At 69.4% G+C, this 112,985-nt stretch carries 101 protein-coding genes and 4 pseudogenes (1 of these 105 running past the window's edge); 64 read left to right on the top strand and 41 right to left on the bottom strand.

The window, feature by feature from the left end; genetic code table 11:
• The 5 genes from IEZ21_RS00825 to holA form a co-directional block, all read left to right on the top strand.
• On the top strand, positions 1–40 hold the end of the coding sequence (locus IEZ21_RS00825) for a ComEC/Rec2 family competence protein (protein ID WP_189319967.1). It extends 2,606 nt beyond the left edge of the window; the window shows 40 of its 2,646 coding nt (coding positions 2,607–2,646); its start codon lies off the left edge, out of view; the stop codon is at positions 38–40.
• Positions 41–179: 139 nt separating this feature from the next.
• Positions 180–1,007 (top strand): arylamine N-acetyltransferase family protein, encoded by an 828-nt coding sequence (locus IEZ21_RS00820; protein WP_189319966.1) that lies wholly within the window; start codon positions 180–182, stop codon positions 1,005–1,007.
• A 169-nt stretch (positions 1,008–1,176) separates the two neighbouring features.
• Positions 1,177–2,058, top strand: coding sequence for a YceI family protein (locus IEZ21_RS00815; RefSeq protein ID WP_189319965.1), 882 nt, complete (start codon positions 1,177–1,179; stop codon positions 2,056–2,058).
• Between the two features lie 101 nt (positions 2,059–2,159).
• Positions 2,160–2,405, top strand: a complete 246-nt coding sequence (locus IEZ21_RS00810) for a hypothetical protein (protein WP_189319964.1) — start codon at positions 2,160–2,162, stop codon at positions 2,403–2,405.
• 72 nt (positions 2,406–2,477) lie between these two features.
• Positions 2,478–3,473, top strand: a complete 996-nt coding sequence (gene holA, locus IEZ21_RS00805) for a DNA polymerase III subunit delta (RefSeq protein WP_189319963.1) — start codon at positions 2,478–2,480, stop codon at positions 3,471–3,473.
• Positions 3,474–3,836: 363 nt separating this feature from the next.
• On the opposite strand, the gene rpsT is transcribed toward holA, so the two are convergent.
• Positions 3,837–4,103 carry a 30S ribosomal protein S20 gene (gene rpsT, locus IEZ21_RS00800; RefSeq protein WP_189319962.1) on the bottom strand — a complete coding sequence of 89 codons (267 nt, stop codon included), beginning with the start codon at positions 4,101–4,103 and terminating at the stop codon, positions 3,837–3,839.
• 284 nt (positions 4,104–4,387) lie between these two features.
• Here rpsT and lepA point away from each other — a divergent pair, with 284 nt between their 5' ends.
• Positions 4,388–6,256 carry a translation elongation factor 4 gene (gene lepA, locus IEZ21_RS00795; RefSeq protein ID WP_033320822.1) on the top strand — a complete coding sequence of 623 codons (1,869 nt, stop codon included), beginning with the start codon at positions 4,388–4,390 and terminating at the stop codon, positions 6,254–6,256.
• Between the two features lie 467 nt (positions 6,257–6,723).
• Entirely contained in the window at positions 6,724–8,610 is a 1,887-nt protein-coding gene (locus tag IEZ21_RS00790) for an AMP-dependent synthetase/ligase (protein WP_189319961.1), read from the top strand.
• Between the two features lie 284 nt (positions 8,611–8,894).
• On the opposite strand, the gene IEZ21_RS00785 is transcribed toward IEZ21_RS00790, so the two are convergent.
• Together IEZ21_RS00785 and IEZ21_RS00780 are read right to left on the bottom strand one after the other, a co-directional pair.
• Positions 8,895–9,467, bottom strand: a complete 573-nt coding sequence (locus IEZ21_RS00785; protein WP_189319960.1) for a response regulator — start codon at positions 9,465–9,467, stop codon at positions 8,895–8,897.
• 18 nt (positions 9,468–9,485) lie between these two features.
• Complete coding sequence (locus IEZ21_RS00780; RefSeq protein ID WP_246567180.1) at positions 9,486–13,580, bottom strand: HAMP domain-containing protein; 4,095 nt, start codon at positions 13,578–13,580, stop codon at positions 9,486–9,488.
• 210 nt (positions 13,581–13,790) lie between these two features.
• Here IEZ21_RS00780 and IEZ21_RS00775 point away from each other — a divergent pair, with 210 nt between their 5' ends.
• Together IEZ21_RS00775 and hemW are read left to right on the top strand one after the other, a co-directional pair.
• The gene (locus tag IEZ21_RS00775; protein ID WP_246567179.1) at positions 13,791–15,701 is read left to right on the top strand and encodes a SpoIIE family protein phosphatase; all 1,911 of its coding nucleotides are present in this window, start codon (positions 13,791–13,793) and stop codon (positions 15,699–15,701) included.
• Positions 15,702–15,737: 36 nt separating this feature from the next.
• Positions 15,738–16,970, top strand: coding sequence for a radical SAM family heme chaperone HemW (hemW, locus tag IEZ21_RS00770; RefSeq protein ID WP_189319958.1), 1,233 nt, complete (start codon positions 15,738–15,740; stop codon positions 16,968–16,970).
• A 321-nt stretch (positions 16,971–17,291) separates the two neighbouring features.
• Here the strand turns inward: hemW and IEZ21_RS00765 are convergent, their stop codons facing one another.
• The gene (locus IEZ21_RS00765) at positions 17,292–18,095 is read right to left on the bottom strand and encodes a DUF3097 domain-containing protein (protein WP_189319957.1); all 804 of its coding nucleotides are present in this window, start codon (positions 18,093–18,095) and stop codon (positions 17,292–17,294) included.
• 40 nt (positions 18,096–18,135) lie between these two features.
• Positions 18,136–18,873, bottom strand: coding sequence for an MBL fold metallo-hydrolase (locus tag IEZ21_RS00760; RefSeq protein WP_189320347.1), 738 nt, complete (start codon positions 18,871–18,873; stop codon positions 18,136–18,138).
• A gap of 345 nt (positions 18,874–19,218) precedes the next feature.
• Between IEZ21_RS00760 and hrcA the strand changes: the two genes are divergently transcribed.
• The 4 genes from hrcA to IEZ21_RS00740 all read left to right on the top strand — a co-directional run bounded on the left by hrcA (position 19,219) and on the right by IEZ21_RS00740 (position 23,346).
• A complete protein-coding gene (gene hrcA, locus IEZ21_RS00755; RefSeq protein ID WP_165341899.1) occupies positions 19,219–20,235 on the top strand; it encodes a heat-inducible transcriptional repressor HrcA in 1,017 nt (338 codons plus the stop codon).
• Positions 20,236–21,372 carry a molecular chaperone DnaJ gene (gene dnaJ, locus IEZ21_RS00750; protein WP_189319956.1) on the top strand — a complete coding sequence of 379 codons (1,137 nt, stop codon included), beginning with the start codon at positions 20,236–20,238 and terminating at the stop codon, positions 21,370–21,372. It begins immediately after the preceding gene.
• 145 nt (positions 21,373–21,517) lie between these two features.
• Complete coding sequence (locus tag IEZ21_RS00745; RefSeq protein WP_189319955.1) at positions 21,518–22,600, top strand: nitronate monooxygenase; 1,083 nt, start codon at positions 21,518–21,520, stop codon at positions 22,598–22,600.
• Positions 22,600–23,346 carry a 16S rRNA (uracil(1498)-N(3))-methyltransferase gene (locus IEZ21_RS00740; RefSeq protein ID WP_189319954.1) on the top strand — a complete coding sequence of 249 codons (747 nt, stop codon included), beginning with the start codon at positions 22,600–22,602 and terminating at the stop codon, positions 23,344–23,346. Before IEZ21_RS00745 ends, IEZ21_RS00740 begins: the two co-directional genes overlap by 1 nt.
• Positions 23,347–23,401: 55 nt before the next feature.
• On the opposite strand, the gene IEZ21_RS00735 is transcribed toward IEZ21_RS00740, so the two are convergent.
• The gene (locus IEZ21_RS00735; RefSeq protein WP_189319953.1) at positions 23,402–26,641 is read right to left on the bottom strand and encodes a S41 family peptidase; all 3,240 of its coding nucleotides are present in this window, start codon (positions 26,639–26,641) and stop codon (positions 23,402–23,404) included.
• 45 nt (positions 26,642–26,686) lie between these two features.
• On the bottom strand, positions 26,687–27,322 hold the full coding sequence (locus IEZ21_RS00730; RefSeq protein ID WP_189319952.1) for a hypothetical protein: 636 nt from the start codon (positions 27,320–27,322) through the stop codon (positions 26,687–26,689).
• Between the two features lie 90 nt (positions 27,323–27,412).
• On the opposite strand from IEZ21_RS00730, the gene IEZ21_RS00725 reads away from it, so the two are divergent.
• Complete coding sequence (locus IEZ21_RS00725; protein ID WP_189319951.1) at positions 27,413–27,919, top strand: hypothetical protein; 507 nt, start codon at positions 27,413–27,415, stop codon at positions 27,917–27,919.
• A gap of 254 nt (positions 27,920–28,173) precedes the next feature.
• On the opposite strand, the gene IEZ21_RS00720 is transcribed toward IEZ21_RS00725, so the two are convergent.
• Both IEZ21_RS00720 and IEZ21_RS00715 read right to left on the bottom strand, forming a co-directional pair.
• Entirely contained in the window at positions 28,174–28,569 is a 396-nt protein-coding gene (locus IEZ21_RS00720; RefSeq protein ID WP_189319950.1) for a nuclear transport factor 2 family protein, read from the bottom strand.
• A 120-nt stretch (positions 28,570–28,689) separates the two neighbouring features.
• Positions 28,690–29,532, bottom strand: coding sequence for a helix-turn-helix domain-containing protein (locus tag IEZ21_RS00715; RefSeq protein ID WP_189319949.1), 843 nt, complete (start codon positions 29,530–29,532; stop codon positions 28,690–28,692).
• A 132-nt stretch (positions 29,533–29,664) separates the two neighbouring features.
• Between IEZ21_RS00715 and IEZ21_RS00710 the strand changes: the two genes are divergently transcribed.
• Positions 29,665–29,802 (top strand): hypothetical protein, encoded by a 138-nt coding sequence (locus tag IEZ21_RS00710; RefSeq protein ID WP_189319948.1) that lies wholly within the window; start codon positions 29,665–29,667, stop codon positions 29,800–29,802.
• 58 nt (positions 29,803–29,860) lie between these two features.
• Here IEZ21_RS00710 and IEZ21_RS00705 read toward each other — a convergent pair whose 3' ends face one another.
• Complete coding sequence (locus tag IEZ21_RS00705) at positions 29,861–30,460, bottom strand: P-loop NTPase family protein (RefSeq protein WP_189319947.1); 600 nt, start codon at positions 30,458–30,460, stop codon at positions 29,861–29,863.
• A 237-nt stretch (positions 30,461–30,697) separates the two neighbouring features.
• On the opposite strand from IEZ21_RS00705, the gene IEZ21_RS00700 reads away from it, so the two are divergent.
• From IEZ21_RS00700 to IEZ21_RS00655, 10 genes are all read left to right on the top strand, one after another.
• Positions 30,698–31,051 (top strand): histidine triad nucleotide-binding protein, encoded by a 354-nt coding sequence (locus IEZ21_RS00700; protein ID WP_189319946.1) that lies wholly within the window; start codon positions 30,698–30,700, stop codon positions 31,049–31,051.
• 16 nt (positions 31,052–31,067) lie between these two features.
• Positions 31,068–31,973, top strand: a complete 906-nt coding sequence (locus tag IEZ21_RS00695; protein ID WP_189319945.1) for a ribonuclease Z — start codon at positions 31,068–31,070, stop codon at positions 31,971–31,973.
• A gap of 20 nt (positions 31,974–31,993) precedes the next feature.
• Complete coding sequence (locus IEZ21_RS00690; protein WP_189319944.1) at positions 31,994–32,986, top strand: adenosine deaminase; 993 nt, start codon at positions 31,994–31,996, stop codon at positions 32,984–32,986.
• A gap of 104 nt (positions 32,987–33,090) precedes the next feature.
• On the top strand, positions 33,091–34,203 hold the full coding sequence (locus IEZ21_RS00685) for a carbohydrate kinase family protein (protein WP_189319943.1): 1,113 nt from the start codon (positions 33,091–33,093) through the stop codon (positions 34,201–34,203).
• A gap of 152 nt (positions 34,204–34,355) precedes the next feature.
• On the top strand, positions 34,356–35,408 hold the full coding sequence (locus IEZ21_RS00680) for a PhoH family protein (RefSeq protein WP_033320837.1): 1,053 nt from the start codon (positions 34,356–34,358) through the stop codon (positions 35,406–35,408).
• Positions 35,409–35,421: 13 nt separating this feature from the next.
• Positions 35,422–35,919 carry an rRNA maturation RNase YbeY gene (gene ybeY / locus IEZ21_RS00675; RefSeq protein ID WP_189319942.1) on the top strand — a complete coding sequence of 166 codons (498 nt, stop codon included), beginning with the start codon at positions 35,422–35,424 and terminating at the stop codon, positions 35,917–35,919.
• Entirely contained in the window at positions 35,916–37,223 is a 1,308-nt protein-coding gene (locus IEZ21_RS00670; RefSeq protein WP_189319941.1) for a hemolysin family protein, read from the top strand. The genes ybeY and IEZ21_RS00670 overlap by 4 nt, the downstream gene beginning before the upstream one ends.
• The gene (locus IEZ21_RS00665; RefSeq protein ID WP_189319940.1) at positions 37,220–37,579 is read left to right on the top strand and encodes an MmcQ/YjbR family DNA-binding protein; all 360 of its coding nucleotides are present in this window, start codon (positions 37,220–37,222) and stop codon (positions 37,577–37,579) included. Before IEZ21_RS00670 ends, IEZ21_RS00665 begins: the two co-directional genes overlap by 4 nt.
• A 96-nt stretch (positions 37,580–37,675) precedes the next feature.
• Entirely contained in the window at positions 37,676–42,118 is a 4,443-nt protein-coding gene (locus IEZ21_RS00660; RefSeq protein ID WP_189319939.1) for a cation-translocating P-type ATPase, read from the top strand.
• A 41-nt stretch (positions 42,119–42,159) separates the two neighbouring features.
• Positions 42,160–42,507 carry a cytidine deaminase-like protein gene (locus IEZ21_RS00655; protein WP_033320842.1) on the top strand — a complete coding sequence of 116 codons (348 nt, stop codon included), beginning with the start codon at positions 42,160–42,162 and terminating at the stop codon, positions 42,505–42,507.
• 51 nt (positions 42,508–42,558) lie between these two features.
• On the opposite strand, the gene era is transcribed toward IEZ21_RS00655, so the two are convergent.
• Positions 42,559–43,527 (bottom strand): GTPase Era, encoded by a 969-nt coding sequence (era, locus tag IEZ21_RS00650; protein WP_189319938.1) that lies wholly within the window; start codon positions 43,525–43,527, stop codon positions 42,559–42,561.
• A 116-nt stretch (positions 43,528–43,643) separates the two neighbouring features.
• Here era and IEZ21_RS00645 point away from each other — a divergent pair, with 116 nt between their 5' ends.
• Entirely contained in the window at positions 43,644–43,982 is a 339-nt protein-coding gene (locus IEZ21_RS00645; protein WP_033320931.1) for a P-II family nitrogen regulator, read from the top strand.
• A 114-nt stretch (positions 43,983–44,096) separates the two neighbouring features.
• Here IEZ21_RS00645 and IEZ21_RS00640 read toward each other — a convergent pair whose 3' ends face one another.
• The 4 genes from IEZ21_RS00640 to IEZ21_RS00625 form a co-directional block, all read right to left on the bottom strand.
• The gene (locus IEZ21_RS00640; protein ID WP_033320843.1) at positions 44,097–44,573 is read right to left on the bottom strand and encodes a hypothetical protein; all 477 of its coding nucleotides are present in this window, start codon (positions 44,571–44,573) and stop codon (positions 44,097–44,099) included.
• A 229-nt stretch (positions 44,574–44,802) separates the two neighbouring features.
• Complete coding sequence (locus IEZ21_RS00635) at positions 44,803–46,149, bottom strand: GH1 family beta-glucosidase (protein WP_189319937.1); 1,347 nt, start codon at positions 46,147–46,149, stop codon at positions 44,803–44,805.
• Between the two features lie 46 nt (positions 46,150–46,195).
• The gene (locus IEZ21_RS00630; protein ID WP_189319936.1) at positions 46,196–46,462 is read right to left on the bottom strand and encodes a protealysin inhibitor emfourin; all 267 of its coding nucleotides are present in this window, start codon (positions 46,460–46,462) and stop codon (positions 46,196–46,198) included.
• Positions 46,463–46,525: 63 nt separating this feature from the next.
• The gene (locus tag IEZ21_RS00625; protein ID WP_189319935.1) at positions 46,526–47,593 is read right to left on the bottom strand and encodes a M4 family metallopeptidase; all 1,068 of its coding nucleotides are present in this window, start codon (positions 47,591–47,593) and stop codon (positions 46,526–46,528) included.
• A 395-nt stretch (positions 47,594–47,988) separates the two neighbouring features.
• Here IEZ21_RS00625 and leuA point away from each other — a divergent pair, with 395 nt between their 5' ends.
• The 5 genes from leuA (at position 47,989) to IEZ21_RS00600 (ending at position 54,865) form a co-directional block, all read left to right on the top strand.
• Entirely contained in the window at positions 47,989–49,710 is a 1,722-nt protein-coding gene (gene leuA / locus IEZ21_RS00620) for a 2-isopropylmalate synthase (RefSeq protein WP_189319934.1), read from the top strand.
• Between the two features lie 173 nt (positions 49,711–49,883).
• Positions 49,884–50,594, top strand: a complete 711-nt coding sequence (locus IEZ21_RS00615; protein ID WP_189319933.1) for a TerB family tellurite resistance protein — start codon at positions 49,884–49,886, stop codon at positions 50,592–50,594.
• 184 nt (positions 50,595–50,778) lie between these two features.
• Entirely contained in the window at positions 50,779–52,866 is a 2,088-nt protein-coding gene (locus tag IEZ21_RS00610; RefSeq protein ID WP_189319932.1) for an MMPL family transporter, read from the top strand.
• A gap of 104 nt (positions 52,867–52,970) precedes the next feature.
• Positions 52,971–54,194: a sensor histidine kinase gene (locus IEZ21_RS00605; protein WP_189320346.1), complete on the top strand. Its 1,224-nt coding sequence runs from the start codon at positions 52,971–52,973 to the stop codon at positions 54,192–54,194.
• Positions 54,194–54,865 (top strand): response regulator, encoded by a 672-nt coding sequence (locus IEZ21_RS00600; RefSeq protein ID WP_189319931.1) that lies wholly within the window; start codon positions 54,194–54,196, stop codon positions 54,863–54,865. The genes IEZ21_RS00605 and IEZ21_RS00600 overlap by 1 nt, the downstream gene beginning before the upstream one ends.
• Positions 54,866–55,157: 292 nt before the next feature.
• Here IEZ21_RS00600 and IEZ21_RS00595 read toward each other — a convergent pair whose 3' ends face one another.
• The 5 genes from IEZ21_RS00595 to IEZ21_RS00575 are packed head-to-tail and all read right to left on the bottom strand — an operon-like array spanning position 55,158 to position 61,864.
• Positions 55,158–56,093 (bottom strand): dihydrodipicolinate synthase family protein, encoded by a 936-nt coding sequence (locus IEZ21_RS00595; protein ID WP_189319930.1) that lies wholly within the window; start codon positions 56,091–56,093, stop codon positions 55,158–55,160.
• 16 nt (positions 56,094–56,109) lie between these two features.
• Complete coding sequence (locus IEZ21_RS00590; protein ID WP_189319929.1) at positions 56,110–57,207, bottom strand: oligopeptide/dipeptide ABC transporter ATP-binding protein; 1,098 nt, start codon at positions 57,205–57,207, stop codon at positions 56,110–56,112.
• An 8-nt stretch (positions 57,208–57,215) separates the two neighbouring features.
• Positions 57,216–59,249 (bottom strand): dipeptide/oligopeptide/nickel ABC transporter permease/ATP-binding protein, encoded by a 2,034-nt coding sequence (locus IEZ21_RS00585; protein WP_189320345.1) that lies wholly within the window; start codon positions 59,247–59,249, stop codon positions 57,216–57,218.
• The gene (locus IEZ21_RS00580; protein ID WP_189319928.1) at positions 59,249–60,211 is read right to left on the bottom strand and encodes an ABC transporter permease; all 963 of its coding nucleotides are present in this window, start codon (positions 60,209–60,211) and stop codon (positions 59,249–59,251) included. The genes IEZ21_RS00585 and IEZ21_RS00580 overlap by 1 nt, the downstream gene beginning before the upstream one ends.
• 24 nt (positions 60,212–60,235) lie before the next feature.
• Positions 60,236–61,864 carry an ABC transporter substrate-binding protein gene (locus IEZ21_RS00575; protein ID WP_189319927.1) on the bottom strand — a complete coding sequence of 543 codons (1,629 nt, stop codon included), beginning with the start codon at positions 61,862–61,864 and terminating at the stop codon, positions 60,236–60,238.
• 240 nt (positions 61,865–62,104) lie between these two features.
• Between IEZ21_RS00575 and IEZ21_RS47270 the strand changes: the two are divergent.
• Together IEZ21_RS47270 and IEZ21_RS00570 are read left to right on the top strand one after the other, a co-directional pair.
• Positions 62,105–62,336: pseudogene (locus IEZ21_RS47270) on the top strand (FCD domain-containing protein); the annotation flags it as partial.
• On the top strand, positions 62,333–62,812 hold the full coding sequence (locus tag IEZ21_RS00570) for a protein-tyrosine phosphatase family protein (protein WP_189319926.1): 480 nt from the start codon (positions 62,333–62,335) through the stop codon (positions 62,810–62,812). The pseudogene IEZ21_RS47270 and the gene IEZ21_RS00570, both read left to right, overlap by 4 nt.
• A gap of 86 nt (positions 62,813–62,898) precedes the next feature.
• On the opposite strand, the gene IEZ21_RS00565 is transcribed toward IEZ21_RS00570, so the two are convergent.
• The gene (locus IEZ21_RS00565) at positions 62,899–63,351 is read right to left on the bottom strand and encodes an NUDIX hydrolase (RefSeq protein ID WP_189319925.1); all 453 of its coding nucleotides are present in this window, start codon (positions 63,349–63,351) and stop codon (positions 62,899–62,901) included.
• A 211-nt stretch (positions 63,352–63,562) separates the two neighbouring features.
• A complete protein-coding gene (locus IEZ21_RS00560) occupies positions 63,563–64,015 on the bottom strand; it encodes an SRPBCC family protein (protein ID WP_189319924.1) in 453 nt (150 codons plus the stop codon).
• A 268-nt stretch (positions 64,016–64,283) separates the two neighbouring features.
• Here IEZ21_RS00560 and IEZ21_RS00555 point away from each other — a divergent pair, with 268 nt between their 5' ends.
• Positions 64,284–65,432, top strand: coding sequence for a glycoside hydrolase family 113 protein (locus tag IEZ21_RS00555; RefSeq protein ID WP_373302162.1), 1,149 nt, complete (start codon positions 64,284–64,286; stop codon positions 65,430–65,432).
• A gap of 15 nt (positions 65,433–65,447) precedes the next feature.
• Here IEZ21_RS00555 and IEZ21_RS00550 read toward each other — a convergent pair whose 3' ends face one another.
• The gene (locus IEZ21_RS00550; RefSeq protein ID WP_189319922.1) at positions 65,448–66,020 is read right to left on the bottom strand and encodes a class I SAM-dependent methyltransferase; all 573 of its coding nucleotides are present in this window, start codon (positions 66,018–66,020) and stop codon (positions 65,448–65,450) included.
• Positions 66,021–66,075: 55 nt separating this feature from the next.
• Between IEZ21_RS00550 and IEZ21_RS00545 the strand changes: the two genes are divergently transcribed.
• From IEZ21_RS00545 to IEZ21_RS00535, 3 genes are all read left to right on the top strand, one after another.
• Positions 66,076–66,831, top strand: a complete 756-nt coding sequence (locus IEZ21_RS00545; RefSeq protein ID WP_189319921.1) for an AraC family transcriptional regulator — start codon at positions 66,076–66,078, stop codon at positions 66,829–66,831.
• A 157-nt stretch (positions 66,832–66,988) separates the two neighbouring features.
• Positions 66,989–67,369, top strand: a complete 381-nt coding sequence (locus tag IEZ21_RS00540; protein WP_189319920.1) for a type II toxin-antitoxin system RelE/ParE family toxin — start codon at positions 66,989–66,991, stop codon at positions 67,367–67,369.
• A complete protein-coding gene (locus IEZ21_RS00535) occupies positions 67,366–67,689 on the top strand; it encodes a helix-turn-helix domain-containing protein (protein ID WP_189319919.1) in 324 nt (107 codons plus the stop codon). Before IEZ21_RS00540 ends, IEZ21_RS00535 begins: the two co-directional genes overlap by 4 nt.
• Before the next feature lie 910 nt (positions 67,690–68,599).
• On the opposite strand, the gene IEZ21_RS00530 is transcribed toward IEZ21_RS00535, so the two are convergent.
• From IEZ21_RS00530 to IEZ21_RS00520, 3 genes are all read right to left on the bottom strand, one after another.
• Positions 68,600–69,178 (bottom strand): GNAT family N-acetyltransferase, encoded by a 579-nt coding sequence (locus tag IEZ21_RS00530; protein WP_189319918.1) that lies wholly within the window; start codon positions 69,176–69,178, stop codon positions 68,600–68,602.
• A gap of 400 nt (positions 69,179–69,578) precedes the next feature.
• Positions 69,579–69,776 (bottom strand): DUF397 domain-containing protein, encoded by a 198-nt coding sequence (locus tag IEZ21_RS00525; RefSeq protein ID WP_189319917.1) that lies wholly within the window; start codon positions 69,774–69,776, stop codon positions 69,579–69,581.
• The gene (locus IEZ21_RS00520) at positions 69,758–70,591 is read right to left on the bottom strand and encodes a helix-turn-helix domain-containing protein (protein ID WP_189319916.1); all 834 of its coding nucleotides are present in this window, start codon (positions 70,589–70,591) and stop codon (positions 69,758–69,760) included. The genes IEZ21_RS00525 and IEZ21_RS00520 overlap by 19 nt, the downstream gene beginning before the upstream one ends.
• Before the next feature lie 88 nt (positions 70,592–70,679).
• Between IEZ21_RS00520 and IEZ21_RS00515 the strand changes: the two genes are divergently transcribed.
• From IEZ21_RS00515 to IEZ21_RS00495, 5 genes are all read left to right on the top strand, one after another.
• Positions 70,680–70,934 (top strand): hypothetical protein, encoded by a 255-nt coding sequence (locus IEZ21_RS00515; RefSeq protein WP_373302139.1) that lies wholly within the window; start codon positions 70,680–70,682, stop codon positions 70,932–70,934.
• Positions 70,931–71,146, top strand: a complete 216-nt coding sequence (locus tag IEZ21_RS00510; protein ID WP_033320935.1) for a hypothetical protein — start codon at positions 70,931–70,933, stop codon at positions 71,144–71,146. Before IEZ21_RS00515 ends, IEZ21_RS00510 begins: the two co-directional genes overlap by 4 nt.
• Before the next feature lie 63 nt (positions 71,147–71,209).
• Complete coding sequence (locus tag IEZ21_RS00505; RefSeq protein WP_246567177.1) at positions 71,210–71,836, top strand: DUF1266 domain-containing protein; 627 nt, start codon at positions 71,210–71,212, stop codon at positions 71,834–71,836.
• Between the two features lie 49 nt (positions 71,837–71,885).
• A complete protein-coding gene (gene recO, locus IEZ21_RS00500; protein WP_189319915.1) occupies positions 71,886–72,662 on the top strand; it encodes a DNA repair protein RecO in 777 nt (258 codons plus the stop codon).
• Between the two features lie 15 nt (positions 72,663–72,677).
• Positions 72,678–73,529 (top strand): isoprenyl transferase, encoded by an 852-nt coding sequence (locus IEZ21_RS00495; RefSeq protein ID WP_189319914.1) that lies wholly within the window; start codon positions 72,678–72,680, stop codon positions 73,527–73,529.
• A gap of 201 nt (positions 73,530–73,730) precedes the next feature.
• On the opposite strand, the gene IEZ21_RS00490 is transcribed toward IEZ21_RS00495, so the two are convergent.
• The 4 genes from IEZ21_RS00490 to IEZ21_RS00475 are packed head-to-tail and all read right to left on the bottom strand — an operon-like array spanning position 73,731 to position 76,940.
• Positions 73,731–74,147, bottom strand: coding sequence for a Fur family transcriptional regulator (locus IEZ21_RS00490; protein ID WP_189319913.1), 417 nt, complete (start codon positions 74,145–74,147; stop codon positions 73,731–73,733).
• 59 nt (positions 74,148–74,206) lie between these two features.
• Positions 74,207–75,103, bottom strand: a complete 897-nt coding sequence (locus IEZ21_RS00485) for a metal ABC transporter permease (protein WP_189319912.1) — start codon at positions 75,101–75,103, stop codon at positions 74,207–74,209.
• A 19-nt stretch (positions 75,104–75,122) separates the two neighbouring features.
• Positions 75,123–75,905: a metal ABC transporter ATP-binding protein gene (locus IEZ21_RS00480; RefSeq protein ID WP_189319911.1), complete on the bottom strand. Its 783-nt coding sequence runs from the start codon at positions 75,903–75,905 to the stop codon at positions 75,123–75,125.
• Between the two features lie 60 nt (positions 75,906–75,965).
• Entirely contained in the window at positions 75,966–76,940 is a 975-nt protein-coding gene (locus tag IEZ21_RS00475; protein WP_189319910.1) for a metal ABC transporter solute-binding protein, Zn/Mn family, read from the bottom strand.
• Positions 76,941–77,148: 208 nt separating this feature from the next.
• Here IEZ21_RS00475 and IEZ21_RS00470 point away from each other — a divergent pair, with 208 nt between their 5' ends.
• The 4 genes from IEZ21_RS00470 to IEZ21_RS00455 all read left to right on the top strand — a co-directional run bounded on the left by IEZ21_RS00470 (position 77,149) and on the right by IEZ21_RS00455 (position 81,619).
• Entirely contained in the window at positions 77,149–78,531 is a 1,383-nt protein-coding gene (locus IEZ21_RS00470) for a glycine--tRNA ligase (protein WP_189319909.1), read from the top strand.
• A 363-nt stretch (positions 78,532–78,894) separates the two neighbouring features.
• On the top strand, positions 78,895–79,836 hold the full coding sequence (locus tag IEZ21_RS00465) for a DUF4394 domain-containing protein (RefSeq protein WP_189319908.1): 942 nt from the start codon (positions 78,895–78,897) through the stop codon (positions 79,834–79,836).
• A gap of 167 nt (positions 79,837–80,003) precedes the next feature.
• Positions 80,004–81,008, top strand: a complete 1,005-nt coding sequence (locus IEZ21_RS00460; RefSeq protein WP_189319907.1) for an aldo/keto reductase — start codon at positions 80,004–80,006, stop codon at positions 81,006–81,008.
• A 26-nt stretch (positions 81,009–81,034) separates the two neighbouring features.
• Positions 81,035–81,619 carry a TetR/AcrR family transcriptional regulator gene (locus IEZ21_RS00455; RefSeq protein ID WP_033320869.1) on the top strand — a complete coding sequence of 195 codons (585 nt, stop codon included), beginning with the start codon at positions 81,035–81,037 and terminating at the stop codon, positions 81,617–81,619.
• A gap of 34 nt (positions 81,620–81,653) precedes the next feature.
• Here IEZ21_RS00455 and IEZ21_RS00450 read toward each other — a convergent pair whose 3' ends face one another.
• The gene (locus IEZ21_RS00450) at positions 81,654–82,691 is read right to left on the bottom strand and encodes an aldo/keto reductase (protein ID WP_189319906.1); all 1,038 of its coding nucleotides are present in this window, start codon (positions 82,689–82,691) and stop codon (positions 81,654–81,656) included.
• Positions 82,692–82,803: 112 nt separating this feature from the next.
• Between IEZ21_RS00450 and IEZ21_RS00445 the strand changes: the two genes are divergently transcribed.
• Positions 82,804–83,700 carry an AraC family transcriptional regulator gene (locus tag IEZ21_RS00445; protein WP_189319905.1) on the top strand — a complete coding sequence of 299 codons (897 nt, stop codon included), beginning with the start codon at positions 82,804–82,806 and terminating at the stop codon, positions 83,698–83,700.
• Between the two features lie 11 nt (positions 83,701–83,711).
• On the opposite strand, the gene IEZ21_RS00440 is transcribed toward IEZ21_RS00445, so the two are convergent.
• Positions 83,712–83,918: a hypothetical protein gene (locus IEZ21_RS00440; protein ID WP_033320872.1), complete on the bottom strand. Its 207-nt coding sequence runs from the start codon at positions 83,916–83,918 to the stop codon at positions 83,712–83,714.
• A gap of 105 nt (positions 83,919–84,023) precedes the next feature.
• Positions 84,024–85,505: an MFS transporter gene (locus tag IEZ21_RS00435; RefSeq protein ID WP_189319904.1), complete on the bottom strand. Its 1,482-nt coding sequence runs from the start codon at positions 85,503–85,505 to the stop codon at positions 84,024–84,026.
• Between the two features lie 62 nt (positions 85,506–85,567).
• Between IEZ21_RS00435 and IEZ21_RS00430 the strand changes: the two genes are divergently transcribed.
• On the top strand, positions 85,568–86,461 hold the full coding sequence (locus IEZ21_RS00430; RefSeq protein ID WP_373302161.1) for a helix-turn-helix transcriptional regulator: 894 nt from the start codon (positions 85,568–85,570) through the stop codon (positions 86,459–86,461).
• A gap of 9 nt (positions 86,462–86,470) precedes the next feature.
• On the opposite strand, the gene IEZ21_RS00425 is transcribed toward IEZ21_RS00430, so the two are convergent.
• Positions 86,471–87,916: an MFS transporter gene (locus IEZ21_RS00425; RefSeq protein WP_189319902.1), complete on the bottom strand. Its 1,446-nt coding sequence runs from the start codon at positions 87,914–87,916 to the stop codon at positions 86,471–86,473.
• A gap of 104 nt (positions 87,917–88,020) precedes the next feature.
• Between IEZ21_RS00425 and dusB the strand changes: the two genes are divergently transcribed.
• The 5 genes from dusB (at position 88,021) to IEZ21_RS00400 (ending at position 95,990) form a co-directional block, all read left to right on the top strand.
• Entirely contained in the window at positions 88,021–89,199 is a 1,179-nt protein-coding gene (gene dusB, locus IEZ21_RS00420; protein WP_189319901.1) for a tRNA dihydrouridine synthase DusB, read from the top strand.
• A 630-nt stretch (positions 89,200–89,829) separates the two neighbouring features.
• Positions 89,830–91,062, top strand: coding sequence for a glycosyltransferase family 2 protein (locus tag IEZ21_RS00415; protein WP_246567174.1), 1,233 nt, complete (start codon positions 89,830–89,832; stop codon positions 91,060–91,062).
• Positions 91,059–93,185, top strand: coding sequence for a right-handed parallel beta-helix repeat-containing protein (locus IEZ21_RS00410; RefSeq protein ID WP_246567172.1), 2,127 nt, complete (start codon positions 91,059–91,061; stop codon positions 93,183–93,185). Before IEZ21_RS00415 ends, IEZ21_RS00410 begins: the two co-directional genes overlap by 4 nt.
• The gene (locus tag IEZ21_RS00405) at positions 93,172–94,347 is read left to right on the top strand and encodes a right-handed parallel beta-helix repeat-containing protein (protein WP_189319900.1); all 1,176 of its coding nucleotides are present in this window, start codon (positions 93,172–93,174) and stop codon (positions 94,345–94,347) included. The genes IEZ21_RS00410 and IEZ21_RS00405 overlap by 14 nt, the downstream gene beginning before the upstream one ends.
• A 293-nt stretch (positions 94,348–94,640) precedes the next feature.
• Complete coding sequence (locus IEZ21_RS00400; protein WP_189320340.1) at positions 94,641–95,990, top strand: UDP-glucose dehydrogenase family protein; 1,350 nt, start codon at positions 94,641–94,643, stop codon at positions 95,988–95,990.
• Between the two features lie 90 nt (positions 95,991–96,080).
• Here IEZ21_RS00400 and IEZ21_RS00395 read toward each other — a convergent pair whose 3' ends face one another.
• Positions 96,081–98,015: an amylo-alpha-1,6-glucosidase gene (locus IEZ21_RS00395; protein WP_189319899.1), complete on the bottom strand. Its 1,935-nt coding sequence runs from the start codon at positions 98,013–98,015 to the stop codon at positions 96,081–96,083.
• Positions 98,012–99,553, bottom strand: coding sequence for an MGH1-like glycoside hydrolase domain-containing protein (locus IEZ21_RS00390; protein WP_189319898.1), 1,542 nt, complete (start codon positions 99,551–99,553; stop codon positions 98,012–98,014). The genes IEZ21_RS00395 and IEZ21_RS00390 overlap by 4 nt, the downstream gene beginning before the upstream one ends.
• Before the next feature lie 119 nt (positions 99,554–99,672).
• Between IEZ21_RS00390 and IEZ21_RS00385 the strand changes: the two genes are divergently transcribed.
• Positions 99,673–100,917, top strand: coding sequence for an ROK family protein (locus IEZ21_RS00385; protein ID WP_373302138.1), 1,245 nt, complete (start codon positions 99,673–99,675; stop codon positions 100,915–100,917).
• Positions 100,918–101,346: 429 nt separating this feature from the next.
• Positions 101,347–104,097, top strand: a complete 2,751-nt coding sequence (ppdK, locus tag IEZ21_RS00380; protein WP_189319896.1) for a pyruvate, phosphate dikinase — start codon at positions 101,347–101,349, stop codon at positions 104,095–104,097.
• Positions 104,098–104,323: 226 nt separating this feature from the next.
• Here the strand turns inward: ppdK and IEZ21_RS00375 are convergent, their stop codons facing one another.
• From IEZ21_RS00375 to IEZ21_RS00360, 4 genes are all read right to left on the bottom strand, one after another.
• Positions 104,324–104,929 carry a GOLPH3/VPS74 family protein gene (locus IEZ21_RS00375; RefSeq protein ID WP_189319895.1) on the bottom strand — a complete coding sequence of 202 codons (606 nt, stop codon included), beginning with the start codon at positions 104,927–104,929 and terminating at the stop codon, positions 104,324–104,326.
• A gap of 65 nt (positions 104,930–104,994) precedes the next feature.
• Positions 104,995–105,276 (bottom strand): DUF6510 family protein, encoded by a 282-nt coding sequence (locus IEZ21_RS00370; RefSeq protein ID WP_189319894.1) that lies wholly within the window; start codon positions 105,274–105,276, stop codon positions 104,995–104,997.
• 1 nt (position 105,277) lies between these two features.
• Positions 105,278–106,042: a ferredoxin reductase gene (locus tag IEZ21_RS00365; protein WP_189319893.1), complete on the bottom strand. Its 765-nt coding sequence runs from the start codon at positions 106,040–106,042 to the stop codon at positions 105,278–105,280.
• Positions 106,012–106,611 carry a sulfite oxidase-like oxidoreductase gene (locus IEZ21_RS00360; RefSeq protein WP_189319892.1) on the bottom strand — a complete coding sequence of 200 codons (600 nt, stop codon included), beginning with the start codon at positions 106,609–106,611 and terminating at the stop codon, positions 106,012–106,014. The genes IEZ21_RS00365 and IEZ21_RS00360 overlap by 31 nt, the downstream gene beginning before the upstream one ends.
• A 271-nt stretch (positions 106,612–106,882) precedes the next feature.
• On the opposite strand from IEZ21_RS00360, the pseudogene IEZ21_RS00355 reads away from it, so the two are divergent.
• From IEZ21_RS00355 to IEZ21_RS00345, 3 genes and pseudogenes are all read left to right on the top strand, one after another.
• A pseudogene (locus tag IEZ21_RS00355) lies at positions 106,883–107,020 on the top strand (alpha/beta hydrolase fold domain-containing protein); the annotation flags it as partial.
• Between the two features lie 44 nt (positions 107,021–107,064).
• Positions 107,065–108,264: an epoxide hydrolase family protein gene (locus IEZ21_RS00350; protein WP_189319891.1), complete on the top strand. Its 1,200-nt coding sequence runs from the start codon at positions 107,065–107,067 to the stop codon at positions 108,262–108,264.
• A gap of 32 nt (positions 108,265–108,296) precedes the next feature.
• Positions 108,297–108,461, top strand: a pseudogene (locus IEZ21_RS00345) (DUF6879 family protein); the annotation flags it as partial.
• A 381-nt stretch (positions 108,462–108,842) separates the two neighbouring features.
• Here the strand turns inward: IEZ21_RS00345 and IEZ21_RS00340 are convergent.
• Entirely contained in the window at positions 108,843–109,772 is a 930-nt protein-coding gene (locus IEZ21_RS00340) for a LysR substrate-binding domain-containing protein (protein ID WP_189319890.1), read from the bottom strand.
• Between the two features lie 185 nt (positions 109,773–109,957).
• Between IEZ21_RS00340 and IEZ21_RS00335 the strand changes: the two genes are divergently transcribed.
• The 6 genes and pseudogenes from IEZ21_RS00335 (at position 109,958) to IEZ21_RS00310 (ending at position 112,933) form a co-directional block, all read left to right on the top strand.
• On the top strand, positions 109,958–110,104 hold the full coding sequence (locus tag IEZ21_RS00335) for a hypothetical protein (protein WP_189319889.1): 147 nt from the start codon (positions 109,958–109,960) through the stop codon (positions 110,102–110,104).
• Entirely contained in the window at positions 110,067–110,282 is a 216-nt protein-coding gene (locus IEZ21_RS00330) for a hypothetical protein (protein ID WP_189319888.1), read from the top strand. The genes IEZ21_RS00335 and IEZ21_RS00330 overlap by 38 nt, the downstream gene beginning before the upstream one ends.
• Positions 110,283–110,325: 43 nt before the next feature.
• The gene (locus IEZ21_RS00325; protein ID WP_189319887.1) at positions 110,326–110,988 is read left to right on the top strand and encodes a hydrolase; all 663 of its coding nucleotides are present in this window, start codon (positions 110,326–110,328) and stop codon (positions 110,986–110,988) included.
• Between the two features lie 307 nt (positions 110,989–111,295).
• Entirely contained in the window at positions 111,296–111,604 is a 309-nt protein-coding gene (locus tag IEZ21_RS00320; protein WP_189319886.1) for a GNAT family N-acetyltransferase, read from the top strand.
• A gap of 29 nt (positions 111,605–111,633) precedes the next feature.
• Positions 111,634–112,109, top strand: a pseudogene (locus IEZ21_RS47265) ((4Fe-4S)-binding protein).
• The gene (locus IEZ21_RS00310) at positions 112,091–112,933 is read left to right on the top strand and encodes an alpha/beta fold hydrolase (protein WP_189319884.1); all 843 of its coding nucleotides are present in this window, start codon (positions 112,091–112,093) and stop codon (positions 112,931–112,933) included. Before IEZ21_RS47265 ends, IEZ21_RS00310 begins: the two are co-directional and overlap by 19 nt.
• The last annotated feature ends 52 nt before the right edge of the window (positions 112,934–112,985 follow it).

Genomic DNA, 112,985 nt, shown 5'->3' with positions numbered 1-112,985 from the left:
TGCCGGAGAGGGGGACCGCCTGTGGGTGGCGGGCGTCTGAGGCCCCGACGGTCTCAGGCCCCGGGAGTCTCCGGCCTGGAGGGCTCAGGCTTCTGGAGCCTGAGACACCAGGAACCAGGAACCAGGAGCCGAAGGCCGAGACCGCGCCCCGGAGCCCCGTGTCCAGGAGACTGGCAGGCATGGAATCCGTACAGGCAGACGCCTATCTCCGTCGGATCGGGGCCGAGCGCCCCGCGCTGCCCACGGTCGAGGCGCTTCGAGAACTGCAACTGCGACATCTGCTGACCGTGCCGTTCGAGAATCTGTCGATCCACTTGGGAGAGGAGATCGTGCTGGAGGAGAAACAGCTCCTGGACAAGGTGGTGGGCGCCCGACGGGGCGGCTTCTGTTACGAGCTGAACGGGGCGTTCGGGGCGCTGCTCGCGGAGTTGGGCTTCGAGGTGGAGCTGCTCGCGGCGCGGGTGTACGGGGAGGGGGAGCGGCTGGGTATCCCGTTCGATCACCTCGCGCTGCGGGTGGGGACGGTGGACGGGGGTGACTGGCTGGTTGACGTAGGGTTCGGGGCGAACAGCCACTATCCGCTGGCCTTCGGGGAGCGGGGCGAGCAGATGGATCCGGCCGGCACGTTCCGGCTGGTCGAGGCCGGGGCGGATCCGGCTGGGGTGCGAGGGGGAGCCGCGGGCTCCGGTGACCTGGACGTCCTGCGGGACGGCACACCTCAGTACCGGCTGGAGCTGCGGCCGAGGGTGCTCGGGGACTGCGTGAGCGGTGCTTGGTGGCACAGCACCTCGCCGGTGTCGCATTTCACACGGTCGCTCGTCTGCTCGCGAGTCACCGACGACGGCGGGCGGATCACGCTCAGCGGGCGAAAGTTCACCGTTACGGCGCCCGAGGGGACGAAAGAGGGATCGGATCTGGCCACGGACGAGGAGGTTCTGGAGGTGTACCGGGAGCGATTCGGGATCTTGCTGGAGCGCGTTCCGGTCGTCGGGGGAGCGGGTTCCTGAGGTAGGAAAACACAAGCGGAACGGCCAACTCGGACTCATCATACTTATACCCAGCGCAACTGCTTGATTCCCGTGATGTGGTCGAGTCTTGCCTCGAAAGCCGCATCGGTGGTCGAATGCATCGCCACTAGATTTTGTCTTGTTTCATATTGCGCGAGGTGTGTCGTAGATGGTCGGCCGTTGGCTGGGAATCGGTAAGAACCGAGTGCAAGGGACGAATCTCCTCACTGCCATGTCGGTGCCGACCGGTGCCGGGTTGCTCAGCTGCCGGGTGATGGATCCGGTCAATCAGCCGGTGTCGCATGCGGAGTTCACGGTCAGTGACGTCATGGGACGCAAAGTGGTCGGTGGCGGCGCGGATCCGTTCGGGTCGTTCGTGGCGACGGTTCCCGCGGGTGAGTACCGGCTCGGGGTGACGGCGGAGGGGTACACGCCGCTCCGTGAGAGCGCCACGGTGCGGGAGAACGCGGTGACCTCGCTCGGCGATGTGGCGCTTCGGGTCGCCCAGCCTCCCGCGCTGCCCGAGCCGGGGGACTGGGAGATCGAGCCGGCGCATTCCTCGATCGGATTCACCGCGCGGCACATCGGACTGGCACGGGTTCATGGCCGGTTCAACACCTTCGCCGGGGTGATACGGATCGCCCAGCAGGTGGAGCAGACGGCGATGCACGTGGTGATCGACGCCTCGTCCATCGACACCAACGTCAAGATGCGGGACGACCATCTGCGGTCGGCGGACTTCCTCGACGTGGACCGTTTCCCCACGCTGGAGTTCTACAGCGACCGCTTTGTGCACAAGGGTGGCAACCGGTGGGCGGTCACCGGGGCGCTGTCGCTGCACGGCGTGACGCGTACGGTCACGCTCGACACCGAGTACCTCGGGATCGGCAACGGCATGGAGGGCGAGGTGCGGGGGGCGTGCCGGGCCACCACCGAGTTGCGGCGCGACGACTTCACGGTGAGCTGGCAGACGATGCTCGCTCGGGGCATCGCCGTGGTCGGGCCCAGCATCCGGGTCGCCTTGGACATACAGATCGTCCCCAAGAGCTGAACAGCGAGAGCTGACAGAGCAGCGAGGGCTGAGCACGAGGGACTGTGCACGAGGGCTGAGCCGCGGCGCGGGCTGCTCGGCGCGTACCGGAAAATGTCCGTGTGAGCGATGTGAGACATGTGCTGGTGCTGCCCGATCGCGATGCCGCGCAGGAGGCGTCGGAGGCGCTCGGGGAGCGGTTCGGGATCGACGAGGAGCCGCAGCTCGTACGGGATGCCCTGGCCGGTGAGGACGATGCCGAGGACGCGCAGTGGCTGCTGGTCCTGCGGGATGCCGAGGAACGGCTGGACGCCGGGGAGCTGGACGAGTTCGCGGGCGAGTGGGACGGCTGGCGGGAGGAGCCGTAGCCGCGGGGTCGGGGTGCCTGAGCGGTCTCGGTCGAGGGTCGTTGTCAGTGGTGCGTGGGATGCTTGAGCGCGATGGCCAGGAAGACTGAATCCGCAGACGCAGCAGACGTACTCGTCCCCGTCACGATCGCCGTGGGGCAGGAGGATCTGCTGCTCGACCGTGCCGTGCGGGAGGTGGTGACCGCCGCGCGGGCCGCCGATCCGGACACGGATGTACGGGACCTCACGTCGGACCAGTTGCAGCCGGGGACGCTCGCCGAGCTGACGAGTCCCTCGCTGTTCGCCGAGCGGAAGGTCGTGGTCGTGCGCGGTGCGCAGGATCTGTCGGCGGACACGATCAAGGACGTGAAGGCGTATTTCGGGGCGCCCGCCGAAGAGATCACGCTGGTGCTGCTGCATGCCGGCGGGGCCAAGGGCAAGGGGCTGCTCGACGCCGCGCGGAAGGCGGGGGCGCGGGAGGTCGCCTGTCCCAAGATGACCAAGCCGGCGGACCGGCTGGCCTTCGTGCGCGGTGAGTTCCGTACGCTCGGGCGGTCGGCCACGCCCGAGGCGTGTCAGGCCCTTGTCGATGCGATCGGGAGTGATCTGCGGGAGCTGGCGTCCGCGGTGGCGCAGCTGGTCGCGGATGTCGAGGGGACGATCGACGACGCAGTCGTCGGGCGGTACTACACGGGGCGGGCCGAGGCCTCCAGCTTCACCGTTGCCGATCGGGCCGTCGAGGGGCGGGCGGCGGAGGCGCTCGAGGCGCTGCGGTGGTCCTTGTCGACGGGGGTTGCGCCGGTGCTGATCACCAGCGCGCTGGCGCAGGGGGTGCGGGCCATCGGCAAGCTTTCCTCCGCGCGTGGGGGGCGTCCGGCCGATCTGGCTCGTGAGCTCGGGATGCCGCCGTGGAAGATCGACCGGGTGCGGCAGCAGATGAAGGGCTGGACTCCGGACGGCGTCGCGGTCGCCCTCCGGGCGGTGGCCGAAGCGGATGCGGGGGTCAAGGGCGGGGGGGACGATCCTGAGTACGCCCTTGAAAAGGCGGTCGTTGCGATTGCCCGGGCGGCACGGTCCCGACGGGGTTAGGGGCAGGGCCCTACGCGGGTGGCGGCTTGAGATTCGTGGGCGGCTGCGGGTCGTCTGTGGCTGGTCGCGCCCACGCGGCGGAGCCGCACACTGTCACAGCCCCACGCCCCTATCGGGGCGCACCCCCAGGTTCCGAAGAAAGGGAGCCCATCGCTCCCAAAGCCGAAAGCCCCGCTCCCACCCTGGGGAAGGGCAGGAAGCGGGGCCTTCGGTGTAAGCCGGTGGGTCCATGCCCGCGTGGCGAACGCAGGCCGCGCATGAACCCGGAGTGCCGGTCGGGAGCGGAAGAGAGAGGGCCCGCTCAGAGTCCTTCCGGCGTTCGAATCAAGTGGGCGCTCGGCGCAGCCGAGTCACCCGGCAGGTTCAGCCCTTGAGGGAAGCGACCTGGGAAGCAAGCGCCGACTTCTTGTTGGCGGCCTGGTTCTTGTGGATGACGCCCTTCGAGGCGGCCTTGTCGAGCTTGCGCGCGGCAACGCGCTGCAGCTCGGTGGCCTTCTCGACGTCACCCGCGGCAGCGGCCTCACGGGCCTTGCGGATCGCGGTCTTCAGCGAGGACTTCACGGACTTGTTGCGCAGCCGTGCCTTCTCGTTGGTCTTGATCCGCTTCATCTGGGACTTGATGTTCGCCACGAATGAGCCTTTTCAGGTTCAGGCACACGAGGGCCAGCCTCATATGCCGGTGATTGATCTTCGAGTGGCCCACCGGTGACCCGGTGGAGCCGTCTGTGCCTCCCGCAGAGAGCTGCCCGCTGAGGGCACCCCAGACGGCATGAGACACAGCTGCTCAGACTAGCAGCCGCAGTCCTACCGGCCCAAACCCGTCGCCGGTCCCCGCCCGTGGGACCATGGAAGCTACGTATCGATCCGACCCGAGCCGCTGCCCCCTGCGGATATCTCAAGAATCAGGACCCTGCGTGCCCGCGACCCCTAACAATGTGCCCGAGCCGAGCCGTACCGACCCGGCTCTGATCCGCAATTTCTGCATCATCGCGCACATCGACCACGGCAAGTCCACGCTCGCCGACCGGATGCTCCAGCTGACCGGGGTGGTCGAGCAGCGGCAGATGCGTGCTCAGTACCTCGACCGTATGGACATCGAGCGCGAGCGCGGCATCACGATCAAGTCCCAGGCGGTCCGCCTGCCCTGGGCCCCGACCGAGGACAAGGGCAACACCCACATCCTCAACATGATCGACACTCCGGGGCACGTGGACTTCACGTACGAGGTGTCCCGGTCGCTCGCCGCGTGCGAGGGGACGATCCTGCTCGTCGACGCCGCTCAGGGCATCGAGGCTCAGACGCTCGCCAATCTCTATCTGGCGATGGAGAACGAGCTCACGATCATCCCCGTGCTCAACAAGATCGATCTGCCCGCCGCGCAGCCCGAGAAGTTCGCCGAGGAGCTCGCGCACCTCATCGGATGCGACCCCGGCGATGTCCTGAAGGTCTCCGCCAAGACCGGACTCGGCGTCGAGGCGCTGCTCGACAAGGTCGTCGCCGAGGTCCCCGCACCCGTGGGCGTCGAGGACGCCCCGGCGCGCGCCATGATCTTCGACTCGGTGTACGACTCCTACCGCGGCGTCGTGACGTACGTACGAGTCATCGACGGGCAGCTCAACAAGCGTGAGCGGATCCGGATGATGTCCACCAACGCCACCCACGAGCTGCTGGAGATCGGGACGAACTCGCCCGAGATGCTCTCCGCCGACGGGCTCGGCGTCGGCGAGGTCGGCTACATCATCACCGGTGTGAAGGACGTCCGGCAGTCCAAGGTCGGTGACACGATCACCAGCCTGCACAAGGGCGCCGTCGAAGCCCTCGGCGGGTACAAGGAACCCAAGCCGATGGTGTTCTCCGGTCTCTATCCTCTCGACGGCTCCGACTACCCCGAGCTGCGCGACGCCCTCGACAAGCTTCAGCTCAACGATGCCGCGCTGGTCTACGAGCCGGAGACCTCCGCCGCCCTCGGCTTCGGTTTCCGCGTCGGCTTCCTCGGACTGCTGCACCTGGACGTGATCCGGGAGCGGCTCGAGCGCGAGTTCGGACTCGACCTGATCGCCACCGCGCCGAACGTGGTCTACCGCGTACTCATGGAGGACGGCACCGAGCACACGGTGACGAACCCGAGCGAGTTCCCCGAGGGGAAGATCAGCGAGGTGTACGAGCCGGTCGTACGCGCCACGATCCTCGCCCCGAGCGAGTTCATCGGCTCGATCATGGAGCTGTGCCAGACCCGCCGCGGCACCATGCTCGGCATGGACTACCTCTCCGAGGACCGCGTCGAGATCCGCTACACGCTCCCGCTCGCGGAGATCGTCTTCGACTTCTTCGACCAGCTGAAGTCCAAGACCCGCGGCTACGCCTCCCTCGACTACGAGCCCACCGGCGAGCAGACCTCCAGCCTCGTCAAGGTCGACATCCTGCTGCACGGCGACAAGGTGGACGCCTTCTCCGCGATCACCCACAAGGACCAGGCGTACGCATACGGCGTGCGACTTGTCGCCAAGCTGCGCGAGCTCATCCCGCGGCAGGCCTTCGAGGTGCCCATCCAGGCGGCCATCGGCTCCCGGGTCATCGCCCGCGAGACCATCCGCGCCATCCGCAAGGATGTCCTCGCCAAGTGCTACGGCGGTGACATCTCCCGTAAGCGGAAGCTGCTGGAGAAGCAGAAGGAAGGCAAGAAGCGGATGAAGATGGTGGGCTCTGTGGAGGTTCCGCAGGAGGCCTTCATCGCGGTGCTGTCCAGCGAGGAGAACGCGGGCTCCGGCAAGGGCAAGAAGTAGCAGGCGTCCTTCCATTTTGCTGCGCCTCCGGGGCGCCTCAGCCGGTGTCGAGGGGGCGACCGTGCTCACCCCTTCGGGCCTCCGCGCTCCCCCACGCTCGGCTTCGCTCGCGCGGGGGGACCCCCATGCCCCCTCGACACCGTCGCGCCCCTGCGTCTCCGCATTCCGGGGCAGCCGGCCACCGTCACCCCTGGAACTCGGGCACAATGCGGGCTCGTCGCGTTTCGGCGCGACGAGCCCTCCCCCACTCTCGGCTTCGCTCGAGCGGGGGGACCCCCATGCTGCGCGTAGGGTCGCTCTGCGTAGGAGTCTTGTAGGAAGTGACAGCCCGCCACCCCTTACACACCGGCCAGCCGCGCTCTACTCTGATCACCACTCGATGGTTACTCGCGAGTTAAACAGCGGCCGCGAGTGACACAACAGCCGCAAAGAGCCAGCCGCACACTGTCGCGGGCCCGGAGGATGTCGTGAGCGACACACAAACCCTGATCGAGAACCGTCCGCCGTCCGTGGCGGCCCTCTTCTTGGAGCGCGTGGCGGCCACACCGGACGCCGAGGCCTACCGCTACCCCGTACCCCCCGCATCCGGCGAAGGCCCGGACGACTGGAAGTCGCTGAGCTGGGCGCAGGCGGCCGAGCGGGTCTTCGCCATCGCCGCGGGCCTGATCGAACTGGGCGTTCAGCCCGAGCAGCGCGTCGCGCTGTCCTCCGCCACCCGGGTCGAGTGGATCCTCGCCGACCTCGGCATCCTGTGCGCGGGCGCGGCGACGACGACCGTCTACCCGCAGACGAACGCCGAGGAGTCGGCCTTCATCCTCTCCGACTCCGAGAGCAAGGTCCTGATCGCGGAGGACGCCGCACAGCTCGCCAAGGCGCGCGAGAAGCGGGCCGAACTCCCCGAACTCACCCATGTCGTCGTCATCGACGGCACCGGCGTGGACTCCTCCCAGGACGAGGGCGACTGGGTGCTCACCCTCGCTGAGCTGGAGAAGCGCGGTGCCGCCGTCCTGGAGAAGAACCCCGACCTGATCAAGGAGAAGGTCGCCGCGATCACCTCCGACCAGCTCGCCACGCTGATCTACACCTCCGGCACCACCGGCCGCCCCAAGGGTGTACGGCTGCCGCACGACAACTGGTCGTACATGGCGAAGGCGACCTCCGCGACCGGCCTGATCAGTGCCGAGGACGTGCAGTATCTGTGGCTGCCGCTCGCCCACGTCTTCGGCAAGGTGCTCACGTCCGGGCAGATCGACGTCGGGCACGTCACCGCCGTCGACGGCCGGGTGGACAAGATCATCGAGAATCTGCCGGTGGTGCAGCCGACGTACATGGCGGCCGTGCCCCGCATCTTCGAGAAGGTCTACAACGGCGTCGCGGCCAAGGCCCGTGCCGGTGGTCCAGCCAAGTACAAGATCTTCCAGTGGGCGGCGGGGGTCGCGCGCGAGTACGCGAAGGTCAGCCAGGACAACTTCCGCAGGACCGGTACGGCCTCCGTGCCCTTCGGCCTCGGCGCCAAGCACAAGATCGCGGACGCGCTCGTGTACTCCAAGCTACGCGAGGCCTTCGGTGGCAACATGCGCGCCTGTGTCTCCGGATCGGCCGCGCTCGCGCCCGACATCGGCTACTTCTTCGCCGGCGCCGGTGTGCACATCCTGGAGGGGTACGGGCTGACGGAGTCGTCCGCCGCGTCCTTCGTGAACCCCGGCGAGGCCTACCGCACCGGCACGGTCGGCAAGCCGCTCCCCGGCACGGAGGTGCGCATCGCGGACGACGGCGAGATCCTGCTGCGCGGGCCCGGGATCATGGAGGGCTACCACAAGCTGCCCGACAAGACCGCCGAAGTCCTGGAGCAGGACGGCTGGTTCCACACCGGTGACATCGGCGAGCTGTCTCCCGACGGCTATCTGAAGATCACCGACCGCAAGAAGGACCTCATCAAGACGTCCGGCGGCAAGTACATCGCGCCCGCCGAGGTCGAGGGCCGGTTCAAGGCGGTGTGCCCGTACGTCTCCAACATCCTCGTGCACGGCGCCGACCGGAACTTCTGCACCGCGCTCATCGCGCTCGACGAGCCGTCCATCCTCGGCTGGGCCAAGGAGAACGGCATGGAGGGCAAGTCGTACGCCGAGGTCGTCGCCGCCCCCGCGACGGTCGAGCTCATCGACGGGTACGTCAAGCAGCTCAACGAAGGGCTTCAGCGGTGGCAGACCATCAAGAAGTTCAAGATCCTGCCGCGGGACCTCGACATCGAGCATGGTGAGCTGACGCCGAGTCTGAAGTTGAAGCGGCCGGTTGTCGAGCGGGAGTACAAGCACCTGATCGATGACATGTACGCCGGCTCTCGCGAGGCGTGAGCGTTTCCAGCGGGCGTTTCCTCCAGGAGGCGCGGGGAACTGCGGTTCGGCTGTTGGCTGCGGGCCGTACGTGGCTGGTCGCGCCCACGCGGCGGAGCCGCAAAATGGCACAGCCCCGCGCCCCTGACGGGGCGCACCCTGCGGGCCGTACGTGGCTGGTCGCTCCCCCACTCTCGAATTCTCCCCCAGTGCCTTAAGGGCCTGGGGGGACCCCCAGAGCGGGGGGACCCCCATCGCGGCGGAGCCGCAAAATGGCACAGCCCCGCGCCCCTTGCACCCCGACGTCACACGGCGCCGTTTCCCGTCACCAAGACCCGTAGGTCTCTGACCTGCGTGCGCAACTCCGCCAAGTCCGGGGAGCCCTCCGCCAGTTGTTTCTCCAGGGCGTCCAGGCGGGCGTTCACTTGCGCGCCGTGTGCCCGCTGCCGCGCAAGCATCCGTTCCAGCTGCCGGTTCTTGCGGTGGAGGTCCAGGAAGACCGTGACCTTGGCGCGTAGGACCCAGGGGTCGAAGGGCTTGGTGAGGTAGTCGGCGGCGCCGGTGGCGTAGCCGCGGAAGGCGTAGCCCGCGTCGGCGTCCGTGCCCGTCAGGAAGATGATCGGGACGTCCTTGGTCTGGTCGAGTCGCTTGATGTTCGCGGCGGTCTCGAAGCCGTCCATGCCCGGCATACGGATGTCGAGCAGCACGACGGCGAACCGCTGCCGCAGCAGCGCCTTCATCGCCTCCTCGCCCGAACGGGCCCGTACCAGCGGCTCGTTGAGGGACCCCAGGACGGCCTCCAGCGCGATCAGGTTGTCCTCCATGTCGTCCACGAGGAGTATGTTGGCGCGCTGGTCGGTCGATGCCTCAGTACTCATGGTGTTGGTCTGCCTGCCTCAGTCGTTCGGCGACGGGACGGGGGCGGGGCCGACGGTTTCTGTCTCCTCGCCGGGTCCCTCCGCCTTCGCGTCGTCGTCTTGTTCGTCTTGTTCGTCGTCTTGTCCGGCCGGGTCCAGGAGGGCGCAGACGACGGTCAGCAGTTGATCGACGTCCACCGGCTTGGGTACGTAGTCGTTGGCGCCGCGGGCGATGGACTTCTCGCGGTCGCCCGGCATCGCCTTGGCGGTGAGGGCGACGATGGGAAGGCCGGCCCAGCGCGGGGTGCGGCGGATGGCGGCGATGGTCTCGTAACCGTCCATCTCCGGCATCATGATGTCCATCAGGACGAGTTCGACATCGGGATTGCGCTCCAGGGTCTCGATGCCCTCGCGCCCGTTCTCCGCGTACAGGACGGGCATACCGACCCGCCCCAGTACATGGGTGAGCGCGAAGACGTTGCGGATGTCGTCGTCCACGATCAACACCCGGCGTCCCGGCAGGAGTTGACCCGCCCGGCCCGACTTCCACGCCTCCAGCTTGGTGGGCGTGGGCCAGGTGTCGTCCGTGTCCTGGGCTGTGTGCGGCTCGGTGGACTCGATGGGCAACTGCTCGGGCGCGGGAGTCTGGCGCTCCTCGGGTACGGGCCCGGTCGCCGAGTGACCGGGGCTGGCGACAGGGACGTACAGCGTGAAGGTGGAGCCCTTGCCCGGCTCGCTCTCGGCGATGATGCGGCCGCCGAGCAGCCTGGCGATCTCGCGGCTGATGGACAGGCCGAGGCCCGTGCCGCCGTACTTGCGGTTGGTGGTTCCGTCCGCCTGCTGGAACGCCTCGAAGATCACCGGGAGTTTCTCCGGTGCGATACCGATACCGGTGTCGGTGACCGTGAAGGCGACCACATCGTCGTGGTCGCCGCGCGTGTAGCGGTGGTCGGGGTCCTTGACGCGGTTGACGCGCAGCTCGACCCGGCCGTTCGCGGTGAACTTGATCGCGTTGGACAGCAGATTGCGCAGGATCTGCTGGAGGCGCTGCTCGTCCGAGTACATCTCGCGCGGTACGTCCTCGCCGACCGCCACCTCGAAGGCGAGCCCCCGGTCCAGCGTGAGCGGCCGGAACGTGGCGTGGACGTAGTCGAGCAGTTTGATCAGCGGCAGCTTCTTCGGGCGTACGTCCATCCGGCCGGCCTCGATCTTCGACAGATCGAGGATGTCGTTGATCAGCTGGAGCAGGTCCGAGCCCGAACGGTGGATCGTGGACGCGAACTGCACCTCCTGGTCGGAGAGATGACCGTCCGGGTTGTCGGAGAGCAGGCGGGCCAGGATGAGGAGGGAGTTCAGCGGGGTGCGCAGCTCGTGCGACATGTTCGCCAGGAACTCCGACTTGTACTGCGACGAGGTCGCCAGAAGCGCGGCCTTCTCCTCCAGTTCGGCGTTCGAGCGCTGCAACTCGGCCTGCTGGCGCTGGAGTTCGTCGGAGCGTTCCTGGAGCTGGGTGGCCAGCTGCTGGGACTGGCCGAGCAGGGACTCCGTACGGGAGTTGGCGATGATGGTGTTGATCGCGACGGCGATGGTGTTCACGAACTGGTCGAAGAACGCGAGGTGGACGTCGGAGAAGCGGGAGAAGGACGCCAGTTCGATCACGCCGAGGAGCATGTCCTCGAAGAGGATCGGGATGATGACGACGCTGGACGGGGACGCCTCACCAAGACCGCTGTTGATCTTGATGTAGTCCGGCGGGGCCTCCTCGACGAGGATCCGCTTCTTCTCCCGGGCCGCCTGCGCCACAAGCCCGTGCACCGGGAGCCCACCGGTCTCCACGGTCGCGCCCTGTGCCGCCCCGTACCCGGCGATGAAGGCAAGCCCCTTGCCGGGGACGGCCGTTCGCCCCGCCGGGCTGTCCTCGTCGGGGTCGGCCAGATAGAACGCGCCGTACTGGGCGTTGACCAGCGGCGTCAGCTCGCGCAGGAGCAGGTCGGCGACCTCCATCAGGTCGCGGTGGCCCTGCATCAGGGCGGCGAGGCGGGCGAGGTTCGACTCCAGCCAGTCCTTCGCGCGGGTCGTCTCGCGGAGGTTGGCCACCATCAGGTTGATGTTGTCCTTCAGTTCGGTGACCTCGCCGCGGGTCTCCACCGAGATGGAGCGGGACATGTCGCCCTGGGCCACCGCGGACGCCACCTCGGCGATGGCGCGTACCTGGGTGGTGAGGTTGGAGGCCAGCTCGTTCACGTTCGTCGTCAGGCGCTTCCAGGTGCCGTACACGCCCTCGACCCGTGCCTGACCGCCGAGTTGGCCCTCAGAACCCACCTCGCGGGCCACCCTCGTCACCTCGGACGAGAACGATGACAGGGTGTCCACCATCGTGTTGATCGTGGTCTTCAGCTCCAGGATCTCGCCGCGCGCGTCCACGTCGATCTTCTTGGAGAGGTCGCCCTGGGCGACGGCGGTGGCGACCTGCGCGATGTTCCGTACCTGCGAAGTGAGGTTGTCCGCCATGTAGTTGACGTTGTCGGTCAGGTCCCGCCACACGCCGGAGACGCCGAGGACCTGTGCGCGCCCGCCGAGCCGTCCGTCCGTGCCGACCTCGCGGGCCACCCGGGTCACCTCGTCGGCGAAGGCGCGCAGCTGCTCCACCATCGTGTTGACGGTGTCCTTGAGTTCGAGGATCTCGCCGCGGGCGTCGACGGTGATCTTCTTGGACAGGTTGCCGTTCGCGACGGCTGTCGTCACCTGGGCGATGTTGCGGACCTGCGAAGTCAGGTTCAGGGCCATGAAGTTGACGTTGTCGGTGAGGTCTTTCCAGACCCCGGATACGCCACGGACCTGGGCCTGACCTCCCAGGTTTCCTTCGGTGCCGACCTCGCGGGCCACGCGGGTCACTTCGTCGGCGAAGGCGGAGAGCTGGTCGACCATCGTGTTGATCGTCGACTTCAGCTCCAGGATCTCGCCCTTCGCCTCCACCGTGATCTTCTTGCCGAGGTCGCCCTGGGCGACGGCGGTCGAGACGAGGGCGATGTTCCGCACCTGTGAAGTCAGGTTGTCGGCCATGAAGTTGACGTTGTCGGTGAGGTCCTTCCAGACTCCCGATACGCCACGGACCTGAGCGCGACCTCCCAGGTTTCCTTCGGTGCCGACCTCGCGGGCCACGCGGGTCACTTCGTCGGCGAAGGCGGAGAGCTGGTCCACCATCGTGTTGATCGTCGACTTGAGTTCGAGGATCTCGCCCTGTGCGTCGACCGTGATCTTCTGGCTGAGGTCGCCGTTGGCCACGGCCGTCGTCACCTGGGCGATATTGCGGACCTGACTGGTCAGGTTGGACGCCATGAAGTTCACGTTGTCGGTGAGGTCCTTCCAGACCCCGGAGACACCGCGCACCTGCGCCCGGCCGCCCAACTGGCCCTCCGTGCCGACCTCGCGGGCCACCCGCGTGACCTCGTCGGCGAAGGCGGAGAGCTGGTCGACCATCGTGTTCACGGTCAGCTTCAGTTCGAGCAGCTCGCCCGTCGCCTCCACCGTCACCGTGCGGGTCAGGTCGCCCTGGGCCACCGCCGTCGTCACCAGGGCGATGTCCCGCACCTGGGCCGTCAGCCGGGACGCCATCGTGTTGACGGCCTCGGTGACGTCCCGCCAACTCCCGGACAGACCCGTCACCTTGGCGCGACCGCCAAGCCGCCCCTCCGTGCCGACCTCGCGCGCGACCCGGGTCACCTCTCCGGTGAAGAGAGACAACTGATCGACCATCTTGTTGACCGCTCGCCCCAACCGGCGTAGATCGCCCCGGAGCTGACGGTTCCCGTCATGCAGGTCGACCCGCTGGGTCAGATCGCCTCCCGCCACCGCGTCCAGCACGCGCGTCGCGTTCGCGGCGGGCGCCACCAGCGCGTCGAGCAGCTGGTTCACCTCGTCGACCCTGGTCGTCCACTGGCCCTGACCGGGGCTCGCGGAGAGCCGCTCGTCCAGGCGGCCGTGGCGCACCAGCTCCCGGCGGACGCGCTGCACCTCGGAGTTGAAGTGCGCGTCACGGCCCATGATCTGGTTGAACACCGTGTTGAGCTCGGCCACCAGGCCCTGCCCCGACTCCGGCACCTTCGTGAAGTCGCCGTCCCGGGTGGCGGTCATGGCGGCGAGCAGAGGACGTAGATCTGATGCCCGAATCTGTCCGTCTTCGAGCACATGCGTAGCACTGTTCTCACTCATGCGAGCCCACTTCGGTAACTCGGCGCTTATGGGCCGGGCCAGTCTGTCACTCTGTCGATGCCGCCTGAGGCCTATTCGTCCAACTGCTCAGGGAGCCACACAGTGGGGGCCACACCAACGCGACGGGATGCCATGTCTCGTGCTCCTGTTACGCCTGAGCGCCCGCGCCCGACCGCGCGTACGTCGCTGCCGGGCAACCCTCTCGCGCCGGGAGCCGCCCGCCGCTTCGTCCGCACCGCCCTCGCGGAGTGGACCGAACTCGCCCTTCCCGGTGTCGAGTTCATCACCGACCGGCTGGTCAACGACGCCGTGGTGGTGGTCAGCGAACTCGTCACCAACGCGGTCGTGCACGCCGGCACGGACGTGGACCTTCAGACGCGCATCGAGGCCGCCGAGATCACTGAGGACGCCGGCGGGGGACCGGCCGGTGTGCTCGTCATCGAAGTCGCCGACCACCACCCCGCGCGCGTGGTGCGCGACGACGGCGTAGAGCGGTCGTCCGACACCCTCGAGTACGGGCGCGGTCTGCGGCTCGTCTCCGCGCTCGCCGAGTCCTGGGGCATCACCTACCGCACCGGCACCAAGATGGTGTGGGCGCGGCTACCCGTCGACGAGGTGGCGCCCGTCGAGGAGACGGCCGAGCCAGAGGCGTACGCCGGTGAACACGCCCTGCTGCGCGGGGTGCGGGCCGCCGAGATCCTCACCCCCGCGCCCCGGCGCGGCGTACCGCTGCAGGACCGGGAATGGCTCAACCGCGGCGCCCTCTGCTTCCTCGCCGAGGCCTCCGACCTGCTCGCCGGACAGCTCGACGAGGACCTGGTCGCCGCGCTCACCGGGCAGCTGCTCGTGCCACGGCTCGCCGACTGGTGCGCGGTGTGGCTGGAGGACGAGGCACCGGGCCGCTCCGACTGGGGCCTGGTCGGCGGACAACGGCTCGCCCGCGTCTGGCACGGCAGCGAGAACCGCATCGAGGAACTGCGCCTGTTCCTGGAGAAGGATCCGCCGCGCGTGCCCGACTCGGCGGGCTCCAGCCCCGTCACCGTGCCCTGGCCCGGTCAAGCGCTCGGTGCGGGCGCGGAGAGCGGGACGGCACTCGCGTACCGGCTGATCGCGGGCGGCCGGCCGCTCGGCACACTCGTCATCGGACGGGCCGGACTCGTCCGCTTCCCCGACGAGATCACCGGGCTCGTCGAGGACCTCAGCCGCCGGGTCTCACTCGCCATCGGGGCGGCCCGGCAGTACGCGCGCCAGGCCACCATCAGCCGCGTACTGCAGCGTGGCCTGCTGCCCGGGGCGGTCGCCGAAATACCGGGCGTACGCAGCGCGCTCGTGTACGAACCGTGCGACAAGGGCGGGCCGAGCGGTGACTTCTACGACCTGTTCCCGGCCGGGGACGGACGCTGGTGCTTCGCGCTCGGCGACGTCCAGGGCAAGGGTCCCGAGGCCGCCGTGGTCATCGGTCTGGCCCGGCCCTGGCTGCGGCTGCTCGCCCGCGAGGGCTACGAGGTGCCCGACGTCCTCGACCGCCTCAACCAGCTGCTCCTCGACGACGCGACCGAGGCCGCGGACGCCGCCGCCCGTTCCCTGGTGGCGGCCGGTGGCTCCGGCCTCGCCGACGAGGGTCCGCAGAACCGGTTCCTCTCCCTGCTGTACGGCGAGCTGGTCCCCTACGACGGCGGTGTGCACTGCACCCTCGCCTCCGCCGGGCATCCGCTGCCGCTGGTCCTGGAACCCTGCGGCTCGGTGCTGACCGAGGTGGCCCAGCCACAGACGCTCCTCGGCGTCTTCGAGGACGCGACGTACACCAGCGACAGCTTCGAGCTGCGCCCCGGCGACAGCCTCCTGTGCGTCACGGACGGGGTGACGGAGCGGCGCAGCGGGACCCACCAGTTCGACGACTCCGACGGTCTCGCCACCGTCCTCAGCAGCTGTGCGGGGCTGAGCGCCGAGCTGATCGCGGAGCGGGTCCGGCGTCTGGTGCACGAGTTCGGGTCGAAACCGCCGGAGGACGATCTCGCGCTGCTGGTGCTGCAGGCGGAGTAGGCCGGGAACTGCTGGCGGTGCTGGACAATGGAAGGCATGCCTTCCGCACTTCCCGACGGTGAGCCCGTCCCCCACGACGGGACGCTCCCCGCGCACGCCCTGGCGGGCGCGGCCTTGCGCCCTCTCGGGTTCTATCTGCACGTGCCGTACTGCGCGACGCGCTGCGGCTACTGCGACTTCAACACGTACACCGCGACCGAGCTGCGGGGCAGCGGGGGTGTCCTCGCCTCCCGCGACAACTACGCCTCGACCCTGATCGACGAGGTCCGCCTGGCCCGCAAGGTCCTGGGCGACGACCCCCGTCCGGTGCGCACGGTCTTCGTCGGCGGCGGTACGCCCACGCTGCTGGCCGCCGATGATCTCGTACGGATGCTGGGGGCGATCCGGGAGGAGTTCGGGCTCGCGGAGGATGCGGAGATCACGACGGAGGCGAATCCGGAGTCGGTGGATCCGGCGTATCTGGCCGCACTGCGGGCCGGGGGCTTCAACCGGGTCTCGTTCGGGATGCAGAGTGCCCGGCAGCATGTGCTGAAGGTGCTGGACCGTACGCATACGCCCGGGCGCCCCGAGGAGTGCGTCGCCGAGGCGCGGGCGGCGGGGTTCGAGCATGTGAACCTGGACCTGATCTACGGGACGCCGGGGGAGTCGGACGACGACTGGCGAGCGTCGTTGGAGGCGGCTCTGGGGGCCGGCCCTGACCATGTGTCGGCGTACGCGTTGATCGTCGAGGAAGGGACGCAGCTGGCGCGCCGGATCCGGCGGGGTGAGGTCCCGATGACGGACGACGACGTCCACGCGGACCGGTACCTGATCGCGGACGAGGTGCTGTCGGGGGCGGGGTTCGACTGGTACGAGGTGTCGAACTGGGCCACGTCCGGGGCGGGGCGGTGTCTGCACAACGAGTTGTACTGGCGTGGGGCCGACTGGTGGGGGGCCGGGCCGGGGGCGCACAGCCATGTGGGGGGTGTGCGGTGGTGGAACGTCAAGCATCCGGGGGCGTATGCGGGCGCCTTGGCGGCGGGCAGGTCGCCTGGCGCCGGGCGCGAGCTCCTCTCCGAGGAGGACCGCCGCGTGGAGCGGATCCTGTTGGAGCTGCGGCTCCGGGAGGGGTGCCCGTTGTCCTTGCTGAGGCCGGACGGGCTCGCGGCGTCTCGGCGGGCGCTGTCGGAGGGGCTTCTCGAAGCCGGGCCTTATGAGGAGGGGCGGGCTGTTCTTACGCTGCGGGGGAGATTGCTGGCGGATGCGGTGGTGCGGAACCTGGTGGACTGAGGGTTGGTTTCGCCCCCGCCGCCCTTACCCGTCCCATCCCGGGGCTGGCCCCCGAACCCCCGCTCCTCAAACGCCGGAGGGGCTGATTTTCCGCGGACCCGGGCTGATTTCCGCAGCTGGGGTTCCGCTGCCCAAGCGGAACCTTGCCCAGGGGACACTTTGCAGCCGGCCCCAGGCACAATTCAGCCCGTCCGGCGTTTGAGGACGAGGCCGTTCAGGCCGATGGGGGTCTGGGGCGCAGCCCCAGCGGGGTCCAGGGGCGGAGCCCCTTGGTATGGGACGGGTAAGGGCGGCGGGGGCGAATCCCGCTGCACGCAGCCGTCACTCCGGCGCCGTGACGAAGTCGATCAGGTGCTCCACCGAGCCCAGAAGTTCCGGCTCCAGGTCCCGGTACGAGCGCACCGAGCCAAGGATCCGCTCCCACGCCGCCCCCGTGTTCTCCGGCCATCCCAGCGCCCGGCAGACGCCCGTCTTCCAGTCCTGGCCGTGCGGGACACGAGGCCAGGACTCAATACCCACCGACGACGGCTTCACCGCCTCCCAGACGTCGATGTACGGATGGCCCACCACCAACGCGTACTCACTCGTCACCGCCTCCGCGATACGCGACTCCTTGCTGCCCGGCACCAGGTGGTCGACCAGGACACCCAGGCGGGCGTCCGAGCCGGGGGCGAAATCGGCCACGATCGACGGAAGGTCGTCGATGCCCTCCAGGTACTCCACGACCACGCCCTCGATGCGCAGGTCGTCGCCCCACACCTTCTCGACCAGTTCCGCGTCGTGGCGGCCCTCCACGTAGATGCGCCCGGCACGGGCCACGCGGGCGCGGGCGCCGGGGACGGCCACCGAGCCGGATGCCGTACGGGTAGGACGGGCCGGCGCCGACGACGGACGTACGAGCGTCACCACCCGGCCCTCCAGCAGGAAGCCGCGCGGCTCCAGCGGGAACACACGGTGTTTGCCGAAGCGGTCCTCCAGCGTGACCGTGGCCGCCTCGCAGCGGATCACGGCGCCGCAGAAGCCGGTGCCGGGTTCCTCGACGACCAGGCCGGGCTCGGCCGCGACCTTTGGTACGGGCTGGGACTTCTTCCAGGGAGGGGTCAGATCCGGTGAGTACTGGCGCATTCGGCAGACGATACCCATACGACCTTCATCGCGACCTTCATCACGCCTCGAAACGCCTTGCCAGCGCGTCCCGTTGGGCCCGTACGAAGCCTGCGTCCACCGCGGCGCCGTGCCCGGGGACGTACACCGCGTCCTCGCCGCCCAGGGCCAGCAGCCGGTCCAGGGCCGCGGGCCAGTGGGACGGTACGGCGTCGGAGCCGGCCTGGGGTTCGCCGGACTCCTCGACCAGGTCGCCGCAGAAGACGACCTCCGGGCCCTCCGCCCCGGGCGGGCCGGGAACCAGGACCGCCAGATCGTGGGGCGTATGGCCGGGGCCCACGTTCGCCAGCAGGACCTGCCGGCCGCCGCCCAGGTCCAGGGTCCACTCGCCGGACACCAGGTGCCGCGGCCGGACGAGGAGATCCGCCGCCTCGGCCGCCTCGAGCGGATCGGCGCCGTGGCGTACGGCGTCCGCGCGCAGCTCTTCGCGGTCGTGAACGAGTACCCGGTCCACGCCCACCGCGCCGAACACCTCGGCCCCCGCGAACGCCGCCGCCCCGAGGACATGGTCGAAGTGGGGATGCGTGAGCGCGAGATGGGTGACCCTGCCACCCCCGAGGAGCCGTTGCGCCTCCGTACGCAGCCGCACGCCCTCCCGCACGCTCGAACCGGCGTCGATCATGAGCGCCGCTCCCTCGCCCACGACCAGCCCGACCGTGCAGTCCCACACGGGAAGACGGCACCGCCCGACTCCGGGTGCGAGCTCCTCCCACCCCGCAGCTGCCCAGACCGTGTTCAGCACCCCGCAGCCTCTTCCCAAGTCACCGTCATGCAACGACGCTACGCGCTCCGCTGGGAGGTGTGGTTCGAAGCTGCGGGTCCGTCGTGGCTGGTCGCTCCCCCACGCTCGAATCGAGCTCGCGCGGGGGGACCCCCATCGCGGCGGAGCCGCATATGTCACAGCCCCGCGCCCCTAAGGGGCGCGGGACCACGCGGGACTTCGGCAAGTCTGCTCGACGTCCGCCCTTGCCGGGGTCGTACCCCACGGCCGTACACTTGAGCCGGGATGCTGGCACTCGTGCGCGCTGAGTGCCAACCGCAGACAGGCGATGCCCACGGGAAAGACCAGCTGGAGGTGTGCGCGATGCTCAGTGAACGCAGGCTTGAAGTGCTCCGCGCCATTGTCCAGGACTACGTGGGCACGGAAGAGCCGGTGGGTTCCAAGGCGCTCACCGAGCGGCACAGTCTCGGGGTCTCCCCGGCGACGGTGCGCAACGACATGGCGGCGCTGGAGGACGAGGGCTACATCGCGCAGCCGCACACCAGTGCCGGACGCATCCCCACGGACAAGGGCTACCGCCTCTTCGTCGACAAGCTCGCGGGCGTCAAGCCGATGACGGCGCCCGAGCGACGGGCGATCCAGAACTTCCTCGACGGCGCGGTCGATCTGGACGACGTGGTGGGCCGGACCGTACGACTGCTGGCGCAGCTCACCAGGCAGGTCGCCGTGGTGCAGTATCCGTCCCTGACGCGTTCGACGGTGCGGCACGTGGAGCTGCTGTCGCTGGCTCCGGCCCGCGTCATGCTCGTACTGATCACGGACACGGGACGGGTCGAGCAGCGCATGGTCGACTGCCCGGCGCCGTTCGGGGAGACGTCTCTGGCGGATCTACGCGCGCGGCTCAACAGCCGGGTCGCGGGCCGCCGTTTCGCGGACGTCCCGCAGCTGGTGCAGGACCTGCCGGAGGCCTTCGAGGCCGAGGACCGCGGCACGGTCTCGACGGTGCTCTCCACCCTTCTGGAGACGCTCGTCGAGGAGACGGAGGAGCGGCTGATGATCGGCGGTACCGCCAATCTCACCCGCTTCGGACATGACTTTCCCCTCACGATCCGGCCCGTTCTGGAAGCATTGGAGGAGCAGGTCGTCCTGCTCAAACTCCTTGGTGAGGCAAGCGATTCGGGCATGACGGTGCGGATCGGTCATGAGAACGCCTATGAGGGACTCAACTCCACGTCGGTCGTCTCTGTCGGTTACGGTTCGGGCGGCGAGGCAGTAGCCAAACTCGGCGTGGTCGGACCGACCCGCATGGATTACCCGGGAACGATGGGAGCGGTACGAGCGGTGGCACGGTACGTCGGACAGATCCTGGCGGAGTCATAAGTGGCCACGGACTACTACGCCGTACTCGGCGTGCGCCGCGACGCGTCACAGGACGAGATCAAGAAGGCCTTCCGGAGACTCGCACGCGAGCTGCATCCGGACGTCAATCCCGATCCGAAGACGCAGGAGCGGTTCAAGGAGATCAACGCCGCGTACGAGGTGTTGTCGGACCCGCAGAAGAAGCAGGTCTACGACCTCGGCGGCGACCCGCTGTCCCAGGCGGGCGGCGGTGGCGCGGGCGGATTCGGCGCGGGCGGGTTCGGGAACTTCTCGGACATCATGGACGCGTTCTTCGGTACGGCGTCCCAGCGCGGCCCGCGCTCGCGCACCCGTCGCGGCCAGGACGCGATGATCCGTCTGGACATCGAGCTCGACGAGGCGGCCTTCGGGACGACGAAGGACATCCAGGTCGACACGGCCATCGTCTGCACCACGTGCAGCGGCGAGGGCGCGGCTCCGGGTACCTCGGCGCAGACGTGTGACATGTGCCGCGGCCGCGGTGAGGTCTCGCAGGTCACGCGGTCCTTCCTCGGCCAGGTCATGACGTCCCGGCCCTGCCCGCAGTGCCAGGGCTTCGGCACGGTCGTACCGAACCCCTGCCCGGAGTGCGCGGGCGACGGACGCGTACGTTCCCGCCGGACCCTGACCGTGAAGATCCCGGCCGGTGTCGACAACGGCACGCGGATCCAGCTCGCCGGAGAGGGCGAGGTCGGCCCCGGCGGCGGGCCCGCCGGTGACCTCTACGTCGAGATCCACGAGGTCCCGCACCTCGCCTTCCAGCGCCGCGGCGACGATCTGCACTGCACGGTCACCCTCCCGATGACCGCGGCGTCACTCGGCACGAAGGTCCCGCTGGAGACGCTCGACGGCATGGAGGAGATCGACATCCGCCCCGGCACCCAGTCCGGCCAGTCGATCCCGCTGCACGGCCGTGGTGTCACGCATCTGCGCGGCGGCGGTCGCGGCGACCTCATCGTGCACGTCGAGGTCCAGACCCCGAGCAAGCTGGACGTGGAGCAGGAGCGGCTGCTGCGCGAGCTGGCGAAGCTGCGGGGGGAGGAACGGCCTACGGGGCAGTTCCAGCCGGGGCAGCAGGGTCTGTTCTCGCGGTTGAAGGATGCCTTCAACGGTCGCTGACGCCGGGCGGCGGGCTGGTCGACCGGGGCTTGTTCTCGTGCCCGGAAGGCTTCGCCGTACGTGCTGACCGGCGCCCATTCCGGTGGCGTATGCCGGTGGGAAGGCCGGATTCGGTCCTCTTCGGAGGACGTGACAACATGCCGTCATGTCCTCCGCGCTGACCGATCTTTTCCCCCTACCGATCGTGCAGGCCCCGATGGCGGGCGGCGTCTCCGTGCCGCAGCTCGCCGCGGCCGTGTCCGGGGCAGGGGGGCTCGGTTTTCTCGCCGCCGGCTACAAAACGGCCGACGGCATGTACCAGGAGATCAAGCAGCTGCGCGGGGCGACGAACCGGCCCTTCGGCGTGAACCTCTTCATGCCGCAGCCCGAGTACGCCGACCCCGCCGCCGTCGAGGTCTACGCCAACCAGCTCGCCGGCGAGTCCGCCTGGTACGAGACCAAGCTGGGCGACCCCGACAGCGGACGCGACGACGGCTACGACGCCAAACTCGCCGTACTCCTCGACAACCCGGTGCCGATCGTCTCCTTCCACTTCGGCTGCCCCACCCGCGAGGTCCTGGACTCCCTCGCCCGCGCCGGCACGTTCACCATGGTCACCGCGACCACCGTCGACGAGGCGCAGTCCGTGCAGCGGGCGGGCGCCGACGCGGTGATCGTGCAGGGCGTGGAGGCGGGCGGCCACCAGGGCACCCACCGCGACAACCCCGAGACGGACGGCGCCGGCATCGGGCTGCTCTCCCTGATCGCGCAGGTCCGCGAGGCCGTGCAGATCCCGATCGTCGCGGCCGGCGGCATCATGCGCGGCAGCCAGATCGCCGCCGTGCTCGCCGCGGGCGCCACCGCCGCCCAGCTCGGCACGGCCTTCCTCGCCACGCACGAGTCCGGCGCGAACGCCCTGCACAAGCAGGCGCTCACCAACCCCCTCTTCGTACGTACGGAGCTGACGCGCGCCTTCTCCGGCCGCCCGGCCCGCGGCCTGGTGAACCGCTTCATGCGCGAGCACGGCCCGTACGCCCCCGCCGCGTACCCCCAGATCCACCACCTCACCTCCGGCCTGCGCAAGGCGGCGGCCAAGGCGGGGGACGCGCAGGGGATGGCGCTGTGGGCGGGGCAGGGGCACCGGCTCGCCCGCGATCTGCCGGCGCAGCAGCTGGTCGAGGTGCTCGCGGACGAACTGGTCGCGGCGAAGTCCGCCCTGGCGGCGCTGCCCGGCGGGGGTGCCGCCTGATGACCGCGCCGGTGTTCGTGGTGGACGTGGTGCCGGCCGGTCCGGAGTTCGTCCTCGACGGCTCCGAGGGACGGCACGCCGTGTCCGTCAAGCGGCTCCGGCCGGGCGAGGACGTGGTGCTGACGGACGGGTGCGGGCACTGGTCGGAAGGCGTGGTGAAGGCGGCCGAGGGCAAGGACCGGCTGGTGGTCGCCGAACTCCACGAGGTCCATGAGGAGCCGGAGCCGACGCCCCGTATCACCGTCGTCCAGGCCCTCCCCAAGGGCGACCGGGGCGAACTCGCCGTCGAGACGATGACGGAGACGGGCGTCGACGAGATCGTCCCCTGGTCCGCCTCTCGCTGTATCACGCAGTGGAAGGGCGACCGTGGCCTCAAGGCCCTCGCCAAGTGGCGGACGACGGCGAGGGAGGCGGGCAAACAGTCGCGCCGGGTGCGTTTCCCGCAGGTCGCGGACGCGATGACGACCAGGCAGGTCGCCGCACTCCTCACCACGGCGGACTTCGCGGCGGTGTTGCACGAGGACCGCGCCCACCCGAGCGAGCCACTCGCCACCGCCGAACTCCCCGCCTCCGGCTCGATCGTGCTCGTGGTGGGACCCGAAGGAGGCGTGTCTCCCGAGGAGTTGGAGGTCTTCGCGCAGGCGGGCGCGAGGGCTTACCGGCTGGGGCGCAGTGTGCTGCGTACGTCGACGGCGGGCACGGCCGCGACGGCGCTGCTGCTGGGGCGTACGGGGCGCTGGTCCTGACGGCGAGGGCTCTCGCCCTCGCCGCACCTACGTCCTGTGCCTCCCGGTACTCCCGTCACTCACCCCCGGGCAAAGGCGGAGCCGTCTTCGCCGGGTTCTCCGTCAGCGCCGCCAGCGCGATACGGATCGCCTCGTCCAGTTGCGTGTCGCGTCCCGCCGCGTAGTCCTGTGGCGCCTGGATCACCTCGACGTCCGGATCGACGCCGTGGTTCTCCACGCCCCATTCGTAACCCTCGAGCCAGAACGCGTACTTGGGCTGGGTGACGAGCGTGCCGTCGACGAGGCGGTAGCGGCTGTCGATGCCTACGACGCCGCCCCAGGTGCGCGTGCCGACCACCGGTCCGATGCCGAGTGCCTTGATCGCCGCGTTGACGATGTCGCCGTCCGAGCCGGAGAACTCGTTGGCGACGGCGACGACCGGGCCGCGCGGCGCGTCCTCGGGGTAGCTGTACGGGCGCATTCCGCGCGGCAGATCCCAGCCGACGATGCGCCTCGCGAGCTTTTCGACGACGAGCTGGGACGTATGGCCGCCGCGGTTCTCGCGGAGGTCGACGACCAGGCCCTCCTTGGCGACCTCGATGCGCAGGTCGCGGTGGAGCTGCGCCCAGCCGGAGCCGACCATGTCGGGCACGTGGAGGTAGCCGAGCCGTCCCTCGGACTTCTCGTGGACGTACGCGCGCCGGTCGGCGACCCACGCGTGGTAGCGCAGCGGTTCCTCGTCGGAGATGGGGACGACCACGGCGTGGCGTGGATCGCCGCCGCCGGACGGGGAGATGGTCAGCTCGACCGGCTTTCCGGCCGTACCGACGAGCAGCGGGCCCGGTCCGGTCACCGGGTCGACCGGCCGCCCGGAGACGGCGACGATCGCGTCGCCGGCGCGCACCGCGACACCGGGCGCGGCGAGCGGTGCCTGTGCGTCCGGGTCGGAGGTCTCCGACGGCAGGATCCGGTCGATACGCCAACTGCCGTCCTCGTGACGCGAGATGTCCGCGCCCAGCAGTCCCTGCCGCTCCCCGCTGCCGAAGCCGCCGCGCGGAGTGACATACGCGTGCGACGTGCCGAGCTCGCCCTGCACCTCCCACAGCAGGTCCACCAGGTCGTCGTGCGCGGCGACCCGCTCGAGCACCGGCCGGTAGCGGTCGAGTACGCCGTCCCAGTCGACCCCGCCGAGGTCGGGCCGCCAGAAGTTGTCGCGCATGAGGCGGCCGGCCTCGTCGTACATCTGCCGCCACTCGGCGGCCGGGTCGACGCTCTGGCGGACCCGCGACAGGTCGACGGTGATGTTGGTGTCGCTCTCGTCGTCGTTCGAGGCGCGCCGGTCGCTCGGTACGACCTTGAGCTTGCTGTCGGTCCACAGCAGGATCCGCTTGCCGTCGCCGGTGACCGCGAAGCGGTCGGCGTCCGAGGCGAGATGCTCGATGCGCTGCTGCACGAGGTCGTAGCGCTCGAGGTCGGTCTTCGGGTCCGGGTCGTCCGGGGTGGCGCGGGAGGCGCCGAGTACGCCGATCACCGGGTGGCGCAGCCACAGCAGCCCGTCCTTGGCGGCGCGCAGCTGCGAGTAGCGGGCGGCCTCGACCGGGAACGGCACGATGCGGTCGGCGAGTCCGTCCAGGTCGATACGGGTCGTGGGGGCGCCCTCGCTGTCGGGCGTCTCCTCCTTGTCGGGGGCGTCGAAGGGACGGCCGTGCCGCTGCGGCCCGAAGGGGGAGGGGGTGGTGGCGGCGAGCGTGATCAGGTGCGGGCGCGAGCCGCCCACGAAAGCCAGGTCGAAGACGTGCTCGTCGTAGACCGGGTCGAAGGAGCGGGCCGACAGGAAGGCGAGGTGCTTGCCGTCCAGCGTGAACGCGGGCGCGTAGTCCCGGAAACGGAGCGGGGTCGCCTCCGTCACCGACAGGTCGGCGGTGTTGGCGAGCTTGAGCTGGCGCAGCGGGCGCGGGCCGGGATGCGACCAGGCGAGCCACGCTGAGTCGGGCGAGAACACCAGCCCGGAGACGTCGCCGTCATCGCTGCGGTCGACCTCCCGTACCTCTCCCGTCTCCCGCTCGACGAGCAACACCCGCCCGTCGTGCGAGGCCACGGCAGCCCGGCTGCCGTCGGGCGCCACCGCGAGCCCGAGCACCCTGCCCAACTGCCCGGCGGCGAGCCGGCGCGGTGTCGCGCCGGGTGCGGCCCCGGTGGCGGGCGCGAACTCCAGCGCGTCCTCGCCCTCCGCGTCCGTCACCCACACCACATGCTCCTCGCCGTCCACGCGGAACGTACGCGGCAGCCGGGCCCGCACACCCTGCTCCGCGGCCAGCGCCCGAGCGGGCCCCGAACGGTGCGTGACCCAGTGGACGGCACCGCGCACGGCGATCGCGCTGCCCCGTCCGGTGTGGTCGGGCGCGCCCGCCCCGAACCAGCGGGCCGCGTTCACGGGATGCGGCTGCAGATCGACACGCTGCCCGCCGAGCCGGATGTCGAGCCGCCGCGGCTCGGCCCCGTCCAGGTCGTCGAGGATCCACAGCTCACCGGCGGACGCGTACACGACGCGCGTCCCGTCGGTCGCCGCGTGCCGGGCGTAGAAACCGTCAACTGCCGTATGCCGCCGCAGATCCGACCCGTCGGCGAGGGAGGAGTACACGGCCCCCACACCCTCGTGGTCGGAGAGGAAGACGACCCGGTCCCCGACCCACGACGGGTACTCGATGTTCCCGTCCAGGTCGGCATGCAGCCGTACGAACTCACCGTCGCCCTCGCGATCGATCCACAGCTTGCCCGCCGTGCCGCCCCGGTACCGCTTCCACCAGGCGGCCTCGCGGCCCATGGGCGCGGACAGCAGGACGACGCCGTCACCGGGTCCGTGCGCGACGCCGCCAACAGGCCCGTACGGAAGGGTGGTTGCGGGACCACCGTCGAGCGGTACCGACCGCGCCCAGCTGCGCCGCAGGCTGGCCTGCCCGTAGGTGCTGAGCGCGAGCACCTGGCCGTCCGGGGTCCAGCCGCGTACCTGGGTGCGCCAACTGCCCCAGTGTGTAAGGCGTTTGGAGGGGCCGCCGTCGATGGGGGCGATGTGCACCTCGGGGGCGCCGTCGCGGGTGGACGTCCAGGCCAGGGTCGTACCGTCCGGGGAGATGCGCGGATGGTTCACGGGGACGTTGTCGGCGCTGACCCGCCAGGCGCGACCGCCGTCGAGGGGCGCGACCCAGACGTCGTCCTCGGCGGTGAAGGTGATCAACTCGCCATGGAGATGCGGATACCGGAAATACGCCGAAGACGCAGCGGAGGCATGGGATACAGCGGATGCGGTCTGTGTCACCCGATCACCCTATGCAGCGGTCCTTTCTCCGGCCAGGGCTTTGGATCACTTGCCTGGGTGGCAGGAGCAGGTGGGGCTCGGGCGCACGGTGACGGTGGTGGTCACGGTGACTGTGACGGTGGGCCCGGGCTGCTCGTTCGGCGGGGTGGTCCCGTGGTCATCAGGCGGCGTCGTCTCGTGGTCGACGGGCGGGGTGGAGCCGTGGTCGTCGCCGGATGGCGTCGGGGCGGGGGCGGGGGTCGTCGGGTCGGCCGCATCGCAGTTCCCGAGCACATCCACCCTGAACCACTCCTTGCCGCCGACCCGGGCGGTCAGATCACCCCGTACACACTTCCCGTCGACCTCCTGCGTGACCTTCCCCTTGATCGTGATGTCCCGCCCGTCCTTGTCCTCGCCGACACAGTCGACGGTCGCCACACTCCGCGCGCTCGGCGAACCCCCGGCGGTCGCGGTCGCGCTGTCCCCGTACGAGGCCGTGCAGCTGACCCACCGCACATCGACACCCTGCCGCTCGAGCTCCTGGGTCCCGACCTGATCGGTGGTGATCGCTACAGCGGCGGAATTGATACCGTCCCCCGGCTCACACCCGACGACTCCCATGACGGCGACCACCGCGACCCCGGCCACGACCGGGCCGCGCCGCCCCCGTAAGCCATGCCGTATACGCCTCAATGCCCCCATGTGCGGCAGCGTGCCACCACATTCGGGGGCACGGTAGACCGCATGCGGCCACGCTCAGTACTGTCCGCGCAGCCGACCCAAGGGAACGGAATGAACCCCGCCGCCAAAGGCATTGCAATCGGATCCGCCCGACTGTCGATGCTCGTTGTAGCCATCGCCATTATCTCCGCCCCATGGATCGCCGGATGGACCCTCTCCACGTTCGTAATCTGGAATGCGTCCTTCGTCACCATTTTTTACGCGGTAAATCTCCTGCTGTTGCGGACCGCTGCACGATGGGACATCCGGCAGCAAATATCGCAAGGCGAACAAGTGCGGCTGGTGGTGGCAGTGCGCAGGATGGTTGGGCGATTACCCTTCTCCCTGCTTGGCGATGAGTTCGTTGTGGCATTTACTGACCAGCGGCTGCTCATTCAGCGACGCTCCACGTTCACTGGACGTCCGAGAGGGGCGCTGCACCTAGGCGAGCAAGTCACCTTTCTCCAGGGAAAGGTCCTCTCTATCGAGACAGAATCCGGCGTCAGAATCGACGCGCTGGTGCAGATGGCGCATCGACGCGACGTCGCTTATTGGATACGGCGGTGGCAGGACCGCTGACCGGGCACTGGCTCGCCCTTCGCAGTGTGGGTCGTCTGTGCGCCCAGTACGGCGGTCATGGCGTCCTGGCCTCCTGATGATGGCGATGGGCCCGCCCCGGGGCTCGACCTGTCCAGGTTTGGGAGACCCGGGGCGGGGCGGCGGCGTCGATCGTCGCGCCGTGGCTGATGAGGTGTTGGGCACTTCGCCCCGCCGCCCCCGCGCTCCGCTTCACTCGAGCTGGAACCTTCATCATCCGTGGGATCGACGCGAGGTTATCCGTCTGCCTCGGTGGCGTCCTCGACGTTGTCCAGGTAGAACCGCACCGATGCCAGCCGCCCGTCGCGGAGGCCATGGATGGCCGCACCACGAGCCAGGTACGGCACTCCGGCCTGCGTATTCCCGCGAATCTCCCACTCGCTCCAGATCCGGTCGCCGTCCACAACGGATTGCAGGACAGTCCCCACGAGGTCCGGAACGTGCGCGAAGAGTGCGCCCCAGTTCTTCCGGACGGTCTCGCGACCGACGAAATTCCGCTGGGGATGGAGCGGAAGCTCCGAGACGAAGTCCTCAGTGAAGCAGTCGACGAATTCGTCCAAGTCGTGCGCGTTCATCGCCTTTTCCATGCGCTGCAGGATTTCCGTACTGCTCACCGAGTTCACCGTCTCCATCAATGGGGAATCGCACTGTCGGACGCCGGTTCGACTCCTGATTTACGCCTTGGCGCCGACCGGCTCACCTTGTCGATCAAGGATGGCAACTGGTCTCGGGGATTAGCCTGGGCCAAACTGTCACACCTTCGAAGTCGGCCCGCGCCCTGAACCGCCGACGAGTTCCCTGAGCCGGTCGGCGTCGTCGGAACCCGGCTGTGCAGTGAAGATCATGGCCCGCAGGTCGCTGTCACGAACCGTCAACAGGTCGCAGTCCAGGGCGATGTCACCTGCCTCGGGATGACTGAGTACGGAACGGTCATCCTGGTGGGTAACGGCCCCCGCCCTGCTCCACAAGGTGGAGAACGAAGGACTCGTGCTCCGCAGCTCATCGATCAGGGCGGCGAGGGTGTCGTCCGCGGGGTAGCGCAGTGACGCGGTCCGAAGCTCGGCCGCCAGCATCGCTTCGAACCTGGCTGCCTGGTCGGCAGACCTGCGGACGCGACCGGAATCCGGGTTGAAGGCCCGCCACGCGATGTTCCGATCCCAGCTGTGTGACGTCTGCTCCCCGCACTGCAGCGCCTCCCATGCGCTGTTCCACGCGACCACCGTCCACGTTGCGTCGCAGACGCACACCGGCGTGCCCTCGAGACGCTCAAGCAGCCGTCGCGCGCCCGGCCCTATGTCACGAGGGACCGGTCCGTCAGCAGGGGCGTGCCCCGCCAGCGCACAGAAATGCTCGTACTCCGCCCGGTCCACGCGTAACGCCCGGGCGAGGGAGTTCACGACACTGGCCGACGGGTGGCTCCAGCCCTGCTCGAGCCGCCTGATGTAGTCCGCCGAGACGCCGGCCAAGTCGGCAAGTTCCTCTCTGCGCAGTCCGCGAGTGCGGCGTCGGCCTTTTGCGATGAGGGCAACCGCGGCAGGGTGGGTACTTTCACGCCGCTCCCGAAGTGCGGCACCGAAGAGATTGTGTTGCCTCATGGACCGAGTGTGGCTCACGAACGCTGCGCCACAGTACGGCGGTTGGCGCGCTCGGCTCGAAGCCCAGGCTCGCAGTGCCCAGCGCGGGGCGTCTGTGATCCACTCACCGATCGCAGCCAGGGAGCGGGCGCGATGGCGCTGGCGATCGGCGCCCTGACCGCGCGGGACTCCGCCGCGCGGTACGCGGCACTCGTCCTGCTCATCGCCCTCGTCATGACGGGCCACCTCGCACCTGCCGGACGGCGACCTGCCGTGATCCGGGCCCATTGACAAGGCTTGATCGAAGCAATCGGCCAGTCCCGCTCAATGTCCTCACTTGATTGCAGGTTCAATCGGAGGTGGGCGGCTTGGGGACGTCGGCACCGACTTCGCGCGCCGGATACATCTGCAGACTGCTCAGCCGGTGCGGCGGTTCGGCCTCGGTCGCCGCCTCGATGCGCAGGTCGGCGATGCGCGCGCGAAGGTACAGCGGTTCGGCCTGCACGTCAGCCAGGCCCTCGCGCAGTCGCTCGGCCACCGTACTGAACAGGCCGGTCACCCAGTCCGGCGGCACGAGGCTCAAGTAACGATCATCGAAGTGTCGGCGCAGCTCCTCCTCGTCGGGGGGTGTCCATCTCGGGGTGCCGGCCGCCGCGAAGCGCGACATCACCCATCGCACCTGCGTCAGGGCGTGGCTCGCCGGGTTTTCGGCCTCGATGCGTTCCTTGAGTGCGGTCCAGCTCGGCAGCCCGTGCTCGCGGGCGATGGCCAGCTGGGCTTCGTGAAGTGTCGTGAACTCCCCTGCGGAGAGGCGACGTTTCGCCTCGATCTTCAGGTACCGGAGGCTGGGCCGGTCAGGGAGATGGCGCGGTTGATCGGACAAGGCAGTCCTTCCTCGGCGCCCGCGGGTCCGCGACACCGGGCTGGAAGATCTGCCAGTGATCTTCATGTGCAACCGGTGAGCTTGCAGCTCTGCCCGCGGACCCAGAGGCGGCCGGGAAACCCGCCAGAACACGACCGTACACCGCCACCCCTGCGTTGAAAGCTATAGGGGCTGCGAGGACGGCGAGGAACTGCCGGGGGAGTGAGTGACGAGGGGCTTACGGCGAGGCCGTACACCCCCTGCCCGCCCCCGCCGGTCGCTACGATGCCGACGTAACGATCATCCAGCGTGAGGAGGCCGCGCATGACAGGGGAACCGCAGGACGACTGTCTGTTCTGCAAGATCGTCGCAGGGAAGGTGCCGGCGACCGTCGTCCGTGAGACGGAGACGACCGTTGCCTTCCGGGACATCAACCCGCAGGCGCCCACACACGTCCTGGTGATCCCGAAGGTCCACTACCGGGACGCCGCCTCGCTCGCCGCCGGAGACCCCGCGGCCCTCGCCGACGTGGTGCGCGAGGCCGGTGAGGTCGCGGCCGACGAGAAGCTGGACAGTTACCGCATCGTCCTCAACACCGGAAGCGGTGCGGGCCAGACCGTCTGGCACGTGCACGCCCACGTCCTGGGCGGCCGCGGCATGCAGTGGCCGCCAGGATAGGCCGGGACAACTCACCGTGTCCGTACGCGAATTGGTGATCCTCGGCACCGCCAGCCAGGTCCCCACCCGACACCGCAACCACAACGGCTATCTGCTGCGCTGGGACGGAGAGGGGCTGCTCTTCGACCCAGGCGAGGGCACGCAGCGGCAGATGCTGCGTGCCGGGGTCGCGGCCCATGACCTGCACCGGATCTGCGTCACGCACTTCCACGGCGACCACTCGCTCGGGCTCGCCGGAGTGATCCAGCGCATCAACCTCGACCGGGTGCCGCACGAGATCACCGCCCACTATCCGCGCTCAGGGCGGCACTTCTTCGAACGGCTGCGGTACGCCACCGCCTACCGCGAGAGCGTCCAGCTCACCGAAGCACCGGTCGCCGCCGACGGCGTACTCGCGGCCTCGAAGGCGTACACCCTGGAAGCCCGCAAACTCGCCCACCCCGTCGAGTCGTACGGCTACCGGCTCGTCGAACCCGACGGGCGGCGGATGCTGCCCGAGCGGCTCGCCTCGTACGGGATCAAAGGGCCGGACGTGGGGCGGATCCAGCGGGAGGGGGCGCTGGGCGATGTCACGTTGGAGGATGTGAGCGTGGTGCGGCGGGGGCAGCGGTTCGCCTTCGTCATGGACACCCGGCTGTGCGACGGCGTGTACGCGCTCGCGGAGGGGGCCGACATGCTCGTCATCGAGTCGACCTTCCTCGACGCGGACGTCGAACTCGCCGTCGAACACGGCCACTTGACCGCCGGTCAGGCAGGCGGAGTCGCCCGGGACGCGGGCGTACGGCATCTCGTGCTGACGCACTTCAGCCAGCGGTACGACGACCCCGATGAATTCGAGCGGCAGGCGCGGGCCGCCGGGTTCGAGGGGGAGCTGACGGTGGCGCACGATCTGCTGCGGGTACCGCTTCCGAAACGCCGGTGACCCGGTCGTACGATGCCTGAATGCCCCTGCCCAAAGCCGAACTGCACGTGCACATCGAAGGCACCCTCGAACCCGAGCTGGCCCTCGCGCTCGCCGCGCGCAACGGCGTCGAGCTGCCGTACGCCGATACGGAGGAGCTCCGCAAGGCGTACCAGTTCAGCGACCTCCAGTCCTTCCTGCATCTTTACTACGAGCTGATGGCCGGGCTCCGGACCGAGCGGGACTTCGAGGAGCTGGCCGACGCCTATCTCGCGCGGGCCGCGGCGCAGGGAGTGCGGCATGCGGAGATCTTCTTCGATCCGCAGGCGCACCTCGCGCGCGGCGTCGAAATGGGGACGGTGGTGGAAGGGCTCTGGCGGGCTCTGGGCCGGAGTGAGGCCGCGCACGGTGTCTCCACGCAGCTGATCATGTGCTTCCTGCGGGACGAGTCCGCCGAGTCCGCGATGCGGACCCTGGACGCCGCCAAGCCGTATCTCGACCGGATCGTCGGCGTCGGCCTCGACTCCGCCGAGGTCGGGCATCCGCCGGGGAAGTTCCGCGAGGTGTACGAGGCCGCCGCCGCGCTCGGACTGCGGCGGGTCGCCCACGCGGGGGAGGAGGGGCCGCCCGCGTACATCTCCGAGGCACTCGACGTACTCGGCGCCGAACGGATCGACCACGGGCTGAGCTGCATGAAGGACCCTGCGCTGGTCGAGCGGCTCGTACGGGAACGGGTGCCGCTGACGGTCTGTCCCCTCTCGAACGTACGGCTGCGCGCCGTCGACATCCTGGCGCAGCATCCGCTGCCCGCGATGCTCGACGCCGGGCTGCTGTGCACGGTCAACTCCGACGATCCCGCGTACTTCGGCGGCTACGTCGACGACAACTTCCACGCCGTGCACGAGACGCTGGGGCTCTCGCACGAGCGGCTGCGGGAACTGGCGCGGAACTCGTTCCTCGCATCGTTCCTCGAGCATGACGAGGAGCGGCGGGCGCGGTATCTCGCCGAGGTGGAGGCTTACACGTTCGAGTAGCGGAGCGTAGGGGAGCGGGACGCGCCCGCTCCCCTGCCGCAGGGCGGCTGTCAGTGCTGTGGTGCACACTGGCTGGAAATCGCACCACCTCAGGGGAGCGCACCGTGACCACGCCCCACGGAGAGGGCCCGTACCACCGCCACGCCGACGTCGATCCGCTCGCCGGGCTGCGCACACCCGGCGACCCGCCCTGGGACGTCTACCTCACGGGCACCGTCTTCCTGGACATCATCTTCACCGGGCTCGACTCCGCCCCCGTACGCGGCACCGAGTCCTGGGCACGTGGCATGGGCTCGAGCCCCGGAGGCGTCGCCAACATGGCGACCGCGCTGGCCCGCCTCGGCCTGAAGACCTCCCTGGCGGCGGCCTTCGGGGACGACCACTACGGGGAGTACTGCTGGGACGCCCTGGAACAGGGCGAGCACATCGACCTGTCCACGTCACGCACGGTGCCCCACTGGCACTCCCCGGTCACCGTCTCCATGGCGTACGAGGGCGAGCGGACCATGGTCAGCCACGGCCACGAACCGCCCCCGGAGGAGCCCGCGCCCGACTGCCCCCCACGCGCGCGTGCCGCCATCGCCTCCCTGACGCCGGGCACACGCGCGCCCTGGATCGCGCAGGCCGCGCGCAAGGGAGCCAGGATCTTCGCCGACGTCGGCTGGGACGACACCGGCAACTGGGACCTCGCCGCCCTCCCCGACCTGGAGCACTGCGAGGCCTTCCTGCCGAACGCCGAGGAAGCCATGCGCTACACGCGCACCCCCTGCCCCCGCGCCGCCGCCCGCGCCCTCACCGACCACGTACCGCTCGCCGTCGTCACCCTCGGCGCGGAAGGCGCGTACGCCGTCGACGGCCGCACCGGAGAGACCGCCGACGTCCCCGCCATAGCCGTCGAGGCCCTCGACCCCACCGGCGCCGGCGACGTCTTCGTGGCCGGCTTCGTCACCGGCACCCTGGCCGGCTGGCCCCTCGCCGACCGCCTCGCCTTCGCCGGCCTCACGGCAGCCCTCTCCGTGCAGGAGTTCGGCGGCTCCCTCTCCGCCCCCGGCTGGACCGAGATCGCCGCCTGGTGGCGCCGAGTCCAGTCGTACGACGACCAGGACCCGGCCGCGCTCAGACGGTACGCCTTCCTGGAGGCACTGCTCCCGGCGGACGCCAGGCCCTGGCCACTGCGGCGGGCGGTACCGACGATCGGGTTCCGTACGTCGGCGTGAGGGCGCGGATCCCCTTCCCATACCCCTCCGGTAACGGCCCCCGAAAACGCCTACGGCGTTGTCAGTGCTCCGACGTACCCTGGGCAGTGCAAAGGCAGTCAACTGACTGCGGACCCTGTCGAGGAGGACGAGCAAGGCCTACGAGCCGGCCCATGACTGACACACCCACAGCGCACAGCCCCGTCCAGGGCCAAGCGAAAGCGCAGTTCACCGTCCCGCCCAAGCACCCCATGGTGACCGTGCTGGGCTCAGGAGACGCCCTCCTGCGCGTGATCGAGAAGGCCTTCCCGGCGGCCGACATCCACGTCCGGGGCAACGAGATCAGCGCGGTCGGCGACGCCCGCGAGGTGGCCCTCGTCCAGCGCCTGTTCGACGAGATGATGCTGGTGCTCCGCACCGGACAGCCGATGACGGAGGACGCGGTGGAACGCTCGATCGCCATGCTGAGGGCAAGTGAGGACGGGAACGGCCCGGAGGAGACCCCGGCCGAGGTACTTACCCAGAACATCCTGTCCTCGCGCGGCCGCACGATCCGCCCCAAGACCCTCAACCAGAAGCGGTACGTCGACGCCATCGACAAGCACACCGTCGTCTTCGGCATCGGCCCCGCGGGCACCGGCAAGACCTACCTCGCCATGGCCAAGGCGGTCCAGGCCCTCCAGTCCAAGCAGGTCAACCGCATCATCCTGACCCGCCCGGCGGTAGAGGCGGGCGAGCGGCTCGGCTTCCTGCCCGGCACGCTGTACGAGAAGATCGACCCGTACCTGCGCCCCCTCTACGACGCCCTGCACGACATGCTGGACCCGGACTCGATCCCGCGGCTGATGGCGGCGGGGACGATAGAGGTGGCGCCCCTCGCATATATGCGGGGAAGGACGCTTAATGATGCTTTTATCATTCTGGACGAGGCTCAGAACACCAGCGCCGAGCAGATGAAGATGTTCCTCACCCGGCTCGGGTTCGACTCGAAGATAGTGATCACCGGTGACGTCACGCAGGTCGACCTCCCGGCGGGCACGAAGTCCGGTCTGCGTCAGGTCCAGGAGATCCTGGAGGGACTCGACGACGTCCACTTCTCGCGGCTGTCGTCGCAGGATGTCGTACGGCACAAGCTGGTCGGCCGTATCGTCGACGCGTACGAGAAGTACGACAGCGAGAACGGCACGCAGAACGGCTCTCACAAGGGCCGTGACAAACGGAAGTAGACCAAGCCCGATCATGTCGATCGACGTCAACAACGAGTCCGGAACCGAGGTCGACGAGCAGGCGATCCTCGACATCGCCCGTTACGCGCTCGCGCGGATGCGTATCCACCCGCTCTCCGAGCTCTCGGTGATCGTCGTGGACGCCGATGCCATGGAGCAGCTCCATATCCAGTGGATGGAGCTGCCGGGACCGACGGACGTGATGTCCTTCCCGATGGACGAGCTGCGTCCGCCGTCGAAGGACGGCGACGAGCCGCCGCAGGGGCTGCTCGGTGACATCGTGCTCTGCCCCGAGGTCGCCGAGCGGCAGGGCAAGGAGGCGGCGACGCAGCACTCCATGGACGAGGAGCTTCAGCTCCTCACGGTGCATGGGGTGCTGCATCTGCTCGGTTACGACCATGAGCAGGCGAACGAGAAGGCCGAGATGTTCGGTCTGCAGGCCGCCATCGTGGACGGCTGGCGCGCGGAGAAGGGCCTGACCGGCCCGTCCCCGGCCCCGACCGTGTCATGAACCCCCAGATCGTTCTCGGTGCGACAGCGCTGGTCGTCGTGGCCTGGCTCGCCGCCTGCGCGGAGGCGGGCCTCGCCCGCGTCTCCAGCTTCCGCGCGGAGGAGGCCGTACGCTCCGGCCGCCGCGGCAGCGCCAGGCTGGCCCAGGTCGCCGCGGACCCGACCCGCTATCTGAACGTCGCGCTGCTCGTGCGCGTCGCCTGCGAGATGGCCGCCGCGGCGCTCGTCACGTACGCCTGCCTGATGGAGTTCGACGAGACCTGGGAGGCCCTGTCGATCGCGATCGGGGTGATGGTCCTCGTCTCGTATGTCGCGGTCGGTGTCTCCCCGCGCACGATCGGCCGCCAGCATCCGCTGAACACGGCGACGGCGGCGGCGTACATCCTGCTGCCCCTGGCGCGCGTCATGGGCCCGATCCCGCCCCTGCTGATCCTCATCGGCAACGCGCTGACGCCCGGCAAGGGCTTCCGCCGTGGCCCGTTCGCCTCCGAGGCCGAGTTGCGCGCGATGGTGGACCTCGCGGAGAAGGAGTCGCTGATCGAGGACGAGGAGCGCCGGATGGTGCACTCGGTCTTCGAACTGGGCGACACGCTCGTGCGGGAGGTGATGGTGCCGCGTACGGACCTGGTGGTCATCGAGCGTTACAAGACGATCCGGCAGGCGCTGACGCTGGCGCTGCGGTCGGGTTTCTCGCGTATCCCCGTCACCGGGGAGAGCGAGGACGATGTCGTGGGGATCGTGTATCTGAAGGATCTGGCCCGTAAGACGCACATCAGCCGGGACGCGGAGAGCGAGCTCGTCTCGACGGCGATGCGCCCTGCGGCCTTCGTACCGGACACGAAGAACGCGGGCGATCTGCTGCGCGAGATGCAGCAGCACCGCAACCACGTCGCCGTCGTCATCGACGAGTACGGCGGCACGGCCGGCATCGTCACCATCGAGGACATCCTGGAGGAGATCGTCGGCGAGATCACGGACGAGTACGACCGTGAACTGCCGCCGGTCGAGAACCTCGGCGACGACCGCTACCGCGTGACGGCACGCCTGGACATCGGCGACCTCGGTGAGCTGTACGGCTTCGAGGCGTACGACGACGAGGACGTGGAGACGGTGGGCGGGCTGCTCGCCAAGGCCCTGGGGCGGGTGCCGATCGCGGGCGCCTCGTCGGTGGTGTCGCTGCCGGACGAGCGCGGGCTGCGGCTCACCGCGGAGACCGCGGCGGGCCGCCGGAACAAGATCGTGACCGTGCTGGTGGAGCCGATGGGTCCGGCGGAGCCGCCGGAGGAGGAGAAGAAGCCGGAGTGACCCCTGAGGAACTGCGTAGCTTCTGCCTGTCCTTCAACGCGGCGGTGGAGGACTTCCCGTTCAACCCGGAGTTGTCCGTCTTCAAGGTGCTGGGCAAGCTGTTCGCGCTGACGAGCCTGGACGCCCGCCCTCTCACCGTGAACCTCAAGTGCGCCCCGGAGGACGCTGTGCGTCTGCGGGGCGAGTACCCCGGGCTGATCATCCCCGGCTGGCACATGAACAAGCGGCACTGGAACACGGTCACGGTGGACGGGGAGCTCCCGGACCGGCTCGTACGGGAGCTGATCGAGGACTCGTACGACCTGGTGGTGGCCGGTCTGCCGCGTGCCGAGCGGCTCCGCCTGGACCGTCCCTGAGGATCTCGCCTGGATGACCACCCGAGTTGCGGGCACTCGGACGGCGCGAACGGCGCTGTCACGAGAGCGCTGTCACGAGAGGTGGGGAGCCGTGCGATGGGTCTGGGACTGCTGTTGACGACGACTCCTTCGGTCGGCGGTTTCGTGTCGGCGGGGCCTCGGCTGCTCGCGCGGGGGGTCGCGCCCGTGGTGGGCGCGGCTGCCGCAGCAGTGGCGGGCACGGCGCGGGCCGGCGTACGGGGCGTGGATTCCGCGGTGCGGGTCGGGCGCGTCGCCCGTAACGCGTTGCCCGGCGGTTCGCCCCACTGGCGGTCCGGCACGCGGGCGCACCTCGCGCTGAGGCCGTCCGCGGCGGAAGGGGCGCGAGGGGAGGACGGGAGGGAGCATCGGGCGCGACGGGTGGCCGCCGCGCTGGCGGAGCGGCCGGACGTGGCGTTCGCGTACTGGGACGGTGGCCTGGCGCGGCTGGTGGTGGTCGCCACCGAGGAGGCGCTCACCGACCGGGTGGTGGAGAAGGCGACCGCTCTCGCGGCCCGGCACGGACTCGCGTCGTCGGACGAGTCGGTGGAGGAGTTCACGCATCCGGGCGACCCGTCCGGAGTACGGGCCGCCGCGGCGGCGGTCGCCATCGACGCCGTGGGTACCGGAGCCGCGCTGATCGCGAGCGCCCTGCGCCTGCCGCCCTCGCCCCGGCTGGTGACCGCGGTGGTGACACTGCTGCGCGAGAACCCGCGCTTCCGTGGCCTGCTGCGCGCCCGGCTCGGCCGCTCCCGGATGGACCTGGTGCTGGCCGCGGCGAACGCGGCCGCCCATGGCGCGGGCCAGTCGCCGACCTCCCTGCTGCTCGACGGGGCGCTGCGCGCCTGCCAGCTGGCGGAAACGGTGGCGCGCCTGGCCGCCTTCGACGCGGTCCACGACCAGGTGTGCACGCCGGAGCGGGTCAGCGCGGCGGCGGACCATATCCCACGCCCACCGCTGCGGACCTCCCCGGCTCAGGAGTACGCCGCCCATGCCTCCGCCGGCAGTGTGGCGGGCGCCGCGGCGACGCTGCTGGTCAAGCACGACGGTGCGGAGGCGGCGGAAGCGGTCCTCGCGGGCTCGCCGAAGGCCGCGCGCTACGGGCCTGCTGCTTTCCACGCCGTGCTGAGCGGCGCGCTGTCCCGCACTGGCGTGCTGGTGCGCGACCCGGAGCGGCTGCGGCAGCTGGAGATGGCCGACACGGTCGTCCTGCATCCGAGCGCGCTGCGTACTCTGGGCGCGGGGGCGGATCCGTGGGCCGAGACCGTACTGGACGCGGCTCGGCGCGCCGGGCTGCGTGTCGTGGTGGTGGACGATCCGGCGGATTCCGCGCTGAGTGAGTTCACGAGTCTCGCCGACCAAGTCGTGGGCGGTGACCGCCCGTTGAGCGAGGTGGTGAGCGGGCTGCGGGAGGGGGACGGCACCGTCGTCACGGTCGCCCGGTTGCTGTCGGCCGACGACAGCGACGTACTGTCCGGGCTGCTCGGCGGTGACGTGGCCGTCGCTCTCGCGGACCAGGAGGGCACAGTCGTGTGGGGAGCGGACGTCGTGGCCCTGCACGGTCTGGCCGATGTGTGGCGGCTGCTGACCGCCGTGCGGGCTGCCCGCGTGACCGGCCACAGGTCGCAGACGCTGGCCCGGTCGGGCGCCGCGCTGTCGGGCCTGCTGGTGGCCGTCGGCGAGTCCGGGCGGGGACGCCGCTCGCCGTTGTTGCCCGGCTTGCGGCATGCACCGGTCGACGCCGCGGCGGCGGTGGCGCTGCTGTCCGGGGCGCGAGCGGCGCTCGGCGTCGCGGTGACCCGGGCCCCGCACCCCCGTCCGCGGGTGGCCTGGCATGCGCTGGAACCGTCGGATGTCCTGTCCCGGCTGGAGCGTGAGCCGCACTCCGAGCCGAGTGCCGTCGAGCAGGCGACCGCCCAGGTGCGTGAGGCGGTGGCCACCGTCGGCCGTCATCCCGTCCTGGCCCCGGCGCGGTGGTCGCTACGGCTCGCCCGGGCCGTGCGCGGTGAACTGGACGATCCGCTCACCCCGGTGCTGGCGGTCGGTTCGGCCGCCTCGGCCATCCTCGGCTCCGTCGTGGACGCCCTGCTGGTCGTGGGCGCGCTCGACCTGAACGCGCTGGTCGGAGGCGTACAGCGGCTGCGAGCCGAGCGGGCGCTGTCCGGGCTGCTCGCGGGGCAGAAACAGAAGGCACGCGTGACGGACCGGACGGAGGGCGGCCCGTTCGCCGAAGCACCTGCCACATCCGCCGAGGCACACATCGTCGACGCCGCCAAGCTCGTCCCCGGCGATGTGATCGAGCTCCAGGCGGACGATGTCGTGCCCGCCGACGCCCGCCTCCTGTGGGAGGACGGCCTGGAGGTGGACGAGTCCGCGCTGACCGGCGAGTCCCTGCCTGCGGACAAGCAGACGGACCCGACTCCGCGAGCTCCTGTGCCCGACCGCGTTTGCATGGTGTTCGAGGGCACGACCGTGGTGGCCGGACATGCCCAGGCCGTCGTGGTGGACACCGGCGACCGTACCGAGGCGGCCCGTGCGGTCTCCCTCGCCGCTCGTACCCCGCCGTCCGGCGGCGTGCAGGCCAGGCTGCAGGAACTCACCCGCAAGGCGCTGCCGTTGACGCTGGCGGGCGGGGCGGCGGTGACGGGTCTTTCGCTGCTGCGCGGCACGCCGATACGCCAGGCGGTGAGCGGCGGTGTGGCGGTCGCCGTGGCAGCGGTCCCCGAAGGCCTGCCGCTGGTGGCCACGGTGGCGCAACTCGCGGCGGCCCGGCGGCTGAGCCGCCGCGGCGTCCTCGTCCGCACCCCGCGCACGCTGGAGGCGCTGGGCCGCATGGACACGATCTGTTTCGACAAGACGGGCACCCTGACCGAGAACCGGCTGCGGCTGGTGCGGGTGACCGACGCCGACGGCATGTCCCACACCCTGGACGAGGCGGAGTCCGGGCACACATTGCGCGACGCGGCGCGTGCCTGCCCGCGCCTGAACGGCGACTCCACCCGGCCGGCGCACGCCACCGACGAGGCGGTCCTGGACGCGGCCGGTCCCGATCCGGAGTGGACGCAGACCGAGGGCCGCCCGTTCGAGGCCGCCCGCGGGTACGCCGCCGCCGTCGGCCGGGCCGCGGACGGCTCACCGGTGCTCGTGGTCAAGGGCGCCCCGGAGACCGTCCTGCCCGCGTGCCGCGACCTCCCCGGCCATGCGTCCGAGGCGGCGCAGTCGCTGGCCCGCGACGGACTGCGGGTCCTCGCGGTGGCCGGGCGCCCGCTGGCGGAGGACGAGGAGGCGACGGACGTACTCGAAGAGCCCCTTGCCGAGCTGGAGTTCACCGGCCTGCTCGCGCTGGCGGACGTGGCGCGCGACACGTCCACCGCCCTCGTACACGGTCTGCGGCAGGCGGGCGTACGACCCGTCATGCTGACCGGCGACCACCCGCAGACCGCCCGGGCGATCGCCGCCGACCTGGGCTGGCCGGACGACACGACCGTGGTCACGGGCGACGAACTGGCGGCCGCGGACCGGTCGGCACGGTCCCGGATGCTGCGCGACGCGAGTGTGGTGGCCCGTGTCGCACCCGAGCAGAAGCTCCAGGTCGTCGAGGCGTTGCGGGACGCGGGCCGGGTGGTCGGGATGGTCGGGGACGGCGCCAACGATGCCGCGGCCATCCGCGCCGCCGACGTCGGCGTGGGCATCAGCGCCCGTGGCTCGGCGGCCGCACGCAACGCGGCCGACATCGTCCTCACCGACGACGACCTCACGGTCCTCATCGAGGCGGTCACCGAAGGCCGTGCGCTGTGGCACGGCGTCGCCGACGCCATCGCCATCCTGATCGGCGGCAACGCGGGAGAGGTCGGCTTCGGCGTCCTCGGAACCCTCCTCTCGGGCGCGGCCCCGCTCTCCACCCGCCAGATGCTGCTGGTGAACCTGTTCACAGACCTGTTCCCGGCGATGGCGGTGGCGGTGACGCCGCAGGAGGAGGCCTCCGCGGCGGAGGGCGACGGCACGACACCGGCCGAGGGGGAACGTACGGCATCCGGGGAGGCGGAAGGCGGCGCCGGTCCGGGCAGCGAGCCGCTCGGTGCGTCGCTTCTCGGCGCGCCGCTGATCCGCCAGATCCGCCACCGTGCCCTGACCACGTGCGTGGGCGCGACGGCGGCCTGGCTGGCCGGCCGCTTCACCCCCGGTACGGCCCGCCGCTCCACGACGATGGCTCTGTGCGGCGTGGTCGGTACGCAGCTCGCCCAGACCCTGGCCGACCGCCGCGACAGTCCTCTGGTCCGCGTCACGGCCCTCGGCTCCGCCGCCGCTCTCGTCGCCCTGATCCAGACGCCGGGCCCCAGCCAGTTCTTCGGCTGCACACCTCTGGGCCCGGTCGCCTGGGGTGGCGTCGTCGTGGCCATAGCGCTCGCGTTGGCGGGGCAACGGGCCTTGCCGCGCCTCGAAGAGGTGGTCCTCCGGCACGGGCCGTCCGGCGAGGCGTGGGCGAGGTGGGCAAGGGCTGTGCATCCCGTGGCGGGGTAGGTGCGCGTTCTTGTCCTGCCGGCTCTTCGTATGCTCAGGGCATGACCGACACCCTTGATCCCGAGGACCGCAAGATCGTCACCCTGGCCCGTTCCGCGCGGGCGCGCAACGGTGTGCCCGAGGGGGCGGCCGTACGGGACGAGACCGGCCGTACGTACGTCGCCGGAACCGTTGCCCTGGACTCCCTGCGGCTCAGTGCCCTGCAGACTGCGGTCGCCATGGCCGTGGCGTCGGGGGCGAAGTCGCTGGAGGCGGCGGCGGTGGTGAGCGAGGCGGAGTCCTTGGCGGACGGCGACCTTGCGGCTGTGCGGGACCTTGGCGGGGCCTCTACGCCGGTGTTGCTGGCGGGGGTGGACGGGGCGGTGCGGGTGTCGGCGACGGCTGGGTGAGGGGTTTTCCTCCCCCAAGCCCGCCCCTTCCCGAGGCCAAGGGCTCCGCCCTCAGAACCCCAGCTTCCGCAACTGCCGAGGATCCCGCTGCCAGTCCTTCGCGACCTTCACATGGAGGTCGAGGAAGACCGGCGTACCCAGCAGCGCCTCGATCTGCTTGCGCGACTTGATGCCGACTTCCTTCAGGCGCTTGCCCTTGGGGCCGATGATGATGCCCTTCTGGCTGGGGCGCTCGATGTAGACGAAGGCGTGGATGTCGAGGAGGGGACGGTCGGCGGGCCGGTCCTCGCGGGGCAGCATCTCCTCGACCACGACCGCGATGGAGTGGGGCAGCTCGTCGCGTACGCCCTCCAGGGCGGCCTCGCGGATCAGCTCGGCCACCATGACCTGCTCGGGCTCGTCCGTGAGGTCGCCCTCCGGATACAGGGCGGGCCCCTCCGGCAGCAGAGGCACGATCAGATCGGCGAGCAGATCCACCTGCTTGTCCGCGACCGCCGACACCGGCACGATCTCCGCCCACTCGAAGCCGAGTTCCTTGCCGAGCAGGTCGATGGCGATGAGTTGCTCGGCGAGGGTCTTCCCGTCCACCAGGTCGGTCTTCGTGACGATCGCGATCTTCGGCGTCTTCTTGATCGACGCCAGTTCCTTGGCGATGAAACGGTCGCCCGGCCCCAGCTTCTCGTTCGCCGGCAGACAGAAGCCGATCACGTCGACCTCGGCCCAGGTGGTGCGGACGATGTCGTTGAGCCGCTCACCGAGCAGGGTGCGCGGCTTGTGCAGCCCTGGGGTGTCCACCAGGATCAGCTGCGCGTCCGGCCGGTGCACGATGCCCCGTACCGTGTGCCGCGTGGTCTGCGGCTGGTTGGCGGTGATCGCCACCTTCTGGCCGACCAGAGCGTTCGTGAGGGTGGACTTGCCCGCGTTCGGGCGGCCCACGAAGCAGGCGAAGCCCGCGCGATGGGTGGCCCCGGAGGATTCCGGCGGCTCGGGTGACTGGGTACGAACGCTCATGCCGCCCATTGTCCCTGATCATCGGAGTCCCGCCGCACGTGCTCACGTTCGCATGCCCGGACCTTCGCGTCCGAACCCTCACGGGCCTTACGGTGCACGCCGCGCCCTCTTACGATCACGGGTTCATGAAGCTCATCATCGCGATCATCAAGCCGTACCGCCTCGACGAGGTCAAGACCGCGCTCCAGGAGCTCGGCGTCCAGGGCCTGACCGTCACGGAGGCCAGCGGCTACGGGCGTCAGCGCGGGCACACCGAGGTGTACCGAGGGGCCGAGTACCAGGTCGACCTCGTCCCCAAGGTCCGTATCGAGGTCGTCGTCGACGACGCGGACGCCGACGCCGTCACCGATGCGATCGTCCAGGCAGCGCGGACGGGGAAGATCGGCGACGGCAAGGTGTGGATGCTGCCGGTGGAGACGGTGGTGCGGGTACGGACGGGGGAGCGCGGCCCGGATGCGCTCTGAGGCGCCGCGTCATCGGCATCTCGCCGGCTGATCGGTGCCGTCTGCGCGCGGACGGCACCGATCACCACGTACGGAGTTGTGCGGGGCGTACGTAACTTGCTGTGGGGCTTGGGTTTACTCGAACACGAACGGGCCGGGCGACTGCGGTGCCTGGGCGGTGCACGTGATGCCGATCCCGATGACCGTCAGGTCCAGGGAGCCGCCGAACGTCTCAAGGCTGTCCCCGGCGGCGACCGTGCCGGTCAGGGGCCCGACGGTGACCCCCTCACCGGCGGCTATCGCGGGGTTCTCGGTGCCGGTGAACGTGGTGGTGCCGCCGCTCGCCTTCACCAGGGTGAGCGAGGCCTGGATGGAGTCCTCGCCGAGGGCGATCGGCGAGGTGATCTCGGTGGAGCTGACGGTGATGGTGGCGGAGGTGCCGTCCTGCGTGGCGGTGAGGGTGGCCTCGCCGCCGCCGAGGAGGCTGCATTCCGCGTTGATGGTCGCCGACTGCGGGACCACCGCGGCGGCGCTGGGGGCCAGGACGAAGCCGGTCATTGCGAGGGTGCCGGCCGCGACGGCCGCTCCGATTCCGATCCGCTTGCGTCTCATGAATTCCCTTTCCTTGGTGGGGAGTTGCCATGTGGGAACGGTTGACGGACCGCCCACGGGTGGGGCGCGAAATGCTGCGCGGGTGTCAGATCTGACGGTCCGTCGGAAAGAGCCGAGGTCTATTGAGGCCTGAGTGGCGCGTGTTGGCAAGAGATGCGGAAGTGATTCTTCCGAGGGTTGGAGGAAGTGGCCGAAGGAAGTCGACGATTGCCCGAAAACGGGCTCTGTCTCAGGGCTGTGTGCGCAGTACGTCCCGCAGCCACCCGTACGACGCCTTCGGTGTCCGCTCCAGCGTGTCGAAGTCCACGTGCACCAGCCCGAACCGGCGTGCGTAGCCTTCCGCCCACTCGAAGTTGTCCAGCAGCGACCACACGAAGTACCCGCGTACGTCGACGCCCGCCTCCAACGCCCGGTGCAGCGCCCGGAGATGGCCGTCCAGGAACGCGATCCGCTCCTGGTCGTCGATCCCCTCGTACGAGCAGCCGTTCTCGGTGATGACGATGGGCGGGAGGCGGTCGCCGTAGCGGTCACGGAAGCTGGTCAGCAGCTCCGTCAGCCCTTCCGGGGCCACGGGCCAGCCGAAGTCGGTGACCGGATACCCCTCGATCTCCCTTACGGAGAAGGGCAGTTCGGCCGGAAGCGTGAAGCCGCCGAACTGGATGTCGGCGCCCTGAGGTGCACCCACCCTGGTCGGTGCGTAGTAGTTGATGCCGTACCAGTCCAGCGGCTCGGCGATCACCTTCAGGTCGGCGTCGACGTCCCCGGGCATCAACTCGCCCAGTCCTTCCGGGTACTGGCCCAGCAGGACAGGGTCGGCGAACAGCCGGTTGAGGAGCAGGTCGTAGAAACCGGCGGCCTCCACATCGGCTGCCTCGTCGGACGCGGGCCACGTCGGGCCGTGCGAGTTGGCGATCCCGATGTCCGTGACTCCGGCCGCGCGCAGGGCCCGTACGGCCAGGCCATGGGCCAACAGCTGGTGGTGGGCGGCGGGGAGGGCGTCGAACATCAGTTGCTTGCCGGGTGCGTGGGTGCCGAGGGCGTGGCCCAGCAGGGTGTGTTCGGCGGGCTCGTTGAGGGTGATCCACTTGGTGATCCGGTCACCGAGGCGTTCGGCGACGACGGCGGCGTACTCGGCGAAACGCTCGGCGGTGTCCCGGTTCAGCCAGCCGCCTTCCTTGTCCACGGCGAGCGGCAGATCCCAGTGGAAGAGCGTCGGAACGGGTCGTATGCCCGCCGCCACCAGCTCGTCCACCAGCCGGTCGTAGAAATCGAGGCCGCCGGGGGAGAGCACACGGGGCCAGGAGATCGAGAAGCGGTACGCGCCCACGCCCAGGTCGTGCAGGAGTGCGACGTCCTCGGGGTAGCGGTGGTAGTGGTCGCAGGCCACCGCGGCCGTCGAGCCGTCCTTGATCCGCCCCGGCTCTTCCGTGAAGGCGTCCCACACGGAGGGCTCGCGCTTGTCCGCGGCACCCTCGATCTGGTGGGCAGAGGTGGATACGCCCCAGAGGAAGCCATCCGGGAACTGGGGGACGGGGTTGGTCGCGCCGCGCGCATCACTCGCCATGCACCGGATCATCCTTACCGGCGGTAACAGAAGTCAACAGTCCGGCGTGAACTGCCCGTTACGCGCCCTCCTTCAACACCCATGAAATCAGCTTCCGTTGCTCCTCCGTCAAGCGGGGATCCGAGCAGTACACCGTCTTTCCGTCGACGGTGATCTGATAACTGAAGCCGTCCGGAACCCCGATCGGGGGTGTCTGACGGCCGGCGGCGACGGCCTGCTTCGCCAAGTCGTGCCACTCCTGGGCATCGGCCCGCCCCGCCGTCTCCACCGAGGCGTGACGGTCGATGCCCGCGAATCCGCCTGTGCGCTTCACCTGGATACGCATGCTTCCTGTCTAGTACGAAAGCGCCCGCCCGGCCACTCCGGGTCCGCGCCCCGTGTCCCGCGCTCAGGCCGTGAGCACCCCGACCTGCTCCCACGCCTTCGTGACGGCCTGGAGTTCCTCACCCTCGCCGTACGTGGCACGGGCCTGCGCCAGGGTCAGGTTCGCGAAGTCGGAGAAGTTCGCCTCGGAGTCCAGCTCGCCGCCGGTCAGTACGTCGTACCAGATCTGCCCCGCACGCTCCCAGGCGTTGCCGCCGAGGGCGGTCGCGGTGAGGTAGAAGGCGTGGTTGGGGATGCCGGAGTTGATGTGGACGCCGCCGTTGTCGCGGCCCGTCTGCACGTAGTCGTCCATCGTCGCGGGCTGCGGGTCCTTGCCGAGGACGTCGTCGTCGTACGCCGTGCCCGGCTCCTTCATGGAGCGCAGCGCCTTGCCGGTGACGCGCGGCGCGAGCAGGCCCGCGCCGATCAGCCAGTCGGCGTCGGCGGCACTCTGGCCGAGCGTGTACTGCTTGATCAGCGCGCCGAACACGTCCGACATCGACTCGTTCAGGGCGCCCGGCTGGCCGAAGTAGGTGAGGTTCGCGGTGTACTGCGTGACGCCGTGGGCGAGTTCATGGCCGATGACGTCGACGGGGATCGTGAAGTCGAGGAAGATCTCGCCGTCACCGTCGCCGAAGACCATCTGTTCGCCGTTCCAGAAGGCGTTGTTGTAGTCCTCGCCGAAGTGCACGGTCGCGTTGAGCGGCAGGCCCTCGCCGTTGATCGAGTTGCGCTCGTACGCCTTCAGGAACAGGTCGAAGGTCGCGCCGAGGCCGGCGTACGCGCGGTTGACCGTGGCGTCCTTGCCGGGCTTGTCGCCCTCGCCACGCACCTTTTTGCCGGGCAGGTCCTGCTTGTGCCTGGCGTCGTGGATCGTGCGGTTCGGCTGGTCGGCGAGGGCCTCCGGCGGGGCGAGGGTGGGTGCGCCGATGACCGTGGTCAGGCGGCGGTGGGTGCGCTCCAGGGCGTCGCGCTCCAAGGTGCGGCGGGCGGGGCCCGCGAGGGCGGGGTCATCGGACCGGGCGAGGGTGTCGAGGACGTGGGGCGGCACGATGGTGCAGAAGGTGGGCTCGAAGCCACGGTTCGCGGTCATGACCGCACCTTTGCACTGAGTGTTTTTGGTGTCACCAGGCGCAACCATGATTGATGAAATGTGGGGATTTGGCGCCGTGGGGGTCGGGTGTTGTGTTACGGGTGTGGGTCCGTTGTGGCTGGTCGCGCAGTTCCCCGCGCCCCTAAAAGGGGCGCGCTTCAGCGGGACTCTGTGACCTTGTGCACCTTTTGTGTGGTACGTCTTCCGGTCCCGCATACTGATACGAACCCTCGCTCGGAGTCGGCCTCCGCTAGCATTCCTCGCATCATGCGTTTCGGGCTGCTTCTCCTTAGCTGCCGCGGCGAGGGCCTGTAGTCGAGGCCGACCCCCTCCCCGCGGAGTCTGGCGTTGCGCCGTCGGCCGTCCTTCCGGACACCACGAGGAGCCCACGCATCATGGCGAACCGCCAGCAGCCCACGTCCATGCCGATCCACAAGTACCGCCCGTACGACCAGGTCGACATCCCCGACCGCACGTGGCCGGACAACCGGATCACCGTCGCCCCCCGCTGGCTCTCCACGGACCTGCGCGACGGCAACCAGGCCCTGATCGACCCCATGTCGCCCGCCCGCAAGCGCGAGATGTTCGATCTGCTGGTGAGGATGGGCTACAAGGAGATCGAGGTCGGCTTCCCCGCCTCCGGGCAGACCGACTTCGACTTCGTACGCTCGATCATCGAGGAAGAGGGCGCGATCCCCGATGACGTCACGATCTCCGTACTGACCCAGGCCCGCGAGGACCTGATCGAGCGGACCGTCGAGTCCCTGGTCGGCGCGAAGCGCGCCACCGTGCACCTCTACAACGCCACGGCGCCCGTGTTCCGCCGGGTCGTCTTCCGCGGCTCGAAGGACCAGATCAAGCAGATCGCGGTCGACGGTACGCGGCTGGTGATGGAGTACGCCGAGAAGCTGCTGGACGAGCGGACCACCTTCGGCTACCAGTACAGCCCCGAGATCTTCACCGACACCGAGCTGGACTTCGCCCTGGAGGTCTGCGAGGCCGTCATGGACGTCTGGCAGCCCGGCCCGGACCGCGAGATCATCCTCAACCTGCCCGCCACCGTGGAGCGTTCGACCCCCTCCACGCACGCGGACCGCTTCGAGTGGATGAGCCGCAACCTGTCGCGGCGCGAGTACGTCTGCCTGTCCGTGCACCCGCACAACGACCGCGGTACGGCGGTCGCGGCGGCCGAGCTGGCGCTGATGGCCGGCGCCGACCGCATCGAGGGCTGCCTGTTCGGGCAGGGCGAGCGCACCGGCAACGTCGACCTGGTCACACTGGGCATGAACCTGTTCTCGCAGGGCGTCGACCCGCAGATCGATTTCTCCAACATCGACGAGGTCCGGCGCACCGCCGAGTACTGCAACCAGATGGAGGTCCACGCCCGCCACCCGTACGTCGGCGACCTCGTCTACACCTCCTTCTCCGGCTCCCACCAGGACGCCATCAAGAAGGGCTTCGACGCCATGGAGGCGTCCGCGAAGGAGCAGGGCAAGACGGTCGACGACATCGAGTGGGCGGTCCCGTACCTGCCGATCGACCCGAAGGACGTCGGCCGCTCGTACGAGGCGGTCATCCGCGTCAACTCGCAGTCCGGCAAGGGCGGTATCGCGTACGTCCTGAAGAACGACCACAAGCTGGACCTGCCGCGCCGGATGCAGATCGAGTTCTCGAAGATCATCCAGGCGAAGACGGACGCCGAGGGCGGCGAGGTCACGCCGAAGGCCATCGGGGAGATCTTCCGGGACGAGTACCTGCCCAACGCCGAGAACGCCTGGGGCCGTATCCAGCTGAAGAACGGCCAGTCCACCACCGACAAGGACGGCGTGGACACACTGACCGTCGAGGCCGAGGTGGACGGCGTCGAGACCACCCTGGTGGGTACGGGGAACGGCCCGATCTCCGCGTTCTTCCACGCACTGCAGGGCGTCGGCGTCGACGCACGCCTGCTGGACTACCAGGAGCACACGATGAGCGAGGGCGCCTCCGCGCAGGCCGCCTCGTACATCGAGGTCGCGATCGGCGACAAGGTGCTGTGGGGGATCGGCGTCGACGCGAATACGACACGCGCCTCGCTGAAGGCGGTCGTCTCCGCGGTCAACCGCGCGGCCCGATAAGCCCGTTCACCTGCCTTTCTCCGGCCCCGTCCGCCACTTCGGCGGGCGGGGCCGCCGCGCGATAACCGGCCATGTCGCACAGTGACCTCGTACGGGGTACTGACTCCGAGTCGACGATGTGGCTAACATCACGCCAGCGCGGCGATGGTGCCGCGAGGTCAGGGAGGTGCGACGTGCTGCCAGGATGGGGACGAAACGGCCGGTTTGTCCGCGCTCGCGCGCTCGGCGTTTCCCGCGTCCTGGGGACCCGTACCGCGTGGGCCGCCGTCGGCGACGGCGAGTTCTTCTGCCCCGGCTGCGGAGGCGACCGCAACTACCAGCGCCTCGCGGGCCGCCGCCGCTTCACCCTGCTCGGCATGCCGGTCCTGCCGCGCGGCGCCACCGGGCCCGTCGTGGAGTGCGCCGCCTGCCACGACCACTTCGGCGCGGACGTCCTCGACCACCCCACCACCACCCGCTTCTCCGCGATGCTGCGCGACGCCGTCCACACCGTCGCGCTCGCGATCCTGGCCGCGGGCGGCACCTGCTCCCGTACGTCCCTGGAGACGGCCGCCGACGCCGTACGCGCGGCCGGCTTCGAAGACTGCACCGAGGACCAGCTCGCCGCGCTCGTCGAAGCCCTCGCCGCCGACACCGGCCGCGTCCACGCCGGACCCTGCGGACCGGGCCTGGCCATAGAGCTCCACGAGGCACTGGACCCGCTGGCCCCGCACCTCGCCCCCACCGGCCGCGAGTCGATCCTCCTCCAGGGCGCTCGAATCGCCCTCGCCGACGGCCCGTACACCCCCGCCGAACGCGATGCCCTCGCGACGGTGGGCGCGGCGCTGACGATCTGCGCGGACGATGTGACGCGGCTGCTGGCTGCGGCGCGTACGCCGTCGTGACCTAAGCCAGATGGTGCGTACGCCGTCGTGACTGCCGCGTCCGCGGTACTCCCCGGGGAGTAATCCGCCCCCTGAGTCACCCCCGGCAGTACCCCCGAAGTCGCCCTGACGCGCGACGAATCACCCCCCTTCCGCCGGGAGTCTGGAGAACGACCCAGACACCCCGACCGGAGGGAGGCCCGTCATGGGGGCCGCAAGGACATCCGTATGGCGGCGACGTGCCGTGCCCTGGCTGGTGCTCGGGCTGTGGATCGCCGTGCTGGCGATCGCCTCGCCGTTCGCCTCGAAACTCGGCGACGTCCAGCGTGACCGTGCCGTCGACTATCTGCCGGCCAGTGCCGACTCCACCCAGGCCGCCAAGATCGAGGAGCGGCTGCCCGGTGGTGAGGCCACCGAAATGGTCGTCGTCTACCACCGCGACGGCGGACTGACCGCCGCCGACAAGGCCACCGCCGCCGGCCAGATCGACCGGATCGCCGACGCGCACACCCTGACCGGCGAACCGGCCGGAGTGCCGTCCCGGGACGGCACCACCCTGATCTACCCGGTGGCCAGCACCGAGCCCGGCATGGACGAGAAGGCCCGGGAGGAGCTGGTCATCGACGTACGGGACATCGCGCAGGGCGGCGACGGGCTGAGCGTCGACGTCGGCGGTCCGGAGGCGCTCGACACGGACGCCTCCGAGGTCTACGACTCGCTCGACGGACCGCTGCTCTACACCGCCCTCGCGGTCGTCGCGCTGCTGCTGATCCTCATCTACCGCAGCCCGTTCCTGTGGCTGCTGCCGCTCTTCGTCGCCGGTATGGCCGACTATCTGTCGATGGGCCTCGCCTACGGGCTCAACCAGTGGTTCGGGACGTCCGTGTCCGGCCAGAGTTCCGGCATCATGACGATCCTCGTGATCGGCGCGGGGACCGACTACGCGTTGCTGCTCGTCTCCCGGTACCGGGAGGAACTGCGGCGCATCGAGCGGCCGTACGACGCCATGGTCACCGCCCTGCGCGGCTGCGGGCCCGCCGTGCTCGCCTCCTCGGGCACCGTCGCCGCCGGACTGCTGTGCCTGCTCGCCGCCGACCTCAACTCCAGCCGGGGCATGGGCCCGCTCGGCACCCTCGGCGTGCTGTGCGCGCTGGTGGCCATGCTGACCCTGCTGCCCGCGCTGCTGGTGCTGCTGGGCCGGCGGGTGTTCTGGCCGCTGGTGCCGCGCTACGGCAGTACACCCAAGGTCCGCCGGTCGCTGTTCTCCGCGATGGGCAGCTCCGCCGGGCGACGCCCGCTGACCGTGCTCGCCGGTGGCGCCGTCCTGCTCGGGGCGCTCGCGCTGGGCACGCTGAACCTGCCCGGCACCATCAAGCAGGAGGACTCCTTCACCAGCAAGCCCGAAGCTGTGGCCGCCATGGAGACCCTGGCCAAGGCCTACCCCGAGCAGGGCACGCAGCCCATCAGCGTCATCGCGCCCACCGACCGCGCCGACGCCGCCCTGGCCGACATCCGCGACACGGGCGGCGTGGAGAGCGCCGAACGCGGTCGCAGCGGCGACGGCTGGACCGAGATCTCCGTACTCGCCGCCGCCCCGCCGCAGTCCCCGGGCGAGACCCGCACCATCGAGGATCTGCGCGACCGGCTCGACGGCTCCTACGTCGGCGGAGTGAGCGCCGAACAGATCGACCTGGAGGACACCAACGCCCGCGACCAGCTGATCGTCGTACCGCTCGTGCTGCTGTCGGTCCTGCTGATCCTCGTCGCCCTGCTGCGCAGCATCGTCGCGCCGCTGCTGCTGGTGGCCGCCGTGGTCGCGGTGTGGGGCGCGGCGCTCGGCATCGGCGGGCTGGTCTTCGGGCCGGTGTTCGGCTTCGAGGGCACCGACCCCGGACTCGGGCTGCTGTCCTTCGTGTTCCTCGTCGCCCTCGGCGTCGACTACGGCATCTTCCTGATGCACCGGATGCGGGAGGAGGCGCTGAAGGGCGCCGAGCCCGTGGCGGCCGCCCTGACCGCGCTGCGGACGACGGGCGGGGTCATCGCCTCGGCGGGACTGGTCCTCGCGGCCACCTTCGCGGTGCTCACCAACATGCCGCTCGTCCAACTCGTCGAGCTGGGTTTCGTCATCGCGGTGGGCGTCCTGCTCGACACCTTCCTCGTCCGCACCTACCTGGTCACCAGCGCGAGCGTCGCGCTGCGCCGCAAGGTGTGGTGGCCGGGCCGCCTGTCCCGCGAGCCCGAACCGCCAATGCCGCCGAAGGAACCCGAGCCGGTGACCGCCTCAGCCCACTGATCCGAACAGGCGCCCCTCCCTCCCGGAGGGGCGCCCTCCTCACGGAAGATGACCCTGTGCAGGCAACCACCACAACGGCACCGCCCCACCTCGGCGAGCGGGTCATGGCGGCGATCAACCGCGACCCCCGCACCGCCCCGCACGGCATGCGCAACGACGCGCTGCTGGCCGGGGCGCTCGCCGTCGTCGCGACGGCCCTCGCCCTGCTCGTCAACGACGGGCTGCGGCCCGACGCGCTCGGCTGGAGCCTGCTGCTCGCCGCGCATGTGCCGCTCGTGTGGCGGCGCCGCCACCCCGTGCCGGTGCTGCTCGTGGCGCTGGCCTGCGTCGCTCCGTACCACGCCCTCGACAACAACCACACCGCGCCCATTCCGGCGACCATGGTGGTGCTATACACGATCGCGGCGACCGGCACGGTGCGCCGTACGCTGCTCACCGGCACCACGGTCATCGGCGTGACGCTGATCATCAACGCCCTCACCAACCCCGACGGGGCGGTGGAGCTCCTGCGGATCTCCGGCTGGATCGTCGCGGTCCTCTTCTGCGGCATCGACGTCCGCTACTACCGCCAGTACGTCGCCGCCATCGTCGAACGCGCCGAACGCGCCGAACGCACCCGCGAGGAAGAGGCCCGCCGCCGCGTCGCCGAGGAGCGCCTCCGGATCGCCCGGGACCTGCACGACCTGCTCGCCCACAGCATCACGCTCATCGGCGTGCAGACGTCCGTCGCCGCCCACGTCCTGGCCGCCGACCCCGACCGCCTCGACCACGAGGCCGTCGCGAAGGCGCTCGACGACATCTCCGACACCTGCCGTACCGCCCGCGGCGAACTCCGCACCACCCTCGAGGTGCTGCGCGCCGCCGAGCACGGCGACGGCCGCGGACCGCTGCCCGGCCTCGACGGCATCGCCCACCTGGCGGAGACCGCCCGCACCGCCGGGGCACGGGTCGATCTGACCGTACGGGCCGACCACGCGCCGCCCGCCGTGGGCGCCGCCGCGTACCGCATCGTGCAGGAGGCGCTGACCAACTCGGTACGGCACGGGGGACCGGGGCTTTCGATCCAGGTGAACGTGTACGAGAAGGACGGCGCCCTGCACGTCTCGGTCACCGACGACGGCACCGGGCCGACCGCCGGGGGCACCCCCGGGTTCGGGCTCGTCGGGATGCGGGAGCGGGCCCGGAGTGTGGGCGGCACACTGGACGCCGGGCCGGGGGTCGGTGGGGGGTTCGAGGTGAGTGCGGTACTGCCTGAGCTGTCTGTACTGTCCGTGCCGCCCCCGTCACCTGAGTTGTCCGCGCCATCCGTGCATCGAGAAGAGGCCTGATGACCGTGATTCGTGTTCTGCTCGCTGACGATCAGACCCTTGTACGGTCCGCCTTCGCGATGCTCGTCAAGTCGGCCGGGGACATGGAGGTCGTCGCCGAGGCGGGCACCGGGCGTCAGGCCGTGGAGCTGGCCCGTTCGCAGCGGGCTGACCTCGTCGTGATGGACATCCGCATGCCCGACCTCGACGGCATCGAGGCGACCCGGCTCATCGCCGCCGACGAGGATCTCGCCGGGGTGAGGGTCCTCGTCCTGACGACGTACGACACCGACGAGCACATCGTCGAGGCGCTGCGGGCCGGCGCGTCCGGCTTCCTCGTGAAGGACACCAAGCCCGCTGAACTCCTCGACGCCATCCGTACGGTGGCCGCGGGCGAGTCGCTTCTGTCGCCCGGGCCGACCTCGCGGCTGATCGCCCGTTTCCTGCGGGCGCCGCATGCCGTGGCTCCCGCGACGGGTGGTCCCGAGGAGCTCTCCGAGCGGGAACGCCAGGTTCTGACCCTGGTCGCGCGCGGGCTCAACAACACCGAGATCGCTGAGGCGTTGGGGTTGAGTCCGCTCACGGCGAAGACTCATGTCAGCCGGATCATGGGGAAGTTGGGGGCGCGGGATCGGGCGCAGCTGGTGATGGTGGCGTATGAGTCGGGGCTGGTGGTGCCGGGCGAGGTGTGACGGGGGCGCCTGCGGCGGGCTTCTTTCCCCAGCCCCGCCCCTTCCCGAAACTGGGGGCTGCGCCCCCAGACCCCCGTATCGGCCTGAACGGCCTCGTCCTCAAACGCCGGACGGGCTGACTTGTCCCTGGCCTGCGCTGAATAGCTGAGCTGGGTAGCCGCAGGCTTTTCAGGGGCGCGGGGAACTGCGCGACCAGCCACGACCGGCCCGCAGTCGACACACAACCCCAAGGGGGGCCTGGGGGCGCAGCCCTCAGTTTCGGGAAGGGGCGGGGCTGGGGAAACAAAAACCCCTACAGCAACCCCGTCGCCGCCAAAAACTTGCCCACCCGCTCAACCTCCCCCGCCGACAAGGCAACCTGCGGTTCCGCCGTAACCGGACACGCAATAACCCCCCGCAGATACAGCGCGGCCTTGAACGCGCCGAGTCCCGACGAACTCCCTCCCATACGAGCCCGGTCGCCGACGTGGACCATCCCGAACAACGCACACAACCGCTCCTGCTCGGCCCGAGCCCGCTCCCAGTCCCCCTCCCGGCAGAGGCGGTGGAGACGGACGTACCCGTGCGGATCCACGTTCGCGAGCCCGGGCACGGCCCCATCCGCCCCCATGGCCAAAGCCGTATCGACCACAAGTTCCGACCCGGTCAGCACACTGAACCCGGACACAGCAGGATCCATACGCGCCCCCATCACAACGGCCCGAAACCCACCCTCGTCCCCGCTGGAATCCTTCACCCCGGCCAACACCCCGTCAGCGGCCAGCTCCAGCACCAACTCCGCACTCAGCTTGGTATGGACGGACACCGGAAGGTCGTACGCGAAGACCGGCACCGAAGACCGCGAAGCGATGAGGCGGTAGTGGCGGGAGATCTCCGCCGGATGCGTCCGCGTGTAGAACGGCGCCGTGACGACCACCGCATCGGCCCCCGCGTCCGTGACGTACCGGACATGATCGAGAACCCGAGGAGTCGTCATGTCGATGGCCCCCGCGAGAATGGGCAGCTGACCACCCACGTGGGCGACGACCGTTTCGACGACAAGACGCCGATGACGGTCGGTCAGGTACGCGGCTTCGGACGAGGAGCCGAGGACGAAGAGCCCGTGCACCCCGCCCTCCACCAGGTGATCGACAAGCCTGATGAGCGAGGGTACGTCCACCTCGCGGTCCGGTGTCAGGGGCGTGCAGACGGGTGGAACGACACCGGTCAGCGGGGCGGGAAGGGTCATCAAGGGCTCCCTGGTGCTATTGCTTCGACTTCTCTACGGGGATGTCGGCCATGGCGGTGGCTTCCGGAACCGCGTTGACGGCCTGGGCCACCAACTCACGAGTCGACTGCTCCTCCTCCACAGGATGATGGCAACGAAAGCGATGCCCGGGACTCGACGCGCCCGCGAAGCCGGGCATGGCCTCGGCGCACACGGAGTCGGCCTTCCAGCAGCGCGTACGGAAGGGGCAGCCGCTCGGCGGACGGGTCGCCGACGGGACGGGGCCCACCAGTGGAATCGGGTCGATGGGGTCCAGCAGGCCGGGGGTCGCGGAGAAGAGCGCGCGGGTGTACGGATGCCGGGCCCGGTCCGTCACCTCGTCGGCCGGGGACTCCTCGACGATCCGTCCCAGATACATCGTGATGACGCGGTCGCTCATCCGCCGCACGGTCTGGATGTCGTGCGAGACGAAGACGAGGGCCAGACCGAGGCGTTCCTTCAGGTCCAGGAGAAGGTTCAGGATCTGGGCGCGGACCGACACGTCCAGCGCGCTCGTCGGTTCGTCCGCCACCACCAGGTCAGGGTCGAGTGCCAACGCCCGTGCGATCGCGACGCGTTGGCGCTGGCCGCCGGAGAGCTGTCCGGGGAGCCCTTCGGCCAGTACGCGCGGCAGTCCGACGAGGGACATCAACTCCCGTACGCATTCATCCCGTTGCCGGACCGTGCCCCGCTTGTGCACATCGAGCGGGTCCCGCAGGATCTGCCGTACCGTCAGGCGGCGGTTCAGGGCGGTCGACGGGTCCTGGAAGATCATGCCGGTGTGGGCGCCGACCGTGGCACGCCGCTCGGCCGGCTTCATCGTCCACAGGTCGCGGCCGCGGAAGGACACCGTCCCGGATGTCGGCTTCTGTACGCCCACCAGGACCTTGGCGAGTGTCGACTTCCCGCAGCCGGACTCGCCGACGACGCCCACCGTCTCGCCGGGCGCGATGGCGAGGTCGGCGCCGGTGAGGGCGTACACGCGATCGCGCGAGAACAGGCCGCCGGTGCGCGCCTTGTGGACGACGTGGGTGTCGGAGAGGGTGATGACGGGGCCGGCTTCAGGGCCCTGCGTCGCCTCACCGTCCTGCTTCATGGCTCCGTTCAATTCACGGCCTCGCTCTCCGTCGTGCTTCCCGTCGGCTCGGTCGTCGCCCCAGCGCTCGTGGGCAGGGGGAGCGCCGGGTGGTGGCAGGCGACCTCGTGGTGGCGGTGCGGGCCGGCCAGTCGGGGCGCGGTCGTACGGCACACCTCGGTGGCCATCGGGCAGCGGTCGGCGAACCGGCAGCCCGCCGGGAAGTCGGCGGGGGAGGGGACGACGCCCTTGATCTGCGTCATCCGTTCGGCCGCCCCCTCCAGGGACAGGACGCTGCCCAGCAGCCCGCGCGTGTAGTGGTGGGAGGGCGACTCCACCAGGTCCGCCGTCACCCCAGACTCCACGATCTGGCCGCCGTACATCACCACGACCCGGTCGGTGACGTCCGCGATGAGCGCGAGGTCGTGCGAGACGAGGATCAGCGCGAAGTCCAGTTCCTCGCGCAGCCGTAGCAGCAGCTCGATGATCTGGGCCTGGACCGTGACGTCCAGGGCCGTGGTCGGCTCGTCGGCGACGATCAGCTTCGGCCGGCGGGAGAGGGCCATGGCGATGAGGACGCGCTGGCGCTGGCCGCCGGACAGTTCGTGCGGGTAGCTGCGCAGGGTGCGGTCGGGGTCGAGGCCGACGAGTTCCAGGAGTTCGGCGCCGGTGCGCTTGCCTCCGCGCCGTATCACCTGCCCCAGCTGGGCGCGGATCGTCATCGCCGGGTTCAGGGAGGACAGGGCGTCCTGGTAGATCATCGCCATGTCGTGGCCGAGGAGTTTGCGGCGTACGCGCATGGGCTCGCCGACCAACTGCCGCTGGTTGAAGCGGACATGGCCTCGTACCCGGGCGCCCTTCGGTTCCAGGCCCATCACCGCCAGCGCGGTCAGCGACTTGCCGCAGCCCGACTCGCCGACCAGGCCGAGCACTTCACCGGGCTGTACGTCGAAACTGATGCCGTCGACGATGTCCACACCTCCGTGGCGGGCATCGAAGCCGATGGCCAGGTTCTCGACGGCGAGCACCGGCTGCTCCTCACGCAGGGGCCGGGCCCGGCTGTGCAGCCGCTGGGCCGCCTCCGTAAGCCCCGGCAGTTCGAGGACCTTGCCGCTGCCCGGCTCGGGGGCCTCAAGGCGGTCCTTCTCCACGGACGTACGCGCCGCCTCGACGTCCCGCGCGGTGGGCGCGGCCCAGGCATCCGACACGCCCTCGGAGAGGATGTTCAGCGACAGTACGGTGATCAGCATCAGCAGTCCGGGGAACACGGTCGCCCACCAGCCGCCGGTCAGCACCATGTTCTTGCCGTCCGCGATGACACTGCCCCAGGACGGGTCCGGGGGCCGTACGCCCGCGCCGATGAACGACAGCGACGCCTCGAAGACGATGGCCTCGGCGACCTGCACGGTGCAGAACACCAGCACCGGGGCAGCACAGTTGATGGCGACGTGCTTCAGCACGATGTGCGTGGTACGCGCCCCGATGACGCGTTCCGCGGTCACGTAGTCCTCGCCGTACTGGTCCATCACATTGGCCCGTACGACCCGTGCGATGGGCGGCGTGTAGAGGAACGCGATCGCCCCGATGAGGACCGGGATGCTGCCGCCGAACACCGCGATGAGCACGGCCGCCAGCGCGATGCCCGGGAACGCCATGATGACGTCCAGGCAGCGCATCACCGTCTCGTCGACCGCCTTGCGCGAGGTCGCCGCGATCGCGCCGAGGACCGCGCCCACGACGAGCGCGAGCCCGGTCGCACCGAGACCGATCGCCAGGGACCAACGGGCCCCGTACATCAGCCTGCTGAGGATGTCGCGGCCCAGGCTGTCCTGGCCCATCCAGTGCTCGCCGGAGGGCGCGCCCTCGCCGTGACCGTTGTCGATCAGGGTGGCCTGGTCGAGCGGGTCGTGCGGGGCGATCAGCGGTGCGAGCAGGGCCGTCAGGACGACGATCCCGATCACGACGACCGCGACCCGCGACATCACGGGGAGGCGCCTGAATCCCCTCAGCCGGATGCCGGGCCGGGAGAGGGCCTCGGTCATCCGCTTTCGCGACAGCGGCATCATGCTTCGGCACCCCTCAGACGCGGGTTGACCAGCAGATAGAGGATGTCGATGACGAGGTTCACGATCACGAACCCGAAGGCGGTCGTCAGGACGACGCCCTGCACGACGGCCGGGTCACCGTTCTTCACGGCGTCGATCATCAGCTTTCCCATCCCGGGTAGCGAGAAGATCGTCTCGATGACGACCGCGCCGCCGAGCAGATAGCCGACCTGGAGTCCGAGCACGGTCATCGGGTTGATCAGCGCGTTGCGCAGTACGTTCCGGCCGACGACGACCACCGGTGGCAGGCCGCTGCCGACGGCGGTTCGTACGTAGTCCTTGTCCAGCTCCTCGACCACGGCGGTCCGTACGATCCGGGTGAGCTTCGCGGCGACCGGCAGCGACAGCGCGAACGCCGGCAGTGTCATCGTCTTCAGCCAGCCGCTGAACGAGTCGGCCGGATTGACGTATCCGCTGGTCGGGAACCAGCCCAGGTCCACCGCCAGGTACTGGATCATCAGCAGCGCCAGCCAGAAGCCGGGCGCCGCGACACCGGTCAGCGAGACGACCCGGATCAGCTGGTCGGGCAGCCGGTCCCGGTAGATCGCGGCCGTGACCCCGCCGAGCAGGGACAGCACCACCGCGATGCCGAGCCCCATGAACGTCAGCTGCATGGTGAGCGGCAGCGCGGTGGTGACCTGCTCGACGACCGGCGTCCTGGTCAGCGCGCTGACGCCCATGTCACCCCGGGCCAGATCCGCGACGAAGGCGACGTAACGCACCGGAAGCGGGTCGAGCAGCCCGTTGCGCTCCCGGAAGTCGTGCAGCTGCTCCTCGGTGGGGTTGGCGCCCTGGAAATACGCGGACGCCGGATCGCTGTCCGAGAACCGCATCACGAGGAACACGAACAGGACGATGCCGAGTACGAGCGGGACGAGCAGGGCAATACGGCGGGCCAGAATCCTGGCGATCGCGACCACGTACGGCTCTCCTTGCTATCGCGGCTACGCCCACTTGGCCTGGAGAAGGTTTATCCCCGGGTACGGCTGTGGCCGAATACCCGACAATTCCTCCGCGTTCCAGGCGGTCATCAGCTCGTTGTGGACGACCGGATAGATCACGGCGTTCTCCGCGACGATGTCGATGTATTCCTGCGTCATCTGCTTCTTCGTCTCGGCGTCGGATTCCCGCGTGGCCTCGTCCATGCGCTTGAAGAGGTCCTTGGCCACGGAGTTGTCCGTCCAACGGGCATACCGCATCCAGGTGTTCTCGGGCCCGTAGTTGTAATGCATGATCAGATCGGCGTCGAGGCCGAACTGGTTCGGATTCGAGGCGGCGGCGACGACCTGGAAATCCTGTTTCTGGTCGAGTTTGGTGAACAGCGCGGCGGTTTCCTGCGGCTGGAGGGTCGTCTTGACGCCGATGGCGTCCCAGGAGGCCTTGATGGTCGGCAGACAGTCCACGATCCAACTCACGTTCACCGCCATGAGGTTGACCGTCATCCCGCTGACTCCGGCCTCCCGCAGGAGTTCCCGGGCCTTGTCGGGGTCGTACGAGTAGACCGTCCTGGCCTTCCGGTAGCTCGGATTCCCCTCGTTGAGGAACGAGCTCGCCGGCTTCCCGTGACCGCGCAGCGCGGCCTGGATCATCTTCTCCGTGTCGATCGCGTAGTGCAGCGCCTGCCGCACCCGTACGTCGTCGAACGGCTTGTGAGCGGTGTTGAAGAGCAGGAACAGATGGTTCATCCCCGCCCCGCCCTCGACCTTCATGCCGCCCTTCTCCAGCTGGGAGATATTGGCGTACGGAATGTTGTCGGAGATCTGCGCGCCCGCGCTCGAACCGGAGATCTTGGCGACGCGCGGCGCGGCGTCCACGATCGACAGCCAGTTCATCTTCTTGAACGTGGCTTTTCGGGGCCCGTTGTAGTCGGCGAAGGCCTCGAACGACGTGTTGGACTTCGGATTGTGCGCGGTCTGCCGGTACGGCCCCGAACCGACCGCCTTCCCCGCCGTCGCCTCGTCCAGCGCACCCGCCTTGGAGAAGACGTGCTTCGGCATGATCTTCGCGAGCGTCATCCGCTGGACCCCGTCCGGGAACGGGAACTTGAGCACCAGCTCCACCGACTTCTCGTCGACCTTCCGTACCTCCTGCAGCCAGGAGCCGAAGAAGTTCTTGGCGAGCGTCGTCGTCTTGGGGTCCAGGACACGGTCGAAGGTGAAGATCACGTCGTCGGCGGTGACGGGCTGCCCGTCGTGCCACTTCGCGCCGTCCCGCAGCGTGAACCTCCAGGTGGTCGCCTGTAGGTCGGCCGGGATCTCGGTCGCGAGGGCCGCGTACGGCTCACGGCTGATCGGATCGGTGTCCAGCAGCCCCTCGTAGATGTGGTGGTTGGCGGCCATCGAGAACGCCGACGCTGTGATCAGCGGGTCCCAGCTCTGGTCGTTGCCGTAGCCGATCACCGCCGTGAGCGTCCGGTCGGCGCCCTCGCCTCCGCCGCCCGTCTCGTTCGTGGACTGAGGCCCCGACGAGCAGGCGGACAGCGTCGAGCTGATCGCGGCGGCCGCGCCCAGCGCGCCGGAGTACTTCAGGAACGACCGGCGGTGCAGCGCCGGTGCGTGGGTCGCGTCGCGCACGGTTCCTCCAGCAAGCAGTGGGAGATACGGCGGGAGATACGACGTCCTATGTCATGGGTGCAGCGTGACCATAAGAGGGGGTGTGGGGGCGGTCAAGGGATCGCGCACGAATGCCGTTTCTTCCAGAGGTGCGACCAATGCCGGTACGAAGGCACGGGAGTTGAGCCCCGTATCTGACGGGTCGTGAAAGAAGTTCAGCCAGGAGGTGGGACGTATGTCGGCCAGGCGTCACTGACTCCCCTCGGCAACGCGCTCGTTCCGCAACTGCTGGGCGCCTTCTGGACCGTGTCCGGCGGGTCGCCGGAGCGCAGGGCTGGACGGACGATCCGGCACCCGACGTGACGGTGCGGCGGCACCGGGACATAGTCGTCGCCCTCAGGGCACGGGATGCCGAGGGGCGCAGCGGGCGATGGCGGTACATTTCCGGGGGATCGAAGCAAGGGCGGCTCAGGAGTCGAGGGGTGTCGGGTGAGCGAGGTCGGGGATACGGCTCGGGACGGGGGCTGGGCGGGCGAGGCGGCCGGTGTACTGAGGCTGCCGTCCGGTCGGCTGGTACGGGGCCGTGGGCTGCGGCGCCCGCTCGCGCCGTCGGCGCCGGCACCCACGTACGCCGTCTATCTGCTGGGCAAAAACCCACCCGAAGTCCCCTGGGAAACCCGCTGGATCCGCTGGCCGGACTTCTGGCTGCCCCGTGACCGCGCGTACGCCCGCGAGGTGCTGACGGAGGCGTGGAACCGGGCGGCGTCTCCGGGCGAGCGGGTCGAGATCGCCTGCGGGGGTGGCCGCGGACGTACGGGTACGGCCCTCGCCTGCCTGGCGGTCCTGGACGGCGTACCGCCGGATGAGGCAGTGGACTTCGTACGCCGGAACTACGACCGGCATGCGGTCGAGACCCCGTGGCAGCGGAGGTATGTACGAGGTTTCGCGGAGCCGTCGCGGGTCAGGTGAGGCGTCAGTCAGGCGAGGCGCAGGGTGATCCAGGGCACGGTGTCGCCCGGCAGCACTACCGCTCGACTGAGCCGAGCCGGAGCCGCTCAGGGGGCGGTCTCGCCCCGTACGAGCGGATGGCACACCGGCTGGAGGCCCGCGGGGAGTTCGTCCGGGCGGCACCAGCGGGCCTCAAGGATCTCGAAGGAATCGATGCGCAGTTCGCCGCCCAGCAGGCGCGCTTCGTAGGCCACTTCGAGACGGGTGCGGAAGCCGCTGTTCAGCAGGACGAGGCGGCCCGCCTCCACATCGAGGTTGGTCTCCTCCTTGATCTCGCGGACCACGGTCTGCCGGAAGTCCTCGCCCTTGTGCGCGAAGCCACTCGGCAGGCCCCACTGGCGTCCCGGCGGCCACATCCGGTGCCGTAACAGCAGCACCCGGCCTTCGTCATCGCGCACGACACCGGTCACGCCGACCACGAACTTCGCGTTCAGGCACCACATCACACGGCTTTGCACCGGGCGAAGGGCGCGCCAAAGGCGGGTAAGGAGTCGCCTCACGGGGCCTCCGAGGGGATACGGGGATGTCGCTCCCCGCGAACGGGTGGCGGTCGGGCGAGGCCTTCGCCCCTACGGACGGTACCCCGTCGGCGGCGCGTGTTCGCGCCGTAGTCGGTGATGCTCGGCACCGACGGCGGCCGGGGCGGCAGGCTGGTGCGTACTGCCCCGGCCGCCCTGTATTCCACGGTCCGCTGGTGATTTCTGAAAGAGTTCAGCCCTTCGCCTTTTCGGCCAGGAAAGCGCTCAGGCTGTCGAGAAGCATGGTGCTGCCCTGTTCGGCCATGTCGCGTTCCTCGGTGGTGTCGCAAGTCTGGCTGAGCACGATCCGGGTGTGGTGGTCGTCCTGCCCGTCGAGTTCCAGGGTCATGACTGCGGGCTCGGGCTTGCCGGGGACGTCCATGCCGATCACCAGACGGCGGTTTTCGGCGACCTCGAGATAGCTGCCGGTCAGCGGGAACTGCCCGCCGTCGGGGGTGAGCATCGTGGCCTTCCACGCTCCGCCGGGCCGTACGTCCATCTCGACGGAGCCGGCAGCGGCGTAGGCCCACTGGGCGTACTGATCGGTTGTGGTCCATGCCTGCCACACCGCCGCCGTCGGGGCGTCCAGCGTTCGGGTCAGCGTGTAGGAGAAACTGTTGGCCGCAGATGTCTGCTCGGTGCTCATGTTTCGTCTCCTCGTCTCGCCCTTGGTCGGGCTGTCGCACAGGTAGACGCCCGAGGGCGCGGAAACTCATCGGTCCGTTGGGGGCTTCCTCGATCCGCGTCTCCGAGTTCGGAGTTCATACCTTGGTTGCCCTCGCATCGACCATCGGCGGACAGCCAAGTTCCCCTCGGCTCAAGAGACTTGCTGCATGGAGAAGACCAAGGGGAATCAGGGGAACACGGGCAACAAAGGGAACACGGAGAACACGGGGATCAGTCGCGCGCGCTTCATGGCGGGAGCGGCTGTTGTCGGGGGTGCGGCGGCGGTCGGGGGCCTCGCGGCCCCCGCGTCGGCGTCGACCCGAGCGGCTGCGTCAGGGGCAACGGCAGTGGCGGCAGAGTCAACGGCAGTGGAGGCTCGGCGCGGGCTGACGCACAGGGGTGTCGTCTACACCCTGGGGAAAGGCGAGACGCCCGGTACCGCCTGGAGTGAGCGGAGGATGCGCGAGGACGTCCGCGTGATCGCGGGCGAACTGCACGCCGACTCCGTCGAGGTCACCGGGGATGGCGTCGAGCGGCTCAACGCCACGGCGAGTGAGGTGGCCGAGCGCGGACTACACGTGTGGTTGCAGCCGACGCTGGGCGACGTGCCGGAGAAGGAGATCCTCGATCACCTCGCCGAGAGCGGGCGGCACGGGGAGCGGCTGCGGCGGCAGGGCGCACAGGTCACCCTCGCCGTCGGGTGTGAGTTCTGGCTGTTCGTGCCGGGCATCGTGCCGGGGGACGACGTCTTCGAGCGGATCGACAACCTGGAGAAGGGGAACTTCGATCTCGCGAAGGTGCAGAAGCGGCTGGCCAGGTTCACCGCGAAGGCGGCGGCGGTGGGCCGGTCCGTCTTCCGCGGCAAACTCAGTTACGCCGCCGCGCAGGACGAGACGTTCGAGAACGTCGACTGGGGGCTGTTCGACATCGTAGGCATCGACTACTACTCGTACTTCCGCCAACGAGCCGACTATGTACGGGAGTTGCGTACGTTCCTGCGCTGGGGCAAGCCCCTGGCCATCACCGAGTTCGGCACCTGCACCTTCAAAGGTGCCCCGGAGGCGGGCGGCATGGGCTGGGACATCGTCGACTACACCAAGAACCCGCCGGAGATCAAAGGCAACCCCGTCCGCAGCGAGCGCACCCAGGCCGCGTATCTCACCGATCTCCTCGACGTCTTCGAGTCGATGAACCTGCACGCGGCGATGGCCTTCGAGTTCGTCACCGCCGACGCCCCGCACCGGCCCGACAATCCGCGCTACGACCTCGACATGGCGTCGTACGCCATCGTCAAGCCGATCAAGGACTGCCCAGACGACCCTGCCTCCGACTGGCACTGGGAGCCCAAGCAGGCCTTCCACGCCGTCGCCCGCCACTACGGCCGGGCACGCTGCTGAAAGCAAACGCCCAGTTCAGGGACGCCGGGCCCGGAAGCGGAGGCCGCCCGTCTCCGGGTGCAGGTTCACCGATACGTTCGTGAAGCCGGCCTTCGTCAGGCGGTCCGGGAGGTCGGCCGGCTCCAGCGTGTTCATCGTGTCGCGGAAGTGGAGCAGCCGGAAGCGGAAACTCGGCTGGCTGTCGCAGCCGGCGAAGACACCGCCGGGACGCAGCACGCGGTACGCCTCCGCGAAGATCCGGTCCTGGTGGGCGGCCGTCGGCACATGGTGCAGCATGACGAAGCAGACGACCGAGGAGAAGCTCGCGTCCGGCACGGGGACCGCCGCTCCGTCCGCGCGCAGGATGCGCGCCCTGCTTCCCCACTTCTGCTCCAGCAGGGTCGCGGTGGTCTCGTCGATCTCCGCGGCCGTGACACGGGGTACCTGTTCGATGAGTACGCGGAGATTGGCGCCGTAACCCGGACCGATCTCCAGTACGTCGTCGCCGAGGTCCACGCCGTCGAGTGTCCACGGGAGGATGTGTTCCTTGGTGGTCTGAGCCCACTTCTCGGAGCTGCACAGTCTGCGGTGCATGAGATTCATCGGCATACGGCGACGGTATGAGCGCAGCCACCGTGTCCGACACGGGCTAAGCTGCCGTCCCATGTCGCCAGACGGACACCCGGCCGCCACCGCGATCTTCATCGGCCACTTCACCATGCCGAGGGGGACGACGTACGGCCGGCACTGGCACTCCTTCCACCAACTCGCCTGGGCCGCAAAGGGGTTGCTGCGCGTGAGCAGCGAACGCGGGGCCTGGCTGCTGCCGCCCTCACTGGCCCTGTGGATGCCCGCCTGGGTGCCCCATACGACGGAGTCCGCGGGCGACACGGTCATGCGCAGCGCGTACGTCGACCCCGCCGCGTCCCCGGAGATCCGGTGGCCCGAGCCGACGGTGGTCGCCGCGGGCCCACTGCTCCAGGCGCTCATCGACCACCTGGGACGGACCGGCCTCGCCCCGGACGCACGGTCGCGCGCGGAGGCCGTACTCCTCGATGTGCTGCACCCCGTGCCGGTGACGAGCGTGTCGGTGACCGAGCCTCGTGATCCGCGGGCGCGGGCGGTGGCGCGGGCGCTCGTCCGAGACCCTGCAGACGGACGGCCGTTGGAGGCTTGGGGTACGGAAGTCGGCGCCAGCGCCCGCACGTTGGCCCGCCTCTTCGTCGCTGAAACGGGGCTGGCCTTCGGCCAGTGGCGCGAGCAGCTGCGCATGCAGTCCGCGATGCCGTTGCTCGCCGAGGGCATGACGGTGGAGGCCGTGGCCCGGAGGGTCGGTTACGGCTCCGCCAGCTCGTTCGTCGCGGCGTTTCGGCGGGTGGTGGGTGTCACGCCCCGGCAGTACTTCCCGGTGCGCGGCTGAGGGACCGCTCTTGCGAGCGAGGGCCGGAGTCGGACTCTGAGCTACAGCGCCGTCATTTGAGGGTGATCGCCTCGTACGAGTGAATGTTCCGGGTTCGGACTGATGGCCCCACCTTCCCATAGGTTTAGTGAATGCTAAACTCCCGAAGGGATTGAAGGTGGAAGAACAGTGGGACATCTACCTGACCGACGAGGTGGATCAATGGCTGCACGACCTCGAGAAGGCCGACCCCGTCTCGTACGTGCTGGTGAACCAGGCGATCTGGATCCTCGCCTGCCACGGGCCCGCCGAGGGACGCCCTCTGGTCGATCGGATCAAGGGATCGACGCTGCACAACCTCAAGGAGCTTCGTCCGGGATCGGCGGGGCGGAGCGAGGTGCGTGTCCTGTTCATGTTCGACCCGTGGCGCTCCGCGATCCTTTTGGTGGCCGGAGACAAGGCGGGGAATTGGAAAGCCTGGTACGACGAGGCGATCCCGTTGGCCGAGCTCCGGTACGCGGAGTACGTGGCTGATCGGATGAAGGAGTCGGGCAAGTGAGCGGATACGTCAGGTGGTCGGCCAGTGGGCACCGCGAGCGGGCCGAGGAGTTGGCGGGTGACCGGGACACGTTTCTCGAGGGCGCCCAGCACATGCTCGCCGAGGCCCGGGCCTGGAGGCTGGTCGACATGCGTCAGGAACGCGGATTCACTCAGGCGCAGGTGGCCGAGCGGATGGGCGTGAGCAAGGGGCGGATCTCGCAGATCGAGAGTGGTCAGGTCTCCGGCACGGATGTCGTGGCCCGGTACGTCGAGGCACTCGGCGGCAGTCTGGTGATGGTCGCGGTCTTCGGTGACGGGGAGTTGCGCAAGGTTGGTTGACCGGGGGCGGAGTAACTCGTGCCGCAGGCTCTCAAGTGAACGTTTGGGCCGCCCGCTTCTTGGCCAGTGTCGTGCTTCCACGGCCCGAGTAAAGGGCGCTCCCTCCGGTCGCGTCGGCTCCGCCGATTCCGCTGCGCTCCACCCTTGACTCGGTCCGCTCCAGCACGGGTGAGAAGCGAGCGGGCGGCCCGAGTAAAGGGGGCCCGGGTAGGGATGGGTCCAGGTGGGCTCACCCGTGGGCCGGTACTTGCGGGCGCACTCGCGCCTCGCCAGCACGCCGGGCCGGCTCAGCGGCTGAGGGCAGTGGGCGGGGGCGCATTCGTCTCGCCTGCATGCCGGGGCGGCTTAGCGACCGACGGCCGGTGGGTAGGTGGGTGCGAAAATCGTGAACACCGAGGGGTGCATTGCCCTTTGGCTGCTCAAACGAGCGGCGTTTGAACCCGGCGGGGAGAAATGTTCACGCTTTCCGTGACCGGCACGGAGGCGCTGGCAGGTGAACGCTGGTGGTGGAGCGCCTTCAGCGGGTACGCCGGGTTGGGCTTGGCGGCTGACCGTACGTGGGTGGCATCGGTGTGGCCCGGAGCGCCGGGAGCGCCGGGAGTGTGGGCGGCCAACGGCCCGTGGGCGGGGATGCCTTGGGTCGGGTGGGTAACTCGGGTGTGGGCAGGGCGGCTTGCGGTGGAGCTGACCGGGGTGAGCCAGGTGCCCGGATGGTCGATGGCCCCGGTCTGCGTCCATCTCCCATCTGGACGGTGATGATTGGAAGGTTTGGGACACATTCGGGGGGCCTACGCCGTCCCAAACCTTCCAATCACCGCAACCTTCCAAGTGCGCGTCTGGGCCGCCGATGGGGGCGGATCCAGTTCGGTCTCGCCGCCCTGTGCCCGGCTTGATCACTTCGGAGCGGCACTTATACGTCCGCCCGGGGCGTGTCCCGCTGCGTGGTGTAGCCCGTGGGTTTCCCTGAGGGGATCCGGTACAGCACGCACTGGCGTAGCGGCCCTTCGGGCACGCTCGGATCCTCGAAGTCGTCGGCCGGGTCCCGGGTCATGCCGATCCGGCGCATCACCGCCTGGGAACGAAGGTTGTTGACGGTCGTCGAGGCAACGATCTCCGACAGCCCGAGGGCCTCGAAGCCGAAGGCCAGGCACGCCAGGGCGGCCTCGGTGGCGTAACCGTGGCCCCACGCCGAACGCATCAACCGCCATCCGATATCCACCCCCGCGAACGGCATGTCCTCGTCCACCTTGTCCAAGCCAGCGCGGCCGATGAACTCACCGGTCTCCCGTGCTTCCAGCGCCCACCACCCAAATCCTCGGTCGTCGAACTCGGCCTGCATGAGTGCCACCGCGGCATCGCTTTGCCCCCGCGTCAGCAGTTCCCCCAGGTGTTCTCGGACGTCGGGATCGGCGTTCATCGCCGCCCACGGCTCGAGGTCGGACTCCCGCCACCGGCGGAGCAGGAGACGATCGGTACACAGTTCAGGCATGCCCCACAGCTAACGCGATCAGGATCCGGGGGGCGATCGCTTATATCGAGCCGTACGGTCCTCGCCAATGCCAGACCCACTGTGCAGATCTTCACGGCCGACACCACCCGGCGGGACGCCATCTCCGCCCGGCCGCGACCGGGTACCGATCACGGAAAAGTGTGACACTCGCCCCGGAAGTGTCACATTTTCTGCAACTCACCTATCTGCCCCACCGGCCGTCGGCCGCTGAGCCGGCCCGGCGTGCTGGCGAGGCGCGACCGCGCCCGTGAGCCCCGGCCCACGGGTGAGCCCACCTGGACCCATCCCTACCCGGGCCCCCTTTACTCGGGCCGTGGAAGCACGACACTGGCCAAGAAGCGGGCGGCCCAAACGTTCACTTGAGAGCCTGCGGCACGAGTTACTCGGCCACGGCTCCGATGAACTCCGTCCAGGCCGCCGCACCGATCACCAGCACGGGCCCCTCCATGACCTTGCTGTCCCGGACAGGTACGACGCCGGGGACTCCGTCGGCCACCTCGACGCACGACTCCCCGCCGTCGCCGCCGCTGTGGGTGCTCTTGCGCCACCGTGCGGTACTCAGGTCGTACTCGCGCATCGTCTGTAATCCTCCGCCACCGATTCGATCAGGGCCAGGGACGCCTCTGGCGACAACGCGGCGGCCCTGAGGAGATCGTAATGCGCCTGCGAACGCTTCACTACTGCCGGATCGTCCAGCAGATTCCCCGAAAGCACCGCCTCTGTATAGACGGTTGGCGGGGCGTCGTCGAACTCCATGAGTGTCATCATCTTGCCCATCGCAGGGTGCGCCCCAGCAGAGAACGGGAACACCTGAACCATCACCTTGCGCTCACGCATCATCGCCGCGATGTGATCCAGCTGCCGGGCCATCGCGGCGGGACCACCTACCGGGATGCGCAGCGCGGCTTCGTGCAGAACCGCCCAATACACGGGCCGTGTAGCGTCCTTGAGGAGCTGGGTGCGGTCCATGCGCAACCTGACCATCTCCTCGATGTACTCGTCTGCGGCGAGCGGGTTGCTCGCCAGGTAGATGGCGCGTGCGTACACGGCGGTCTGAAGCAGCCCTGGGACGACCGTCGGCGCGTACTCGCAGATCTCAGTCGCCAGCCGTTCAAGCTCCGCCACATGCGCGAAGTGGTCCGCGTATGCCTGCTCCTTGATGAGCTTTCGCCAAAGCCTCTCGAAAAAGCCTCCGGTTTGTAGGACCTCATCGATCCGCTGCGCCACATCCAACTGCGGCTTCCGAATAGCCTGTTCGAATTGCCCAATGTAGCCGCCCGACACAAAAACGCGAGAACCCAAGTCGGACTGAGTGAATCCGGCCTCCTCGCGCCGCCGTTTCAGCTCCGTACCGAAGAACTCCCAGGCCGCCTGCCGCGAACCATTGGCCATGGCCAACCCCCTTGTACTGCACCGTCGTTGCTGAGCGTAGAGGTCTTCCAAAGTCTAAGCGGCCAGCGCCACCGTGGAGATGAAAAGCGTGAAACTCAAAAGCGAGGGGATCAGCACGATGGCTGACTGTGAAGGTCACGGCGTACGGCACTCGACGCGATGCGTCGAGGAGGCGGAGGAAACGGTGAAAGAGTTGCGTGAAGCACTCGCGAACGCAGGAATCAAGTTGCCGACACTCCGGATCGACCCGGCGAGTTTGGCGCGGGAGACGCCTTGCCCGCTCATCGAATTGGGTCGGTGTTCCGTCGAGACGGCGGCACGGCTGGCGGCGGTGATCCGGTGAGGCTGCCGATCGGGGCGTACGCCTTCGATACGAAGACGGGGAAGGTGGGCGTGGTGATGGGGCACGAGGGGCCGTACGTACAGCTCAGACCGATCGGCGGCGGCCGCGAGTGGGACTGTGAACCGGGCTCGGTCCGCGCGGCCACCCAGGCGGAACGCCTCCGCGCGGCCACGGCCTACGCGAACGCACGCAGCCGCGGGGAGGTCCCTTGAAGCGCGACCATGACCGTGACCGGGGGTAATCCCTGAGGTCGGTGTGACATAGGGTGCGGCCACATGGCGATATGGAACCCGATACGGAACCTTCGCAAGCCGAAGACGGCTCGCAAGTACCCCGTGCCGCTCACCATGCACCAGCTGTGGATGGTGTCGCTCAGTGCACCCGTGAACCGCGACCGGGAGACCTCGCGGACGACGCTGTACCCCTTCACCCGCATCGACGACGAGAAGGCCCGGCGGTGGCTGGCCGACCAGTGGGAGATCACTTCGCGTGAGGCGCTGGCCGGCCGGCTCGACGGTCTCTCGCGGAGCGGTTACCGCGCGCGGGCGCGGCTGCGGCTCGGATTCGAACCGCTGGCATGGGACGCCGGGCTGTACGTGGACATCACCCGGCGGGGCTTCGCGTGTGGGCTGCTGAGCGAGGCCGAGGCGTGGACCGCGCTCAAGAACATCGTGCCGGCGGTGGTACGGACATACGGCTCCTGGAAGGAGTACGCCGAGCACTATCAGCTGGGGCGGATGGTGTGGCGCGAAGGCCTCCAGAGCGCACGGGAGGCGGACCTGCCGGCCCCGCAGGAGGTGTCCGACGCCCACCTGCAATCCCTGCTGGACCCGATGAACAAGTCCAGCCCCTGGAACATGGCGCCCTGGGAGACGATCAGCCATCCCGACCGCGCTCGCTGACTCCATAGGCGAGAATGGGCCATATGAGTATGGGCTGCGGGGGCGCGCGATGAGTCTCTTCCGGGATGACGGTGTCGTGCTGCGGACGCAGAAGCTCGGCGAGGCGGACCGCATCATCACCCTGCTCACGCGCGGGCATGGGCGTGTGCGGGCCGTGGCCCGTGGAGTACGGCGTACGAAGTCGAAGTTCGGGGCGCGGCTCGAACCGTTCTCGCATGTGGACGTGCAGTTCTTCGCGCGCGGGAGCGAGCTGGTGGGGCGCGGGCTGCCGCTGTGCACGCAGAGCGAGACGATCGCTCCGTACGGTGGCGGGATCGTCGCCGACTACGCCCGCTACACCGCCGGGACGGCCATGCTGGAGACGGCCGAGCGGTTCACGGACCACGAGGGCGAACCGGCCGTGCAGCAGTATCTGCTGCTCGTCGGCGGGCTGCGGACGCTGGCCCGCGGCGAGCACGAGCCGCATCTCGTCCTCGACGCCTTTCTGCTGCGCTCGCTCGCCGTGAACGGCTACGCGCCCAGTTTCAGCGACTGTGCGAAGTGCGGGATGGCGGGACCGAACCGGTTCTTCTCGGTCGCCGCGGGAGGTTCTGTCTGCGCGGACTGCCGGGTGCCCGGCAGCGTCGTACCCTCGGCGGGGGCCCTCGAACTGCTCGGTGCGCTGCTGACGGGGGACTGGGCCACGGCTGACGCGTGCGAGTCGCGGTACGTCCGGGAGGGCAGTGGGCTGGTGTCGGCCTATCTGCACTGGCATCTGGAGCGTGGGCTGCGCTCGCTGCGCTACGTAGAGAAACAGCCGTACAAAACAGCGGCAACAGAGACCTAGGGAGACGAGAAGCACATGGTGGTACGCGGGATCCTGGGGCGCCAGCGCCGCGAGTACAAGACGCCGGAGCCGCATCCGTCCGGCGCCCGCGCGCCGAAGCTTCCCGGTGAGCTGATCCCGAACCATGTGGCGATCGTCATGGACGGGAACGGGCGGTGGGCCAAGGAGCGGGGGCTGCCGCGGACCGAGGGGCACCGGGTGGGGGAGGGCGTCGTGATGGACGTTCTCAAGGGCTGCATCGAGATGGGCGTCAAGAACCTCTCCCTGTACGCCTTCTCGACGGAGAACTGGAAGCGGTCACCGGAAGAGGTCCGCTTCCTGATGAACTTCAACCGGGACGTCATCCGCCGTCGGCGTGACGAGATGGACGAGCTGGGGATCCGGATCCGCTGGGTCGGCCGTATGCCCAAGCTGTGGAAGTCCGTCGTCCAGGAACTCCAGGTCGCACAGGAGCAGACGAAGCAGAACGACGCGATGACGCTGTACTTCTGCGTCAACTACGGCGGGCGGGCCGAACTCGCTGACGCGGCGAAGGCGTTGGCCGCGGACGTGGCCTCCGGCAAGCTTGATCCGGAGAAGGTCACCGAGAAGACCGTGCAGAAGTATCTGTACTACCCGGACATGCCGGACGTCGATCTCTTCCTTCGCCCGAGTGGCGAGCAGCGCACGTCCAACTACCTGCTCTGGCAGTCGAGTTACGCCGAGATGGTGTTCCAGGACGTGCTGTGGCCGGACTTCGACCGTCGTGACCTGTGGCGGGCGTGTGTGGAGTACGCCCAGCGGGACCGGCGCTTCGGCGGGGCGGTTCCTAACGAGCAGCTGCTGGAGATGGAGGCCGCGATGAAGGGGCGCCCGGAGGGCGGTTGATCGCCCCCGCCGCCCCTACCCGTCCCGTCCTGAAACTGGGGGCTCCGCCCCCAGACCCCCGGGTCGTTCTTCGGCTGCGGGCCGTCCGTGGCTGGTCGCTCCCCCACTCTCGAACAGGCTCGAGCGGGGGGACCCCCATCGCGGCGGAGCCGCAAATTGATGCAGCCCCGCGCCTCTAAGGGGCGCTCCCGGAACCCGCCCCTATCCCCGCGCCGCCGCACATTCCGCACACGTACCGAAGATCTCCACCGTGTGCGCCACGTTCACATACCCGTACTCCACCGCGATCGCCTCCGCCCACTTCTCGACCGCCGGGCCCTCGACCTCCACCGCCTTGCCGCACACACGGCAGACGAGGTGGTGATGGTGATCACCGGTCGAGCAGCGGCGGTACACCGACTCGCCGTCGGACGTGCGCAGGACGTCCACCTCGCCGGCGTCGGCCAGGGACTGGAGTGTGCGGTACACCGTGGTGAGGCCGACGGAGTCGCCCTTGTGTTTGAGCATGTCGTGGAGATCCTGCGCGCTGCGGAACTCGTCGACCTCGTCGAGCGCCGCCGCCACAGCGGCGCGCTGCCGGGTCGAACGGCCCCGAACGGGCGGTCCAGCGGTCGTCACCGTTGCCTCCTTAGAACTGCGGCTCGCCGGGCCATTGTGCCAGCCCGATCCGAGGGCAGTCAGACGCCGATCTTCCCTGACGAGTCACGGGTGGCCGGAATCGCGCATTCCACCGGGTCCCCGGTGGCCTGTGCCATGGCCCGCGCCCGGCGCCGGTTCAGCGGTGTGGCCAGTGCCGTCAGCGCGATGAACGCCCCGATGGTCAGCAGGACAATTGTCGCGCCGGGCGGCACGTCCTGGTAGTACGAGGTGACCGTGCCGCCGATGGTCACGCTCACACCGATGGCCACGGCGATCGCGAACGTGGCCGCGAAGCTGCGGCTCAACTGCTGTGCGGCCGCGACCGGTACGACCATCAGGGCCGAGACCAGGAGCAGGCCGACGACCCGCATCGCGACCGTCACCGTGACGGCCGCCGTGACAGCCGTCAGAAGGTTCAGGGCGCGCACCGGCAGCCCGGTCACCCGCGCGAACTCCTCGTCCTGGCTCACCGCGAACAGCTGCCGGCGCAGGCCCAGAGTGACGAGAACCACGAAAGCCGCCAGCAGGCAGATCGCCGTGACGTCGCTCTCGCTCACCGTCGACAGCGAGCCGAAGAGATACGAGGTCAGGTTGGCGTTGGAGCCGCCCGGCGCGAGGTTGATGAACATCACGCCGCCCGCCATACCGCCGTAGAAGAGCATGGCGAGGGCGATGTCGCCGCGCGTCCTGCCGTACCAGCGGATCAGCTCCATCATCACCGCGCCCACCACCGACACGAGCGTCGCCATCCAGACCGGGGACCAGGACAGCAGGAAGCCCAGGCCCACGCCCGTCATCGCCACGTGGCCGATTCCGTCGCCCATCAGGGCCTGGCGGCGCTGCACGAGGTAGATGCCGACGGCGGGTGCGGTGATGCCGACGAGTACGGCGGCGAGCAGGGCCCGCTGCATGAAGGCGTAATCGAGGATGTCCATGGCCGGTCCTTTTGCTTCCTCAGCTCAGCAGGCCCGTGCGGACCGGTTCGGCGCCGTGTGCCGCGTGCGGGTGTACGTGGTCGTGGCCGGGCAGCGCGTGCTGGCCGACAGCGGGAGGCGGCGGGCCGTCGTGCGCCACGCAGCCGTCGCGCAGGACGACCGCGCGGTTGATCAACGGTTCCAGCGGGCCCAACTCGTGCAGCACCAGGAGTACGGACGCGCCCTGGCCGACCTGCTCGCGCAGGGTCTCGGCGAGCATCTCCTGGCTGGCATGATCGACGCCCGCCATCGGCTCGTCCATGATCAGCAGGTCGGGCTGGGAGGCGAGGGCACGGGCGATGAGTACGCGCTGGTGCTGGCCGCCCGACAGCGCGTCGACGGACTGCTTGGCGTGGTCCGCCATGCCGACCAGTTCGAGGACCTGGTGGACGGCCTCGCGGTCCGCCTTGCGCAGGATTCCGAAGCGGGCCCGGGACAGCCGCCCGGACGACACGACCTCGGTCACCGTCGCGGGCACCCCGCCCGCGGCCGTCGTGCGCTGCGGTACGTACCCCACGCGCCCCCAGTCGCTGAAACGGCGCCGCGGTGTGCCGAACAGCTCGATCTCGCCGCGGGTGACCGGGACCTGACCGATGACCGTGCGGACGGCGGTGGACTTGCCGGAGCCGTTGGCGCCGAGCAGCGCGACGACCTCACCGTGGTGCACGGTGAGGTCGATGCCGCGCAGGACGGGGCGTGAGCCGAGTTCGGCCGTCACTCCGCGCAGGGAGATGACGGGTTCCCCGGGCTGGTCAGCCTTCATGGCTCGCGCCTTCCGTTCGCTGCTTCGTCTCGCGTGCACTCTGGCGTGCACCGAACGCGATCACTTCGTGCCGAGAGCCTTCTCCAGCGCCGTCAGGTTCGCCTGCATGACCTGGAAGTAGTCGTCGCCCTTGGACTTGTCGGTGATGCCCTCGAGAGGGTCGAGTACATCAGTCTTGAGACCGGCGTCCGCGGCCAGGGTCTTCGCGGTCTTGTCGGAGACCAGTGTCTCGTAGAAGACGGTGGTGACGCCGTCCGCCTTCGCCTCCTGCTGGAGCTCCTTGACCCGCGCCGCGCTCGGCTCGCTGTCCGGCTCCAGGCCGGCGATGGCCTCCATGGTCAGGCCGTAGCGCTCGGCGAGGTAGCTGAAGGCCGCGTGGTTGGTGAAGAAGACCTTCGTCTTCGTGTTCTTGAGGCCGTCCTCGTACGCCGTGTTGAGGTCGTCCAGCTTCTTCACGAGGTCCGTGGTGTTCTTCTTGTAGTCCGCCGCGTTGTCCGGGTCCTCCTTCTCGAGGGCCTTGCCCACGCCCTCGGCGATCTCGGCGTACTTCACCGGGTCCAGCCAGACGTGCGGATCGAGGGCGTGTTCTTCCTCTTCGCCCTCGCCGTGCTCGTGGCCTTCCTCGGTACCGTGGTCCTCGAGCTTCGTCAGCGTGGCCGCGTCGACCTTCGTCTTGACCTCGGACTGCCCCACCGCTTCGTCGACGGAGGGCTGCAGACCCTTGAGATAGAGGACCGTGTCCGCCTCCTGGAGCTGCGCGGTCTGCTGGGCGCTGATCTCCAGGTCGTGCGGCTCCTGGCCGGGCTCCGTCAGCGAGGTCACACTGACATGGTCCCCGCCGATCTGCTCCGCGAGGAACTGCAGCGGATAGAACGACGCCACGACATCGAGCTTCCCGCCACCGCTCTCCCCCTCCGCGGCGTTGGAGTCGGAGGAGCAGGCGGAGAGGGTGCCGATCGCGAGGGCGGTGGCCGCCAGCGCCGCGGTCCCGGCGGTGTTTATTCGAGAGGCGGCAAGGCGTCGTCGTACGTTCATGACACCCATTTTCAGTGAAAGTGGAAACGATTGTCAACAAGCGTCCTGGTAAGAGGCGGGTAAACCCTGCGTAGGCGCTCTGTCCGTCCTCAACCCGAACCGATTTGATCCGGGGGGCGGGACCGCCGGTAATCTGAAGCATTCGCACCTGAAGCAATCGCTCCTGAAGCAGCTGCTTCGTCGCCGTCGTCGTAATGAAGAGAGCACCGTGGCCGCCGACAAGATCGACACCATCGTCAGCCTGAGCAAGCGCCGTGGCTTCGTCTACCCGTGCAGTGAGATCTACGGTGGTCAGCGTGCCGCCTGGGACTACGGGCCGCTGGGTGTCGAGCTCAAGGAGAACATCAAGCGCCAGTGGTGGCGCTACATGGTGACGTCGCGCGAGGACGTCGTCGGTATCGACTCCTCGGTGATCCTTGCGACCGAGGTCTGGGTGGCCTCCGGTCACGTCGCCACCTTCACCGACCCGCTCACCGAGTGCACCTCCTGTCACAAGCGGTTCCGCGCGGACCACCTGGAGGAGGCGTACGAGGCCAAGCACGGTCGTCCGCCCGAGAGCGGCCTCACCGACGTCAACTGCCCGCACTGCGGCAACAAGGGCCAGTTCACCGAGCCCAAGCAGTTCTCCGGCCTGCTCTCCACGCACCTCGGCCCCACCCAGGACAGCGGTTCCGTCGCCTATCTGCGCCCCGAGACCGCGCAGGGCATCTTCACCAACTTCGCCCAGGTCCAGCAGACCTCGCGCCGCAAGCCGCCGTTCGGCATCGGCCAGATGGGCAAGTCCTTCCGCAACGAGATCACGCCCGGCAACTTCATCTTCCGCACCCGCGAGTTCGAGCAGATGGAGATGGAGTTCTTCGTCAAGCCGGGCGAGGACGAGAAGTGGCAGGAGTACTGGATGCAGGAGCGCTGGAACTGGTACACCGGCCTGGGCCTGCGCGAGGAGAACATGCGCTGGTACGAGCACCCGGCCGAGAAGCTCTCCCACTACTCCAAGCGCACCGCCGACATCGAGTACCGCTTCCAGTTCGGCGGCAACGAATGGGGTGAGCTGGAGGGCGTCGCCAACCGCACCGACTACGACCTCGGCGCCCACTCCAAGGCCTCCGGCCAGGACCTCTCCTACTTCGACCAGGAGGCCGGCGAGCGCTGGACTCCGTACGTCATCGAGCCCGCGGCCGGTGTCGGCCGCGCGATGCTCGCGTTCCTGCTGGACGCGTACATCGAGGACGAGGCGCCCAACGCCAAGGGCAAGATGGAGAAGCGTACGGTGCTGCGTCTTGACCCGCGGCTTGCGCCGGTCAAGGTCGCGGTGCTGCCGCTGTCGCGGAACCCCGAGCTGTCTCCGAAGGCCAAGGGGCTGGCTTCGGCGCTGCGGCAGCACTGGAACATCGAGTTCGACGATGCCGGTGCCATTGGGCGCCGTTACCGGCGGCAGGATGAGATCGGTACGCCGTTCTGTGTGACCGTTGACTTCGACACGCTCGACGATGACGCGGTCACTGTGCGCGAGCGGGACTCGATGAAGCAGGAGCGTGTTTCGCTGGGGCAGATCGAGGGGTACCTGGCGAGTCGGCTGATCGGCTGTTAGGTCGCCCCGCCGCCCTTACACGTCCCATGCCTGGGGCTGCGCCCCGGAGGACCCCACTGGGGCTGCGCCCCAGACCCGCCTGCGTCTGCCTGGTTGGGTTGTTCTGGCGGCTGCGGGTTCGTCGTGGCTTGTCGCGCAGTTCCCCGCGCCCCTAAAAACGCGCGGTTCCCCGCCCCGTACAGGGCGGGGAACCGCGCGTTTTTTAGCGGGGAGCTGCGCGCTTTAAATACCCCGGTTCCGTCTCGTCCGTAACGGATGTAACAGAACCGGCGGATTCGCAATCCAAGGCCCAAACCGTTCCGAAGAGGTGGGCATACGCGGCCCGCAGGGGGTGGGTCGCTGCGAACCTCTCACGGGGGCATCATGCGTAAGCAGGCAATCATCGGCGTCGCGACCATGGCGCTGGCCATCGGCACCGTCGGCTATGTGGCGGCGAGTGACGGGGGGCAGGGGAGCGACTCCTCTTCGGTCGGCTCGGCGATCGAGGCCAAGGGCGGTGCCGGGGCGGGGCTGCCGGCGGTCTCGGGCGGGCGGCTCAGCGCCATCGGGCTCACCGACAACCAGCGGCTCGTCAAGTTCCGGGTCGACCAGCCCGGCCGCACTCTCCCGCTCGGCAAGGTGGGCGGTCTCAAGGGCGACAGCAAGCTGATCGGCATCGACTACCGCGTGCAGAACGGCAAGCTGTACGGCGTCGGCGACCGCGGCGGCATCTACACGATCCGCGAGATCGGCGCCAAGGCGACCAAGGTCTCGCAGCTGAGCGTTGCCCTGCAGGGCAGCTCCTTCGGCGTCGACTTCAACCCGGCCGCGAACCGGCTGCGGGTCATCAGCGACACCGGCCAGAACCTCCGCCACAACATCGACGACCCGGCCGGCGCCCCGGCCGCGGGCACCACCGCGGTCGACGGCACGCTCACCAACCCGCCGGTTCCGCCCGCCACGACCGGGGCCACGGCGCAGGGGGTGACCGGGGCGGCGTACACGAACAACGACCTCGCCGCGGCGACCGCCACCACCCTCTTCGACGTGGACACGGCTCTCGACCAGATCTCCGTCCAGTCCCCGGCCAACGCGGGCAACCTCGCGCCCACCGGCAAGCTGGGCGTGGACGCCGGACCGAGCGCGGGCTTCGACATCTACACGTCGACCCGGTCCGGCTCGAACACCGCGTACGCCGTCCTGCGCGTCGACGGCAAGCAGCGGCTGTACCGGGCAGACCTGCTGAACGGCTCGGTGACTCGTACCGGGACCTTCGACAGTGGACGGGCGGTGGTGGATCTGGCGCTGCCGCTGCGACAGGGCTGAGTCGGCGACAGAAGGCTGAGGTCTGAGAGGTCTGAGAGGTCTGAGAGGTCTGAGGGACCTGAGGGCTGACACATGACAGCTGACAGATATTGAAATCTGTCAGCTGTCATGTCAGGGTGGGTGTACGCCCTCCTGGGGCACCCCTTCCGGACACCCAAGGAGTCCACATGCAAACCCGTCCCCTCGGATCCACCGGCCCTCAGGTCTCCGCCCTCGGTCTCGGCGCGATGGGCATGTCCGCGCTGTACGGCGACGCCGACCGCGCCGAGTCCATCGCGACCATCCACGCCGCCCTCGAAGCGGGCGTGACCCTGATCGACACCGGCGACTTCTACGGCATGGGCCACAACGAGATGCTGATCGGCGAGGCGTTGCGGACCGCGCCCGCTGCGCGGCGCGAACAGGCGCTCACCAGCGTGAAGTTCGGGGCGCTGCGCGACCCGGACGGCGGCTGGGCCGGTTACGACGGCCGGCCGGCCGCGGTGAAGAACTTCGCCGCGTACTCGTTGCAGCGGCTCGGCGTGGACCACATCGACGTGTACCGGATCGCGCGCGTCGACCCGGACGTCCCGATCGAGGAGACGGTGGGGGCGATCGCCGAACTGGTCGAGAAGGGGTACGTCCGGCACGTCGGCCTCAGTGAGGTCGGCGCCGAGACGATCCGCCGGGCCGCCGCGACCGCGCCGATCGCGGACCTCCAGATCGAGTACTCGCTCATCTCACGCGGCATCGAGGACAAGGTGCTGCCGGTCACCCGTGAGCTGGGGATCGGCATCACGGCGTACGGCGTGCTCTCCCGTGGGCTGATCTCCGGGCACTTCACCGCGGACCGGCAGCTGGCGCCGAACGACTTCCGCGCGTTCTCGCCCCGCTTCCAGGGCGAGAACCTCCAGCACAACCTGGGCCTCGTCGATGCGCTGCGGAAGATCGCCGAGCAGAAGGGCGTCAGCGTCGCGCAGATCGCCATCGCCTGGGTGCTGTCCCGCGGTGAGGACATCGTGCCGTTGATCGGCGCGCGGCGCCGGGACCGGCTGACGGAGGCGCTGGGTGCGCTGGACGTCACGCTGGACGCCGCCGACCTGGCCGCGATCGAGGACGCCGTACCGCCCGGCGCCGCCGCGGGCGAGCGCTACCCCGAGCAGCAGATGGCACACCTCGACAGCGAGCGCTGACCCTGCCGCCGGGTACGGTCAACGACATGGCGACCACCGAGATCCTGACCGCCGAGCGCATCCTCGAAGCCACCGAGGAGGTGCTGCGTCGCCATGGCCCGGCGAAGGCCACCGTGGTGGATGTGGCCCGCGTGCTCGGCGTCAGCCACGGCAGCGTCTACCGGCACTTCCGTACGAAGGCGGCGCTGCGGGAGGCGGTGACCAAGCGGTGGCTGGACCGTACGTCCGAGGAGCTCGCCGGTATCGTCGCCGCGGACCGTGACCCGGAGGCCCGGCTGCGTGACTGGCTCGCTGCCCTGTTCGCCGCCAAGCGCCGTAAGGCGGGGGACGATCCCGAGCTCTTCGCCACGTACAGAGTGCTGGCCGGCGAGAACGGCGAGGCTACCGGCCGGCATCTCGCCGACCTCACCGGCCAGCTGACGGAGATCGTCCGGGCCGGTGTCGACGCCGGCGTCTTCACCACCGCCGACCCGGCTACCGCCGCCCGCGCCCTCTTCCACGCCACGGGCCGCTTCCACGACCCCGTCTACGCCCCTGAATGGGAACAGCCGGGGATCGACGCGGAGTTCGAGGCGGTCATGGACCTGGTGCTACGAGGGCTGCGCGCCTGACCGCCTCCCCGAACCCGTAAAGGATCTCCCTGCCTCACCAGGACGGCATGATCGCCTCGGGATAGCGGGACCCGGCCGCGCCCCGCGGCAGGATCTCCTGGACGCGGGCGAGGTCCTGCGGCGTGAGCGTGACATGCGCCGCCGCGACGTTTTCGGCCAGGCGCTGCGGGCTGCGGGTGCCCGGGATGGGCACGATGTCGTCGCCCTGGGCAAGGAGCCAGGCCAGAGCAAGTTGCGTCACTGTGATGCCCTTGGCGTCGGCGAGCGCGGTCAGCTCGCGGATGGCGGCCAGGTTCTTCTCGTAGTTGCCGGGCTGCCAGCGGTCGTCCCAGCTGCGCATGTCGTCCGCGGGGTATTCGGCGGCGGGCTTCACCGCGCCGGTGAGGAATCCGCGGCCCAGCGGTGAGTACGGTACGAAGCCGATGCCCAACTCGCGTACCACGGGCAGTACTTCGGCCTCCACCGCCCGCTCGAACACCGAGTACTCGGTCTGCAGCACGGACACCGGGTGGACGGCGTGGGCGCGGCGGAGGATGTCGGGGCCGGCCTCGCTGAGCCCGAGGTACCGCACCTTGCCTTCGGCGATCAGCTCGCCGATCGTGCCCGCCACGTCCTCGATCGGCACGTCCGGGTCGACGCGGTGCTGGTAGAGGACGTCGATGTGGTCGGTGCCGAGGTGGCGCAGGCTGTTCTCGGTGACCTCACGGATGTGGTCGGGGCGGCTGTTCAGCGCCATGCCCGCGGCGTTCTGCGGAGCGTCCATGTCGAAGCCGAACTTGGTGGCGATGACCACGTCGTCGCGGAAGTCCTTCACGGCCCGGCCGAGCAACTGCTCGTTGCTTCCGGTGCCCATGCCGTACAGCTCGGCGGTGTCGAAGAGGGTGACGCCGAGGTCGTACGCCCTGCGGATGGTGGCGATGCCGCCGGGCTCGTCACCGGCTCCGTACGCCATGGTCATGCCCATCGTGCCGAGACCGATCGCCCCGGCCTGAAGGCCCTGCGTGCCGAGCTTGCGCGTCGGCAGGTTGCTGCTCTGGTTCTTGTCCTGCTGGTTCTTGTCCTGCTGTGTCATGCCGTCGACGCTATGAGCGCGGGCACCGCCGGGTCATGGGCCGGGGGCCGCATAGGATTGCCTGATCCTCTCAGGGCCCCGGCCCGGGAACACGCTACCCAGGGAGCGCTTCATGCTGGACGAGCTCGCGGCGGCCATCGCCCGGCACGGCGACGACTGGTGGTCCGACACCGCGGTGCCACGCCTCCGGCTGGTGAGGCTGGACGAGCCCATCACCCCCATCGACCTGCTGTACGAGCCGATGATCTGCTTCATCGTCGACGGCTCCAAGAGCAGTGTCGCGGGCGAGAGGAGCTGGACGACGGGGAGCGGGGAGATGCTCTTCAACTCGCTCGTGCTGCCGGTCACCTCCACGTTCGAGCGGCTGCCGTACCGCTCGGCGGTGATGCGCCTCGACGGCACGATGCTCGCCGACCTCCTGCTGGAACTGGACGGCACGGACCCCGTCACGCTCACCGGGCCCGAGCCCGAGCCCGGCGCGCAGATCACCGCACCGATGACCCCCGAGATCGTCGACGCGGTCACCCGATGGGTACGGCTGCTCGACACCCCGGACGACATCCGCCCTCTGGCGAACCGTATCGAGGGCGAGATCCTCTACCGCCTGCTCGGCAGTCCCCTCGGCCCGACCCTGCGTCACTTCACGCTTGCCGACACCGCCGCCGCCCGGGTCCGCACGGCGGCCAGGTGGATCTGCACCCACTTCACCGAGCCGCTCAGCATCGAGGCGATCGCGGGGGTGGCCCACATGAGCCCCGCCACCCTGCACCGCCACTTCAAGTCCGCCACCGGCATGAGCCCGCTGCGCTTCCAGAAGCACCTGCGGCTTCAGGAGGCCCGCCGCCGTCTGCTCGCCGGCGACACCACGGCGGCCCTGGTCGCGGAGGCGGTCGGCTATGTGAGCGCGACCCAGTTCAACCGCGAGTACCGGCGGGCGTACGGACTGCCGCCCGCCCAGGACGCGGCCAGGCTGCGGGACCGGCTGGTGAACGCCGGACAGGCACGGTAGGGATCGGCTCCCTATCCCTCCGACGGATTCACCGTCGCCTGATGCGCCTCCGCGAGGTGCTCCTCCGCCTTCAGCCAGGGCAGGAACTGGGCGCCTTTCCGCCAGCCGCACGTATCGCATCTGATAGTGCGCTGCATGCCCGCGCGTTGGACACGTACGACATGTTCGCGGCCGTGCTGGTCCCAGCGGCTGACCTTGCTCGTGTTGATCTGCAGCATGACGAACTCCTCCTGTGGGGTGGTGGCTCGCAGCAAGGAGTGTGCAGCAAGACCAACATCAACAGGGGCACATGTGACGAGAGTTGAATTCCCGAACACGGCGGTCTAACTGATCGTACGGGGCAGGCGCAGGCTCAGGAGGGTCGTCAGGGCGATGCCCGCCAGCTGGACCAGCAGCGTTGTGACCAGGGCGTCTCGCATGCCCATGCCGGGGATCAGAGCCAGGAAGAGGGAGCCGAGGGTGGCGACGCCCAGGGCGAGGGCCGACTGCTGGGCGGTGATCATGACGCCGCTGCCGACTCCGCCACGGGCGGGCGGGACCTCGGAGAGGATGACGCGGAAGATGACGGGGAGTTGGAGGGCCTGGCCCGCGCCGGCCACGGCCGCGCCCGGCAGCAGTTCCACCACGCCGAGGTCCGGCCAGGAGCGCCAGGCGGCGAGGGCGATGAGGGCCACGCCGACCGCCTGGACGAGGCCGCCGGCGGTCACGACGCGCGTGCCGTAGCGGGTGACGAGCCGCGGGCCCCAGAGCGAGACGGCGAAGAAGACCACCGCCATGGGTGCCAGCGCCAGTCCGGCCGGGACCGGGCCGAGCCCGGCACCCTGCTGCAGCGCCACCGCGATCACGAACATGAAGCCACTGAAGCCGATCGAGAACGGCACCACCATGGCGAGGCCCCGGCGCAGCGACGTCAGCGCGAACAGACTCGGCGGCACCAGGGGCGTACGGCCCTGGCGGTCCTCCCGGCGCTCGACGAGGTAGAAGGCCGCCGCCGCGAAGGGGAACGCCGCCAGCGCCAGCCACGTCCACAGGGGCCAGCCCGCCGCCCGGCCCTCGGTGAGCGGGGCGAGGAGGGTCAGCAGCGAGGCGCCCAGCAGCAGCGTGCCGGGGATGTCCACCGGCTCCGGGTGCTGCGAGCGGGTCTCGGGGACGGCGCGTGCGGCCAGGACCAGGCCGAGCAGCACCACGGGTACGTTCACCAGGAACACCGAGCGCCATTCCGTGCCGGCGATGTTCGCCGCGACCAGGATGCCGCCGAGGATCTGCCCGGCCACCATGGAGAGCCCGGCCGTCGCGCCGTACAGGCCCATGGCCTTGGCGCGGCGCGGGCCCTCCGTCGCCGACTGGATGGTGGCGAGGACCTGCGGCAGCATCGCCGCGGCTGCCGCACCCTGCGCGACGCGCGCCGCGACCAGCGTCCAGGCGGTGGGCGCAAGGCCGCACGCCAGCGAGGTCAGCCCGAAGGCCGCCATGCCGACGAGGAAGAGCCGACGCCGGCCGAACATGTCGCCGAGCCGTCCGCCGAGGACGAGGAGGACGGCGTACGAGACTCCGTACCCGGCGACGACGAGTTCCAGGACCGCCTCGCTCGCGGACAGGTCCCGGGCGATGGTCGGCAGGGCGACGTTGACGATGAAGAAGTCGATGAGGGGGAGTGCCGCGCCGAGCAGCACGGTGAAGAGTCCCAGGCCGCCGAGCACGGGCGGGGTGGCAGGGGAGCGGGTGGCACTGCTGTCGAGAGTTCCTGTTTCGGTCACGTACCTCAGCGTCGGCCAACTCCCAGGCTGGTACCAGAGTCTTCTCATCCTGGTACCAGGAGTACCTGGAAACAGGATCCGGCCGACGGCATGCTGGTCGCATGACGACCATGGCCCAGGATGCGGCGGTACGGGAGTCCGGGGCGCCCCGGGCTCGGGAAGCGCGGGAGTCGGTGATCCGGCGGCACGAACTCGCCGCGTTTCTGCGTCACCGCCGCGAGCACGTCACCCCCGAGCAGGTCGGTCTGCCGCGCGGGCCCCGGCGCCGCACGCCCGGCCTGCGCCGCGAGGAGGTCGCGCAGCTCTCCGCGGTCGGCGTCACCTGGTACACGTGGCTCGAGCAGGCCCGGGACATCCAGGTCTCCGTCCAGGTCCTCGACGCCCTCGCCCGCACCCTGATGCTCGACGCCAGCGAGCGCGCGCACCTCTTCAACCTGGCGGGGGCCGTCGACCCCGCACCCGGCGCGCACTGCGCATCGGTCACCGATGCCCAGCGCGCACTCCTGCGACAGCTGGATCCGATCCCGGCCTGCGTCCAGAACAGCCGGTACGACATCCTCGCCCACAACCGCACGTACGGGCTGCTGTTCTGTGACCTCGACGCCATCCCGCCTCAGGACCGCAACTGCATGCTCCTCTGCTTCACGAACGAGGACTGGCAGTCGTCGCTCGTGCGGCTGGAGGAGACCATGCGGGTCATGGCCGCCAAGTTCCGCGCTTCAATGGCCGGTCATCTCGCCGAGCCCGCCTGGAAGATGCTGCTCAAGCGGCTGCGCGATCAGTCGCCGGAGTTCCGCGAGATCTGGGAGCGGCACGAGGTCGTCAGCGCCGGCAGCAAGCGCAAGCAGTTCACCAACGCCCACGTCGGTAAACTCACCGTGGACAACACCGACTTGTGGCTCGGCCCGCACAACGGCCCCCGCATGGTGACGTTCGCACCGGCCGACGCCGAGTCCCGCGAACGCCTGGAGAAGCTGCATGCGATCGCCCTCGCGCGGGCGTAAGGGCGTACGTCAGGCCAGTACGTCCGCCTGTTCCTTGACCTCCGCCGACTCCAGCCGCTCCGCGGTGCGTTCGGCGGTCCGGCGGGCCCAGCGGCCGCTCGTCAGGGCGCCGACGACCAGGACCGCGAGGCCGCAGGCCGCGATGATCCACCAGCCGGGGCGGGCGGCCGAGACGAAGACCTCGCGGTACGAGGACGAGCCGACGCCCGCGGCCAGTACCGCGCCGATCACGGCGACGCCCAGCGTCTGGCCGATCTGGCGGCTGGTGGAGGCGACCGCGGCGGCGACGCCGGCCTGGGCGCGGGGCATGCCGGAGACGGCGGTGTTGGTGATGGGGGCGTTGACGAAGCCGAAGCCGAGGCCGAAGAGGACATATCCGATGACGAGCGTGATGTTCGACGTCTCGGCCTCGAAGGCGGCGAAGAGCACTCCGCTCGCGGTCATCGCCACTCCGGCGACGAGGAGGGAGAGCCGAGGGCCACGGCTGCCGACGAGGCGGCCGGACAGCGGGGCGGAGACGAAGGTCAGGGCGGCCATGGGGAGCATCCACAGGCCCGCGTTCAGGGCGGTCAGGCCGCGTACGTTCTGCAGATAGAGCGTCGAGAGGAAGAGGAAGCCGCCGAGCGCCGCGAACGCGCTGATCGCCACGACCGTGGCCCCGCTGAACGGCGCCGAGCGGAAGAAGCGCAGGTCGATGAGGGGTTCGGCGCGGCGAGGCTCGTACCACAGGAGGCTCAGCAGGGCGGCCAGGGCCAGGGCGCCGAAGGCGATGACCTTGGGGGCGCTCGAGTGGGGGGCCTCGATGATCGCGTACGTCAGGGAGCCGAGCAGCGTGACCACCAGGAGCTGGCCCACCGGGTCGGGGCGGCGGGCCTTCGGGGCGCGGGACTCCGGGACGTACCGGAGGGTGAGCAGGAGCGCTACCAGGCCCACCGGGAGGTTGATCCAGAAGATCGAGCGCCAGCCGACCGAGTCCACGAGAAGGCCGCCGATCAGAGGGCCGGCCGCCATCGATATGCCGACGACACCGCCCCACACCCCGATGGCGCGGGCGCGCTCGCGCGGCTCCGTGAACGTGTTGGTGATGATCGACATCGCGACCGGGTTGAGCATCGAACCGCCCACCGCCTGCACCATCCGGAAGGCGATGAGCGATTCGAGGTTCGGCGCGAGGGAACACAGCACCGAGCCGATCGTGAAGACGATCAGCCCCGCCATGAAGACCCGCTTGCGGCCGATACGGTCGGCCGTCGACCCCGCGAGCATCAGCAGCGAGGCGAGCACCAGCGTGTACGCGTCGATCGTCCACTGGAGGCCGGCCGTACTCGCGTGCAGTTCCCTCTGCATCGAGGGCAGCGCGACGTTCAGCACGGTGTTGTCGAGGCTCACGATCAGCAGGCTCATACAGCAGATCGCGAGAACCAGCATGCGTCGGCGGTGGTTGAGCTCAGGCATTCCATCAGGGTACGCCGATTTCAGTAGTGCGCCTAACTAACGACTCTGGTCGATCGTCGAAAGGCCGTGGCTCGTGCCCGTCGGCGTACGGGACAATGGGTCGCATGCCCACGTCCACACCCCTCGTGAACTCCCCGCTGTCGATCGGCCCGCACCCGGTGCGGCCGCCCGTCGTTCTCGCCCCCATGGCCGGGATCACGAACGCGCCGTTCCGCACGCTGTGCAGGGAGTTCAGCGGCGGCAAGGGCTTGTTCGTCAGCGAGATGATCACGACCCGGGCGCTGGTCGAGCGCAACGAGAAGACCATGCAGCTGATCCACTTCGACGCCTCGGAGACTCCGCGCTCGATCCAGTTGTACGGGGTCGACCCGGCGACCGTCGGCAAGGCCGTCCGCATGATCGCGGAGGAGGACCTCGCCGACCACATCGACCTCAACTTCGGCTGCCCGGTACCGAAGGTGACGCGCAAGGGCGGCGGCTCGGCCCTCCCGTACAAGCGCCACCTGCTGCGCGCGATCCTGCGCGAGGCGGTGAGCGGTGCCGGGGACCTGCCGGTCACGATGAAGATGCGCAAGGGCATCGACGACGACCACATCACGTACCTGGACGCGGGCCGGATCGCCGTGGAGGAGGGCGTGACGGCGATCGCCCTCCACGGCCGCACGGCCGCCCAGCACTACGGCGGCACGGCGGACTGGGACGCGATCGCCCGCCTCAAGGAGCACGTACCGGAGATCCCGGTACTCGGCAACGGCGACATCTGGTCGGCCGACGACGCGTTGCGGATGGTACGGGCGACTGGTTGCGACGGGGTGGTTGTCGGCCGGGGTTGCCTTGGGCGGCCGTGGTTGTTCGCGGACCTGGTGGCGGCGTTCGAGGGCCGTACGGATGCCCGGGCCGGAGGCCCTGATGGATGCAGCGCTCGTCCGACGCTTCGTGAGGTGGCGGCGGTCATGGTCCGCCACGCGACCCTGCTCGGCGAGTGGATCGGCGACGAGACGCGCGGAGTCATCGACTTCCGCAAGCACGTGGCCTGGTACCTGAAGGGTTTCGCGGTCGGCTCCGAAATGCGCAAGCGCCTTGCGATCACGTCGTCCCTGGCCGAACTCCGTTCCGGGCTCGATGAGTTGGACCTCGACCAGCCGTGGCCGACGGGCGCGGACGGGCCCCGCGGCCGTACGTCCGGCAACAACAGGGTCGTCCTGCCGGACGGTTGGCTGAAGGACCCGTACGACTGCGCGGGGGTCGGCGAGGACGCGGAGTTGGACACGTCCGGGGGCTGAGTTGTTCGGGGGCCTGCCGTTCAACCCGTAACGGGCCTTCGTCGGCCGTCGCGGAGCGTCCTGGTGCGCCCTGATGGCCGCCGCCACTCTCATCGGTGTCCCGTTTGTCTGTGTCTTCGCCGTTTTCCAGCGCATCGCCGCGGGCGGACCGACGGCCGGAGCGTCAGGTGCTGACGAACCCTGCGGCCACCAATGACGATTACGTTGCCGTGACTTACATCACATTCGCCTCGGATGCTGCCCTTCTTCTCGCTGGCCCCGCCCGGCATGCACGGCAACAGGCGCAATGTCCGCTACCGCAGGTAACTTCCCTGTATGGAACGGGATATGGCTACCTATTAGGTCATGTACACGCGGCTGAAAACAGCCCTTCTTCAGCCGTCAAGTCCGGTCCCGGGTACCCGCCTTCGCCCCGCCAGACCCCAGTGACTCGATGACATTTGTGTTTCTGCTGTGAAGAAAAGATGAATCCCCCTCTAGAGTCCCCGCCATATATGGCGCAGACCGCACCTTTGGGATCTTGCTCGGTCCTGGTGTGTTCCTGGGGGGGACCTGTTGATCTCGGACTACTTCGACGCTTTTTGGTCATGGACCGTTGCGGCGGTTGGGGAAACGTCGTGGCGTGAGGTGATGCCGCTGGGCATCGCCGGTGCATTCGTCTGGGGGCTCTGGCTCTACCGGGCGATCCTTTCCCGCTTCGCCAGGCCGGTCGTGAACAACTACCGGACCTCCGTGTCCGTCGTGGTCCCCGCCTACCGCGAGGACCCGGACATCCTGCTCGACTGTCTGGAGACCTGGCTGGCCCAGGGACCCGACGAGGTGATCATCGTCCCCGACATCGAGGACCACGAGGTGCTCCGCAGGCTGTCGGAGGTGATGGACCGGCGGGTGCGGGTGCTCGCGTTCGAGCACCGGGGCAAGCGGTCCGCGCTGGGTGTGGGGATACGGGCCGCGCGTGGCGAACTCGTGGTGCTGGTCGACTCGGACACCCGCTGGCAGCCGGGGCTGCTCGACGCCGTGCAGATGCCCTTCGCCGACCCCAAGGTCGGCGGAGTCGGCACCCAGCAGAACGTCTTCATGCGCCGGAGCAGCGTCTGGCGGCGCATCGCCGACTGGCTGGTCAACCTGCGCTACTACGACTACGTGCCCGCCATGGGCCGCGCCGGTGCCGTCGCGTGTCTGTCCGGCCGCACGGCCGCCTACCGCAAGGCCGCGATAGACCCCGTTCTGGAGAACCTGGAGAACGAGTTCTTCCTCGGCCGGCGTTGCGTCGCCGGTGACGACGGCCGGCTGACCTGGCTGGTACTGGCCTCCGGGTACAAGACCGTGCACCAGAGCAGCGCGCGGGCGCTGTCCATGTTCCCGTCCTCGTTCCGGGCCTTCGTCAAGCAGCGGGTGCGCTGGAGCCGCAACTCCTACCGTTGCTATCTGACGGCGATCTACAAGGGCTGGCTGTGGCGGGTCCCGCTGGTCACCAAGATCACCGTGCTGCAGATCCTGCTGACGCCTGTGACCATGGGCATGGCGTTGGGCTATCTGCTGCTCAGCCGACTGGAGTTGACCGGCCGCGGGGTGGTCCTGGTCCTGATCTGGCTCTTCGTGGGACGCGGTATCCGCGGCTACTCGCACTTGCGCAGACATCCGCGGGATGTGCTGGTGCTGCCGCTGCTGGCCCTCGTGGTCGTGATGATCTCCCTGCCGATCAAACTGTGGGCCTTCATCACCATGAACAAGCAGGGTTGGCTGACCCGCACCAGCAACAGCATCGGCGGAGAAGGCCAGAACGCCGCGTCCCTCTCGGGCAACGGCCCCCAGCGGCCGCCCGCCGCCGGCGGCCGCCGCGAGGGGGTGTTCCAGCCGTGACACTCCATCAGGCACACCCTCGGCGAGACCATCAGGCACACCCTCGGCGAGGCCACCAGGCACACCTTCAGACAGAGCGGACCGCCCGCGGGCCGGGACACCGCTCTCGATTCTCACCGGAGCCCGTCCTGCGAACCGCTCACGCCTTCCGAACGCTGCGTGGCACGGCGGCAGCCGCCGCCTTCCTGCCCCTGGTCGCCGTTGCGCTCCTCGGGTCCGCGCCCGTCGCCCATGCCGCGCCGAAGACGATCGTCGCGGAGAGTGTCCTGGCCGGAGCCCGTGCCGGTGCCGCGGACGACGGCGAGGGACAGGCGTTCACCCCCGAGGAGTCCGAGACCCAGGCGGCCCTGGTCGCCGCCGAGGACAAACGGCTTGACCAGGTCCGCGCCGTCGCCGCGGTCGCCCCGCTCAAGGGCGCCAAGTGGTCGCAGCCGTACCGGCTGGACACCGGAAGCGGCTACACGCTGGTCCTCACCGGGCGCACCAAGCCGTACAGCATCTCCGACCTGCTCTCCCTCGCCCCGCAGACCTTCGTCCGCAAGCGCGACGGGTCCTACCTGCTGACCGAGAACCTCTACCTCAACGCAGGCGCCAAGCTGAAACTGTCCAACCCGGGCGGCCTGACGATACGGATGGCCAGCAGCAACAAGGGCTTCGTCTCCATCGTCTCCTTCGGCGGCCGACTGACCCTGGAGGGCACCGCACAGGCGCAGATGAAGATCGGCAGCTGGGACACCCGTACCAACAAGCCGGACATCGACGTACGGGACGGCAGGGCCTACATCCGCGCCATCGGCGGCCAGTTCGACATGAAGTACGCCACCGTCGGCAACCTCGGCTTCTGGAGCGGCCGCACCGGCGGCCTCAGCCTCACCGGAACCGACCGCCCCGACACCGGGAACATCGACGGCCCGGACACCCCGACCGGCGACGACCTCAACCAGCGCGAGCGGGCGGAGGCCGCGGACAAGGCGGAGGAGGAGGCGGAGGAGACGCCCAGCAGCGGCGGAGTGCTCGCCCAGCCGCCCGGCGAGCTGACCACACCGGACAGCAGGTTCACCGTGCCCGACATGTCATATGTGTCGGCGGAGGTCGACCACTCCACGGTCACGGGCAACACCTACGGACTGTTCGTCTCCGGCGCCACCGGGGTCAGCATCACCGACACCAAGGTGCTGAAGAGCTTCCAGGACGGCCTCGTACTGCACCGCTACGTCACCAACGCCGACGTCGAACGGACCACCTCCAAGGACAACGGCGGCAACGGCTTCGTCCTCGCCCGCGCCACCCAGCAGGTCAAGATCACCGGATCCACCGCGCGGGACAACGGCGGCAACGGTTTCATCCTCAGCGGCCGGCCCCTGGCGAGCGGTCCCTCCGCCTCCGGCGAGTCCATCAGCAGCTACGGCAACAACTCGGTCTCCAACAGCACCGCCGAGGACAACGGCCGCTACGGCATCGAGATCCTCGGCGGGGTGGACGTCGGCGTGCAGAACAACAACGTCCGCGGCGGTGACATGGGCATCGTCGCCCGCAAGGACGCCGCGAAGGTGGCGATCACCGGGAACCGTCTGAAGGGCCAGATCCGGCAGGGCATCTCGATACGCGACGGCGTGACGGCGGCGCAGGTCACCGGCAACATCGTCGAGAACGCCGACACCGGCGTCTACATCCGCGACTCGGTCGCCGAAGTGCGCGGCAACACCATCCAGGACGCCACCAACCACGGCGTCTCCATGGTGGGCGGCGTCGGCGGCTCGACGATCTCGTACAACGTCATCGCCGGCGTCGGGCCGAGCGCCCTGGACACCGTCCGCGCGGGCGGCGACACGGACATCAAGAAGAACCAGACCTTCGCCTGGCACGACACCAGTTCCTTCTGGACCAAGTTCCGGCACTACGCCAGCCCGATGACCCTGCTGTGGACCTTCATCCTGCTGCTCATCCTCCTGTCGGCGGTGATGGGGCAGCGACGCCACGCAAGCCGGGGACGAGGCCGCCGCGGACGCGTCCACCCCTACGCCGACAAGCAGACCCTGCCGGCCCCTCCGCCCACGGAGATCCACCTGGCCGCACACAACCCCCACAACCGGGTTCCGGTGATGACCAATGACCAGTGGTAACCGCGTGCTGTGGCTGGCGACGGGGGCGTTCATCTGCTCCGTGATCGCCCTCATCGTGGCCCTGACCTCCGGCGGGGACTCGGCCACCCCGGACACGGCCGGGGCCACCGGTGCGGTCGGCCCCACTTCGACCACCCGCAAGCCGACCGCCTCGACGGACGACGCACCTACGGACACCGCCGAACCGTCCGCGCCGTCCACCACCCCCGCCACCGGGTCCGCCCCGGGCGCGACGTCCGGCGGTGGCACCGCGTCCGCCAAGGAGGTCAGCTGCCCGGCGGCCACCGCCACGGTGAACGACGCCGCCTCGCTGGAGCAGGCCCTGGCCGACGCCGGGCCCGGGGACAGCATCCGGCTCGCCGACGGCACGTACGAGGGCCGCTTCAAGGCCACCACCCCGGGCACCGCGGACCGGCCGGTCTACGTCTGTGGCGGCCCCGGCGCGGTGATCGACGGCGGTGGCACCGACGGCGACTACGGCTTCCACCTGGACGGCGCCAGCCACTGGCGTCTGGTCGGCTTCACCGTCCGCAACAGCCAGAAGGGTGTGATGGCCGACCGTGTGCAGGGCTCGGTCATCCAGGGCCTCACCGTCGAGCAGATCGGCGACGAGGCCATCCACCTGCGGAACTTCAGCACCGACAACCTCGTGCTGAACAACACCGTCCGCGACACCGGCAAGCGCAAGGAGAAGTTCGGCGAGGGCGTCTACATCGGCTCCGCCGAGTCCAACTGGTGCACCGTCTCGGACTGCAAGCCCGACGCGAGCAACCGCAACATGATCAGCGGCAACGACATCAGCGCCACGACCGCCGAGTCCATCGACATCAAGGAGGGCACCAGCGACGGCAAGGTCATCGGCAACACCTTCGACGGCTCACTCCTGAGCGGCTCCCACAACGACTCCTGGGTCGACGTCAAGGGCAACGGCTGGCTGATCCAGGGCAACACCGGCCGCAACGCACTCCAGGACGGCTTCCAGACCCACGAGATCATCGACGGCTGGGGCACCGACAACACGTTCAAGGGCAACACCGCGGATGTGAACGGACCCGGCTACGGCTTCAAGCTCACCCCCGTCGAGGGCAACAAGGTCGCCTGCGACAACAAGGCGGAAGGGGCGGCCGAGGGCCTGGCCAACGTCGACTGCGCCCGTTCCTGACCGGCCTACGGCGACCCCGAGCCGGCCGCACGCCGTCCCCCGGGCCGGCCCTGTCTCCACGCGCCGTCCAGTGCTCCGTCCCTGCACCCGGGCACACCGCGCAACGCCACAACAGAACAACCACACACCGCTTCCACGCAGGGCCCGAGGAGCCACCTCAGCTTCCGGCCAAAGGGCCCCTGTGCCGGCCCACCCATCCCCAAAGCGAGCACACCCTCACCTTTCACAAGGAGCACGCCATGACCCTCGCCACCGACCCGAGGCCGGACAGCGCCCTGAGACCCGACGCCGACATGGCCGCCGTACTCGACGTCTCCGACGCCCCCGTCCCCCGACTCACCGTCATCGGTACCGGCTATCTCGGCGCCACGCACGCCATCTGCATGGCCGTCCTCGGCTACGAGGTCCTGGGCGTGGACGTCGACCCGGTCAAGGTCGAGTGGCTGAACTCGGGTCGGGTCCCCTTCTTCGAGCCGGGCCTGCCCGAACTGCTGGCCAAGGCTCTGGACTCCGGCCGACTGCGCTTCACGACCAACTTCGCCGAGGCCGGTGACTTCGGCGATGTCCATTTCCTCTGCGTCGGCACCCCCCAGCAGAAGGGCTCCGACGCGGCGGACCTGCGCTACGTCGACAGCGCGGTGACCGAACTCGCGGGGCACTTGCGCCGCCGCACGCTGGTGGTCGGCAAGTCCACGGTGCCGGTGGGCACCGCGGCCCGGCTGACGGAACTGGTGCAGCGGCTCGCCCCCGCGGGAACCGACGTCGAACTGGCCTGGAATCCGGAGTTCCTGCGCGAGGGCTACGCCATCGACGACACCCTGCGCCCCGACCGGCTGGTCTTCGGCACGGAGTCGGCATGGGCCGAGGAACGGCTGAGGGCCGCGTTCGCCCCCGTCATCGCCCGCGACACCCCGGTGGTCGTCACCGACCTCAGCACGGCCGAACTGGTCAAGGTCGCCGCCAACTCCTTCCTCGCCACCAAGATCTCGTACATCAACGCCATGGCCGAGGTCTGCGAGGCCACCGGCGCCGATGTGACGGGCCTCGCCGAGGCACTCTCCTACGACGACCGGATCGGCGGACGCTTCCTCAAGCCGGGCCTGGGCTTCGGCGGAGGCTGCCTGCCCAAGGACATCCGCGCCTTCAGCCACCGTGCCGAGGAACTGGGCGTCGGCCAGGCCGTCGCCTTCCTGCGCGAGGTGGACGCCATCAACAAGCGCCGCCGGGCCCGCACCGTCGACCTGGTCCGCGAACTCGTCGGCGGCAACCTGGCCGGCGCCCGCATCACCGCCCTCGGCGCCGCGTTCAAACCCAACTCGGACGACATCCGCGACGCCCCCGCCCTGGACGTGGCCCGGACCCTGCACCAAGCGGGCGCCCACGTCACGGTCGTCGACCCGGCGGCCACGGAGAACGCCCGCCGCACCTTCCCGGAACTGACCTACGGCTCCGACGCCCTCACGGCCGCCGCCGGAGCGGACGTGGTGGTCCTGCTCACCGAGTGGACCCAGTTCCGCGAGATCGACCCGCACGCCATGGCCGCCGTGGTGTCCCACCGCCGCATAGTCGACGGCCGCCATGCCCTGAACCCAGCCCAGTGGCGCGCGGCCGGCTGGGAATACCGGGCCCTGGGCCGCCCTTGACTCGGGGCTGCGCCCCTTTAGGGGCGCGGGGAACTGCGCGACCAGCCACAACGCACCCGCACCCGCGAACCAACCCGCAGCCCCGAGCTATTAGGCACCGCCCACAGCCGTCAGCAAGGCCAAAGGAGCCGCAGCTGACCGAGACTCCCGCACGCACGCGTGCGGATACGGCACCGGCTCCCCGTGGGTGTCGCGGCCATAGCCCGCGAGGACTTCCGGGAGCCGGCTCCCGGAGGCCGTCGCCGCGTCCACCAGCGCATGCGCGACCGTCCGGGCCTCGTCATGGAGCCCGTACCGCGCCAACCCCAGCGTGATCAACGCGTTGTCATGCGGCCAGACCGACCCTCGGTGGTACGACAGCGGGTGGTACGCAGCCTGGCCGGAGGCCACCGTCCGTACCCCCCACCCGGAGAAGAAGTCCGGCTCCAGCAACCGCCGCCCCACCAACTCCCCGTACTCCTTGTCCAGCAGCCCCGACCACAGCAGATGCCCGGCGTCGGAGGCGAGCGCGTCCACCTGGTTGCCGTCGCCGTCCAACGCCAGCGCGGGGAAGGCGCGTTCGGGCATCCAGAAGTCCCGCTGGAAGCGGTCGCGGAGGTCGCCCGCCGCCTGCTCCAGCAACGCCGCGTACACCTCGTCCTCCCACACCGTGCGCGACAGGTGCGCGGTGCGGCGCAGGGCGTCGTACGCGTACCCCTGCGCACCCGCGGCCATCACCGGGCCGGTGGCGCGGCTGCCGTCGGCGGAGCAGATGGCGCCGGGGGAGTCCTTCCAGTTCTGGTTGGCGAGGCCGCCCTCGTCGGCGCGGTAGACGAGGTAGCCGCGCGAGGTGAGGCCGCCGTGGTCCAGCATCCAGCCGATCGCTGCACGGGCGTGCGGCTCGAGGCGGCGGGCCGTGGCGACATCGCCGGTCTGCTCGACGTACGCGCCGAGCAGCACAAGGAAGAGCGGCGTGGCGTCGACCGAGCCGTAGTAACGCCCGTACGGCACCTGTCCGAAGTGCGCCAGCTCCCCGTGCCGTACCTCGTGCACGATCTTGCCCGGCTGGGCCACCGCCCCGGTGCCGGTCGCGGTCGCCTGGGCCGCGGCGAGTGCGGGCAGGGTGGCGGCGGCGAGCTGGGGGCGGTAGGGGAGGGCGAAGAGGGAGGTGAGGAGCGCGTCCCGACCGAGCAGCGTCAGGAACCAGGGGACTCCGGCCGCCGGGACGCGAAGTTCCTCTCCGTCGGGGCCCGTTGCCGGAACCTGGAGGACGGCCAGGTCGGCGAGGCCCCGCGCGCAGGCCGCGGACAGTTCTGGCCAGCCCGTCGGGAAGGGCACGCCCTCGGTGAACTCGTCCTCCAGCGCGCGGACTTGCTCGTTCACGGCGGACGGGGAGGCGGGCACCTCCGGGTGCGGTGTGCCGTGCGGGTGGGCCGCGACCCTCAGGGCCAGCTCTGCGGAACCGTGCGGTTCCAGGTCGAGGGCCCAGACCAGGCGGCGGGCGCCCGTGCCCGTCTCCTCGACGCTGTCAGGGGCGGGCTCGGCGGTGACCGTCGTACAGGAACGCCACTCGCCGCGCCGGTAGCTGAACTCGACGCCGTCGTCCAGGATTTCGCGGGAGCGGACGGCGCCGATCTTCGCGTACGTACGGTGGTCGGAGCGCAGCTCGAACTGGTCCGAGAAGTCGACGTCCGCGGTGACCGCGATCCGGACCGTCGTCGGCACTGGGCGGTTGCTGGTGACGCGCAGCGCCTCGACGAACGCGCCGTCGGCGACGGCCTGTTCGCGGAAGAGGGTGTACGCGGGCGGCTCCTGGCGGCCACCGCGCGGTACGAGGACGCAGCGTGCCGAGTCGCCGTCCGCGACCGGCGACAGTGCCTCGGGCACCGCGCCGTCGACGGTCAGCTGCCAGCGGCTCAGATGCCGGGCGTCGCGTACGAACAGCCCGTCGGGGGAGCCGCTGCCGCGCACTCCGCTGATGTCCCCGCCGTCGCCCACGGCCGCGAACGTCCCACCGTGCACGAGCAGATGCTGCCGGTCCGTCATACCTGGTCCCCTCCCTTGGCGCCCTTGCCGATCTCTTCGCCTACGTGATGGCTTACGTGCTGCGCCGCGCTCAGTGAAGGGCCCGGCTCGTGCTGGTGGTCGTGCTGGTGGTCGTGGTCGTGCAGCAGGTCGAGGGTCAGCGCGGCGGTCCAGCTGAAGCCGAGTGCTCCGCAGGCCTTGCCGCTGTACGGGGTCACGTACTCCGCGAATCCGGACTCGCCCGCCGTGTCGAGCAGTGCGGCCCGCAGGCTGCCCGCGAGGGCCTGCTCCCCGTGCAGCCTCAGGCCGCGCTCCAGCATCCAGTTGGTGTTGAACCAGGCCGGGCCCCGCCAGTACCGGTGCGGATCGAAGGCCTCGCCGGTCAGGTCGTAACTCGGTACGAGCCGGGTGGCGCCGCCGAGCCCGAAGTGCGGGCCGCGCAGGGTCCGTACGAGACTGTCGGCGATCTCGCGGGGCAGGGCGGGCAGGAGCAGCGGGACGAGTCCGGCCACGCCGCGCTCGGGGATGAGTTCCCCGGTCCGTACGTCCCGGCAGAAGAACATGCCCTCCGCCGGGTCCCACAGCCGCTCCACCAGCGCCGCCGTCAGCCGCTCCGCCCGCGCGCGGCGGGCCGTGGCCGTGGCGCCCAGCTCTTGGGCGATCCGGGCCAGCGCGTACTCGGAGGCGATCAGGAGTGCGTTGAACGCCGGGTCCTCGACCGCGAACTCACCCTCACCGTCTACGTATTCACGATCCCGGTAGTCGCTCGCGAGCGCCACATACCGCCCGTAGTCCAGATCCGTCGGCCGGTCCGAGGCGGCCCCGTGGTCCAGGTCGGCGCGGCGGAAGGTGCGGGGCGGGGCAGGCGTGACGCGGCTGAGCGGGGCGTCCCAGGACGGGGCGTTGTCCATGCCCTGCTCCCACGGGTGGACCACGGAGGCCAGGCCCCCGCCGCCCAGGTCCCGGCGGTGCAGCAGATAGCGGTGCCAGGCCGCGAGCCGCGGATACAGGCGGGACAGGAAGCCGCGGGCCCGCGACAGGCCCGGGTCGGCGACGTGCACCAGCCAGGCGGCGAGCGCGTGCACCGGTGGCTGCACGATGCCGGACGTCTGTACGGTGCGCGGGGCGCCCGCGGCGCGTCCCGCGGTGGAGGAGCGCCAGAAGTCGGGGCTCGGGAAGTACGCGTCGAGCGGGACGGAGGGGTTGAAGACGATGTGCGGAATCCGGCCGTCGCCCCACTGCGCGTCCAGTAGCGTCTCCAGCTCGACCTGGGCCCTGAGCGGCGACAGATGGCGCAGCCCGATCGCGATGAACGCCGAGTCCCAGGACCACTGGTGGGGGTACAGGCCGCGCGAGGGCACCGTGGACGTCCCGGTCCAGTTGTCGTGCAGGACGCGCGCGGCCCTCAGGTGCAGCGAGCGCGAGGCGGGGCCCGGATCGTATACGGCCGTCCCCGAACGGCCGATCTCACCGTGGCCGGAAAATGGGGGTGAGGTCGAGGTGCGTACGGGCTCCGGATGTCCGGTGCGGCGGGCTGTGAGCTGGGTCGAGCGGTTCACTCGGGTCTCCACGAAGACGTATGTCCGGCCAGTTCGGCTGTAGCTACCGTAGGGTTACGTCTATTTAACACGCAAAACTCAATATGTAATGCAGAGTTGAGGAACGCAAGAGGGTGTGCATGACCGGGAACGCCGGGAGGACCGGTATGGCAGGACGGGCCACAAGGGCGGGCAGCCAGTCGAGCGCCGGCGAGCTGCTGGCGTTGGTGCGCAGCGGGCGGGCCACCACACGCGGTGCCTTGCAGCAGGTCACGGGCCTGTCCCGGGCCACGGTCGGCCAGCGCCTTGACCGGCTCTTCCGGGCGGGCTGGCTGCGCGAGGGCGCCGCGGGCCCGGTGGACTCGCCGCTCGGCGGCCGGCCCTCGGTCCGACTTGAGTTCGATGACTCACATGCCGTCGTCCTCGCCGCCGACCTCGACACCCGGCACGCGCGCACCGCGGTCCTCTCCCTCACCGGCGAGCTGCTGGCCGAGCACACGGGCTCGCTGCTCATCGAGGACGGCCCGGACGCGGTGCTCGGCGAACTCGGCCGCTGGTTCGGCGAGCTGCTGGAGAAGGCCGGGCACCGGGCGCACGAGGTGTGCGGGATCGGGCTCTCCGTGCCAGGACCGGTCGACAGCGACACCGGCCGCGTGGTCCAGCCGCCGATGATGCCCGGCTGGGACGGCTACGACATAAGAACCCGACTGGCCCGCTCCTTCGCCGAGCACACGGGCGCCGAATCCGTCCCCGTACTTGTGGACAACGACGCCAACCTCATGGCGTACGGCGAACAGCGCACCGGCCACCCGGACTGCTCGGCCTTCGTCCTGATCAAGGTCTCCACCGGCATCGGCGCGGGCGTCGTCGTCGACGGCACCATCTACCGGGGCATGGACGGAGGCGCCGGGGACATCGGGCACATACGAGTCCCGGAGGGCGCCGACGCCTTGTGCAAGTGCGGTTCGTACGGCTGTCTCGCCGCCATCGCCAGTGGCGGTGCCGTGGCGCGGCGGCTCGCGGAGACCGGCGTGCCGGCTTCCTCCGGCTCGGATGTGCGGGATCTGCTGACCGCCGGGCACCCGGGGGCGGCGGCGCTCGCGCGGGACGCCGGGCGACAGGTCGGCGACGTACTGGCGACCGTGGTGACGCTGCTCAACCCCGGAGTGCTGATGATCGCCGGGGACCTGGCCGGAACTCCGTTCCTCACGGGCGTACGCGAGCTGCTCTACCAGCGCGCCCTGCCCCGCTCCACCGCCCACCTGGACGTGGTCACCTCACGGCTCGGGGACCGGGCGGGCCTGGTGGGGGCGGGGCTGCTGGTGGTGGAGCACCTGTACGCGCCCGAGCGGGCGGAGGAGCGACTGCTGGCGATGGGCGTGTGAGGTGTGGGTGCGGATCGGTGTGTGACATCCGCGTTACGGTCCGCGTACGCGTCCGCATGGTGAAATCTGGCCGCTCGAATCGGCGTGATTCTTGCCACCCTTGATAAGGGTTGCGCTCAGATGAGCGGATCTTGGGCAACTGCACTTCTCCAAAGGGTGGCACTGAGTGCCACCCTTTGATCGTTCACGATGTGAACTCACACGTACGGAGCGCCGCTCACATGAGCACTTTAGGGGGTCTACGGGCGTTGACTCGTTCGGGAAGTGAAAACACCAACTTCCGACTCATTGCCAGGTCTTGACTTGCGATCTGTTGGCGGACGAGCGGTTACGGCCGCATGACGCGCAAGTGGACGTACCGAGGTACCTTCGATCTGGGTATGTTCTCGCCGTCAGGGCAGCCAGCGCGTCCTCGAGGAGTCGAGATCCGTGTCGGAAAACAAAGATCCCCACGTAACTGGTAGCGGCGACAGTGTTGTCGGCGGAGTGAAGTTCGTTTACGACTTCACCGAAGGCAACAAGGACCTCAAGGACCTCCTCGGCGGCAAAGGCGCGAACCTCGCCGAGATGACCAACCTGGGTCTTCCCGTCCCACCGGGCTTCACGATCACGACCGAGGCCTGCAAGACGTACCTCGACAGTGGCGAGGAGCCGGCGGCACTGCGTGACGAGGTGAGCGCACACCTCGACGCGCTCGAAGAGGCGATGGGCAAGAAGCTCGGGCAGGCCGACAACCCCCTGCTCGTATCGGTCCGTTCAGGGGCGAAGTTCTCCATGCCGGGCATGATGGACACCGTCCTGAACATCGGGCTCTCCGACAAGTCGGTCCAGGGCCTGGCCCAGCAGGCCGGTGACGAGCGCTTCGCCTGGGACTCGTACCGCAGGCTCATCCAGATGTTCGGCAAGACCGTCCTCGGCGTCGAGGGCGAACTCTTCGAGGACGCGCTGGAGGCGGCGAAGACGGCCAAGAAGGTCACGGTCGACACCGAACTCGAAGCGGCCGACCTGAAGAAGCTCGTCACCAAGTTCAAGAAGATCGTCAAGACCGAGGCCGGGCGCGACTTCCCGCAGGACCCGCGCGAGCAGATGGACCTCGCCATCCACGCGGTCTTCGACTCGTGGAACACCGACCGCGCGAAGCTCTACCGCCGCCAGGAGCGCATCCCGCACGACCTCGGCACGGCCGTCAACGTCTGCTCGATGGTCTTCGGCAACCTCGGCCCGGACTCGGGTACGGGCGTGGCCTTCACCCGTGACCCGGCCAGCGGCCACCAGGGCGTGTACGGCGACTACCTGCAGAACGCGCAGGGCGAGGACGTCGTGGCCGGCATCCGCAACACGGTCCCGCTCGCCGATCTGGAGAAGATCGACAAGAAGTCGTACGACCAGCTGATGCAGATCATGTCGACCCTGGAGAACCACTACAAGGATCTCTGCGACATCGAATTCACCATCGAGCGCGGCCAGTTGTGGATGCTCCAGACGCGCGTCGGCAAGCGGACGGCGGGCGCGGCCTTCCGTATCGCGACCCAGCTGGTGGACCAGGGGCTGATCGACGAGGCCGAGGCGCTGCAGCGCGTCACTGGCGCCCAGTTGGCCCAGCTGATGTTCCCGCGCTTCGACGAGGACACGAAGGTCCAGACGGTCGGCCGGGGCATCGCGGCGTCGCCGGGCGCGGCGGTCGGCAAGGCGGTCTTCGACTCGTACACGGCGGTGAAGTGGTCGCGTTCGGGCGAGAAGGTGATCCTGGTCCGCCGCGAGACGAACCCGGACGACCTGGACGGCATGATCGCGGCGGAGGGGATTCTGACGTCGCGGGGCGGCAAGACGTCCCACGCGGCGGTCGTGGCGCGCGGCATGGGCAAGACCTGTGTGTGCGGTGCCGAGGAGCTCGAGGTCGACACCAAGCGGCGCCGGATGACGGTGCCGGGCGGGCATGTGGTGGAGGAGGGCGACCTCATCTCCATCGACGGGTCGAGCGGCAAGGTGTACCTCGGTGAGGTACCCGTGGTCCCGTCCCCGGTCGTGGAGTACTTCGAGGGCCGGATGCACGCGGGCGCCCAGGACGCCGACGAACTGGTCGAGGCCGTGCACCGGATCATGGCGTTCGCCGACCGCAAGCGTCGCCTGCGGGTGCGCGCCAACGCGGACAACGCCGAGGACGCGATGCGCGCCCGTCGCTTCGGCGCGCAGGGCATCGGCCTGTGCCGCACGGAGCACATGTTCCTCGGTGACCGTCGTGAGCTGGTCGAACGCCTCATCCTGGCCGACACGGAGACCGAGCGCGAGGAGTCGCTGAAGCAGCTGCTCCCGCTGCAGAAGCAGGACTTCGTGGAGCTGTTCTCGGCGATGGACGGCCTGCCGGTGACGGTCCGTCTCCTCGACCCGCCGCTGCACGAGTTCCTGCCCGACATCACCGAGCTCTCGGTCCGGGTCGCCCTGGCGGAGTCCCGCCAGGAGCCGCACGAGAACCTCCTCCGCCTCCTCCAGGCGGTGCACCGCCTGCACGAGCAGAACCCGATGCTGGGTCTGCGCGGCGTACGCCTGGGCCTGGTCATCCCCGGCCTGTTCACGATGCAGGTACGGGCGATCGCCGAGGCCGCGGCGGAGCGCAAGAACGCCAAGGGCGACCCGCGGGCCGAGATCATGATCCCGCTGGTCGGCACGGTCCAGGAGCTGGAGATCGTCCGCGAGGAGGCCGACCAGGTCGTCGCGGAGGTCGAGGCGGCGACGGGCACGGACCTGAAGCTGTCGATCGGCACGATGATCGAACTGCCGCGGGCCGCGCTGACCGCCGGTCAGATCGCGGAGGCGGCCGAGTTCTTCAGCTTCGGCACGAACGACCTGACGCAGACGGTGTGGGGCTTCAGCCGTGACGACGTGGAAGCCTCGTTCTTCACGGCGTACCTGGAGAAGGGCATCTTCGGCGTCTCCCCCTTCGAGACGATCGACAAGGACGGCGTCGGCTCCCTGGTGAAGCTCGCCGCCGAGGCCGGCCGCGCCACCCGCCCCGACCTGAAACTCGGCGTCTGCGGCGAGCACGGCGGCGACCCGGAGTCGGTCCACTTCTTCCACGAGGTGGGTCTGGACTACGTATCCTGCTCGCCGTTCCGAATCCCGGTGGCCCGACTGGAGGCCGGCCGCGCGGCGTCCACGTCGAAGGGCAGCGATCACCGCTGATCCCCCATGTCGAAGGTCAGCGATCATCGTTGACCCTCCCGACTCCGGAGCCGTCGTCGGTCACCCCGACCCTCACCGACGCGATGGCGGCTCCGGGCGCGAAAGGGAGGGGGCGGCGCCTGTGCGGAGGCGCCGCTCCTTTCGCTTACGAGCAGCAGGGTCAAGGGACCGGCCGGGAGCAGGAACCGGCCTTGTACGGGCGACCATGCCACCGCGCGTGCGGTCTTTACTCGCCCCGCCAAATGTTGTCGAAGGCCGCCTCGTCGAGGGCTCGCCGCTGCCGTTCGGCTTCCAGGCTCCTTACCGCGTCATGGACGGCGGCGAGCACTGTCGCCACGGCATCGTCGGCCACGCTTGGTGACTCTCCCGTCGGCTTGTCGCCGATCCCGACGGCCGCCGCGAGGGCTGTGAGGACGGGCTCATCCGATGCCCAGCGGTTCGCCGCCTGGCGGCGTGCGGGCGAATCCACCAGCACCAGGTGAGCGGGCTGGAAGATCATCCAGGGGCGGCGTTGCCGAGTGAGCCGGCCTTCCGCTTCGAGGGTGGCCAGATAGGCCGCGGACAGGCCGCGGCCTCTGCGCCACAGCCAGTCGCCGACCGACTCGTACGGCGGTTGTCGCGCAAGTGACGACGCGGCCTCATCCAACCCCCGATCAGCTGTGGCTCGCCGGTCGCTCGGCACGATGTGATCACCGTCCAGTGTGATGGCCTGGGCCTCCAGGAGGTCGATCAGCTCGGCTCCCGCGAGCGCAAGGGACAGATCGCCTTGTTCCGGAGGACGACTGGCCGTCAAGTCCATGGCGATGATCAACAGGTCCCGCGGTGTGGTCATGAATGACTCCATCTCACATCGAGGAGCAACCGGCGCTGCCGCTGCCGCTGCCGCGGGTGGTGGCCTCATGCGGGCGGCAGCGGGACGCGCATGTAGACCGTGCCGCGCAGGTCCAGCCATGCGGCGTCGGGGGCCCGTAGGAGTCGCAGGATCACCGCGTCGCAGTTCGGGCAGCGGGCCACCAGGCCCGGGGCGTGCGTGTACACGCGCAGGTCGGCGACGAGAGCGGTGTGCCCGCAGCCGGCGCAGCGCCCGGCGGCCGCGGTGACGTCCGCGGTGAACAGTTCGCCCAGAGGGCCGGCGAGCGCGTTGCCGTCCTCGTAGTCCGTGGTGTCCTGTCGGTCCATGTCAGCCTCCCGTGGGGCCGAAGCGTTCGGTTCTGATCTGGCGCGGGTCGTGGCCCAGCGCCACCAGCTGGGCCGCGGCGGTCTCGACGAAGCCGGTCGGCCCGCAGACGAAGCAGACCGGCTCGAACTCCGGTGGCCAGCCGTGGGTCTGCAGATCCGCGAGTTGCAGGCGCTTGGCGGGTCTCGGCCAGCCCTCAGGCGTGTGCCGGGTGTAGAGGTGGGTGACCTCCAGGCCGCCGTCACCGGGCTGCGGGGTGCGCAGTTCGGAGGCGTAGTACCGGTCCTCGGGGGTGCGGACCGAGTAGATCAGCCGGAAGGGGGTGTGGCTGCCGAGGCTGCGGCGCGTGCGGATCATGGCCATCAGCGGCGCGATCCCCGATCCGCCGCCCACCAGCAGCACCGGCCGGATCTCGGCCGGGCGCCAGACGAACCAGCCGCCCACCGGGCCTCGGATCTCCACCAGGTCACCGATCTCCATCACATCGGCCAGGTACGGCGAGACCTCTCCGTCGGGCACGCGCTGCACCGTCAGCTCGAACCGGTCACCGTCGGGTGCCGAGGCCAGCGAATAGCTGCGCTGGGTGCTGTAGCCGTCCTCGGCCGTCAGCCGCACATCCACGTGCTGGCCGGCCAGGTGCCCGGACCAGCCGGGTACGTCGAAGACCAGCGTGCGGGCCGAAGGCGTCTCGTCGCGCAGACCGACCAGCCGGGCGGCCTGCCAGGTCAGGGGCGCTTTCAGTCGCCCTGGTACCGCTGCTCGCGCCACGGGTCACCGTAGTCGTGGTAGCCGAGGCTCTCCCAGAACCCCGGCTCGTCCTCGGTCAGCAGCCGCATCCCGCGCACCCACTTGGCCGACTTCCACAGGTACAGATGCGGCACCAGCAGCCGGGCCGGGCCGCCGTGCACCGGAGCGAGGTCCTCCCCCTCGTACTGGTAGGCGATCCACGCCTTGCCGCCCAGCAGGTCCTCCAGCGGGATGTTCGTCGTGTAGTCACCGTAGGAGTGGACCAGCGCGAACTCGGCCGCCGTCTCCACATCGGCGAACAGCGTGTCCAGCGACACCCCTTCCCAGCCGGTGCCCAGCTTCGACCACTTGGTCACGCAGTGCAGGTCCACTGTCGGCCGCTCGCTCGGCAGTGTCAGCAGCTCCCGCCACGACCAGCGGTGGCGCGTACCGCTTTCGGTCGTGATGGTGAACTCCCACTCCTCCCGTGCGATGTTCGGCGTGGGACCGGCCGACAGCACCGGAAAGTCCTCGGTCAGATATTGCCCGGGAGGCAGCTTCACATCCGCTGGGCGCGCCCGGCTGTGAAAGCCCCGCGAAACGATTCCCATGGACCTGCCCCATTCCGTCAGAGGGACACGACGCCGACGACCCCGGGGACGACATCTCCATTGTGGGAGACGTGAGCGGAAATCACATGTCGTGGCGCCGTGCCGCCCGAGGACAACGCCCGTGACCTCTGACCAGAAGGTTGGGCCGCCGGATACCCCGATGGTCTGCACGGTGATGCAGCGGCCCTCTTCGGCGGCGATCGACCCGGACTGGAACTGCCCCTTTTGCGGGTGTTAGATGGAAAGCGTCACGAACGTGAAGACGTGTCGCTCGGTGGGCGGCAATATGACGGCCGCGCCGGCGCTGATGGCCAAGGAACGCGGCGGCGTCACCTTCCTGCAGCAGTCGATGTACTGCCCGGTCACCGACGCGACGATGAACACCGCGTCATACGAACAGTTCGCCACCGTCCACGAGGCTCTCCACCCGTCCACAAACCGAGGAGCGCCGTTATGCCCGTCACGGCCGAAGCAACAGCCATCCGTCCGTTCCGGATCGAGGTTCCGGAGGAGCAGCTCGCTGAGCTGCGCAGGCGGATCGAGGCGATGCGCTGGCCTTCTGAAGAGCTCGTCGCCGACCGGTCGCAGGGCGTGCAGCTGGCGACGCTGCAGGCGCTCGCCCGCTACTGGACGACCGGGTACGAGTGGCGCAAGTGCGAGGCGAGGCTGAACGCGCTGCCGCAGTTCACGACCGAGATCGACGGGGTCGAGATCCACTTCATCCACGTCAGGTCGCGGCATGAGAACGCGTTGCCGCTGATCATGACGCACGGCTGGCCCGGCTCGGTCATCGAGCTGCTGGAGACCGTCGGCCTGCTGACCGATCCGACCGCTCACGGCGGCACCCCCGAGGACGCGTTCCATCTGGTGCTGCCGTCCTTGCCCGGCTACGGCTTCTCGGGCGAACCGACCGAGCTCGGCTGGGAGTCCGGCCGCATCGCACGCGCGTGGGCGGAGCTGATGGACCGCCTCGGCTACACGCGCTACGTCGCCCAGGGGGGCGACGTGGGCGCCGCCGTCACGGACGCGATGGGTGGCCAAGCACCCGAGGGGCTGCTCGGCATCCACATGAACCTGCTCGCCGGGGCGCTCGGTCTCAAGGACCAACTGCCGGCGGAGTCCGAGCAGGAACGCGCGGCGCACGACGCGGTCAACACGTTCATGACGGACGGTTTCGGCTACTTCCTGGAGCAGTCCACCCGGCCGCAGACGATCGGTTACTCCCTGCTGGATTCACCCGTCGGGCTGGCGGCCTGGCTGCTCGACCACGACACGGACAGCTACTACAAGATCTCCCGCGCGTTCGTCGACGGCCAGCCCGTGGGCAACCTCACCCGGGACAACATCGTCGACAACATCACGCTCTACTGGCTGACGGGCACCGGCGCCTCAGCCGCCCGGTGGTACTGGGAGTTCGGACGGACTCTGGCCGCAGCCCAAGCGGCCGGCCAGGCTCCTCCGGCGGTCTCGGTTCCGGTCGGCTTCACGACGTTCCACGGCGAGATCTGGGCTGCCCCGCGCAGCTGGGTCGAGACGGTCTACCCCAAGCTCACGTACTTCAACGAGGTCGACAGCGGCGGCCACTTCCCCGCCTGGGAGGAGCCGGAGCTCTTCTCCACAGAGGTGCGGGCCGCATTCAGCTCACTGCGCTGACGACGCTGTCGTGTTCTGCTCTGGTGCGCGCCCTTATTGCCCAGTTGCGGCACTTCGACGACAACGACAATTTGCTCACCATCGAACTGATCACGGAGCCCGCCCAGGTCGTGCGGTACTCCACCGTGCACGACGCAGCCATGCACCATGCCGTCCCGTACCAGCAGTTCGCCGCGCAGATGGTCACGGCCGAGTAGCTGCGAGACCGGCACGAAGAAGGGGCAACCGTAGACAGGGGCTTCCCTACCGTGTCCGGCCGACGCCTGCACAAGGCGGGTCTTCGAACTTGAGCGGTGTGCGTCTGGTGTGTGCGCTGACTGGACGTCACGGTCCGTGATGGGTGGGGTGGTTGTCGGCCCCGGATGCAGGACCACGGGCGTCCTGCATCCGGGGCCACCTCTGGCCCTCACCCAACGTGACAGACAGTCAGCCGCTCAGGACGACGCACCGCTCAAGTTCGAAGACCCTGGTTGGCGACCTCGCCGGCTACGCGACGCAGGCGACGGGGTCGAACGACCGCCCGTGACTGTGGGTCGGAGCGATTCGGTGATCGAGGCTGCGGGCCGCAGCTTCACGCGCTATGTGATGGGGCTGCGTAGCCATCCATTGTGTTCAGCGCATCGTCGGGCGGTGGCGAGGACGCTCGCAATGGCAGGCGACGGATCGTTCGCGGGCCACAGCACCGAGAGTTCTGCCACGATCGACGGATCGACCACATCGCGACGAACGATGCCGGTGCTGGCCTTCGCGGCGTGCTCAGCGAACGATGTAGGGGCCAAGCCGACCTCGCGTCTGCTGGAGAGCCTGGCGAGCATGGCGTTTACCCGCGGATCCTCGAACGCGCAGATCTCGGGTGAGAAGCCTGCTTCGTGGCACGCGGCGACGATGCCGTCGTAGTACGCCGGGGCGAGACGGCGAGGGAACAGCTGCAGCGTCTCGTCGCGGAGGTCCTTCACCGGGATCGTCGGTGCGGCAGCGAGGCGGTGGCGAGTGCTGAGGAGTGCGGAAACGGGCTCTTCACGGAGAATCTCGCCATTCACCCCGTCGAGCGGTTGCGGTGAGAGGGCGAGACCGATGTCCAGGTCGCCGGCACAGAGCCGTTCGGGAATCTCGGCGCTGTAGAACTCTCGAGGGTCGATCGTGAAGTCGGGGTGATCTTCCTGGAGAGCATCCAGAAGCACCGTGAGCGTGCCGAAGCTCGTGACCGGCGTATAGCCCAACCGAATCGTCGTCGCGATGCCTGACCCGGCCCGCCGGGTGAGCTGCAGGGCTTGCTCCAGCGCGGCCAGCGCGATCGGTGCCTCGTGAGCCAGCGTCCGGCCCGCGGCGGTGAGCTGCACCCGACGGCTCGAACGCACGAAGAGCGGGGTTTCGAGGGTCTCCTCAAGCTTGCGGATCTGATGACTCAGGGACGGCTGGGAGATGTAGAGACGCATGGCTGCGCGGCCGAAGTGGAGTTCCTCTGCTACGGCCATGAAGTAGCGGAGGACCCGGGGGCTGACATCCATAGACGAATCCTATCGCCCGGCGTCCGGACAAGTCTTGGACTCCCGCCGGATGGCCGCCGTAGCGTCGTTTCACGCCACGGGAGACGTTCCAACCTGCCCCGTCGAGTCTGGCCGAGTCTGGTCGGATCCGGTCTCGGTTGACGTGACCGGCCTCCATCGCACATCAGCCTGGCAAGGAGAGAAGCGTGAACATCGCCGTGATCGGACGAGGCGACATCGGCGGCGGGCCGGCCGACCTGTGGGAACGTGCCGGGCACCAGGTGACGCGGCTGGGGCGTGCAGGCGGCGACGTCGGTGCCTCGGAGACGGCCGGGCGACCTGTGGTCCGGTGACGACGAAGCCCCGCGCACTGTCAGGCAGTTCGGTCTTGTCGCCGGATACGACGCGGTCCGCCTGGGCGGCCTGAGCATGGCCGCCACTCAGGAGGGCCTGGCCGGCCCGATCTTCGCGATCGCGCAGTCCGGGCTCGGCCAGTTCGTCTACCGGATGGCATCACCCGAACAGCTCTGATTCTCACCATCGACCGTTCAACCCATCACGCAGAAGGAACATCGTGACGCGCACCGCGAAGGCCGGACTCGAAGCACTGCTCACCCCCGAGGAGAGCGTCCTGGTGCTCATCGACCATCAACCCTTCCAGTTCACCAATCTCAACAGCCACGAATCAACCATGATCGTCAACAATGTCGTCGGCCTGGCCAAGGCCGCGAAGGTGTTCGACGTCCCCACGGTGCTGACGACGGTGATAGAAGAACGTGGCGGCTACCTCATCAAGGGCCTCCAGGACGTCTTCCCGGACCAGAAGCCGATCAACCGCACGTTAATCAACACCTGGCAAGACCGTCACGTCGTCGATGTTGTGGAGAACACGGGGCGCAAGAAGCTGATCATTGCCGGGCTGTGGACGGAGGTCTGCGTCGCCATGCCCGCCCTCCAGGCGCTGGGTGAGGGGTACGACGTCTTCGTCGTCACGGACGCCAGCGGCGGGGTCACCGCCGAGGCGCACGACATGGCGGTGCGTCGCATGGTGCAGGCCGGCGTGGTACCCATCACCTGGATGGCCGTGGCCAGCGAGTGGCAGCGCGACTGGGCTCGCGAGTCAACGGCCGAGGCGCTCGGGCCGGTCCTCTTCGACCACGGTGGCGCCAGCGGGATCGCGCTCACCTGGGAGCTGCAGCTGCTGGCCACACCCACCACCGATGGTGCTGGTGCGTAGCGCGGGCGGCTGCTGAGCCGGAGGCGGTCTGGCGCCCACGGCCGTGAGCGCCAGACCGCCTCCCAGTGTGTCAACGAGCGGTCGGCGACCGCACACCACGAAGACAAGCGCCGCAGAAGCTCCGTGGCCGGCAAGGACCCGGACCTGGTGCTGTGCTCCCGGCCTCCTATGAGCGCCAACTTCAGGGTGGGGCGCTGAAGTTGCGGTAAGTCGGTGTGGCCGCGCTTGCGAAGTAGACAAATCGATTCATCAACTGGACTGGGTTCAGCGTGAAGCAAGGCCCACGCGGAAGGCACATGGAGGACACGTGGCAGTGGAAGTGAGTGACGTTCCCGAAGCCAAGCGGTACGAAGCCCGGGCCGAGGGAGAGCCCAAGGTCGCGGGCATCGCGGATTACATCCGTACGACGGAACTCGTCGCGTTCGTGCATACCGAGGTCTCGCCGGAGTACGAGGGCAGGGGCGTTGGGGCGGCACTGGCACGCACCGCCCTCGACGAGGCGCGCGCCGCGAACCTTCGGGTGCTGGCGACCTGTCCGTTCTTCGCGGGGTGGATCGCCCGGCACCCCGAGTACCAGGACCTGCTGTATCAGTCCCGCAGCAGCGTCAGCGACTGAACACCGGGCATGGCAGCGACGGAGGCGGTATGAGCAACGGAACCGAGAAGAAGGCGTACGAGGGCAAGTCGATCACCGTGACCTTCGAGGCCAGGCGCTGCCTGCACGCCGCCGAATGCGTCCAGGGCCTGCCCGAGGTGTTCGACACGGCGAAGCGCCCGTGGATCCGGCCGGACGGCGCCGAGGCCGAGCGCCTGGCCGAAGTGGTGCGGCGCTGTCCCTCGGGTGCGCTGCAGTACGAACTCGTGGACGGAGGGGCGGAGACCCGGACCGGCCCACGCAGATCACGCGCAACTCCGTCGGGCAGTTGATGGCGCGCGGCAAGTTGAGCATGGCCACGGCGGCAGGCCCGCGCGCGGAGACCAGGGTCATTCTCTGTGGTTGCGGGCAGAGCCGTCTTCGACGCCAGTCCAAGAGCAGGCACGGACCAGGGGATCCGATTCTCCGGGCCTCGACGCCCACAGCGACTCAAGAAGGGAAGAGTAAATGGGGTACATCACCGTAGGGAATGAAAACAGCACGCCGGTCGAGCTCTACTACGAGGACCAGGGCGCGGGTCAGCCCGTCATCCTCATCCACGGCTATCCACTGAACGGGCACAGCTGGGAACGTCAGACGCGCGAGCTGCTGGCCCAGGGCTATCGGGTCATCACCTATGACCGTCGGGGCTTCGGCCAGTCGTCGAAGGTGAACTCCGGTTACGACTACGACACCTTCGCCGCTGACCTGAACACGGTTCTTGAGACCCTCGACCTGCAGGATGTCGTCCTTGTCGGTTTCTCGATGGGGACCGGGGAACTCGCCCGCTACGTGAGTCGCTACGGTCATGAACGTGTCGCGAAGCTCGCCTTCCTCGCCTCGCTCGAGCCGTTTCTCGTCGCCCGCGACGACAACCCCGACGGGGTGCCGCAGGAGATATTCGACGGCATCGCCGCGACCGCAAAGGCGGATCGGTACGCCTGGTACAAGCAGTTCTACGCGGACTTCTACAACCTCGACGAGAACCTCGGCACGCGTATCAGCGAGGAGGTCGTGACCGGTAGCTGGAACGTCGCGATCCGCAGCGCTCCGGTGGCTGCGTATGCCGTGGTACCGGCATGGATCGAGGACTTCCGCGCCGACGTCGAGGCGGTCCGCGCGAGCGGCAAGCCCGCACTGATCCTGCACGGTACAAAGGACAACATCCTCCCGATCGACGCCACTGGGCGCCGATTCCACAAGGCACTCCCCGAGGCCGACTACGTCGAGGTCGAAGGAGCGCCGCACGGCCTGCTCTGGACCCACGCCGACGAGGTCAACACCGCGCTCCGCGACTTCCTCTCGAAGTGACGGTGGATGACTTGCGCTTCCCCTGACGGCTACTCATGACGCGGAACCGCGT

The sequence above is a fragment of the Streptomyces flaveus genome, from assembly GCF_014647675.1.
Taxonomy (GTDB): domain Bacteria; phylum Actinomycetota; class Actinomycetes; order Streptomycetales; family Streptomycetaceae; genus Streptomyces; species Streptomyces flaveus.
The sequence above is the reverse complement of the archived record's forward strand: the minus strand, read 5'-3'. Positions and strand labels throughout refer to the sequence as shown.

What these genes read in the sequence shown, in the direction of transcription:
- IEZ21_RS00820 (WP_189319966.1), top strand. Translation starts at nt 180, where the DNA reads ATGGAATCCGTACAGGCAGACGCCTATCTCCGTCGGATCGGGGCCGAG.
- IEZ21_RS00815 (WP_189319965.1), top strand. Translation starts at nt 1,177, where the DNA reads ATGGTCGGCCGTTGGCTGGGAATCGGTAAGAACCGAGTGCAAGGGACG.
- holA (WP_189319963.1), top strand. Translation starts at nt 2,478, where the DNA reads ATGGCCAGGAAGACTGAATCCGCAGACGCAGCAGACGTACTCGTCCCC.
- IEZ21_RS00785 (WP_189319960.1), bottom strand. Translation starts at nt 9,467, where the DNA reads ATGAGTACTGAGGCATCGACCGACCAGCGCGCCAACATACTCCTCGTG.
- IEZ21_RS00780 (WP_246567180.1), bottom strand. Translation starts at nt 13,580, where the DNA reads ATGACCGCCACCCGGGACGGCGACTTCACGAAGGTGCCGGAGTCGGGG.
- IEZ21_RS00775 (WP_246567179.1), top strand. Translation starts at nt 13,791, where the DNA reads ATGTCTCGTGCTCCTGTTACGCCTGAGCGCCCGCGCCCGACCGCGCGT.
- hemW (WP_189319958.1), top strand. Translation starts at nt 15,738, where the DNA reads ATGCCTTCCGCACTTCCCGACGGTGAGCCCGTCCCCCACGACGGGACG.
- IEZ21_RS00765 (WP_189319957.1), bottom strand. Translation starts at nt 18,095, where the DNA reads ATGCGCCAGTACTCACCGGATCTGACCCCTCCCTGGAAGAAGTCCCAG.
- hrcA (WP_165341899.1), top strand. Translation starts at nt 19,219, where the DNA reads ATGCTCAGTGAACGCAGGCTTGAAGTGCTCCGCGCCATTGTCCAGGAC.
- IEZ21_RS00745 (WP_189319955.1), top strand. Translation starts at nt 21,518, where the DNA reads ATGTCCTCCGCGCTGACCGATCTTTTCCCCCTACCGATCGTGCAGGCC.
- IEZ21_RS00740 (WP_189319954.1), top strand. Translation starts at nt 22,600, where the DNA reads ATGACCGCGCCGGTGTTCGTGGTGGACGTGGTGCCGGCCGGTCCGGAG.
- IEZ21_RS00730 (WP_189319952.1), bottom strand. Translation starts at nt 27,322, where the DNA reads ATGGGGGCATTGAGGCGTATACGGCATGGCTTACGGGGGCGGCGCGGC.
- IEZ21_RS00725 (WP_189319951.1), top strand. Translation starts at nt 27,413, where the DNA reads ATGAACCCCGCCGCCAAAGGCATTGCAATCGGATCCGCCCGACTGTCG.
- IEZ21_RS00720 (WP_189319950.1), bottom strand. Translation starts at nt 28,569, where the DNA reads ATGGAGACGGTGAACTCGGTGAGCAGTACGGAAATCCTGCAGCGCATG.
- IEZ21_RS00715 (WP_189319949.1), bottom strand. Translation starts at nt 29,532, where the DNA reads ATGAGGCAACACAATCTCTTCGGTGCCGCACTTCGGGAGCGGCGTGAA.
- IEZ21_RS00710 (WP_189319948.1), top strand. Translation starts at nt 29,665, where the DNA reads ATGGCGCTGGCGATCGGCGCCCTGACCGCGCGGGACTCCGCCGCGCGG.
- IEZ21_RS00705 (WP_189319947.1), bottom strand. Translation starts at nt 30,460, where the DNA reads ATGAAGATCACTGGCAGATCTTCCAGCCCGGTGTCGCGGACCCGCGGG.
- IEZ21_RS00700 (WP_189319946.1), top strand. Translation starts at nt 30,698, where the DNA reads ATGACAGGGGAACCGCAGGACGACTGTCTGTTCTGCAAGATCGTCGCA.
- IEZ21_RS00690 (WP_189319944.1), top strand. Translation starts at nt 31,994, where the DNA reads ATGCCCCTGCCCAAAGCCGAACTGCACGTGCACATCGAAGGCACCCTC.
- IEZ21_RS00680 (WP_033320837.1), top strand. Translation starts at nt 34,356, where the DNA reads ATGACTGACACACCCACAGCGCACAGCCCCGTCCAGGGCCAAGCGAAA.
- ybeY (WP_189319942.1), top strand. Translation starts at nt 35,422, where the DNA reads ATGTCGATCGACGTCAACAACGAGTCCGGAACCGAGGTCGACGAGCAG.
- IEZ21_RS00670 (WP_189319941.1), top strand. Translation starts at nt 35,916, where the DNA reads ATGAACCCCCAGATCGTTCTCGGTGCGACAGCGCTGGTCGTCGTGGCC.
- IEZ21_RS00660 (WP_189319939.1), top strand. Translation starts at nt 37,676, where the DNA reads ATGGGTCTGGGACTGCTGTTGACGACGACTCCTTCGGTCGGCGGTTTC.
- IEZ21_RS00655 (WP_033320842.1), top strand. Translation starts at nt 42,160, where the DNA reads ATGACCGACACCCTTGATCCCGAGGACCGCAAGATCGTCACCCTGGCC.
- era (WP_189319938.1), bottom strand. Translation starts at nt 43,527, where the DNA reads ATGGGCGGCATGAGCGTTCGTACCCAGTCACCCGAGCCGCCGGAATCC.
- IEZ21_RS00645 (WP_033320931.1), top strand. Translation starts at nt 43,644, where the DNA reads ATGAAGCTCATCATCGCGATCATCAAGCCGTACCGCCTCGACGAGGTC.
- IEZ21_RS00640 (WP_033320843.1), bottom strand. Translation starts at nt 44,573, where the DNA reads ATGAGACGCAAGCGGATCGGAATCGGAGCGGCCGTCGCGGCCGGCACC.
- IEZ21_RS00635 (WP_189319937.1), bottom strand. Translation starts at nt 46,149, where the DNA reads ATGATCCGGTGCATGGCGAGTGATGCGCGCGGCGCGACCAACCCCGTC.
- IEZ21_RS00630 (WP_189319936.1), bottom strand. Translation starts at nt 46,462, where the DNA reads ATGCGTATCCAGGTGAAGCGCACAGGCGGATTCGCGGGCATCGACCGT.
- IEZ21_RS00625 (WP_189319935.1), bottom strand. Translation starts at nt 47,593, where the DNA reads ATGACCGCGAACCGTGGCTTCGAGCCCACCTTCTGCACCATCGTGCCG.
- leuA (WP_189319934.1), top strand. Translation starts at nt 47,989, where the DNA reads ATGGCGAACCGCCAGCAGCCCACGTCCATGCCGATCCACAAGTACCGC.
- IEZ21_RS00610 (WP_189319932.1), top strand. Translation starts at nt 50,779, where the DNA reads ATGGGGGCCGCAAGGACATCCGTATGGCGGCGACGTGCCGTGCCCTGG.
- IEZ21_RS00605 (WP_189320346.1), top strand. Translation starts at nt 52,971, where the DNA reads ATGGCGGCGATCAACCGCGACCCCCGCACCGCCCCGCACGGCATGCGC.
- IEZ21_RS00600 (WP_189319931.1), top strand. Translation starts at nt 54,194, where the DNA reads ATGACCGTGATTCGTGTTCTGCTCGCTGACGATCAGACCCTTGTACGG.
- IEZ21_RS00595 (WP_189319930.1), bottom strand. Translation starts at nt 56,093, where the DNA reads ATGACCCTTCCCGCCCCGCTGACCGGTGTCGTTCCACCCGTCTGCACG.
- IEZ21_RS00590 (WP_189319929.1), bottom strand. Translation starts at nt 57,207, where the DNA reads ATGAAGCAGGACGGTGAGGCGACGCAGGGCCCTGAAGCCGGCCCCGTC.
- IEZ21_RS00585 (WP_189320345.1), bottom strand. Translation starts at nt 59,249, where the DNA reads ATGCCGCTGTCGCGAAAGCGGATGACCGAGGCCCTCTCCCGGCCCGGC.
- IEZ21_RS00560 (WP_189319924.1), bottom strand. Translation starts at nt 64,015, where the DNA reads ATGAGCACCGAGCAGACATCTGCGGCCAACAGTTTCTCCTACACGCTG.
- IEZ21_RS00555 (WP_373302162.1), top strand. Translation starts at nt 64,284, where the DNA reads ATGGCGGGAGCGGCTGTTGTCGGGGGTGCGGCGGCGGTCGGGGGCCTC.
- IEZ21_RS00550 (WP_189319922.1), bottom strand. Translation starts at nt 66,020, where the DNA reads ATGCCGATGAATCTCATGCACCGCAGACTGTGCAGCTCCGAGAAGTGG.
- IEZ21_RS00545 (WP_189319921.1), top strand. Translation starts at nt 66,076, where the DNA reads ATGTCGCCAGACGGACACCCGGCCGCCACCGCGATCTTCATCGGCCAC.
- IEZ21_RS00530 (WP_189319918.1), bottom strand. Translation starts at nt 69,178, where the DNA reads ATGCCTGAACTGTGTACCGATCGTCTCCTGCTCCGCCGGTGGCGGGAG.
- IEZ21_RS00525 (WP_189319917.1), bottom strand. Translation starts at nt 69,776, where the DNA reads ATGCGCGAGTACGACCTGAGTACCGCACGGTGGCGCAAGAGCACCCAC.
- IEZ21_RS00520 (WP_189319916.1), bottom strand. Translation starts at nt 70,591, where the DNA reads ATGGCCAATGGTTCGCGGCAGGCGGCCTGGGAGTTCTTCGGTACGGAG.
- IEZ21_RS00505 (WP_246567177.1), top strand. Translation starts at nt 71,210, where the DNA reads ATGGCGATATGGAACCCGATACGGAACCTTCGCAAGCCGAAGACGGCT.
- recO (WP_189319915.1), top strand. Translation starts at nt 71,886, where the DNA reads ATGAGTCTCTTCCGGGATGACGGTGTCGTGCTGCGGACGCAGAAGCTC.
- IEZ21_RS00495 (WP_189319914.1), top strand. Translation starts at nt 72,678, where the DNA reads ATGGTGGTACGCGGGATCCTGGGGCGCCAGCGCCGCGAGTACAAGACG.
- IEZ21_RS00485 (WP_189319912.1), bottom strand. Translation starts at nt 75,103, where the DNA reads ATGGACATCCTCGATTACGCCTTCATGCAGCGGGCCCTGCTCGCCGCC.
- IEZ21_RS00480 (WP_189319911.1), bottom strand. Translation starts at nt 75,905, where the DNA reads ATGAAGGCTGACCAGCCCGGGGAACCCGTCATCTCCCTGCGCGGAGTG.
- IEZ21_RS00475 (WP_189319910.1), bottom strand. Translation starts at nt 76,940, where the DNA reads ATGAACGTACGACGACGCCTTGCCGCCTCTCGAATAAACACCGCCGGG.
- IEZ21_RS00465 (WP_189319908.1), top strand. Translation starts at nt 78,895, where the DNA reads ATGCGTAAGCAGGCAATCATCGGCGTCGCGACCATGGCGCTGGCCATC.
- IEZ21_RS00460 (WP_189319907.1), top strand. Translation starts at nt 80,004, where the DNA reads ATGCAAACCCGTCCCCTCGGATCCACCGGCCCTCAGGTCTCCGCCCTC.
- IEZ21_RS00455 (WP_033320869.1), top strand. Translation starts at nt 81,035, where the DNA reads ATGGCGACCACCGAGATCCTGACCGCCGAGCGCATCCTCGAAGCCACC.
- IEZ21_RS00450 (WP_189319906.1), bottom strand. Translation starts at nt 82,691, where the DNA reads ATGACACAGCAGGACAAGAACCAGCAGGACAAGAACCAGAGCAGCAAC.
- IEZ21_RS00445 (WP_189319905.1), top strand. Translation starts at nt 82,804, where the DNA reads ATGCTGGACGAGCTCGCGGCGGCCATCGCCCGGCACGGCGACGACTGG.
- IEZ21_RS00440 (WP_033320872.1), bottom strand. Translation starts at nt 83,918, where the DNA reads ATGCTGCAGATCAACACGAGCAAGGTCAGCCGCTGGGACCAGCACGGC.
- IEZ21_RS00435 (WP_189319904.1), bottom strand. Translation starts at nt 85,505, where the DNA reads ATGAGAAGACTCTGGTACCAGCCTGGGAGTTGGCCGACGCTGAGGTAC.
- IEZ21_RS00430 (WP_373302161.1), top strand. Translation starts at nt 85,568, where the DNA reads ATGGCCCAGGATGCGGCGGTACGGGAGTCCGGGGCGCCCCGGGCTCGG.
- IEZ21_RS00425 (WP_189319902.1), bottom strand. Translation starts at nt 87,916, where the DNA reads ATGCCTGAGCTCAACCACCGCCGACGCATGCTGGTTCTCGCGATCTGC.
- dusB (WP_189319901.1), top strand. Translation starts at nt 88,021, where the DNA reads ATGCCCACGTCCACACCCCTCGTGAACTCCCCGCTGTCGATCGGCCCG.
- IEZ21_RS00415 (WP_246567174.1), top strand. Translation starts at nt 89,830, where the DNA reads ATGCCGCTGGGCATCGCCGGTGCATTCGTCTGGGGGCTCTGGCTCTAC.
- IEZ21_RS00405 (WP_189319900.1), top strand. Translation starts at nt 93,172, where the DNA reads ATGACCAGTGGTAACCGCGTGCTGTGGCTGGCGACGGGGGCGTTCATC.
- IEZ21_RS00400 (WP_189320340.1), top strand. Translation starts at nt 94,641, where the DNA reads ATGGCCGCCGTACTCGACGTCTCCGACGCCCCCGTCCCCCGACTCACC.
- IEZ21_RS00395 (WP_189319899.1), bottom strand. Translation starts at nt 98,015, where the DNA reads ATGACGGACCGGCAGCATCTGCTCGTGCACGGTGGGACGTTCGCGGCC.
- IEZ21_RS00385 (WP_373302138.1), top strand. Translation starts at nt 99,673, where the DNA reads ATGACCGGGAACGCCGGGAGGACCGGTATGGCAGGACGGGCCACAAGG.
- IEZ21_RS00375 (WP_189319895.1), bottom strand. Translation starts at nt 104,929, where the DNA reads ATGACCACACCGCGGGACCTGTTGATCATCGCCATGGACTTGACGGCC.
- IEZ21_RS00370 (WP_189319894.1), bottom strand. Translation starts at nt 105,276, where the DNA reads ATGGACCGACAGGACACCACGGACTACGAGGACGGCAACGCGCTCGCC.
- IEZ21_RS00360 (WP_189319892.1), bottom strand. Translation starts at nt 106,611, where the DNA reads ATGGGAATCGTTTCGCGGGGCTTTCACAGCCGGGCGCGCCCAGCGGAT.
- IEZ21_RS00350 (WP_189319891.1), top strand. Translation starts at nt 107,065, where the DNA reads ATGCCCGTCACGGCCGAAGCAACAGCCATCCGTCCGTTCCGGATCGAG.
- IEZ21_RS00340 (WP_189319890.1), bottom strand. Translation starts at nt 109,772, where the DNA reads ATGGATGTCAGCCCCCGGGTCCTCCGCTACTTCATGGCCGTAGCAGAG.
- IEZ21_RS00310 (WP_189319884.1), top strand. Translation starts at nt 112,091, where the DNA reads ATGGGGTACATCACCGTAGGGAATGAAAACAGCACGCCGGTCGAGCTC.